Below are 115343 nucleotides of genomic sequence, written 5' to 3'. Positions count from 1 at the left end.
GATACCGTCCGGTTTTTTTTTTTTTTTTTTTTTTGCATAAAATTTTGAATGGGTTCAGGGTTCATAACAGCGATACTCAAGGACCGGGCTTGCCCGGGTTTTTTACTTATCCATTATTTTCTCGTAGTAAAGATGAATTCTTTTAATAGAATTATTGTAAACAATTGATTATAATAGAATGTAAGAAAGCGCTTACCGAAAAGGATCGGGGGAATGAATATGTCATCATCAAAAATGGACAAAAAGCTCGGCAAGATTAAGGAAAGATTAATCGAAATTGTAGGGACTGAAAATGTGGATGATACAACGAGTGGGAGACTTGTGTATTCTTATGACGCAACTCCGAACTTTCAAGCGCTTCCGGATTTTGTTGTTTCCCCGCGAACTGCAGAGGAAGTGGCAGCAATTCTTAAATTATGCACAGAGACTTCAACACCAGTGTATACAAGAGGATCAGGTACGAATCTTTGCGCAGATACCTGTCCTTTAAAAGGTGGGGTTGTCTTGCTGATGAAGCACTTGAACAAAATTCTTGAACTGGATAAGGAAAATCTGACGATTACGGTTCAACCAGGAACGATCACTAAAGAGATTACTGACCGAGTAGAGAAAGAGGATTTATTTTATCCTCCGGATCCAAGTTCGATGAAAATTTCGACGATCGGTGGGAATCTTGCCGAAAACTCAGGTGGGCTTCGCGGGTTGAAATATGGTGTTACCAAGGATTACGCCATGGCGCTGCAGGTCGCCTTGCCTAATGGAGAACTCATCCGTACCGGTGGAAAGCTGACGAAGGATGTCGCCGGATATGATTTGACGCATCTGTTTGTCGGTTCAGAAGGTACACTCGGTGTGATTACTGAAGCAACACTCAAGTTAATACCAAAACCCGAAACGCAAAAGACGATACTCGCGCTTTATCAGGATATAGAGGCTGCAGGCAGATCTGTCTCAGCGATTATTGCCAACAAAATGATTCCGGTTACTCTGGAATTTCTTGATCAAGATACCTTAAAGGCTGTTGAAGATTTCGCACATATTGGGCTGCCAACAGATGCTAAAGCGATCCTGCTCATCGTTCAAGACGGACCACAAGAGATCGTTGATCGTGATATTCATAAGATTGCAGAGATTTGCCGAGCAGAACAGGCTGTGGATGTTCGGCTTGCCTCGTCTGATGAAGAAGCGGAAGAACTGGCAACGGCGCGTCGTTCGGCATTGAGTGCGCTCGCGAGATTGAAGCCCACAACTATTCTGGAAGATGCGACCGTTCCAAGATCAGAAATTGCAACCATGGTTCGGGCGATATCAGATGTTGCTCAAAAGTATAACGTTCGGATTTCCACATTCGGTCATGCCGGGGACGGAAACCTTCATCCGACATGCCTGACGGATGCACGCGATGAAGAAGAAATGACACGGGTGGAGGAAGCATTCGCTGAAATTTTTGAAAAGGCAATCGAACTAGGCGGAACCTTAACCGGAGAGCATGGTGTCGGCGTGACAAAAGCTCCTTATCTCGAATGGAAACTGGGCAAAGCCGGAATTGAGGTCATGCGCGGAATCAAGCAGTCCATTGATCCAAAAGGCATCATGAACCCAGGCAAAGTGTTCGCTGAACATAGTAAGGAAAGGTTGGTGAGTGTGAAATGATGACCTCTTCAGCAAAAGATAAGATCCAGAAGGAATTTAAAGAAGAGATGGACTATGATGAATTACTGAACTGTATGCGCTGCGGATTTTGTTTGCCTTCCTGCCCGACGTATATTGAAACGGGTCATCAGGAGAAGTACTCACCTCGAGGAAGAATTGCCTTAATGAAGGGGATTACTGACGGCGTGATCGAACCTGATGACGATATTGCCCATTCGCTCGATCTGTGTCTGGGGTGCAGAGCATGTGAGCCGGTCTGTCCATCAGGTGTACACTATGGACATCTCTTGGAGAGCGCTCGCACAATTATTCAGCGCAATAAGAAAGAGCCGATTCGAGTAAAAATGCTTCGCAAGGGTATTTTTAATGAGCTGTTCCCGCACCAGGATCGAATGGAAAAAGTGACAAGCTTGATTGGCTTTTATCAGAGAAGCGGTCTTTCGAAAGTCGCACGTAAAGTCGGATTCATGAATTTGTTTCCAGAAAGTATGGCCACTATGGAAAAAGTACTGCCCGAGGTTCCAAAACGCAGTGAGATGAAACAGCGGCCGCGGTTTTTCGAACATGAAGGCGAGAAAAAAGCGACGGTGGCGTTGTTTGCCGGATGTCTGATGGACACGATGTTTTTTGAAACAAATAAAGCGACGATCAAGCTGCTTCAGAAAGCAGGCTGTGATGTAGCGATTCCTGAAAATCAGCTTTGTTGCGGCGCGTTACATGGCCACAATGGAGAATTAGAGAAATCCAAAGAAATGGCAAAGCAGAATATTGAAGCGTTTGAAGCAGTAAAGGCGGATTACATTATCACAAACGCAGGTGGCTGCAGCGCATTTTTGATTGAGTATGACCATCTGCTGAAAGATGATCCGGAATGGGCGGAACGAGCGAAGAATTTCGCTCGAAAGCTGAAAGATATCTCTGCAATTCTTGTCGCACTTGATTTTCAAAAAACGCACCGCCTGTGCCTTCCTGAACAAATCATTACTTATCAGGATTCCTGTCATCTGCGCAATGTGATGAAAACATTCAGCGAGCCGAGAATACTCCTTCAGTCGATTGAAGGTGTACATTTCGTTGAAATGGAAGGCGCCGATACATGCTGCGGTTCGGCAGGAGATTATAATATTGTCCAGCCTGACATGGCCATGCAAATTTTGGATCATAAAATGGATAAGGTTGAAGATACGAATGCCCAAACGATTGTAACGGCTAACCCAGGGTGTCTTCTGGAAATGAAACTTGGGGTTGAACGCGCGAATAAAACAGGCAGTGTCCGCGCGGTGCATATAGCTGATGTGCTGCTGGAGGCATTAGTTGAGTAGTAAGCAATTTTGGGCTGAGGATTCATAAATGAACAGAAAATCCGGAACGAGTACCAGCCGTTCCGGATTTTATTATTATTTGTTTTTACGCGCGCGTTCTTCCAACTGAGAGATAGATGATTGAGGATCATCCTTCGCACGACCTGCAGGCGTGACACTTGAAGTGGCTGCACCTTTATTTGAACGGTATTCTTTTTTTCTCGCCTCTGACATAATGCCCACCTCCATATGGCTAGCATGGGCGTTTGGCGTGAAATTTATGTGCGCTTACAAAAATTTGCTCATATTAATGTCCGTAGCCTGAAAACCAAGTTTTTCATAAACATGATGGGCGCGGGCATTGTGGGCAAATACGTGGAGTCTAATTTTGGCGAGCCCGAGACTGCGGCAATAGGCAAAAAGTGCCTGCATCGCGGTTTGTCCAAAACCTTGATCGCGATAAGGTTCGTAGATTTCAAAATCGTAGATAAATGCTTCTTTTCGTTCGGGCGAGATATGCAACCAGAGTATGCCGACTTTTCTCCCCAATGCATCTACTAGGGATAGAAATTGATGATTGGGCGTGAAATAGCCTTGTGGAAGCAGACGGCTGATTTCAGCGCGTGCATTTTGAAGCGCCCGATCCGCAGGCCAAGCACCGGATGCCTGCTTTTCTTTGGCATACTCCAATGACGAATGTTCCAGATAAGGTGCGAAATCGATTTCCAGCATCTCAGTAATGAGAACGTTCATGATAGGACCTCCAATCATTTAATCAGGAAACGTGTTGCGCAAATCACGGACAAGTCTCAAGAAGTGGTCAGGATGGTTTTTTATGCTGAGCATGAGCTGATGCGCTGTTCTCCATGCTCTTTCATACATCTCAGGTGTAATGATCCCATTCTCAAGTGCTTCATTTAGTTCGTCCTCATCGACGAGATAGAGCCGATGATTGGGAAAGAGAATCAGGTCAAGATAAAGATCATCAAACCAAGGGGTGCCATTCTCATCTTTGCCGACCTGATGAATAACATCAAAATAACATTGGACAAGCCGCCGTTTGGCATTAAACATGGCCGTCAGAACAAATTGAGGTGCGTAAGTCGGAAACAATTGCAGCCAAGAATAGTTTTGATCGACCGTTTTTGTACGAACACCGCCATAGACGACCGACAGCGGCGCTTTGATTTCATTGAATTGAATCAGTACGGCTTCGCCATGAAAAGCTGGCCACATAAATTCTTTTTTACAGGTTTGGCTTGAGATGATGCGTCGCCAACCTCGGCGGTCTGCGTATTTTCTTTTCATTTTCGTCAGCTTCAAGAGATCACCTTCTGTCCTACCTGTCTATTGTAACGTAAAACACCAAAAAATGGAGATTTCAAAGTATAAATGATCTGTAACTCGCCATAATGCCTCATTCATAATTATGTAATGTGCTTGTCTTTGAAAACTCATCCGTTAGCTTTTGTGAATGATATTTGCCTCTGTTTCATTTTTCACTCCTTTTTATCATTGAATGCATGGAAGAGAAAAAGAAATGCAGGACGAATCTCCTAAATATTTCAGAAGAAACGTCCTGCTCTATTCACAGATCAAAGCTTAATCTTTAAATTGAATAAAAAAGTTAAGCGGTCAATCAATGACCGGCAACATCTTTGTTTCTTTTTTCATTTCAGAATGGCAAAGCGGACACGTCGGATGCGAATCAAACGAAAAAGCATCTCTCATCCACCCTGAACATGAATCATTGGTACATCTCCAAATTGCCGTTTCTGCTTCAGGAACCGGTTCTTGCGGGCCTCGATTAAATCCCATTGATCAAAAATCCCCTTTCCTGTTAATCTTTTTATTATACCCTATTTTCGACTGATAATAAATAAAAATGGTTCATGTTTCCAACAGTCTATTGAGAAATCCCAGTCTGAGAAATGTTAACAGTTACTTGACAGTGAAAATGGGCATTTTGGTAGCGTTCAGGCCAGGACTTTCCATCGAAATTATAGGTGAAACTCCGCACAGTATCTCCAAGACGAAGTGGATCAGTTCCTTTTTTTTGGAAAGTGCGTACTAACTTTGATGCTTTTTGCTCCATTTGTTTTTCTAATGGCTTTTCAACACGATAAGCTCGACTCTTACTAATAGAACCGACATAGGCTTGCCTGACTTGTCCGTTGATTTTTACATAGGCATAAATATCAGGAGCCGAACTGTTCCCGTCCTTTACCTTATAATTTATCGTGGTATGCACATTTCGGATTGCAATATGTTTTTTTGGTGCAAATTCGAAATCATAGACACCCTGATTAAATTTTTCAAAGAGCATCTTAAAAATAAATGTATCCTTGTTGGGAACCTTCATGACATATTTATCCTTTTTAAATATGGCGATTCCTGTCATTTCAAGATGGTTCCCGATCTTTTTTATGAGAGGCATAAAAGGATCCATGTAATTGCCGTAATAGCTGTAAATAAATTGTGATAGATTACTTGTCGGATAATTTTGCTCATTGTTTTGCTGAATCATATCCTGGACATAACGTGATATCGGTATCTGTGTCTGATAGTCTTGTGCAGTCAGAAGTTTGTTTGTGCTTCCTTCAACGATCGCAATCGTTAGATCACGAGGCGTGTCAGGATCCCTGTTTCGGAAGTCTATTTGATCTCGCATGCCATGTTTTGCGAGCTTCTTGTCAAAAAGCATCACCCTCACTTTTCCAATTTTTAACGGACGCTGACCCTCGGGTTGGAATTTATCAACCAGTGACTTCCCGTCATAGGTAATTCCCGAGACGTAACGCATCATTGAAGCCGTTGATGGCAGCCCTCCACCTTGACCGCCTGGATTCCCACTCTGCACATAGTTAGGCATCGTTGCTGTTCCCAGAATTTGATTGTGGCCAATGTAATCAAACCCTTCAGCTTCAACCATTAATATATCGTCAATAATATTAGTAGGCATGCAGCTGGACAGAAGTGCAAGCAGCAGCAAAATCACAAGAGTTTTCAATTTCATGCTGCTTTCCCCCTTACCTTTTTCATCAGCCATTGATAAAAAAGAAGAAAAGGAACGTATGCGTACACAATGAAAAAGCCGATATTGCCATAAAGGTCATTCGCAATTTTCACTTGTTCACCATTCTTGATTAGTACACTTATAATAACAAATATAAGCAGTACACCCACAAGCGCGTATTTTTGCTTTATTACTGGGAAGGTGTGCTTCACGAAGCGAGACGCAACCCAAGCGGACATGCTTACACTTGGTAATAAAGCCCACATATAGTAAATAATGATAACCATGTCGACGTGTTCAAGGAGAGGAAAAGAAACGGATTTCCAAAATGTTACTGTTGGCCAGATGGTGAGTCTCATTTCACCCCGACTAAAAAACACTGTCGCCATAAGCATTAGGATGATATAGATATACATTGATGTCAAAATACCGAAATAGCACCACTTTTTTGCAAGCTGCGGCCGCTTAATGAAAGGGTAAAAATAGAGCATCAGCTCAAAGCCGAGGTAAATGTGTGTCGTATGAAACGCAGAGATCAGGATTGAGGCTGGGCTGTGCTCAAACATGGGCAGAAGATTTGAGAAATATGCTTCAGGAACCGCAAAAACAGTGGACATATAAAGCGGAATCATATAGATAAAGCTGAGCATGCAGATGCCGCCGACGATTCGAATACCCCCAAGCACAATATACCAGATGATCAGACAGAACAGGATGGTAAAGGTGAAAACGGATAGCTGGGGAAAGATCCAAACTTGCAATATTTCAATATAGCTGCGAAGAAAGACGACGCCAAAAAGAACGACATGGGCGGTCACGAAGAAATTGAGCAGGCCACCCAACCATTTGCCAAACAACCTCTGGTGGATCGAAAAAAAGTCTGCACGGCCGAATTTCTGCTCGTTTTTAAGCAGGCGTAGAATCATCCACATGATGGCGAGTGAAAACAGTCCGCCGATAAGGCAAGCAAGCCATGCATCCTGCCCACTATCTTTGGATAGGAGCTGTTGGAATGAGAGAATTCCAATGCTAATTTGCATGGTGTGTGGAATAATAAAACCACTCATCGGGCCAAGCTGTTGCGTTTCACTAATCTGACCTGGTTTCACGTCAATCAACCTCCATTATTCGGGACGAAGTGTTTGTTTGTTACTCATCAATATCCGCTTTATGTTTCCCTTTCTTTTTGTGCGTACGCGTAGCGTTCATACGAGAGACATCCCCCGGGCGCAGTACCATTGGCCTCGTGTTCTGAAAATTATAGGGGAGACGGATAAAACTATCCTTAAGATCGTTCACTCGCAAAGGATAGATCGGTTCTATATAAGGACGACCAAGCGAAGTCAGCCTGAGTAAATGACAAACGAAAAAGATAAAGCAAAAGGCGATTCCCAACATTCCTAGCATTTGAGCAGAAATGATAAAAGGAAAACGGATAAAACGAATGGATGTGGCCATCCGGTAATTCGGTGTGATGAAGGCGGCGAGTGCCGACATCGCAACGAGAATGAGCAGAAAATTACTCGTCAGTCCGGCTTGTACGGATGCCGTCCCGATGACAATACCACCAACGATACCAATCGTTTGTCCGACTTTTGTCGGTAACCGTGCGCCTGCTTCACGCAGCAACTCGATCATGATTTCAAGGACGATAACTTCCATAACCGGATCCAATGGCACAGAACTCCGCGAGCTGATCAATGTTCCCAAAAGATCCTTCGGAATCAGCTGGTAATGATAGGTCAGCAGCGCAATATACACAGGCGAGGCAAAGGCTGATAGAGCGACTGCGAATAAGCGCAGCAGTCGGTAGAGTGATGCAATGTGCCAGACCAGAAAGTAATCATCAAATGCCACGAAAAATTCAACGATGGTTGAAGGCATGACCAGTGCATTGGGCGAACCATCTACGAGAACAGCGATCTTGCCCTCATAAACCGCTCCTGAAACCCGGTCAGGCCTTTCTGTATCGATAAATTGCGGGAAAATAGAGTTGTCATTGTCGCTGATATTTAAGGCCAGAACCGTTGCGTCAATCAGGTTTGCCACTTCCAAATCACTGATTCTCTGCTTAACCGTGTTTACATTTTCAACATTAGCGATTCCATCTATATACACAATGGAAACCCGCGTTCTGGAGATTTTTCCAACCCTCAGTTCTTCAACTTTAAGCTGTGGAATTGGAATGCGTTTTCGGACAAGATTGATGTTGGTGTCCAGCGATTCCACAAAAGTTTCCTTTGGACCCAAAATACTCGTTTCAACTTCCGACTTTTCAATTTGACGGCCCTCAATTTTAATTGAAGGAATAATTAAGCAATCAGTATCTGCCTCATTCTTTTGAATAATAATATAGCCTTCCAGCAGTTTGGATTGAATCATGGAAAGATCCTTTGTCCGAATGATTGTCTCAATCGGAAGCTGCTCTTGGATGTCTTTCATACTGTGAATTTTTTCATCGTAAATGCAAGGAAACACGTCGCGATGCACGTAATCCACATCAACCAGTGTCTTAAAAAATGAAATCCAGCAACTGAAATGATCACCTTGATGCTGAAAATGTGCGAAATCAGGATTTTCTTTTAAGTGTTGGAACAAATCCATGATGGTTTGAGGTTTGTTTTTCTTATCCGTTTCCTCAAGCCTCTTTTTTTTCCAAAACATAATGAACCCTCACTCCGGTCATTTTTGGGATTTGGTTTTATCCAACTCATATTTTTTGGACGCAATATAAAAAACAATAAAAGGCATGGTGCATATCCATATGATCAAGGTATACATCATGAGTGCAGCGAAAAAATAAATTCTGAAAAACACAAAGATGAAAAATAGAAAGAGGACGAGAAAATAACTGAGATAAAGGAAAACAGTGAGCATGAATAGTTCCCTTCTACGTGTTCATTTTAATAGGAGTTATGTTCCCCTGCTGGACGTTTAAATATTCATTTCTATTATGCTGAACAGGTATGGAAGTGAAAAAGAAAGATTCTGTGTGGATCATCCTTTTCATTTTTGGGCGAGCTGTGATAAAGTATGTAGAGGAAAATGGACAGGATATTCCCGTTTCCTTAGGCTTGGCAGCGCCAAGTTTTCGAATAAAAGAATTTCAGGCTGGAAGGAAAATGATATGAAATCGGCATGGAAAGTAATAAGGGAACAGTTTAAAAACCTTTACCTGATCAGTCGGCTGTCCCTTTACGAGTTAAAAAGTGAGAATACGAATAATTATCTTGGTACGGCGTGGGTGGTCATTAACCCGTTGATTCAGATCTTTATTTACTGGCTAGTTTTTGGCAAAATATTAGGAAGAAATAAGGACATACCGGTCGACAACGGTCAGTTTGCTCCTTACATAATCTGGCTCATCTCGGGAATTATCGTTTGGTTTTTCATTCAGCCGGCGATTATCCAAGGGTCAAAATCAATTTATTCACGGATTCGTTTTATCGCAAAAATGAACTTTCCGATGAGCGCGATCCCAAGCTACGTCATTCTTGAAAAATTTTATCAGCATCTGATGATCACAGGAATTGTTTTCGTTATTCTGCAATTCACTAAGTATCACGTCAGTGTCTATATCATTCAACTGCCTTATTTTATGTTTGCTGCATTAGCATTCCTATTTTCTGTTTCCTTGATCACGTCGACCCTGTCTACGATTGTTCGTGATGTCCATCAGATCCTGATTTCGATTATGCGAATGTTGTTTTACTTAACTCCGTTTTTATGGGAACCTGCGCGTCTTACGGCTGCCGGTATGCCTGGTTACATTGAGAAAATCTTGTTGCTTAATCCGATGTATTATCTTGTACAAGGCTACCGCTCGACATTGCTCGGCGCATCTTGGTACGGTCTCGATCATATTTGGTATACGGCTTACTTCTGGGGATTTGTACTCGTAGCTCTGCTTTTCGGATCAGCAATCCATTTAAGATTCAGAGATCATTTCGTAGATTATTTGTAAGGAGATCTCCACTCATGGAAAAATCAGTAGTTGTCAATCATGTCTCAAAAAAATATAAAATGTATTCCAGGACATCCGAAAAAATACTGGATTTAATTTCTCCAAAGGGTTACGGAAAAACCTTTTATGCACTGCAGGATATCAGTTTTGAAGCGAACAAAGGCGATGTAATCGGAATTATTGGGGTGAATGGCTCAGGAAAGTCTACCTTGTCAAACATTATCGCTGGAATTATCCCGCCAACGTCGGGGACAGTGGAGGTACATGGCGAAGCGGCTTTAATCGCTATTCAGTCCGGACTGAAACAAGAGCTTACCGGTAGAGAGAACATAGAGTTAAAATGTTTAATGCTTGGTTTTGATAAAAAGCAGATTGTCGAGTTGACCCCTCAGATCATTGAATTTGCCGACATTGGTGATTTTATTGATCAGCCGGTAAAAACCTACTCAAGCGGAATGCGTTCTCGACTTGGTTTCGCGATTTCTATTCATATTGATCCTGATATTCTTGTGATTGACGAAGCACTCTCGGTTGGAGATCAGACATTTGCGGATAAATGCTTAGATAAAATGAACGAGTTCAAAGAAAAAGGAAAGACGATTTTTTTTATCAGCCATTCAATCAGCCAAATGAAGAAGTTTTGTGAGAAAGCGTTGTGGATTCAATATGGCCAGGTTGAGAACTATGGATCGATGAATGAAGTCATGCCGGAATACGAGAAATTTATTAAAGAATACAAGAAAATGACCAAGCAAGAGAAGAAAGCCTTCCAGGATAAAGTGCGGAAGAGCCGCACGATTAAAGCCTGAGCGTACGAGCGCTCAGGCTTTTTTTCAGGATTTGCTAATTCAGTTGTTGTGCCGTTCATGAGAGAGTTGTAAATTAATATAACACAAAATTGTGAATTAAGTTTACTTTTTGGAAAATAGTGCTAATATAGACCACGTGTTAGATAGCATATATCCACAAAATCAGCCGAAAGGGAGAGATCTTGTGATCAAAGATGTCATGAATTTATCCGTTGTTACGTTCAATGCTGTTTGGGGAGATAAAGAGAAGAACTTGAACCGCATTAAGGGGTATATTGAAAGTGCTGCAAAAAGAGGCAGCGATTTTATCGTCTTCCCTGAAATGGCTTTAACCGGCTATGATGATGAGGCAGAAAAGCCACTCGAAGAAAAAATGCAGTTCAAACTTTCAGAAACAATCCCAGGTGAAGCAACTGATGAGATCGAAAAATTAACACAGCAATATGGGGTTTATGCTGTTTTTGGTATGCCTGAAAAGGACGCTTCGGATCCATCAATCCTCTATAATTCATTAGCAATCTTCTCTCCGGAAGGCTTAGTCGGATCGTATCGGAAAATGCATTTGCCCGCTCCAGAACCGAATTGGGCAAAACGCGGAGAAAAACCATTTATTCTTGAGACACCATGGGGACCAATCGGATGTGCGATTTGTTATGACTCGTACTGTTTCCCTGAATTGATGCGCTATTATGCATCGAAAGGCTGTCGGCTTTATATCAATAGTACTGCGCTTGCTAAGTGCCACGGTAAAGGATTGGGCACAACGACACTGGAAGCGGGTGTCATCCGTGAGGGCATTTATATTGCCTCTGCTAACTTGGGCGGTTTAGATCTTTATAATGAATTCTGGGGCGGCAGCAGCATCATCGGTCCAAGCAGAAAGACTTGGGAACCATACTATTTCGCAGGTCATAAATTTACGGATGAAGTCGCTGATGAATCTGAAATGTTTACTGCTACGATTGATTTGTCTTTGGCTACTCGCTTTTTGTTCAAAAACAATCCATCTGTTGAAGGAACGGACTGGAGACCTGATAAATATATCGACATGTTTAAGGATTCAATTAAAGATGTCCAGTACGGAAAATAAACAATTCACGTAATAATAGTCAATTCCAGCTAAAAGAGCACTAGGCTTAAAAATAAGTCAGTGTTCTTTTTGTTTATTAGCGGGTGTTCACTTAGACATTAGCTACCCGTAGGTTTAATTACAACGATCAGTGGATACACTAATATGAAAAAATTCCATGGAGTTTGAAAATGCCTGATTTATTAGATATTATCGTCAGAACAAGTGTAGCCTTTTTTGTGCTAATGATTATTGCTCATGTACTTGGGAAACAGATGATTTCACAAATGACCTATCATGATTTTATTGCGGCCATTACGTTAGGTTCGATTACAGCAAATATGGCTTTTAATCTTCAAATAAAGTTAGTGTATATGCTAACTGCTATCATTGTTTTTAGCTTAATTACCTTACTTCTCACACTAGTCGCTTTGAAAAACAGAGCGTCCAGAAAATGGATTTCCGGTGATCCTACAGTAATCATAGAAAACGGAAAGATACTCGAAAGTAATCTTAAGACATTAAAATATACCATGGACTCTCTAAATCAGGCACTCAGAGAGAAAGATATATTTAACATTGAAGAGGTTGAATACGCTATTTTAGAATCAGATGGACATTTATCCGTGTTAAAAAAGACGCCCTATCAAAATATAATTAAAAAGGATTTAGTTAATATGACATCACCACCAAAAGAAAAGTTCCCCGTAGAGCTAATCATGGATGGAAAGGTCATCGAAAAAAACTTAAAACAAAACGCACTTACCAATGAATGGTTATATCAGGAATTAGATAAAAGAAAATTATCGTTAAAAGACGTTTTTTATGCAGTTAAAGGAACAAACAATCAATTAGTTTTTGATTTATACGACGATAAACTATCTTCACCTATTGATATACAATGAGCATTTTAATGCCTTCATTATGGAATGCTCATGAATGGGAGAAAAATACCCGCATTCGGCAGTGCAGAACCTAATGATAATTAGGTGATTCGTGATTATTGGAAAGAATTATTTCATAACAAAAAGGCATCCGTTTTCGATGCCCTTTTCACTTTATGTACTAATTTTTAAAATCTAGTTATAAGCCCTTCACAATTTTGATTACTTCGGATGGTTCTGTTCGATTTCTATAATCTGAATCCACATGGGCAAAGACAATCGTTCCGTGCTGATCAATAACAAATGTGGCCGGTTTTGGAAGTTCCCATGTATTATTGCCGTTATGCGCCGGTACATCCAATCCGGATTGTTTGTACAAATCAATCAAATAATCCTGTAACTTAAAGACAAGATCATAGTGATGTGCGACTTTTCCACCCACGTCACTCAAAACAGTAAATTCCAATTCGTCCTTTTTCTTAGTGGTTAAGGAAGCGTCTGGTGTCTGTGGACTAACCGCGATCAGCTTTGCACCGGCTTCTCTAATCTCGGGCAATGCTCTCTGATAAGCCCTGAGTTCAAGGTTACAGTACGGGCACCACCCGCCACGATAAAACGTCAGAATGACCGGACTTTTTGTCAGTGTTTCAGACAGTGAAACAATTTTACCTGTCGCATCCGGAAGCGTAAAGTTCGGCGCATGATCGCCAGTTTTAAGCCCTTGTGCAACGCCGGATGCTTCCAATTCCTTTATTGCCTGAGCATAGAGTTTCTGCTTTTCAAGTGATGCTTTCTTATTAAACGAGGACTTATATTCGTTGATATCATCAACTAATGTAGCCATTTATTTGTATCCTCCCAGATCGTAATAATTAATAAATCTATAATACATAAAATCATAGTGGATTTCTAATGATTAAGTATTTTTTCGTGCAAAAAAAAAATCCGCAATTCGATGCGGATTCAATCAAAAAAAGTGAATTGGGGTTAGGGTTATTCATATTATTGCCACATTTTTGAGTTTCAAAACATAAAATACAAAAATATTAATGGTCAATCAGATTTAATTTTTTTCATTAATCGAAGAATTGAAAGCGTTTTTATTGTATAATAATGTTTAAAAACATGGATAGTCGTTCATATTAGAGTTATGTGATCAATCATTCATTCATTCATCAAAAGCATTCGGGAGAACTTGCTGCTTACTAAGCTCATATTCGAGCTAGACATTATCGTGTTGAAAGGAGGAAGGGTTGTTCGAAAAGCCAAACAATGTAACCGTTTACTTTTCGTCAATTCCGTACATTCATGAATCATATTAATTTGTTGAGAAGAGCGGTTGAAAATCGAAAAAAGTATTTGATCCACGTCTTAAAACAAAATTTTGTGACGAGGGAGTCCGACCGTTTGAATGAATGGACGCTTTCCGAACTTGAACACGAATGGAAACGATATCAAAAGGAACGCAATGAAGATATCGGTTGAATTTACATGAGTTAAAAGGCAAAGAGAAAAAAATTTGGTAAAATAGGTTTGGAAATCCGCAAAAGCGGATGGTGTTGCGGAGGTGAGGATCGGTTGGAAGAGTTTCAGACGTTTCATGATTTCTACGGAAATAGGGTGACATTAGCACTTTCTTCTTCGCCATTCTCAGAACGACCGAAACATGTATGGGTTGTCTGCCGTTTTCATCGGCAATGGCTGCTTACTCTCCATTCCAGACGAGGTCTTGAGTTCCCAGGCGGGAAAGTGGAGGAAGGCGAACGCGCGGAAGATGCGGCCAGAAGAGAAGTTTTCGAAGAGACGGGGGCTCGCATTGCCCACCTTTATTTTATTGGTCAATATCAGGTTGATGGAAGAAACGAGAAGATTGTTAAGAATATTTATTATGCGGAAATCGACCAGATTGTTTTAAAGCCAGATTACATGGAAACAGATGGACCGAGGTTTGTCAGCAATTTACCGGAAACCATAAGAGAAAAGAAACAATACAGTTTCTTAATGAAAGATCAAGTGCTGGCTAGATCGATGCGAGCAATTCGACAGCAACAATGGATTCCTGTGTCTGAGCTATCCGTCTAACTGATGGTGCCGCCACAAAAACAGGCTTCCCACTTTAATGGGAAGCCTGTTATCTTTTTTTTCTGTTCTGTTATTGGATCGTGTTGATCAACGCGACATTCGCTCCCGTTCCGCGAGCTTTCTTGCGCGGGTATTGCTGTGGTATCCCGCCTGGCTCGCTAAATGCATAGAGCCTTTTTAAAGACCTGTTGGTCCGGCGCTGTGAATCGTTTCAGGCACTTCTGAGAAACGCTTAAAATTATTCTTAAATTGTTCAGCCAGCTCCTTTGCCTGTCTTTCATAGTTCGCTTTGTTCGACCATGTCTGCCAAGGCATGAGTACCTGATCGGGAACTCCAGGACAGGACTTCGGGATATGGAGTCCAAAAATGGGATCGGTATAGGTGTCCTGTCGATCTAGCCGGCCATCTAAAGCGGCCTGGATTATATGCCTTGTATAGGAGAGGTCCATCCGTTTTCCGATGCCATACGGGCCGCCGGTCCAACCGGTGTTAACAAGAAAAGCGCTTACATTATTTTCTTTGATAAAATGTCCTAAAAGCTTAGCATATTTGACTGCCGGAAGCGGCATGAACGGAGCACCAAAGCAGGTGGAAAAAGTAGCTTCAGGATCAACAACGCCTCGTTCTGTTCCGGCAAGCTTGCTCGTGTAACCGGAAAGAAAATGGTACATTGCTTGTTCTGGTGTAAGCCGACTGATCGGAGGCAGAACGCCGAACGCGTCGGCCGTCAGAAAAATAATTGCGCTCGGGTGGCCTCCGGTACTTGGAATAAGAGCACCGGCAACATGGCTCATAGGATAGGCAGCACGGGCGTTTTCAGTTAAAACTCCGTTATCATAATCGGGTTTGCGGCTTTCTTTTATAACAGCAACATTTTCAAGTACTGCTCCAAATCGTATACTGTCATAAATCTGCGGTTCCTTTTCCTGAGACAGCTTGAAGGTTTTGGCATAACAGCCCCCTTCAATATTAAACACGCCATTCTTTGACCAACCATGCTCATCATCGCCAATTAGACAACGTTCAGGTGTATTGGAAAGAGTCGTCTTACCGGTTCCGGAAAGTCCGAAGAATAAGGCGACTTGTCCGTCACTGCCCTGGTTAGCCGAACAATGCATCGGCATGATGCCATTCTGTGGAAGCATGTAATTCATGATTGTGAAAATGGCTTTTTTAATTTCCCCACTGTATTCAGTACCGCCAATCAGGACGACGCGATGTGCCATGGAAATAATGATAAAAGCCTCGGAGTTTGTACCGTCAATTATTGGATCCGCTTTGAATCCAGGCGCTGAAAACACGGTAAATGCTGCCTTGTGGTGTTTCAGTTCGAATGCTGACGGTTTGATAAATAATTGGGTGCAAAAAAGATTCTGCCAGGCATACTCATTCACAACTTGAATCGCAAGCCTATGTTCCAGATCGCTCCCCGCAAATCCTTTAAAAACATAGTTGACGCTTTTTTCACTTAAATAGTTCACTAGTTTTTGATAAAGGTTTAAAAATGTTGATTCGCTAACTGACTGATTTCGGTTCCAATCCACTTTCTCTTTTGTCAGGGCATCTTTCACAAAGAATTTGTCTTTTGGCGATCTTCCTGTGTATTTTCCGGTAGTCACGGCTAAAGCACCGGTTTCTGTGAGAACGCCTTCATTTTTTCTCACCGCATGTTCAATAAGTTCCGGTACAGATAGGTTAGTTAATGTATTTCCTGCTTCGAGCAATTCAGAGATGGGTGTTTCTGAAAATATTTGATTCATGATAACAACCCTTTCTTCAATAAATTGTTCACTCATTCAATACTGTATAGCACAATTTTGTAAATGTAACCTACTAATATTTTAATCATGATTCAACGATTTCACAACATGAAATAATTTTTGTTTACGGTGTGAAAAGAAGGTATATTAAATGTACCATTCGTTGACAGTTTTAATTCCCTGCGGTATGATGGGTTTTATATACGGCTGCTCTTATTCCGAGTAGGCAGAGGGACAGGCCCGATGAAGCCCGGCAACCGGTCGAATAGCGGCACGGTGCTAACCTGCAGAGAAAAGGGAAGGTTACGCTCTTTCTTCTGATAATAAGAGGCGCGCGATAAGAATCGGCCTATCCTTAATTTGGAGCGGGCTTTTTTCATGCCTTGAAAACAAAAGCAGAGGGATCGAGTACCGTTGACACCATTTTGTATATAATGTTTGAAAGGCAGGGTGAAGAAAAATGACGAAGAAGTATTCAAGACGATTGTTCACTTCCGAATCGGTAACAGAAGGTCATCCGGATAAGATCTGCGACCAGATTTCAGATGCTATTCTTGATGAAATCCTAAAAGGAGATCCAAATGCCAGGGTGGCTTGTGAAACAGTGGTCAACACTGGACTTGTCCTAGTGACAGGTGAAATCTCGACCTCCACTTATGTGGATATACCGAAAGTCGTTCGCCAGACGATTCAGGATATTGGCTACGACAATGCGAAATACGGATTTGATGCATCAAACTGCGCGATCCTGACCTCAATCGAAGAGCAGTCAGCGGACATCGCACAAGGTGTCGACAAGGCACTTGAAGCGCGAGAGGGAACAATGACCGATGATCAGATTGAAGCGATTGGTGCGGGTGACCAAGGGCTCATGTTTGGCTTTGCTGTTAACGAGACACCTGAACTAATGCCACTTCCCGTTTCACTTGCGCACAAACTGGCAAAGAGGTTGGCGGATGTCCGTAAAGACAAGACCATTAGTTATCTCCGTCCGGACGGAAAAACTCAGGTAACGGTTGAATACGATGAACAAGGCCATCCGGAACGTATCGATACGATTGTTATTTCGGCTCAGCATGATCCTGATGTTACGGAGTCGCAAATCAAGAAGGATCTTCATGAATTTGTGATTAAGCCAACTGTTCCGGCAGGACTAATCGATAATAAGACGAAATTCTTCATTAATCCAACCGGCCGATTTGTCATTGGCGGACCACAAGGGGATGCGGGACTTACCGGAAGAAAAATCATTGTAGACACATATGGCGGCTATGCTCGTCATGGCGGCGGTGCATTCTCAGGAAAAGATGCGACAAAGGTAGACCGTTCAGCATCGTACGCGGCAAGATATGTTGCAAAAAATATCGTGGCAGCGAAACTGGCTGAGAAATGTGAAGTTCAATTGGCCTATGCGATCGGTGTTGCTCAGCCTGTATCCATTTCCGTCGATACATTCGGCACAGGCAAAGCCAGCGAAGAACAGCTTGTTCAATTAATTCGTCATAATTTTGATCTCAGGCCAGCCGGCATCATCAACATGCTGGACCTACGCAAACCGATCTATCGCCAGACAGCAGCATACGGGCACTTTGGCCGAACAGATATTGAGTTGCCGTGGGAGAAGACAGATAAGGCAGACTTGCTGAAGCAACAGATTCTCTCTGGTTCTCAAGCAAATTAAAAATGTTTTATTAAAATCGTTTTTCTTGCTCATAGGGCATTGAAAAGCGATTTTTTTAGTGTCCGAGATCGCATAAGTGTACGCGTCGTTTGCTATAATAAGTCATGTTAGAGTAAAAGACGGACGTTTGAAATAATGGGGTATTTCGATGCCTTAAGCGGCTATAATGGGAGGTATGTCAATGACAGTGCCATCAAGACCGATCAAACTAATGGCTCAAATTTACAGGAAAGTGCTTCCCTGTGTGCATAGCGAACTTGAGAAATGGAAACAGAAAGCGCTTGAAATTCCTGATCCGGAATTGCGTCGGCAAGCGCTGGCGAGTATAGAGACCAAGACTTTTCATTGTGAAGGCGGAGCGATTTACAGTCTTTTAGCTGGTGAACACTTACAGGAAGTAGTCTCTTTTATCGTCGCCTATCAGACAATCAGTGATTACCTGGACAATTTATGTGATCGAAGTGTGTCATTAGATCCGGCCGATTTTCGCTGCCTTCATCAGTCGATGATGAAGGCGCTGACCCCAGGTGCGGCAGCTGATGATTATTACAAGCTTCGTGAAAACCGCGCGGATGGAGGCTATCTTCAGGGGCTCGTATCGACGTGTCAGCATGTGCTGGCTCAATTGCCGGCGTTCCAGATCATCCAACCGGCTCTTCATGAGCTGGCCGGATTTTATTGCGATCTTCAGGTGTACAAGCATGTAAAGAAGGATCAGCGCGTCCCAAGACTTATCGCTTGGTTTAAAAAAAATAAAGCTCATCTCCCTGAGATGAGCTGGTATGAGTTTGCCGCATGCTCTGGTTCAACACTGGGCATCTTCTGCATCGTTTCTTATGCGGCTTCACGTGGCGATGAAATGGCGCAGCTTGTTAACCGGATCAAAGACAGTTATTTTCCATGGGTACAGGGACTGCACATCTTGATGGATTATTTCATCGATCAGGAGGAGGACCGAGTTGAAGGCGATCTGAATTTCTGTTTCTACTATCGTAATGAGGAAGAAATGATCAATCGCTTTAAACATTTCATTGAAGAGGCAGATACGGCGATTGAACATATGCCCGACAAAAATTTTCACAAGATGATTAATCGCGGCCTTCTTGGTGTCTATCTAGCTGATCAAAAAGTGGCCAGGCAGCGCAATGTTCGTGTGCTTGCCAGAAAATTAATTACCAGATCAGGTGGAAGCGGCCTGTTTTTCTTTATCAATGGCTGGCTGTATCGCCGAATCAGACAAAGCATTTAAGTTTATATTGGTCGTCGGACTGATGGTTGTGCATACTTTCCTTGCCAGCTGTCCCGTCTCGCCAGTTCGTCATCTATGGCGTCAAGTACTTCCCATTTGTTGAGGCTCCACATTGGGCCGATCATCAGGTCGGCCGGACCGTCTCCTGTTAATCTATGGATCACCATCTCCGGGGGAAGGATTTCCAACTGGTCGCAGACAAGATTGACGTAAGTATTGAAATCAAGGAACTGAAGCAGTCCCTTCTCGTACTGCTTCACCATTGCTGTCTTTTTCAGCAAATGAAGGAGATGAATCTTGATACCTTGAACATCGAGATCGGCAACTGCTTTAGCGGTTTGCAGCATCATTTCCGGTGTCTCACGCGGCAAGCCGTCAATAATATGGACACAGACGGGAATCTGGTGGCGACGAAGTTTTTCTACACCTTCCAAAAAGCAATCGAAATCATGGGCGCGGTTGATCAGGCGTCCGGTTTCATCATGAACGGTTTGCAAGCCAAGTTCCAGCCAGAGAAACGTTCGGTTATTTAGTTCGGCGAGATAGTCGACCACATCGTCGGGCAGGCAGTCGGGGCGAGTTGCAATAGAGAGTCCAACGACACCTTCCTGCTCAAGGATTACTTCATAACTCTCCCGAAGCACGTCAACTGGCGCGTATGTATTCGTAAACGCCTGAAAATAACCGAGATATTTGTCCGCATGCGGCCATTTCGTTTTCATCTGTTTTTTGATCGTGTTGAATTGTGTGATGAGGTCGTCTCGACGGTTGCCTGCAAAGTCTCCTGAACCTTTTTGACTGCAGAATGTGCATCCGCCCCAGGCGACTTTGCCGTCACGGTTAGGACAGTCGAATCCGCCGTCAAGCGGCACTTTAAAAACCTTGCTTCCAAACTTTCTCCTGAGATAGGAATTCCAGGAATAATATCTTTTATCCGGTCCAAAATGAACCGGCCATTTTTGTTCCGTCATTACGAGGCTCCTTTCATTAACCTATCGCACATTCTAGCAAACATTACACAAAACATAAAGAAGTTGATTCTGAGTAGGATGAGTTGGTTCGGATTCCCTTACTATGAAATTAAAAATAGTAATAATAAGGTGAATCAAGGTTTGTAAATTGATTTTAGAATACAGCAAGGAGGCAGCAGATTGAGTACGGTAAAATTGGCGTCAAAGAGATTGCTCCTAAAGGCTTTATCACTTAATGAACTAGTACATATCAACAATGGTGAAATGAATAGTTCTGAACTTCATATTGAGCCTGAAGCAATGTCTGATACTGCACTACTGGCAATAGCGAAGAAGATTAAGAAGATGCAGGGCGTGCATGAAGATAATCATAATTGGTACACTTATTGGTTGATTATTGATAAGAAAACTGAAAAAGGAATCGGTTTTATCGGTTTTAAAGGATTACCGGATGAAAATGGATATTCAGAGGTTGGATACAGTATTTCACCTAATTATAGAAAAAAAGGACTCATGACAGAAGCCTTGAGAACATTGATGGTGTGGGCTAGTGAACCCCCAAGCTGCAAAGCTATTGTTGCAAATGTTCTCAAAACCAATATAGGTTCGATTAAAGTGTTGAGCAATTGCACATTCCAGTTAGTAAATTCTAATGAACTAGAGAACAGTTATTTACATAATTTTTGATCGATAAAACTCAATAGAATGTATATATTTATGTATAGATGTTAAAAACTGAGGTGCGAATAGATTCGTTTCGCCTATATTCTGGTTTTTCTAATCAGAAAAACGCCTTTTTGGTCGGATCGAGTTGACATCTCATAGTATTATCAATAAAATGGAAACACAACCTTATTAACAAGATGACATTGACGGGGAAAAGTAGCTTGTTATCCGTTCTCAGAGAGCCGGTGTTTGGTGGGAGTCGGTAGCGGAGAACAAGTGAACTCGCTCCTGAGTCGCTGGACGCCCTTCACTGGGCATTCTGACGTTTACCCACGTTATCGGGTATCAAGTGAGCGTATTTCGTAAGCAAACGCTAATTTGGGTGGTACCGCGGGAAATATAACTAAGTAATCAACCTCTCGTCCCTAACAACAGGTTAAGGGCGGGAGGTTTTTATATTTTTTGAAGTAAATGCTGGGTGTGAAAAGGGAGGAAATCGCCATGGCAATGGCTTTTGATCATCGGAAAATTGAAGCAAAATGGCAAAAATACTGGGATGATCATCAAACATTCAAGACAAATGATGATTCGGATAAACCAAAATATTATGTACTGGATATGTTCCCGTACCCTTCAGGAAAGGGGCTGCATGTCGGACATCCGGAAGGATATACAGCGACTGATATTATGGCACGCATGAAACGGATGCAAGGCTTTGAGGTACTGCATCCGATGGGCTGGGATGCGTTTGGGCTTCCTGCTGAACAATACGCGCTGGATACTGGTCATGATCCGGCGGATTTTACGCAAAAGAACGTTGCAACATTTAAAAGGCAAATTAAATCGCTTGGCTTTTCTTATGACTGGAATCGTGAAGTAAATACAACCGATCCAGAGTATTACAAATGGACTCAATGGATTTTCCTGCAGCTCTATAAAAAGGGCCTCGCCTATATCGCTGAAGTTCCGGTTAACTGGTGCCCTGCGTTAGGCACTGTTCTTGCAAACGAGGAAGTCATTGACGGAAAGAGCGAGCGCGGCGGTTTTCCAGTTATTCGTAAACCGATGAGACAATGGATGCTGAAAATCACAGCCTATGCGGATCGTTTACTCGATGATCTGGAAGACCTGGACTGGCCGGAAAGCATTAAAGAAATGCAGCGGCACTGGATCGGCCGATCTGAAGGTGCAGAAGTTAATTTCCAAATAGACGGTCAAGAAGGAGAAAGTGTCACGGTCTTCACTACACGTCCTGACACACTGTTTGGTGCAACCTATATGGTGCTCGCGCCTGAACACAAGCTTGTCGACAAAATTGTCTCTCCTGAACAAAAAGAAGCGGTTAATAAATATCGCGATGAAGTGGCGGCCAAAAGCGATCTTGAACGCACCGATCTTGCGAAGACAAAGACAGGAGCCTTTACAGGAGCTTATGCGATCAATCCGGTCAACGGCAAAAAAGTGCCGATCTGGATTGCTGATTATGTACTGATCACATACGGATCCGGAGCCATTATGGCCGTTCCGGGACATGATGAGCGTGACTACGAATTTGCACGGAAATTTGATCTTCCAATCATCGAAGTGGTTGCCGGTGGTGATCTTTCAAAAGAAGCGTACACTGGAGACGGCGAACATGTGAATTCCGAATTCCTGGACGGACTTGGTAAGAAAGAAGCCATTACGAAAATGATTGACTGGCTCGAAGAACATAAAGTCGGCAATCGCAAAATTACATTTCGTCTGCGCGACTGGCTATTCAGCCGCCAACGCTATTGGGGTGAACCGATTCCGATTATTCACATGGAAGATGGCACACTCAAGCCCGTTCCTGAAGAAGAGCTGCCTCTTCGTCTCCCGAAGACGGAGAACATCAAGCCGTCTGGGACCGGCGAATCGCCGCTGGCAAACGATACGGATTGGATCAATGTGATTGATGAAGAAACAGGCATGAACGGCCGCCGTGAGACGAACACAATGCCACAATGGGCAGGGAGCAGCTGGTACTTCCTCCGCTATATTGATCCGCATAATAAAGAAAAGCTGGCGGATCCTGAGAAACTGAAACGCTGGCTGTCTGTTGACCTATATGTCGGCGGGGCGGAACACGCCGTACTGCATCTGCTCTATGCGCGGTTCTGGCATAAAGCACTCTATGATCTAGGTGTTGTGCCAACAAAAGAACCATTCCAGAAATTGGTCAATCAGGGCATGATTCTTGGAACCAACCATGAAAAAATGAGCAAATCAAAAGGAAATGTTATCAATCCGGATGAAATTGTCGCTTCTCATGGTGCGGATACGCTGCGTTTGTACGAAATGTTTATGGGTCCAATTGATGCCGCAAAACCTTGGTCGGAAACAGGCATTGACGGATCGCGCCGATTCCTGGACCGCATTTGGAGACTGTTTGTGACGGCGGAAGGATTCCTATCGGATGCGGTATCAAAAGAAGCAGCAGCTGATAGCGAATTTGAAAAAGTCTATCATCAGACAGTGAAAAAAGTGACCGAGGACTTTGAGATTATGCATTTCAATACCGGAATCGCACAATTGATGACTTTTATTAACGAAGCGTACAAACAAGAACAGATTCCGGCATATATGGCAGAAGGATTCATTAAGCTCCTTTCGCCGATAGCGCCGCACATCAGTGAAGAAATCTGGTCGCTGCTCGGCCATGATCAGTCAGTTGAAAAATCAGTATGGCCTGCCTATGATGCAAGCAAACTGGTTGAAGAACAGATTGAAATCATTGTTCAAGTAAATGGCAAGATCCGTGCCCGATTCAATGTTGAAAAAGGCACGTCAAGGGATAAGCTGCAGGAAATTGCAATGAGCGAAAATAATATTAAGGAACAGCTGGAAGGCAAAGACATTAAGAAAGTAGTCGCTGTACCGGATAAACTTGTCAATATTGTAGCTAAATAATCCAGGCACCTCATAAAAACCGCTTTCGATGCGAACGCATAGAAGCGGTTTTCTTATGCCTGCGAGGAGCTTATCGTGTTGTATTAAGTAAGTTTCGATTGGGAAACATTCTGGTCGGACGACAAAATGTGACAATTCGTGTAAGAGCGGGCAAAAGGCATGCTGCATGGTTAAAATATTGTGGTAAAATACTAAGAGTTGTGGGCAACTTGCCCAATTGAAGGTTTAGGAGCGTTGACTGATGTCCGCATCAAAAATGATTCGAGGAGCGATGATCCTAACGATCGCCGCTTTTGTATCAAGATTACTCGGTATATTGTTTATCATTCCATACAATGCATTGACTGGTACTGAAGGGACCTTTCTCTATGGATTCGCCTACACACCTTATGCGATCATGCTCAGTATATCGACCATGGGGCTCCCACTTGCGGTTTCCAAATTTGTCTCCAAGTACAATGCGATGGGTGATTATCAATCTGGAAAGCGGCTTTTAAAATCTGGGTTGCTGTTAATGTCGATTACTGGAGTTATTGGTTTCCTTATCCTTTTTTTAGGGGCTCCTTATATTGCTGACATCTACGGTGTTCCTGCTGAGACATTACCGGATGTAGTGCTGGTCACACGTGTGGTCAGTATTGCCATTCTCGTTGTTCCCGTGATGAGCTTAATGCGCGGTTATTTCCAGGGCTATCAATCCATGGGTCCTACAGCTGTTTCACAGGTTGTTGAACAAATTGTGCGTATTGCTTTTATCTTAATAGGCGCATTCCTTGTCATGAAGGTATTCAGCGGTTCACCGGTGACTGCAGCAGCGCTGGCAACCTTCGCAGCGTTTGTCGGCGCAGTCGCAGGTCTTTATGTGATGCTGCATTACTGGGTGGTCAGGCGTCCTTATTTGAACAACATGCCTCAAAAGAGCAATCGGCGTTACAAAATTTCTTATTTATCCATGTATAAAGAACTGGTGACTTATGCTGTTCCCTTTGTGGCTGTTGGCATTGCCATGCAGCTGTATCAGGCGATTGATCAAGGTATGGCCTTTCATTATTTGGAGTATGGAAAACGAATAAAAGAAATTATTATTACCGACCTAACGGTGAATGATCAAAAAATGGTAATGATTCCGGTGACACTGGCAACATCCCTAGCTGTCAGTGCTGTTCCGGCGATTATCAAGTCTTATTCGATGGGCAAAATCGCTGATGTTAATGACAAGATCACACAAGCTTTTGAGCTTGTTCTGTTTTTAACCATTCCTGCTTCCATCGGTCTGTCCATTCTTGGCTACATGGTTCATGGCTTGCTCTTTGAAATTGGTCCGGAAAAACTGCAAATTGGTGGACAAGTTCTGATGTGGTATGCACCGACTGCTATTTTCTTTGCTATGTTTCAGGTGACGGCCTCTATTCTTCAGGGAATTAATCATCAGCGTGTGACATTGGTCAGCCTTGGTGTCGGTGTCCTGATTAAAATATTGCTTAATCCGGCGTTTATGAAATTTTTCGGACTGGTGGGCCCGGTAATTGCTACTGATATCGGCTACGCCGTCTGTATTCTCATTAATTTGATTGCGGTTAAACGAGCAACCGATTACCATTTTTCGATGATTGTGCAGCAATTGATCCATATCGTAGGCTATACAGTTGTTATGGGGCTGGCTATTCAGCTTGTGTTCCTGCTGTTTGGGGGCAATGTGCCAAGCAGCAGAGGTGAGGCGATGATTGTGATTATTTTGAGTGTACTCATTGGCGCAGCTGTTTATTTGGCACTCGCGAAATGGACAGGATTGCTGAGACGAGTGGTCGGGAGATTGAGAGAACAAAAAGCCAGCTAATCTCTCGGTGGTTCGCATGCTTGATTGAATGATTGTGATACAAAATACAGTTAACCTAACAATTTTTGTACCAACTGTTCTTTTTCATTCAATAATTGACAGAAAAACGTCCGAAAACGCAACTGTTTTCGGACGTTTTTTGTGTTCATTGAGTCATAAAAAAGTTTATCTTGGCGGAAAGCCGGGACCACCAGGACCACCAGGTCCGCCAATTGGAGGAATCGGGAAACCAAGTCTTCGTTCAATGGCACGCACCCGGCGATCTAGGCTCTGCAATTCTCGTTGAAATAGTTCCTGTTGCCGTTCGACCTGTCTTAACTGCCGTTCAAATTGTTGCTGTTGCCGTTCAAGCTGTCTTAACCTGCGTTCAAACTGCTGTGGGTTGAACGGAGGCTGTGGCGGACGCGGGGGCTGTTGCAGTTGTCGTCCATCTGAAGTCGACGCAGATCCTTCCCAATTAAAACTGTTTTCCATGTATGGATCACCTGTTCCCTGAGATTGAGGAAAAGGGAATGCCGTATCTGCAGAATACCCAAATGGTTGTTCGGCCGGATCGTTTTGGAATCCAAATGCGTCTTGCTGATCGATTCTTCCTCGTGGTGCGGCAGATGGCTGAAAAATGCTTGCATCTGCCTGAAATGACGAAGGATTAGTGTTTGAAAACATTGATGTATTCCTCCTTGAACATAAAAGATGTTGAGAATCATCTATAGTCTATGTTCAAGAATGATATTTGACCATGTACAGGCCAGGATGTGAAACTGCAGGGAGTGAAACTAAGGCAAATAAAAAGAGCTGTTAAAAAAACAGCTCAAGAAACTTTAACTTTTTTTTTCGTTACGGTCCATTGACCTTTTCGAGGACTTTTGACCAAATCATTATAAGTAAGAATATTTAAGTCTCTTTGCATTGTTCTCTGTGTCATGTCAAATTCTTCAACCAGCTCTTTCGTCGTGACAGTACCTTGTCTGCGAATAAACAAATAAACGGACCTAACGCGATTTAGCATTCGATCAGTTGAAGGACTCAAATAACCACTCCCCAGATTATTTATCAATAAAAGGTATGCCTTTCATTGAGCAAAATATTCAAACAAGAGTAAAAACACAGGGGATTTCCATTAGAAATCCTTCCAATTGATTGGGTAGGTAAGAAGTGGGGTCACTCACTCCTTTTTAACTGGGTATCAGTATCATTGAATGAAGCAGTTAAATTCCCGTGCCAGAGTCATGATGTCACTAAATATTCTGTTAAACAACTTAAATATAACTCTTTAATCAAAAAAGTCAAACATTTCCTCGGAAAATTTTTTCTTTTTTTATGGTTCTATTATTGGATCTTGTTAATCAACACAAATATTTACTCTCATCAACAAGTGCGGCCGTGGAGCTTCGCAAATTTCGTCTGTCTAAACTATGGATCATAATCAACGGTAGAAATGAACAGAGCTTTATTATAATAATTATGTCAGATTGTCTTTTACGCGTTCTGTAGCAAAAAAACCCCCTTCAATGAGAAAGACGAAGGGGATTAAAAATTAAATTAACGCGGAAATATGTCTCCGGACAAATAGCGCTCGCCTGTATCATTGATAATGCAAACAACCACCTGTTCGGGTTTAAAACGTTTCGCAACCTGCAGGGCGACAAACACGGAAGCGCCGGACGAAGGACCGCACAAAATCCCTTCTTCACTAGCCAGACGTCTCGTGATTTCGTAAGCATCTTCATCACTGACTTCAATAATTTCATCAACGATTGAAAGATCCATTGTTTTTGGAATAAAACCAGGGCTTGTACCCACGATTTTGTGCCGTCCGGGTTTTCCACCGGAATATACAGGCGAACCCGCGGGTTCACAAATATGTACAGTCATTTCGGGAAATACCTCTTTTAGTGCGGTTCCGGCACCTGTTACTGTTCCGCCCGTTCCTGCTGCACCGACAAACGCGGTCAGCGGGCGTCCAAGTGAATGGACATCGTCAATAATTTCGGTAGCTGTTGTTTTCCGATGAGCATCGGGGTTTGCTTGATTTTCAAATTGCATCGGCATATAGCTGTTAGGAAGTTTTTGCGCTAATTCTCTCGCTTTTTTTATTGCACCCGGCATTTTATCTTTGCCTGGTGTCAAAAAGACTTCCGCTCCAAATGCCTTTAACAAATTGATACGTTCCTGCGTCATTGTATCCGGCATGACAATAATTGCTTTATAACCGCGAGCGACTGCTGTCATGGCAAGCCCGATCCCCATATTTCCAGATGTGGGTTCAATGATCGTTGAACCTGGTTTTAGAAGGCCTTGACGCTCCGCTTCGAGAATCATGTATAAAGCGGCACGATCCTTCACACTTTTTGTGGGATTAAAATATTCCAATTTTACGTAGATGGTGGCACCATTTGGATCGGGAAGGCGATTCAGGCGAACCATTGGGGTTTTTCCAACGAGATCATCGATTGATTGGACGATTTTATCCATACATACCTCTCTTTTCTGCATCGATCCAAAGGCTTGAAAGCATGATTTGAAAGCCGCTTGAATCGAACTGTCCTCTTTTATTGTTTCTATTATACAGGAGAAATATAGGTCGGGTCGACCGTTGAAGAATTATTTCCAAGTAAATAGGGGCAAATTGTATAGTAATATCTTTACTGAAAACCTTGCCTTCACTGGGCAGACACCGTTATGATCATTGAGAAAGGGATGAAGAAATTGTCCGATCATTTTTTTCTGGCTATTCCGGTTCCTGAACATGTGGCTGTAGGTCTGCAACAAACGGCAGACAGTCTTAAACCTTACGTTAGCTATAAACGATGGACAGGTCCACAGGACTTTCATATCACGTTGTTTTTCTTTGGAGCAATAAATGATGACAAGCGATTGAAGATGATTCAATCAGTAAGAGAAATAGCGCAACAGACCGCATTTTTTCGAGTAACACTCTCGGGTATCGACGGATTTGGGGACAAACAACAGCCTCGTGTATTGTTCGCTTCTCTTGACCACTCACAAGAATTGACTGAGCTTCGTGAACGCATCGGGAACGTGCTTGCGGACATTGGTTTTGATTTAGAAGCGCGGGCTTTCCACCCGCATATCACAATAGCTAAAAGATGGGATCAAGGAGCGTTTCAGCATAGTCTACCAAAGGGTGATTATACACGAGACAGTCAATCGTGGGAAGTCAGTCATGTAGCGCTATTTGCCGTCCGCCCGGGACAGAAGCCTCAATATCAATCCGTCGCAGACTTTCCATTTCAAAAAGAATAAATGCTATTAAAGTCGCTTTGTTTTATACTGTTAAGGGCTTTTCAAAATAAATGTGCTGCTTAGGTTAAGATAAAATCGGGAATAGAACAGAGTAATGAAGGTGAAAAAATGGCCCAGCTCATCAAGATCAACCAGTGCGTCTCACGGTATCAAGTGGACCTGCGTTGTTATGCCAATCGTTTTACATGGCTGAAGAAGAAACGCATGGAAGAGTGGAAAGAAAGATGGGAAAACCGGTTAGACATTAAAACCCGGACACAACAAGACGATAAATATAATAAGCCATTAAAAATAGAATTCGGAAACTGGATGTTCGAAAAGCAACTGGACTGGTCGACGAGAACTGCATTTGAATGGTCGATACGCCCAGACAAAATACATGCTGAACTGTGGCTAAGAAGGATCCTTGAGGGCATCAATGATGTTTCCTTTTTCATGTATCAGCCCGTATTGCTTACAAAATCCGGTCCCGTACAGCTTGATTCCGTTCTGATCACCAATGATATCATCTGTTGTGTTCATCCCCTCAAAGGCGAACCCGGCAATGTGTTTCGAAATGTTACTCAGAGAAAATGGTGTGAAATGACGAATGGGGTAATGCGTCCATTGATAAGCCCTCTGATTTCACTTAGAAGAACGAAAGCAGTTGTTTCAGCGTTTTTGAAGAGCCATGATCTTGCTTCCATGAAGATTGAGGCGGCGGTTTATGCTCCTGAATGCTATATTGAACAGACGATGAGCAACTATGAGGCGGACTTTATTGATCGCCGGAATGAACGCGATTGGTTCATCCGGCTGGACCAGCACTCTCTTTTAATGAAAAGAGAACAGTTAGAGGCAGCTGAGTTACTTCTCAAACACAGTGAAACAATCGCGGATCCGAGGAATGCTGATCAAAACACTTAATGCGCATTCTAACTTTTATGATTGTTGATTGGACAGGAAAGTGGTATATTTTTAGGCATAGTCTGTTTTTCGCAGTGAATAAATAAGCAGGCTTAGAAAGGCAATGGTGGATTGCTTTGATCAGGTTTTTTGATGGCGAGAATTGGGAAATTTCTCCGGCAGGAGGATTAACAGGAGAAGCCTACATGGCAAGTTCCGGGGAAAATAAGCTGTTTATCAAGCGGAATTCTTCCCCATTTCTTGCTGTTCTCTCTGCGGAGGGCATCGTTCCGAAATTGCTCTGGACACGGCGCATGGATAATGGTGATGTGCTGACTGCGCAAAAGTGGATGAACGGAAGGGTGCTGACGCCGAAAGAAATGTCTTCGGAGCAAGTCGCCGGTCTGCTGAAAAAAATTCATACTTCCGAGCCGCTGTTATCCATGTTGAGACGGCTGGGCAAAAAGCCAGTGACCACTGCGGAAATTCTGAACCGTCTTGCTGAGCAGGCAAAGGGACGGACAGAGACACGCGCGCTGCGTCAAGCGATCAACTTTTTGAAGGATACTGCGGAATTGGCTGAATATCCAAAAAAAATGGTCTGTCATTCGGATATTAATCATAATAACTGGCTTCTTGGCCATGAAGAGAAGAATTTGTATCTCGTGGACTGGGATCAGGCAGTCATTGCTGACCCGGCGATGGATCTTGCGATGCTGTTGTACTGGTATGTAGAAGAAGATCAGTGGGAAGATTGGCTTGGCTTGTATGGCCTTGAATTTAACCGGTCTCTGCAGCTGCGGCTCATCTGGCATATGGTGGCTATGACTCTGAGGTTTATGTTTTGGCATCAGGAACATGCTGAAATGAAGAAAATCATTTTGTTTGAAAAAGATTTGCTCTGGCTGAATGACTATGCGGCGGAAATACTTCACTGATTTTCCGGCGGCCTGCATGAGTGCAAAGTAAGTAACCGGGTATTGTTACTTTTTTCATAACCAGCATCTTCCAGTGAGATTAGGAGGATGCGTTTTTTGCGGACTTCGGCACTTATTAACGGCAATCATCTGGGGCAGACATGCAGGTAATGGTAAAATAGAAGCAGAAATGATAGCTGTGGGTAAAAATCAGACAGTTTGTAGAGTTATGCGCAGACTGTTCTGGATGTTGATAAATTAGTTGAGTGTAAAGGAGCGTTATACATGAGAGTACGCCATAAACCCTGGGCTAAGGGAAAACTTGACCGTCATTCGGATATTGTTGTTCAGTCGCCTAGAGATTGTAACGGCGAGTGGCATGACGAGTTTCATAGAGAGGCGCCGCTTCATGTAGAAATTGGTTCGGGAAAAGGACGTTTTATCACGGGTATGGCAAAAAAATATCCGAATAATAATTTCGTGGGGATCGAACTGCATGAAAGCATCATTGTCACAGCACTTGATAGATGCTTGGATGAAGAGATTGAAAATGTGAGGCTGATTAATGAGGATGCCAGGGGACTCACTGAGTTCTTTGCCGAAGATGAGGTAGACGCTCTTTATCTCAATTTTTGTGATCCGTGGCCGAAAAATCGCCATGAGAAACGCAGGCTCACCTACTCTACATTTCTCGCCCAGTATGAATATGTATTGAAAAAAGGTGGTATCCTGCATTTTAAAACGGATAATCAAGCCTTATTTGAATACTCACTTGAAAGTTTTTCCAAGTACGGCTTTACACTGCAAAACATTAGTCTCGACCTTCATCATGCACGGGTAAAGGATAATGTCGTTACAGAGTACGAAGAAAAGTTTTCTGAAAAAGGTCAGCGTATTTATCGCTGCGAAGCAATTTCCAGTGAATGAAGCGGCCCCACGCTCCGAGCATGGGGCCCTACTTCTATTTTTGTGCTTTTAATTCCAAGAGTGTCCCGCTGTGCGCATCTGCTATAAAGTCAAAGTGACGGCTGATCCCGTTTTCGCTCGAGGTCAGACCCCCTTTATACACAAAATGGGTAAAACTGTCTTTTGACCATTTGTGGGGGGTAAGATAAATCCAGGCACCGTTTATTGGCAATTGCTCGCTAACCGCTTTTTTTACGCGATCTAATACATGTTCTGAACTTAAGGTCTTTTTCTCAGCCATTAATCGGCATGTGGCGATTCCGGCAAGGTATCCTGCAATTGCCCCCACAACAATGGCTGTTCCAAAGTGTTTGCTCATCTTAACTCCTCCGTTCCTGATTCCGCAGGACAGGACTTAGCAGTTTTGGCAAACCTGAGCCGAAACCCTTTGCTCTTAGATAAAGATCCTGCCATGTTACTGGATTTTTAAATGCCTATTTAAAAGTATAATGTTAGCTGTTCGTTTTACCAAGTAAAATATAGCCAACTGATGTTTGAACGATTAAGTCTATAGCCATTAATTCATTTTTATATGATCTGCAGACAGTTTTTTATAAAGAAGTTGAGGAAAGAAGGCAATTGAATGACCATCATTGGAGTGGGAACGAAAAATCCGGCGAAAATAGATGCTGTAAAACAATTAATACGTAGCGGTGATATAGATGCAATAATTCGAAGCTATAATGTACCTTCAGGTGTGTCTGCAATGCCTATGTCCGACATTGAGACTCGGCAAGGCGCAATTAATCGTGCAAAAGCCGTGCTGGATCAGGATGAAGCTGTGTCGTTTGGCATTGGTATGGAGGGTGGTGTGTCCGATATCGAAGGTGACATGTATTTATGTAACTGGGCAGCGGCTGCTGACCGCTTCGGTCATGTGATCAGTGCGGGAGGCGCCAGAATTCTCCTTCCTGAAGTGCTTGCTGAAGGTGTCCGAGCCGGAAACGAGCTCGGGGATATCGCTGATGCCTATGCACATCAGAAAAATGTCCATACACATGGTGGAACCATCGGTGTTTTGACAGAGGGAAGAATTACACGTACGGAGATGTTTCTTCACATTCTTAAATTAATTGAGGGCATGTATGCGCACCAAAAAAACGTTCAGCATGGGGAAGGTTAAGGTGCTGTTAAATAGGAGCATGCCTATGCTAAACTAATAGAGACTGTTCGAAAGTCCGGGAAAAGGTTAAGAAGGATCTTCTGCTAATAAGAAGAGGATCTTTCGCTAAATGCGTACGCGTCCTGTGTACAACGCGAAAGCCACCGCATCCTGCGGAAGTACGTCCTATGCACAACGCAGAAGTCACCACATCCTGTGGAAGTTGGCTGAACCGCGTTCTCGTGGTTCAGGAGGCGGTGTGATGGTGTGGATGGAAAGAAAAGGGGCTGATTGCTTATGGATCTTGCCGAAATGATAAATATCCTTAATAGCCGACTGAATGCTGAGGGACGAACTGTTCGTTTTGACATGAAAAAAGAGAGCATGCGGATTGAACAGGAACATAGTGGACAAGGCGTGACAATCTCTCTTTCTGAGCTTTTGCGCCGTTTTCATGAAGAAGGACCTGAGTCACTGGATCAAACCATTCTCGCTATTGATCGCGGATTACGCGCGATGGCAAGTTCTCTACATTTAAAGGGAAAAGAAAACCGCATTTTTCCAGTGATCCGTTCTGCGTCATTTCCCGACCATACATCTGACGGACGCAAATTAGTTACGAGAGACCATACGGCTGAAACAAAAATTTTCTATGCCCTTGATCTTGGGAATGCGTGCAGGTTGATTGATGACCAGTTTCTGGTTCGTGAAGGGCTGGATGAGCAGGCGTTAATCGAATTGGCTTCTTTTAACCTTAGCGAGCTGCCAATTAAAATCAAAAAAGACGTGGTCAAAAATAACGCTTTTTATTTTATTCACACAAATGACGGCTTTGATGCCAGCAGAGTATTGAACCGAAAACTTGTTGCTGACATGCGCGCTAAAGCAGTTGGAGACCTAACCGTTGCCATTCCGCATCAAGATGTGCTGATCTTTGGCGATATTGTTAATGCAGAAGGCTATGATATTCTGGCTCAAATGACGATGAAGTTTTACACATTAGGAACTATAAGAATTACCATGCTTCCTTTCGTTTTTGAAAAAGAAAGCCTTGAACCGATCTTTATTATGGCCAATAAGCGGCCAATCATTGGAAAATCAAAAGATTAATCTGTGTTAACAGAGTAAACATGAGAAAGCATGCTACATGGTTTTTTACGGGGAAACAACGGAACCTATGTAATCGGAAGGAGTTTAACGAATGATTCTTTATTATAATCGTGAGGGTATTGGTGATACGCTGATTCTTTATTTAAAGGAGGGCGGAAAGCAAACATTTCAGAGTAAAGGTGAAGTAACAAGAATCTACGACATCGGGACAGATGAAACGCTTGGCTTTAATTTTTCCAATGCCTCGCAATTTCTTGATGTCCATACTGCCGGCCAGGTGAAACCTGACGAGCAGCTCATCGATGCTCTGAATAAAAAACTGGTTGATTGTGGTTTGGATCCGGAGCTGCCTCATGATTTACAACCTTTAATCGTCTCTGGCCATGTGCTTGATCTTGAAGAGCATCCTGATTCGGATCACATGCATGTTTGCCGAGTGGACTGTGGCAATGAGATTCTGCAGATCGTCTGCGGCGCTCCAAATATTGATAAAGACCAGAAAGTGGTTGTTGCAAAACTGGGCGCTTTGATGCCCAATGGCACAATTATTCGTCCTACAGTGCTCAGAGGCGTATCGTCAGATGGGATGATCTGTTCTGCACGTGAACTCGATCTTCCTAATGCTCCGCAAAAGAGAGGAATTCTCGTTCTTGATCCCGGAACAGAGACGGGTCAGAATTTTTATACATTAGTGGTACAGAAAATGCATGCTTCACACTAAGAGGTCATGTGAAGGTGAGGTGAATAGCAATGGCCGACAGATGGTGGCGTCGTTTTTTCAGCTTGGATGATGATGATAATTACGAGAGCGAAACAAACCATGTGTTTGAGCAGCCCTCATCTCATGTGGGGCGTTTTAAAGATACACACCGGAATGTTGAAGTGAAAATGCTCACTCAGTATCCGGAAGGCACCTCAAATGAAACAAGGAAACCTCCTGCATCAAGACAGAGACAAAGTGAGACTAGCGGCGTTCCCCAGAAGAAGACGGTAGATCATCACAAGAAAAAAGCGCCGTTTCGTCTGACTAAAGTTCCATCTCCTGTTTTTGGCTATCGTCAGCCGCCTGAAAGCTTTTATCATGGGCAACAGGAGGAGTCCTTCTATCTGGACGCGCAAAAAGAAGAACGTGAAAAGCAGCAGATTTTAGAACGAAAAAAAGAGGAACAGCTACATAAATCCGTTAAACTTCCGCAGAATGCTGAGCATCCGCTGATTGATCGAAAGATCACAGATCAACCTTCAATCAGCAGAAAGTCTGACGCTTTTCAAGATGAATACAAGAGTAAAAGTCAGGAATATGATGCAACTCCTGCTGAACAGCAGCAAACGCGTGAGCAGGTACAGGAAACGAGTGATTCGGCAACACAAGAATCGTTATTGGAGAAGAAAACAACTTTTTACAACAGCGATGTGACAAGCAGTCATTCTTCATCAACGACCGGCATTAGGGAAACGCCTCATAATGAACCTGTCCGTGAACAGCATGAAATGATGAAGGTAAGCAGTCGTCTTCCACGGTCGCCGCATCGCCACGACACTCAGTCAAGGGTTCCCTTCAATGTTCTGATGTTTAAATCGGATCGTGTGCCAACACGTCCCTCTTCTGCTCAGCCAGCAACTGAACAGCAACAGGCTCCAGGATTACAGTTGTCTTTAGATTTTCTTGAGGATTCACCGCAATCGGAAAAAGATAGTGATTCATGGATTGAAGAGAAAAAAGCAACCTTGATTGAAACACTTGAAAATTTCCATGTCGATGCTGATGTGATCGGTTTTGTGCAGGGACCGAGTGTCACACGATTTGATCTCCATCTCCATCCCGGAGTGAAAATAAATAAAGTGCTGAGCTTGAATGAGGATATAAAATTGAGCCTCGCTGCAAAGCAGATTCGTATCGCTCCTGTTCCCGGGACTAGTGCTGTCGGGATTGAAATACCGAATAATGTGCGTCGACCGGTCCTGCTGAAACAATTACTGACATCCGATACCTACAAAAACAGTACTGCTCCGCTGACAGCGGCGCTTGGTCAGGATGTCTCAGGTAATCAAGTGGTGACGGATCTGACGAAAATGCCGCACGGACTCATTGCAGGAGCAACCGGATCCGGAAAAAGTGTATGCATCCATTCGCTCATTCTAAGCCTGATTTACCGAACTTCCCCTGAGGATCTTCGTTTTCTATTGATTGATCCAAAGGTTGTCGAGCTGGCACCTTATCAGGAGATTCCACACTTGGCAGCTCCAGTAATTACGGAGCCAAAAGAAGCAGCGGCAGCACTTAAGTGGGCAGTTGACGAGATGGAACGGAGATATCGGATTTTCGCACAAAACGCGGTCAGAGACATGAAGGGCTATAATAGAAAAGTACACGACGGCACGGCACAAGGCGAGAAGATTCCATACATAGTCATCATCATTGATGAATTGGCTGATCTCATGATGGTTTCTCCGCAGGATGTGGAGGAGTCTGTGTGCAGAATAGCGCAAAAAGCGCGGGCGGCAGGTATTCACTTGCTCGTTGCTACACAACGTCCATCGGTAGACGTCATAACCGGGTTGATTAAATCAAATATTCCGACTCGAATCGCCTTCAGCGTGTCCTCCCAAACCGATTCAAGAACTATTCTTGATTGTGGAGGCGCGGAAAGACTGCTTGGGCGAGGTGATTTGCTTTTTGCTGAGAATGGCTCACGCAGTCTTCGCCGTTTGCAGGCTTGTTATGTGTCCGATGAAGAAATTAATCGTGTAACCCAAGCATTTCATAATTGGCCGAAACTGGATTATCTTTTTTCTCCTGATATTGTTCGCACGGATTATGAGCGTTCAGATCAGGAGGACGAATTACTTGATGAAGTTACGGCTTTCGTTGTTGACCAAGGTCAGGCATCAGTATCAAGTATCCAAAGGCATTTCCGAGTGGGCTATAATCGGGCGGCGCGTCTTGTCGATGAACTGGAACTTCGCAATGTGATTTCCGCCAATAATGGCAGTAAGCCTCGTCAAGTATTGCTTTCTAAGGACAAGCTGGAAAGTTTGACAGTTCAAAAAGAAAGCGGAGAATTCTGATTCCGATAAGAAAAGAAATGCTAATAAATATGCTTTTACAACCTTGATAATTAAGGTTAAAATAAGTCTCGGGCATGATTGGGATGGTATACACCCCTAAGTTCATAAAGCAAGTCTGTTCACATTTTCGCGGCCTTATTTCCTTGAGGAGATCTTTCCGCTGTGAGCGTATTAATGAGTAACGTTAATGGCGTTGAACAGATCCGTTGTACACAGAATAGGTGTTTATTGAGTATACTATTCATATTGCAACGATTTGGTCATGCACGAAGCATTATATGGAGGTCATTGTATGGTGAAATACCATTTTGTTGGCATAAAAGGTACAGGAATGAGCGCATTGGCTCAAATTCTTCAAGATCTGCATCATGACGTGCAGGGCTCTGATTATGACAAACGTTTTTTTACTCAGCAAGCATTGGAAGACAAGAATATTACAATATTGCCTTTTACTAAAGATAACATTACATCAGAAGAAATTGTGATTGCCGGAAATGCATTTCCGGATGAACATGAAGAGATTGTCAAGGCGAAAGAAATCGGCGTTCCTGTTTACCGGTATTATGATTTCCTTGGTGATTTGGCGATGAACTATACAAGCGTTGCCGTCACAGGGACACATGGTAAAACGTCGACAACCGGACTCCTTTCTTTTGTATTTGAAGCATTCGCTCCTACTTCGTATTTAATCGGAGACGGAACGGGTTCCGGTAACGATAAAGGTAAGTACTTTATTTGGGAATCTTGCGAATACAAACGGCATTTTCTGCATTCGGACCCGGATTATTGCCTTATTACAAATATCGAATTTGACCATTCGGATTATTACAAAGATCTCGAGGATGTCTTCAGCGCTTTTCAAGAACTGGCGCTCAAAGTAAAAAAAGCGGTTTTTGCTTGCGGCGATAATGAGCAGCTGCAGATGATCAAATCAAATGTACCGATTATTTATTATGGATTTAACGAAGAAAATGATTTTCAGGCAAGAAATGTGACATTTTTGTCGGACGATTCAGGAACTGAATTTGATGTATATTTACGAAACGATTTTTACGGACACTTCAAAATTACCGGTTATGGCAATCATAATGTACTGAACGCGCTTGGCGTGATCTCTTTCTGCAACTATATGAATGTGCCGATCGAACTGGTGAAAGAGCGATTGATGCAGTTTCATGGTGTGAAACGCCGCTTCTCCGAAACAAAGCTTGAACTTAGGGATCAAGTAATGATTGACGACTACGCCCATCATCCGACTGAAATTCGGGTGACCATTCAGGCTGCCCGCGAAAAATATCCGGATCGCAAAATCATTGCCATCTTCCAACCGCATACGTATTCCAGAACGATGACGTTTATGGATGAGTTTGCCGAAGCACTTGATACGGCCGATGAGGTATACCTATGCGATATCTTTGGGTCTGCACGTGAGAAAAGCGGAAAACTTTCGATCCATGATCTTCAGGATCGAATCAACGCTTCCAAGATTTTGCACAACACTAATATCGAAGACTTGAAGCAGTATAAACATAGCGTCTTGCTTTTCATGGGTGCCGGAGATATTCAAAAGTATCAGAATGCATATAAACAGGCATTGGAATCATCTACAATGTGATTCCTTTCGCCTTTTTTTATACAAATAAGAATGTATCAAAGAGAAAAGATCAGCGGTGTTTAGTATAAGAAAAACGAATAAGGAACTTCGACTAAGCACTTCAACAAAATACGCTCACATCCTGTGAGCAATGGTGAAGCCACCACGTTATGTGGAAGTACGTCCTTGAAACAACAACGAAGTCACCACATCCTGTGGAAGTTCAACCGGCATCCAAAGGATTTGCTTCGCCAAGTTTTTCTTTAACATTTTTAAATGTTAAGATAAGAAGTGGACAAGGGATTTAAGATTTCGATCACACAATAGGTATAGAAATGCGAAGATTCATCAAACTAATACAGAATCGATTGAAAGGGAGGATTTACGGTGATCATTATCCTTTATTTGGCAGTTGCAATCATTGCTATTGCCTTTGCCGTACTTGTTTATTTTTTGTCACAAACCTTGCGTTCCGCGCAAAAGACTATGGATGACGTGGCTTCGACACTTGAAAACGTTCAGGAACAGATGAAAGGGTTGAATGAAGAAACAACTGAGCTTCTGCATCGGACGAATTTGCTGGCTGTCGATATTCAAAGAAAATCAAAAAGCCTGAACAGTATTTTTGATGCAATTGAAGGATTTGGCCAATCACTTGGCTCGGTTAATGATTCTTTCAAAAGAGTAACTTCGAGTATTGAGAATAAAGGTATCGAGCATTCCGGCAAGATTGCCCAGACGCTCCAATGGGGTAAGGCAGCAATCGACCTCATGCACCGGTGGCAAAGCACCCGTCAGTCTAATCAAGAGAAATAAGAGGGGGGCTTTTTCATGGGACAGAACGAGGATTATTCCGTTGGCAAAGGAATGGCTTTCTTATCAGGTCTTATGATCGGCGGCGCACTTGGTGCGCTAACGATTTATCTGCTTGCGGCTCCGACCGGAAAAAAGGTTCTGAAGAATCTGCAGCAGGAAAGCATTTCACTAAAAGGAAAAGGGTCTGATTTTATTCAAACGGCAAAGCAAAAGTCGATTGATTTGACTCAGAGAATCTCTTCTGCCAAGAAAGAGACTCTAGATGACAAGGAACAAATGATCCCGATCCCAAAGGATTACTGATTGCATGGCTGCCTCTGTGCTCTGCCCATTCCGAATATGTTTCGGCATGCGCTCTCAGTAATCCTTGTTTTTTTCAGCCTGAATAAAAAAACATAGCGAATCCAGTCAGAATTTGTTAGTATTTAGAGTAGGCATCAAGGCGTTTGATGCATATTTGAGTTACAATAAAATGAAAACGTTATAGAGCGTGAACTGGGGTTCAGGCTGACTATAGAAAACTTGGTGGATTTATGAGGAGGTATGAGCATTGAGCGCAACGATATACGACGTAGCCAGAGAAGCTGGTGTTTCAATGGCTACCGTTTCTCGGGTAGTTAATGGCAATCCAAATGTAAAACCGACAACACGGAAAAAGGTATCTGAAGCAATAAAACGGCTTGGTTATCGTCCAAATGCTGTCGCACGCGGTTTGGCAAGCAAAAAAACAACGACAGTCGGAGTTATTATTCCGGATATTTCAAGTGTCTATTTTTCAGAATTAGCGCGCGGCATTGAAGACATTGCAACGATGTACAAGTACAACATCATTTTGTGCAACTCTGATCAAAATAAGGACAAGGAGATCCGGTTAATTCAGACACTCCTTGGAAAACAAGTTGATGGCATCGTATTCATGGGCGGTAAAATCGATCAGGAGCATATTGAGGAATTTAAACAATCCTCAGTACCGGTTGTTTTGGCCTCGACAGTTGATGAGCAGCATGAAATTCCTTCGGTAAATATTGATTATGAACAAGCAGTTTTTGAAGTGATCTCAAAATTGATTGAATCAGGCAACCGTCGCATTGGCTTTATTAACGGCCCAGTTGATGTGCCAATTAATGGAAAATATAAACTGAATGGCTATAAGAAGGCACTTGAAGCCCATCAATTGCCGTTTGAAGAGTCTCTGGTAACTGAAGGAGACTATACTTATGAATCCGGTAAGGAAGCCGCTGCTCAATTCCTGAGCCAAGAAATAAAGCCAACGGCTATTTTTGTCGATTCTGATGAAATGGCAATTGGAACCATCCATGAAATACAGGATGAAGGATTAAGCGTACCAGATGATATTGAAGTCGTCAGCAGCGAAAATACACGCCTTGTGCAAATGGTCCGCCCAACACTCACAAGTATTGCAGAACCGACCTATGATATTGGTGCAGTAGCGATGCGCCTCCTCACGAAACTGATGAATAATGAGAAAGTGGAAAGCATTACGGTCGTTCTGCCTCACCGTATTGATGACAGAAAGTCGACAAAATAATTATTGAAATTATTATAGATTGAATAAAGAAATCCCCCATTCGAGAATTTATCTTAATCTCAAATGGGGGATTTTTTTTGCTATAGTCAATAATGGTCTTGTTGATTTAAGGACGGATCTTGCCAAGTAAATCTGGGTTGGCTGCATTTAAATCGGTAAAAGGAAAATGGGATTTCATAAAATCAGGGTTGATTCTGAAGAGACTGTTATCCGCAGGCTGCTGTTCATTGGGCTGTTGATTTTGATTATTCTGGTCTGGTTGCCCTTGCTGAGCGACCGATTGATCCGATTGCGGCTGCCCATTTAAGGGTTCAAGCACTTCTTGAGCTTCTTTAGGAAGGTATTTCACATTCATTAAGTCGGTTTCTTCAAAACCTGCAGCCTTGCAATATGCTGTCGGCTTCCCGTCCGTTAAGCCGCAGTATGTTGTTTTTTCAATACCCTGCGGTTGTGAGAAATGTTCTTTTGGTGCCATCAGGTCAGGATCCACATCATAGGCGCTATTCGCAAACCCTGCCCATAACTGTTTGGTTTGAGTAGAATAAGTATGCTGATTCAGTCGCTGATTATGTGCGTATCCATTCCAGACGCCCATGGTGATGTTTGGATTGGATGCGACAAGCCATGAATCACGCCAATCTTGCGAGGTTCCGGTTTTTCCCGCCCAGTCTGCTGAAAAATGAAGCATCCCTGGCAGAGCAGCTCCTGTGCCGTATTTAAACACATCGCGCATCATGTCGAGCATCAGATAGTTGGTTTGTTCCGAGAAAACGCGAACTGGTTGTACTTTATGCTGATAAATCAATTTACCCGTACTATCAGTGATTTTATCAATCATGTAAGCATCGACAAAGGATCCGTTGTTGGCAAAAGTTGTGTACGCATTGGTATTTTCCTCAATGGTGATTCCGCGTGTTATACCGCCAAGCGCAGCTGAAACATTATATCCATCGGATCCGACGAGAGAAGTGATGCCCATCTTCCTTAAATAATCCGGGGCGCTATTTGTCGTATTATTAAGTCGTGTGAAGACGCTGACCGCCGGGACATTGTGAGAAGCTGCAAGAGCGGCACGAGCGGTTTCGAACCCATGGAAGAGTTTGCTGCTTGACGTTGATCCGTAGTCTGTCGGTTCATAGACTTGGCCATTGACAATCCGTTTATAAGGGAGATCGGGTAAAATTGATCCGGGTTGAATTAAGTCGAGTTCCATCGCAGGAGCATAGACGAGCAGTGGTTTCATTGTTGATCCATTTTGCCGCGTTACCTCAGTCGCATAATTCAATTCAGAGGTACCGAAACCGCGGCCTCCGACAAAACTGATGATACGTCCGGTTTTATTTTCGATTAATATTGATCCAACCTGCATCGGATCTTTCACCTTTTCCATTTTTCCGGTCTTGCTGTTTTTCACTTCCAGGATTTGCCCATCTTTATTACGTGCATATTGATCCGGGCTATAACCTGAATAATTTTGAGCGAACGATGTCATATCATCATAGATTGGTTTATTGATGGTGGTATAGATCCTATAACCTCCATTTTCAAGATCTATTGCCGCATTCTTCATAAACTCATTAAAAAGAGAATAATGCTTCTGTACCGCAGAGAAATCATATTTATGTATTTTTGCGATTTCTTGCAGGGATTTTTCTCTATAAATATTATTATTGTGTTCGTACACCATCTTCTTGTAATTTAAATAATCCGTATACAGTTTGTCACTGCTGTACCCTTGTTTCTGAGCCATCTGCTTGGCGAGGATGACTGTTGAACGATTCTGCACTTCTTTCATTAGATAAGGATAATCGCTGTTTATTGATTTCTCCGGTTTTGCAAAGTGCTTTTTATAATCGTACTTCATCGCGGAGTCCAGTTGAGTTTTATTAATATATCCGACAGCATACATGCGTTTCAGCACGGTGTGTGCACGATTGATACCGGCGGACAGGTCTTTTTTCAGACCGCCATGATTTTGGAATGGAGAATACGTAAATGGATTTTTCGGGAGTCCGGCGATGAATGCAGCTTGAGCAAGCGAGAGCTTATCCGCTTTGACACCGAAAATGCCTTCAGCAGCTGTTGACGCTCCTGCCACATTTTTACCAGATGCATCTCGACCAAATGAAGCCATATTCAGGTAGGATTCGAGAATCTGATCCTTCGTAAAGAAGCGTTCGAGGCGAAGAGCAAGAAGAATCTCTTTAAATTTTCGTTCGAGAGAGACTTCATTGGTCAGTATTTGGTTTTTTACGAGTTGCTGGGTGATGGAACTGCCGCCTGTAACCTGCGGTTTATTCAGCAGCTCTTCCATACTCGCACGTATGACTGCCTTAGGCACTACACCATGATGTTGATAGAACAGTTCGTCTTCCGTAGCTACAACTGCATGAATCAAATATGGAGACATGTCTTTCAATTTTGTCTTTGTCCGGACGAGATCGCTGTTCATATTGCCGATGGGGATCTTGCCGGCAAAGTAGCTGACACTGCTTTCGGAGTAATTGTTGATGTCATGATTCAGCGTTTTATAACTAAGTACAGGTTGGTCGCGGACGAGTGCCGCGAAATAACCGGAAACCGTACCGGCTGCAAAGAATAATCCGATAACTAAGATTGCTAAGGTAAGTAATAAAGAATTCCAAATTACTCCTGTTATCGAATGGATTGTTCGAATTACTGAGCTTGAAGCCCATTTTTCCGCCAACCGGTCGAAAAAATCGGAAAAGCTTTTTAATGGGGCATGCATTCGCAAATCTCCTCTTAAAGTTTGTCATCTGTCTCTTATTGAAAAGACCTTTATAGCATGTAACAGTCAGAAAAATTTAATTAAAGCTTCTTATTATATTAGCGTAAATCACAGAGGTTGAAAAGAAAAAACGAACGTATGGACATTATGTGCGACAGTATTGAAAAAAAATTTAAAAAAGAACCTTGCCGACTAAGTCCGCAAGGTTCCTTACAACAATTTCTATTATTTTGAATAGAATTCGACGATCATTGCTTCCGTAATCTCCGCAGGGAGTTCAGAGCGTTCTGGAAGTCTGTTAAATGTGCCATCCAGAGTTTTTTCGTCAAAAGTCAAGTATTCTGGAACGAATGTATTCGTTTCAAGAGCGTCCTTGATAATCACGAGATTGCGTGACTTTTCACGGACACCGATCGTTTCACCTGGTTTTACGCGGTAAGAAGGGATATCCACGCGTTTGCCGTTAACGGTAATATGTCCATGATTGACAAGCTGACGTGATTGTCTGCGTGTTCTTGCGAGACCCAGGCGATAAACAAGGTTATCGAGACGGGATTCAAGCAGAACCATGAAGTTTTCACCGTGAACGCCCTTCATTTTCGCAGCATCATCAAATGTGCGGCGGAATTGGCGTTCATTCAGACCATACATAAAACGCAGCTTCTGTTTTTCCTGTTGTTGACGGCCGTATTCGGATAACTTAATACGTTGCGTCGGACCATGTTGGCCGGGAACGTACGGACGCCTCTCAAGTTCTTTTCCTGTACCGCTGAGTGAAATGCCCAGACGGCGTGATTTCTTCCAAACCGGACCAGTATAGCGAGCCATATAATGACTCCTCCTTCGTCATTTTATTCGAGAGTGTCCATAGAGAGCGAGCTTTCTATGGAACAAACTCTGCGTGGTATAAAATGACACCTCTGCAAGCTTTCCCAAAGTTATTTTGCTATCTTGCACCTTCGCCCAGGCAGTCTAGGTTACGCAGTACACCTCTTGCAATGAAGAGGAACAAAATAGAAAGGCTTTGGACTCTTCCAGCGCTGCCTCATTTTACACGAAGGCAATTATACCCTTACCACAGGCGCATTGTCAAGCTTATAAATAAGTGACAAGGGTTTCAGCGAAAGCCTCCAAAAACTGCTGATCATCTTCCGAGAAGCGATCGCAAACCGGGCTGTCAATATCCAAAACACCGATCAACGCACCTTCTTTAATGAGTGGGACGACAATTTCCGAGCGTGATGCGGCATCGCAGGCAATATGCCCAGGAAATTCATGTACATCCGGAACACGGAGAATCTCTTTTTCTTGGGCCGCTGTTCCACAGACCCCTTTTCCCATTGCAATCCGTACACAAGCCGTCTTTCCCTGGAATGGACCGAGAACGAGTTCGTTATCTTCAAGCAAATAAAAGCCGACCCAATTTATTGTATCGAGGCATTCATTTAGCCACGCAGAAGCGTTGGCAAGATTTGCAATACGGTTTGATTCATCTTTTATTAATGATTCAAGCACTTGAATTCGTGTTTTATTGACAGAATTCATTTGTTTCCACCCCGATTATTAATGAATGTACTCTAATTTTAGCAGAATGCATCGGATTTTTCAGCAAGTATGTCGAAAGGTTTTTAGAGGGTAGACGTCATTTAAGCAGAACGTTTATAGTAAGAGAATCAACAATTAAATCTAGTTATGGCTAGCGATGAAAGGGGATGTACGAGATGCCGACCAAAGTTGCGAATCCGGCAAGTGGAAAAAGATCAAAAGATGCAGTTGTTCACTCCGCGTTAAAGTTGTTTAATATGGGCGGCTATGACGGAACCTCTGTCCGTGCCATAGCTTCAGATGCAGGGGTTAACATCGCGCTTGTTTCTTACTATTTCGGTGGGAAGCAAGGCTTGCTGGAATACTTAATGGCGAGCTTTTTCGAAGGCTATCTAGCAACCTTGGAAGACGCGCAGCATGAGACAGCCAGGCAGGCTTCCGCTGCAGATCAATTGGCTGTGATTGCCGAACAACTTATCCGTTACCAGCAACGCTACTTTTACCTTTCACGCTTTGTCCATCGGGAAATGACCTTAGACAATCAGCTCGTACGAGAATTAATGTCCAGTTATTTGATGAAAGAAAAGTTTTTACTGGAACGTGTATTTAAAAAGGTATTTGACGGCAGAAATTTAAATCCGGTGCAGATCGAATTTGCCATCATTCAATATCGTGATATGGTCATTATGCCGTTTCTCCAGCCGCAATATTTAAGAAAAGTATTTTTCATGCAACCGAGCGAGCCGTCTTTTTGCACGCAATACGTGCGCTATATTCGTGATTGGGCTGATCAGGTAACCAAAGGATGTCAGAACCAAAAATAAGATTATCGGAAGAAGTAGCTGTACACATTTTTTCCAATTAATAAAACGGTGATCACGACAAAAAATACTTTTACATAGGAAGAACCATGCTTAATCGCGAATTTTGCGCCGCACCATGAACCGACGATGAGCGCGACAGCCATAATTAATCCTAGTCCATAGTTAACATAACCGAGCGCGGCGAAAGTAAGCAAGCCTGCGATGTTACTTCCAAAATTGAGGAGCTTAGCATTTCCTGCTGCACGAACAAAATCAAAGCCAATCGTCAGGAATGAGAAAATCAGAAAGGATCCGGTTCCTGGTCCAAGAAATCCGTCATAGAAACCGATAATAAAAATAAGTGGGAAAAACCAGAGAATTGTTTTCATGTTCAAATTAGAATAGAGCGAAGTAGAGCCCCAATCTTTTTTTGCTATGGTGTAGATCGTGACGGCAATCAGAAGAAACAGGATCAGTGGACGCAATACCTCAGGAGACAGAAAATGGACAAGCAGGACACCGCATGCCGATCCAATGAATGAAAGGGGAAACAACTTTGTCGTCAACCGGAGATTGATTTTTCCAGATTGTATAAAAGTAAGTGTGCTCGTCAGCGATCCCGTAGAGCTGGCGAGTTTATTTGTGCCTAAAGCAATCTGAGGGGGAAGACCGATCGAGAGCAGAGCGGGTGTGGAGATTAGTCCTCCTCCTCCGACAACTGCGTCAATAAAACCGGAGCAGAAGCCAGCAGCCATTAGAAAAAAATCGGTAAGAATTGTATGCATGTCACAGCCACCCAACCAATTAAAAAAGATGTACTGATTATATCATATAAAAATCGACAGATTCTGTTTTTTATTGACCTCAAATCACTTTATTTTGATACAATATAGACAATACAAGTATGAGTGCGTTCCATGTGAGAATGGGGGAAATTCTGTATGCTCTATGTGTTGGTTGGTCTGATTTTGCTTATTATTCTTATTGTTGCCTATGGCACCTGGATGCGAAAAAGAACATTCGCTGAAATTGATCGTTCAGAAGCACGGAGAGTGGATCTGATCAATCGTCCGGTAGCTAAGGAACTGTCAAAAGTAAAAAAATTGAATATGGCGGGAGATACAGAAACAAAATTTGATAAATGGCATAAGGATTGGGACACGATTGTGACCCAGTCTTTACCGCAAATTGAGGAATCTCTGTTCAAAGCAGAAGAATTCACGGAAAAGTATCGTTTCCATAAGGCTGATCTTCTGATCAAAGAAGCCAATAAAAAAATGGCTACTATTGAAATGCGCATTGAGGAAATCTTGAGTGAACTGAACACAGTCGTGGAGAGCGAAACGAAAAACCGTGAAGATGTGACAGCGATAAAAGAAGTCTTTCATCAAATTAAGAAAGATATCATCACGAAAAGAAGCCAATTCCATCAGACACTTCCCTCACTTGAACAATCAGTGCAAAAAATAGAGGATCAATTAAAGAATTATGGAACAGAAACGGAGAGCGGCAACTACTTAGACGCCCGTCAAATACTTCTGGGTGTGAAGCAATCCGCGGATCAGCTCCAGGATCAGATTAAGGCAGTACCTGAACTGTATAAGGACCTGCATAAGACTATTCCTGATCAGTTTAAAGAGCTCCTTCAGGGTGAACAAGAAATGACAGAACAGGGCTATCAGCTTGAGCACCTACAACTTAAGTCTCAGCTTGAAGAGATGGAGAAACATTGTCAGTTGATGGAAACCGCTGTAAGCAGTTTGGAACTGGACGAAGCGAGAGACGGTCTTAAAGGTGTCCACGATCAACTTGATTGGCTGTATGCGCAATTGGAAAAAGAAGTAGCCAGCCGCAAGCAGTTTCAGGATATGACACCAAAATTTGAAGAGAAGCTTGAGCGTGTCAGCGGAAAAATAGATGAACTGGATAGTGAAACGGCAACCATCCGTGACAGCTATCATATAAGCTCGGAAGATCTGAAAATGCAGCATGATTTAGGAAAAACTTTTCAAAGGTTGGAAAAAGCTTTTACTGAAACCCAGGTTGATGATCATCAAGAACCATTTAGTTCCATTTATGAAAAACTAGAAGCCCTGCAATCGGAGTTGCAGGATATGGAGACCCTTGCTGATGAGTTCAGCGAAAAAATAAAGACACTCCGTAAGGATGAAATGGATGCGCGTGACCAGATTCAGAAATTAAAGCGGCAGCTTTTTGAAACCAAACGAACGATTCAGAAAAGCAATTTACCGGGTGTACCTGGTTCATTTACCGGAGCGCTGCAGCAGGCTGGAGAGCAGCTTAAATCCGTGTATCAAAAGCTTGATGAAAAGCCATTGAATATGTCAAATGTTCAAATGTTGCTGGCACAAGCGGCTGATGATATCAACAATGTTTACCATCAAGCGGAAAAGCTTGTTGAAACCGCAAGTTTTGCTGAAGAAATGATTCAATATGGAAATCGCTATCGGACAGACTATCAGGATATTGATCAGGCGTTAAAAAAAGCTGAGCAATACTTTAGAAATTACGATTATCAGGCCGCGGTCGAGACAGCTGTGCTTGCCATTGAAAAAAAAGAGCCGAAGATTTTAAAACGTGAGGAATTATATCAAGGGCGAGAAGCTTGAGCGGTGACATCGTCATGTACTCGTGTTAAGATTCATCCAAGGTGGGCACTAATGAAATAAAAAGGTTGTTTGCTGATTTGTTCTAGAATTTCAGAAAGGAGATTTATTTTTTTTATGATTTATTTGGATAACAGTGCGACAACAAAACCGTACGCAGAGGTAATGGACACATACCGTACAGTTTCTGAACAATATTTTGCCAATCCATCATCCCTGCACAGCCTTGGCGGAAAAAGTGAAGCGCTTCTGGCCCGTTCGCGTGACCAGGCTGCTTCACTGCTTCATGTCGATCCAAGTGAGATCGTGTTTACTTCGGGTGGAACGGAAGGCAATAATCTGGCAGTAAAAGGCGCGGTGTTCGCCTATAAAAACCGGGGGAAGCATTTGATCACGACTTCTATTGAACATGCTTCCGCCGGGCATGCATTTGAACAGTTGGAAGAACTGGGATTTGAAGTGACCTATCTTCCGGTTGACAGCGAGGGTCGGATCTCCTTTGATCAATTTAAAAAGGCCTACAGGGATGACACGATTCTCGTTTCTGTCATGCATGTGAATAATGAAGTAGGAACAATCCAGCCGATTGCGGAAATTGGCGCGTTTCTCAGTCAAAAACCAAAAACCATTTTTCATGTCGATCATGTTCAGGGCATGGCTAAGGTTCCACTTGAGCTTAAAACAAGCGGGATCGATTTGTGCACGATTTCCGGACACAAGTTTCATGGACCGAAGGGGACAGGCTTATTATATGTTCGCAAAGGTACATTGCTGTCGCCGTTATTTGCAGGGGGCGGTCAGGAACATCAGCTGCGCTCAGGTACTGAAAACTTACCGGGAATATGTGGCATGGTCAAAGCACTGCGCCTGACACTCGAACATGAAAAAGAGGGAATCCGTCATTTGGCGGCCCTTCAGAGCAAACTGTTTGAGGGGCTGAAACAAATTAATGGTGCTTCTGTCCATACACCTGAACAGCTTTCGGCACCACATATTGTTAACGTTTCGCTTCGCGGTATTAAATCAGAAGTACTTGTTCATGCTCTAGAAAAAGATGAGATCTACGTCTCCACAAAATCAGCATGTTCATCAAAGGAAAATGGTGCAAGCGGCATACTGACCGCTATGGGCATCTCACCGGAAGAGGCCGAACAGGCAATACGCATCAGCATGGCTTACGAAACAACAGAAGAAGATATTGATATTTTTCTTGCGACACTTGCCGACAAAGTTGGCCAGTTAAAGATTGTAATGAGGTGAAATGAGTGATCTATGACTATTTAGTGGTACGTTTCGGGGAAATCACCCTGAAGGGAAAAAATAAGAAACAATTTGTCGTTAAACTCGAAGATGATGTCCGCGAGAAACTTCGCGGATTTCCTCAATTGGAAATCAAACGTCATTTTGACGATTTGGAAATAAAATTGAATGGTGAGGATTCTGCGGATGTCCTTGCGGTTATGCAACGCGTGTTTGGTATACAGAACATCTCACCGGCAATTAAGGTTGGCACGGATCTTGAACAAATTCGCGAAGGCGTTTTGCGTGTTGCAAATCAGGAAAACGGAGCCAAGACTTTTAAAATTGCGGCAAGGCGCAAAGATAAGCGTTACCCGATTCATGGAAATGAATTGAATCAGGAACTTGGCGGCGCTGTACTGAATCAATGTGATTGGCTCAAAGTTGATGTGCATCACCCTGATTTGCTGATTCGTGTAGAAGTCGGGTATCATGAAGCACGCATCTATGGACGAGAAGTCAAGGGGGCCGGCGGATTGCCGGTCGGCACAAGCGGCAAAGTCATGCTTTTACTGTCAGGAGGAATTGACAGTCCAGTCGCTGCTTATCTGGTTGCCAGGCGTGGCGCGCTGATCGAAGCTATCCATTTTCAGAGTCCTCCGTACACAAGTGATCGCGCGAAGCAGAAAGTCATTGATTTGTCGAAGAAATTAAGGGGCTTTGGCGGCAAGTTTGTCCTTCATCTTGTGCCTTTTACAAATGCTCAGGTTGCAATCCGTGATGCGGTACCTGAGGATTATCGGATTACGATTATGAGACGACTAATGTTCCGAATTGCTGAGAAGGCTGCACTTCAGCGCGGCGCATTAGCGCTTGCAACCGGCGAAAGCTTAGGTCAGGTTGCAAGCCAGACTCTCGAGAGCATGAATACCATCAATTCGGTGACGAATCTGCCGGTGCTTCGTCCGTTGATTACGATGGACAAGATTGATATCGCACAGATTGCGAAACAAATTGACACTTATGATATCTCAATTCGCCCTTATGAAGACTGTTGTACGATTTTTCTGCCGAAAGCGCCGAGAACACGTCCGGATCGGCTACATGCCGAACGCTTCGAACGTAAGCTGGCTATTAATGAATTGGTTGATGAAGCTGTTCAAGGCATTGAAACAATGGTTATCGATGCCGATACGAATGAAGATGCATTTAGCAGCCTATTATAATGTTCTCGAAAGATGAAGAGTAATTGAAATAATTACCATAACTCCTTGTGCATGCAGAAAATAGACACTGCACATCATAATGGCACAAGGAGGTGAGAAACATGGCTGATAATAATAGTTCAAATCAGATTCTCGTTCCTGGTGCTGAAAAAGCACTTGAACAGATGAAGACGGAAATTGCTTCCGAATTCGGTGTACAGCTTGGTCCTGATACGACTTCGCGCGCCAACGGTTCTGTTGGTGGTGAAATTACGAAGCGTCTCGTTGCGACTGCACAGCAGCAACTTGGTGGGAAATTCTAATCTAAAAACGATCGTTTAAAGGACGGCTGCGGCCGTCCTTTTTACTTGTATGAAATGAAACAAGAACCTATTGACTTATCAGGACTTTTCCACTAAAATACACATTACATACTTTACTATGCTAACGAGATAAAGCGGTTTGGAGATTTCTTTTTCAATGATCTTCATAAATAATAAATTAAAGAGTCAGTTCATAAAGAAGGACCGTTTTAGGTGCCCTTGTTGAACGCTCTGAAAGAGAGAAACTGCGAGAAGGAGACCAGTTATGTCACAGCCATATATGTTTGAAAAGCCTCTTGGGTTGAGGGACACCTTGCCCCAAGCTCAACAGGAAATTTCCCGATTAGAGATGATTTTTCAACGCGAATTACAACGCTGGGGTTATGATTTTATCAAAACACCGGCTTTGGAATATGCAGAGACAATCGGTCGCGCTTCAGCGATCGCCGATCATCGTTTGTTTAAATTTTTGGATGCTGAAGGACACCCTGTTGTTCTGCGTCCCGATATGACGACACCGATTGCACGGATTGCAGCTTCAAGTTTGAGGCAAGCACCGCTGCCCCTGAGACTTGCCTATACCGCTGATCTATATCGGAGCCAGCGTAAGGAGGGCGGACATCCAAGCGAATTTGAACAAACTGGTGCTGAATTAATCGGTGATGCAACGCCGTATGCGGATGTTGAAGTGATTTCGCTGATGATGAGCCTACTAGAGAAAAGTGGATTAGAATCGGTAAGGCTTGCAGTTGGTCATGTCGGGTTCGTGAATGCCTTTTTTTATGATATTGTTAAGGATAAAAACGTTGTCGAAAGGCTTCGCAACCTTCTCTATAATAAAAATGATGTTGGCTTCCATGAATATGTCGCCACTCTTGGCTTGCCTTCAGATGTGGCAAGACAATTAAATACCTTTGTCGATTCGCGAAGAATGAACAATGATGAAACGCTGGAATTCTTGAAAACCGTAGTGTCAGGTTCGGCGACACCGGTTCACTCGTATTATCGAAATATTATAGAGCTGGTTCATTTACTGAAAATGGATCATCTTGAAGGACAGATTGACTTAGATATCACGCTTGTCCCTCATCTTAGCTACTACACCGGATTCGTTTTCCAAGGATTTGGAGGCAATCTCGGTTTTCCAGTTGCGAGCGGTGGACGTTATGATGACTTGCTTGCCAAGTTCAATCGGCCATGTCCGGCGACTGGATTCGGTATTCGTCTTGATCGTTTGATGAGTGCGATAAAAACACCGATCGATCGAAACGCGCAACACAAAAGAGCTGTAATTTATAATCGTGAGAATGCGGGAAAAGCGATGCGATTTGCCGCATCTGAAAGAGAGAAAGGCCACGCGGTTGTGCTTCAACACGCAGACGGAATCGATAATCCTGAAACGTTTGAGCAGCAATTCGAAGCGGTCAATTATTTCTTGGAGAGAACGGAGACATCAGAATGAATAAATCGGTTATAACAATAGCCATGCCTAAAGGACGTATTTTCGGTGACGCCTGCAGGCTTTTAAGAAATGCGGGTTTTCAGCTACCTGAGACCTTTGAGACGACACGAAAATTAATTCTCGACTTGGATTCCGAACCGTTCCGCTTTATCCTGGCTAAACCGGTTGACGTGCCAACTTATGTAGAGTATGGAGCGGCAGATCTGGGTATTGCCGGCAAGGATGTACTTTTGGAAAGCGGAAGAGATGTTTACGAAATGGTTGATCTCGGGATTAGCAAATGCCATATGGCGGTTGCCGGATTGCCTCAGCACCAGAGCCGCAATCCTTTTCTTAAAATCGCTACAAAATATCCGAACATTGCTTCTGATTTTTATCGACGCCGCGGTGAACAGGTTGATCTGATCGCTTTGAACGGATCAATCGAACTCGCACCGATTGTCGGCCTTGCCGATGCAATTGTTGATATTGTTTCAACAGGTCAGACTCTTAAAGAAAACGGGCTTGTTGAATTTGACAGACTGCTTGATATCAGCTCAAGGCTGATTGTGAACCCGGTTAGTTATCGGCTGAAAAAAACATTGATTGATCAGATTGTAGAAAAAATGATCAAGGCGACGGAGGGGACAAAGGTTGGAATGGATTAAAGATGGCAATTTTGATTTTCTAAAGAAAAGAAAAGTTGAAGCCAAAGAAGAGGCCCAAAAATCGGTCGCAGCGATTATTGAAACGGTGAAAGCAAACGGTGACAAAGCACTCAAGGCGTACACGAAACAATTTGACCGCATTGATCTTGAATCAATTCGTGTGACTGAAGCGGACATGAGCGAGGCGGCTGCTCGAGTTCCGGAACCGGTCTTAGCGGCGATCAAGCAATCAGCGCAGAATATCCGCGCTTTTCATGAAAAACAAATACCACAATCATGGACGGAAACGGTTGAACATGGTGTTGTTCTTGGACAGAAAGTGACTCCACTTGATTCGGTTGGTGTCTATGTTCCGGGCGGTACGGCTTGCTACCCGTCATCTGTGCTGATGGGAGCCATCCCGGCGTTAGTGGCTGGAGTGAACCGGGTCGTGCTCGTATCTCCTCCACAAAAAAACGGCTTGATCGCGGATGGCGTGCTTGCTGCAGCACGTGAAATTGGCATAAGAGAAATTTACCAGGTAGGCGGTGCTCAGGCAATTGCTGCATTAGCCTATGGAACAGAAACAATCTTACCGGTTGATAAAATTGCAGGGCCTGGAAATCTCTATGTCATGCTTGCGAAAAAGCATGTCTTCGGAGACGTCGCTATTGACAGCCTTGCTGGACCAAGCGAAATCGCTGTTGTTGCTGATGAAACGGCAAATGCCGCTTGGATTGCAGCCGATTTGCTGTCACAGGCGGAACATGATCGGCTCTCTATGCCGGTACTTGTCACGACTTCGCAAACTTTTGGTGAGCAGGTAGAACAAGAAATTGAAAAACAATTAGCGGATTTGCCGCGTGCCGATATTGCATCTGCTTCAGTGCAGAGTGCGGGAAAAATTGTTCTTGCGGCTAATAGTAATGAGGCTGCGGAGGCAATCAATCAAATAGCTCCTGAACATCTCGAACTTGCAACAAAAGATCCTTATGCGCTTCTTCCTCTAATCAGACACGCAGGCGCTATCTTCCTTGGAAAATACAGTTCGGAACCGGTAGGCGATTATTTTGCCGGACCTAACCACATCATCCCGACAAACGGATCAGCGCGTTATGCAAGCCCGCTTGGCGTAGAAAGCTTTGTTAAACGCTCCAGCATTATCGAATACAGTGATGCAGCGCTGCAGGCTAATGGACAGGCAATCGCCGCATTTGCACGATTCGAAGGGCTTGAAGGCCACGCCCGTGCTGTTGAAAAACGTATGAAAGGTGCGGTGATTCATGGATAAACGAACCGGCTATGTGGAACGCGATACTTTTGAAACTCAAATCAAACTTAAATTTACGATCGATGGCGATGGAGAATCACATCTTGAGACGGGTGTACCGTTTCTGACTCACATGCTGACTCTTTTTACAAAGCACGGCCTTTTCAATCTTGATGTAGAAGCGCATGGAGATACGGACGTGGATGATCACCACACAACAGAAGATATCGCCATTTGCCTGGGCAAAGTGATCCGACAAGCAATTGGCGATAAAAAAGGGATTAATCGCTATGGATATGCTGTTGTACCAATGGACGAAGCTCTTTCTGATGTTGCCATTGACTTAAGCGGACGGCCTTACTTTGTTTTTCATGGTCAGTTTCCTTCTCAAAAAGTAGGAACTTTCGATACAGAGCTGGTTAAAGAATTTCTAGATAAATTGTCAATTGAGGCGCAGATGAATCTTCACGTCAATGTCCGTTACGGAGAAAATACTCATCATATGATTGAGTCGGTATTTAAAGCGCTCGGACGCGCCCTTGACGCGGCGACTGTTGAAAATCCAAGAATTCAAGGGGTTCTGTCGACGAAAGGAATACTGGGATGATCGGAATTGTAGATTATGGCATGGGCAACCTGTACAGCTTGAGCCAAGCGTTGAAAAGACTTGAGCAACCATACTTCATTAGTGATGAGCCAAGTGTGCTTGAAAAAGCGGACGGATTAATTCTTCCAGGAGTGGGAGCGTTCAAGGATGCGATGGGTTTATTGAATGAAAAGCATTTGAACGAATTTCTCAGAAAATTTGCGGAAACAAAGCCTCTGCTCGGTATTTGCCTCGGCATGCAATTGCTGTTTGATGAGAGCGAGGAAGGCAGTCTGACTAAAGGATTAGGCTTAATTCCGGGACGCGTTATTCGCTTTTCGGGTATTTCTGATGATGGTGCTCGTTATAAAGTGCCGCATATGGGATGGAATACATTAGAATTTATCACACCCGAATCCCCATTATTGAAGGGACTGGAACCTGGCTTTGCTTACTTTGTGCATTCCTACTATGCGGATCTCGAAGAGCCGGCAACATTGATTGCGGCAGCAGATTACTATGGACAAGTGCCTGCTGTCGTTGGAAAACAAAATGTCTTCGGTGCTCAGTTTCACCCAGAGAAGAGCGGTTTATTTGGCGAAGCGCTGTTAAAAAACTATTTGCAACTTGTAAAGCAAAATAGTGATTTATTGATCCAAAATCAGCAAAGCGGGAAGGTGGGGAGCTGATGTTCACAGTTTATCCGGCAATTGATTTAATTGACGGCAAGTGCGTTCGTCTTTTTCAAGGTGATTATGATCAATCGACGGTTTATGGCGATGCTCCTGTTGACATTGCCCGCTCCTTCTATGAACAAGGCGCTGAGTGGATTCATGTTGTGGATCTTGATGGTGCGAAGGCGGGTCATCCTGTAAATCAGGAACTGATTGCCAGAATAGCGGCGGAGGTTCCGATCAATATTGAAGTCGGCGGAGGCATCCGTACAATTGAAATTGTCGAAAGTTACCTCAATCAAGGAATCAAGCGGGTCATCCTGGGCAGCTCTGCAATCAGCGATCCGGAATTCTGCCGACTTGCGCTCCAACGTTATCCCGATTCAATCGCGATCGGACTTGATGTGAAGGACGGAAAGGTCGCTGTTCGGGGCTGGCTTGAAGTTTCGGATATGAGCGCAGCGGAACTCGCGAAACAACTGATTATCGAGGGTGCCGAACATTTCATCTATACGGATATTTCCAGAGACGGCGCGCTAAAAGGAGCGAATGTATCTGGAGCAGAACAGCTGGCAGATGAAATCGGTAAGCCCGTTGTCGTATCCGGCGGTGTCACAACATTTGATGAAGTGCAGAAGCTAGTGAATAACAAGCGTGTCAGCGGCGCAATTATCGGCAAAGCACTTTATACCAAGCAAATTTCACTTGGCGATGTCATGAAGGCGGTGAAAAACTAATGCTAGCAAAACGTATTATTCCATGCCTTGATGTTAAAGAAGGGCGCGTAGTTAAGGGAAAGCAATTTGTACAGCTGCGCGATGCTGGTGACCCGGTCGAGCTCGCGATGTATTATAATAGCGAGGGTGCAGATGAACTCGTTTTTCTTGATATTTCAGCTTCTAGCGAAGGCCGAAACACGATGGTTGAGGTTGTCAGAGAAGTGGCAGCCAAGCTGAATATTCCATTTACTGTCGGCGGCGGTATTCAATCTCTTGATAATATAAAAACCTTGCTACGCGCAGGCGCAGATAAAATATCATTGAATAGTTCCGCAATAGCTAACCCAGATCTGATCACAGCCGGAGCGGATTTTTTTGGATGCCAGTGTATCGTGTGTGCGATTGATGCCAAATGGAATCCCGAGACAGGTACATATCAGGTTTATACACATGGCGGACAAAGGGCAACCTCTTGGGATGCCATCGAATGGGCAAAAAGAGCTGTTGCACTTGGCGCCGGTGAAATTCTGCTTACGAGTATGGATCAAGATGGAGAGAAAAGCGGATTCGAATTGAATTTGACGCAGAAAATTAGTGAAGCCGTTGATGTACCGGTCATCGCTTCTGGTGGCGCCGGCAAGGCATCGGATTTCTTAGACGCATTTCAAATGGGTAAAGCGGATGCTGCACTTGCTGCCTCAATTTTCCACTATAAAGAGACATCAGTCGCAAATGTTAAATCGTTTTTAAAACAAAAAGGAGTGGCAATACGATGAATTTGGAATCGTTAAAATTTGATGAAAAAGGTTTAATACCTGCAATCGTTCAAGACGCCCAAAGCAAGGAAATTTTGATGATGGCGTATATGAATAAAGAATCAATTGAAAAATCACTGGAGACAGGTGAGACGTGGTTCTTCAGTCGTTCACGGCAGGAATTGTGGCATAAAGGCGCAACTTCCGGCAATACACAAACGATTGTGGATTGGGCGATTGACTGTGATTCAGATACACTTTTAGTCAAAGTGGATCCTGCCGGACCTGCTTGCCACACGGGCAAATACAGCTGCTTCGTTCCGGAAAAAAGTGATAAGCAGGAGGCAGCGGCGGCAGGAAATGACCGTTATGGCATTCTGGCAGAACTTGAGCATGTTATCGCAAAACGTGAAGCAGAACGTCCGGAAGACACATATACCACATATTTGTTTAATGAAGGCTTAGACAAAATTTTGAAGAAAATTGGCGAGGAAACTTCAGAAGTTATTATTGCAGCCAAAAATCATTCGGTTGCTGAGCTGGAATGGGAAGTCTCAGATGTAATCTATCACACGCTTGTGATGCTGCGTGAACAAAACGTTGGATTTGACCGAGTGCTCAAGGTGCTTGAGAAAAGACACCGTGACAAGAGTGAATTCCAACGCGAAAAAGCAAAGGATGTTGAATAAACGTAACATTCTTACCCGAGAGGATTTATCCTCTCGGGTTTTTTGCATTATATGGGCGAATTTACCTGATACTAAAAAAGTGTGTTCGAAAAGCCCTAAAAAACTTAAGACGATCTTCTGCTAACAGAGAAAAGATCTTTCCTATCCTTTGTCCTCCTTTTCGTACAGATTCTAAATAGAGTAAATTTTGGTTAAAGGAGAATTGGCCGTGCTCCTGTTCATCATCTTGTCGGGATTCATTTTACTATTTATCGTCTTTTTAATTTATTTAATCCTGAGAAGCACGTTGACGTTGCGTATAAAGTGCCTGATTAGCGCACGGCATTTAGAAATTCACGTGACAGTATATTTGTGGAACAAAAAAGTGTGGGCTTATCAATCCGAACCAGAGCAATTAAATAAAAGAAAAGAACCATCAGCGACGAAGGATGACATGAGGGAAGAACGGGATATGCGATCCACTACAGACAACTGGTCTGATCAATCAAGAAAAGCAATCACACTGCTGCGTTCATTGCATGTGTCCGATCATGTCAGGATCAGCGACTTAGCTTGGATTACCACCTGTGGTACGGGTGATGCCTCGGAAACCGCAATTCTTTGCGGGGTCCTTTGGTCCGTGAAAGCATCGGTCATGCCATGGATCGGACCTTTTTGTGATGACAAACCAAGAATCAATGTAGTGCCCTTCTTTCAGAGAAAGTGCTTGAGCTCAAATTTGTCATGCATGTTTCATATCAGAATCGGAGACGCTATAGCTATGATCAAGAAAATCAGAGGCCAATGGAAAGAAGGGTAAGCCTATGGCAGATCATCCAATACAAGGCTTGATGAAAACAGCGCTGGAGAGCTTGCAATCCATGGTGGATGTGGGCACGATTGTTGGAGATCCGATTGAAACAGAAGACGGGCATACAATCATTACGCTGTCCAAAGTGGGTTTTGGTTTTGTTGCCGGCGGAAGTGAATTTAATACGAAGAATGAAAATCCTGATGAAGAGCAAAGTGAAGACACGGAAGCGTATCTGCCATTTGGCGGCGGAACCGGCGGCGGTGTTTCCATCACACCAATCGCATTCTTAATTATCGGGCATGAAGGAGTTAAAACCATTCATCTGGACAACAATACACATCTCTATGAGCGGTTGATTGATCTGGCACCGCAAACCATTGAAAAAATAAAAGATGTTCTTGAAAAAAGCGGTGGATCCGGCAGTTCTCAAAAAAGAAAAAAACGGCGCGGTGAATGGCAGGAAGAAGAGTTTTAATAAAAAATCGGAATGGAGCGTTCATTCCGATTTTTTTTATGCCTAAATTCATCACTATGCGACCACAGCCATTCATTAATCTATAATAGAAACGGAAGGTTTATTCGTTTATTTATCATAAGAAATGAAACGAATCACAGATTTTTACGTATAACACTATAGGGCTTTTCATGTAATTTATCGCTTTTGTGTGACAATTGCTCTGCTTGGTAAATTAAGCTATAGTGATGTAAGGAGTGAGTGGGAAGCATGAAAGTCAATGGAGAACAACAAAAAATAAGACAACCTTATCGTGTTCAGGTATCTGCTTTAAAAAAGTTGGATATTCTGTATCTGACATCTATACATAGCTCTCATATTCACACAATGGATGCTTCCATGAGTGTACGCTCATTTCTAGTAAGCAGGTAATCTTTTCAGCTTAGCTGTATAATATACAATGTAAGCGCTTCATAAGCTTGGGGGAAATCGATTTGCAGACAACAATAGTCAGTGAACTCTTTTCAATTATTGATCAATCCGCTCTTTTCACAAAAAAACAAAATGAGACAGACTATCTGACCGCATTATGTATTGCAGCAGAAGGATTGGTTCAAGACGGGGTTCAAGAAGAAGCATTGAAAGATAAACTAAAACCGCTTTTTGACCGTTTTTATAGTCAAAGGATGACGGCTGAAGATGTAAGGCGTGCGCTGCAACTCGCAGCCTTGAAAGGGATGAAAGCATCCCCACAGCCAAATCATGAACTGACGCCGGACACGTTGGTACTTCTGATGGGACACATGGTGGCAATGCTTGCGGGAAAACAGTCTTTTTCCGTTCTTGATCCAGCGGTTGGCATGGGCAATCTGCTGACCGGAATCATGAATCAGGCAGAAACCGATGATATTCTTGCATTCGGGATAGACGCGGATCCGCTCCTGATTAGGCTGGCAGCAGCAAACGCCAATTTGCAGCAAAAGGATATTCAATTATTTCATCAAGATGGGTTGAAACCAATACTGACAGAGCCTGTTGATTTTGTCGTCTGTGACATTCCTGTCGGCCTATATCCTGATCAGGATTCGGCAAGCACTTATGTACTTAAGGACGTCACTAAAAGTCCGTTGACACATTTTTTATTTGTTGAGCAAGGATTGCGCAAACTGAAAACCGGGGGATATTTGCTTTCACTGGTTCCTAACCATCTGTTTTCAGATGATCAGGGGCATGTTTTTCATGATTTTGTTCAAAAAAATGCCACCATTCTCGCGTTGATCCAGCTCCCCGCATCACTTTTTAAAAAGGCGGATCAGGCGAAAAGCATCTTATTGATGCAGAAGAAGTCCGGAACTTCGACGCTTGCCAAACAGGCGCTTCTCGCGGAAATGCCTGACTTCTCTAATGAAGTGAAGATGCGCAAGTTCATGCAGCAGCTAGATCATTGGTTTTTGCACCGTTCGGTTTAAGAAGACGAGAGGGTGATCGACAATGGCTTTAATTCTCGCGATCAACGCCGGCAGCTCATCGCTGAAGTTTCAGCTTCTTGATATGCCTGCCGAGCATTTGGTTACTAAAGGTTCGGTTGAACGGATTGGTCTGTCGGATTCAATTTTTACGATAAGTGTTAATGGTGAAAAACAACAGGAAGTTTCCTCAATTTCAGATCATGAAGTAGCTGTACGTATCCTGCTTGACAAACTTACGGAACTTAAAATTGTTCGTTCTCTAAAGGAAATCGAAGGCATCGGCCATCGTGTTGTCCATGGTGGAGAAACATTTGCTGATTCCGCGTTAGTGACCGATGATGTCATCAAAAAAATTGAGGACTTATCTGATCTCGCTCCATTACACAACCCGGCGAACTTGGTTGGCATTCGGGCATTTCGGGAAGTGCTGCCGAACGTTCCGGAAGTTGTTGTTTTCGATACGGCTTTTCATCAAAGTATGGGAAACGAGTCTTACCTCTATAGCCTGCCCTATGATTATTACAGGAAATTCGGGATTCGAAAGTATGGTTTTCATGGGACGAGTCATAAATATGTCGCATTCCGTGCGGCTGAATTGCTTGGACGCCCGATTGAACAATTACGCCTGATTTCATGCCATCTTGGCAATGGTGCTAGTATCACTGCTGTACAAGGCGGAAAATCGGTAGACACCTCGATGGGTTTTACACCTCTTGCCGGACTGACAATGGGTACCCGTTCAGGAGACATTGATCCGGCACTCATTCCTTATATCATGGATAAGACCGGGATGAACGCAACGGAAGTTATCAACGTGCTCAATAAGAAAAGCGGGTTGCTTGGTTTATCCGGATTCTCAAGCGACTTGAGAGACATCGAGAAGGAAGCCAGAAGAGGAAATAAACGTGCGAAGCTGGCGATTGAAGTATTTGTTGAGCGCATTCAAAAATATATAGGTTCCTATGCTGCAAAAATGTCGGGTGTGGATGCCATTATTTTTACTGCGGGTATCGGCGAACATAGTTCGATGGTGCGCGCTCGTGTATTAAAAGGACTGCAATTCATGGGCATCGACTGGGATTCAGAACAGAATAAGATTAATGGGAAAGAAGTATATCTTAGTAGGCCAAACTCCCCCATTAAGGTGCTCGTTATTCCAACGAACGAAGAAGTGATGATTGCAAGAGATACAGTACGCTTATCGAGAAGACATCACGTGCTTTTAGATGAAGCAGACGTGAATGCTCGTGCTTCGAACGATTGATATGCGTTACTAACAAATATGAGTTTTGTTGGTTTCATTGCTAAGTACATCAACATCCTTAACAATTTGGCTGTGTTAAAAGACAATGTTGACATGAATTTCTTACATCAACCACTATCTTTGATTCCGAAATCAACTGAGTGTTTTAACATAGCTAAATTCATCTTTTACTTTTATGTGCAAAAAAGAGCGTTTCTCGCAAAGGAGAACGCTCTTTTTATTAGTAATGAATTAATCGATGATTTGCAGTTCTTTTGGATAATGAGTAAGCGAGATTGGTCCGTTATCACTTAAGTAAATGTCATCCTCAATTCGAACGCCGCCAACCTCTGGAACATAGATGCCAGGTTCAACCGTGAATACCATACCGGGTTTGAGTAGCTGGTCATTGTCCGCGCTCATTGAAGGCTGCTCATGTTCGCCAAGTCCGAGACCGTGTCCAAGCCGATGGGTAAAATATTCGCCGTAGCCAGCTTTGGTGATTACATCTCTTGCCACACCATCAAGGTCGCCGATTCTTAAGCCTTCTCTTACCGCCTGAATCGCGGCTAAATTCGCCTGCAATGTTGTTTCGTATATTTTAAACTGCTCATCTGACGCGTGTTTGAAGCAAACCGTCCGGGTGATATCTGAGCAATAGCCGTCAATAACGACCCCAAGATCAAAAAGCACAAAATCGCCTTCGCGGATTTGCCTGTTTCCTGGATAGCCATGCGGTTTCGCTGTGTTTTCTCCTGCAAGAACCATCGTGTCAAACGCCATTTGTGAATAGCCTTGCTTTGCAAGCTCATGTTCGATCTCCGCAATGATGGCTGTTTCGGTTCTGCCTTTTTTGATAGCTTCAATACCCAGCTTGACTGCGTAGTCGGCAATTTCTCCCGCTTTTTTCATCGCCGCAAGTTCAGCAGCATCTTTGACGTTTCGCATCGCCGCAAGGTAATTTTCAATGGTTTGAAAATCAATTCGCTCATCGATGCGCTTAAGTGCTAGTGCCTTGTTATAGGGAAGCGTACTCGGTTCAATAAAAACTTTATTGAAATCAGCTTTGCGTGCTTCTATTGCTTTTTTGACGAAATCCCAAGGGTCCTGGTCGTCACGATAGCCAAGCACTTCATGGCCAAATTCGGACGCTCGCGCCTGTCCAGCTTCGAGTTCAGGACAGATTAGAAATGGTTCATCCTCAGGAAAAAGAAATAATCCGAGAAAGCGTTCATGCGGATCACATCTAAAATGAGTGAGATAGAAAACATTCGTCGGATCAGCGATGTACGCGAACCGCCCTTCTTGTTCTCTCAACCATTCTTCAATTTGCTTCATTTTCTCTGACAATTAGGGTCACTCCAGTATGATTCATAATACTTCTAATGTATCACAATCTGGATAAGAAGGGGTTGATTACAAAGGATTTTAATGAATTTTCAGGGTAAGATGTTTTCTCTTAGCTTGATACTTTCAGTTTCATGCGAAATGGGCTAACCGTAGTGTATAATAAATCATAACTTATTGGTTTAGCCATGGTGGGCTGATTTTAGGCATATTAAAAAGAATTGTGTATTATTCAATTGTTGTAAAAACGCGAACAAACATTCTATAATAAGGAGCATAAGAGAACATGCATATTACGTATATCGGACATTCAACCGTACTGATTCAAACCGCGAAGGGAAATCTTTTGATTGATCCTTTTATTAGTGGAAATCATCAGGTTACCGTATCGATTAAAGACTTGCCTAAAATTGACGCGATTCTTCTGACGCATGGGCATGGCGATCATATTGAAGACACGCTGCCGATCGCTGAACGCGACGGATCTTTGGTTGTCGCTGTGGCAGAGCTCGCCACTTATTTTGGATGGAAAGGATTAAAGACACATGGCATGTCGATTGGCGGCGCCTATCAGTTCCATTTTGGAAAAGTGAAATTGACGCAAGCCTTTCACGGATCGAGCATTTCGGATTCGGCACGCCATGAAATTACCTATACTGGAATGCCCGCCGGCCTTTTGCTCTATATCGAAGGAAAGACGATCTATCATGCGGGGGACACGGCACTTTTTTCAGACATGCAGCTGATTGGAGATCAAAACACGATTGATCTGGCATTTTTGCCAATTGGCGACAATTTTACAATGGGTCCGGAAGATGCATTGCTTGCGGCAAAATGGATCAAGGCTAAGACCGTTGTTCCGATTCACTACAATACCTTCCCGGTGATCAAACAGGACCCTAGCAAATTCGTGGACCAGCTAAATGGACATGGACTTGTCTTGTCACCTGGTCAATCAATAGACCTATAAAGGCTGTTTGGAGCGATTGAGATGGAAACAAAGCATGATCAAATTTTAAATTACATCGCTGATCTTGAGATTGGCAGCAAGATATCGGTTCGTCAGACCGCTAAAGTACTTCAAGTGAGCGAAGGGACGGCATACCGTGCGATTAAAGATGCCGAAATCCAAGGACTGGTGAGTACTGTTGAACGTGTAGGGACAATCCGAATCGAACAGAAAAATCAGGAAAGTATCGAAAAGCTGACATTCGAAACTGTTGTGAACATTGTGGACGGACAAGTCCTTGGAGGCAAAGCCGGACTTTCACGACTCCTGAATCATTTTGTTATCGGTGCGATGGAAATGGATGCCATGAAAAGGTATATCGGTGCTAATGATCTAATGATTGTCGGTAATCGTGAATCCGTTCACGAATACGCACTTAGAGAAGGGTCGGCTGTTCTGATCACCGGCGGATTCAATACGAGCGAGCGGGTGAAACGGCTTGCGGATCAGACACAATTGCCGGTCATTTCAACTACTTATGACACTTTTACCGTAGCAGCTAAGATCAATCGCGCAATCTATGATCAGCTGATCAAAAAAGAAATTGTTCATGTCTCTGATATTCTGATCCCATTCTCTGAAACACAGTTTGTATTCAACTATGACTCTCCAAAACGCTGGTATGAGCTGAATCGGCAAACAGCGCACAGCCGTTTTCCGGTGGTTGATCAACAAATGAAAGTTGTTGGTATCGTGGCGATGAAGGACATTATGAAAGAGCAGAAGGCACAGACGATCGAGGAGGTTATGACTTCGCGGCCGATGGTCGTCAGTCCGACGACATCTGTAGCATCAGCGGCTCATCGAATGATTTGGGAAGGCATTGAAGGATTGCCGGTTGTTGATGAGAAGCACCATTTACTTGGCATGATTACGCGCCGAGATGTACTAAAGGCGCTCCAGATGATTCAACAGCAGCCTCAGATGGGCGAAACCATTGAGGACATTGTTTCGTCACAACTTAAAGATTATTCGGAAGATAATCATTATGTTTTCCGATTCAGTGTCACACCGCAAATGAGTGATTACCTTGGCTCTGTATCTCATGGTGTCATGACGTCAATGATTACAACTGTATGCAGACGTGTTTTAAATCACTTGCGGCGAGGCGACTTGGTCGTTGATAATCTTTCTTTTTATTTTTTTAAACCGGTTCAACTTGAACAAACTGTTACTGTGCAGCCAAAGATATTGGAAATGACGAGACGAAACGGGAAAATGGATATCGAGCTTTTTGTAGATGGCCAACTTTGCGGAAAAGCGCTATTAAACGCTCAGTTCATTGATCGCTATTAAAATCTAAAGCAATCCGTCATGGTAAAACATTGTTTGACGCTGACGACTTTTTGAGGAGGCTCTTCATTGATCAATCAACTATTGGATTTAATACAGCAATACGATACCATTATCATTCACAGGCATGTCCGTCCAGATCCGGACGCGATCGGATCCCAGGGGGGGCTCGCTTATCTTATTCGTGATAATTTTCCTGGGAAAAAAGTGTACATCGTTGGAGAAGAGTCGGATTCCTTAAGGTTTCTCATACCCATGGATCAAATCGAAGATGACTTATACAAAGATGCGCTTGTGATTGTTTGCGATACGGCAAATCGGGAGCGGGTCTCCGATGATCGATTTGCAAGCGGTGCACGCATGATTAAAATCGATCATCATCCACTGGTTGATTCTTATGGTGATCCACAATGGGTAAATACACAGTCCAGCTCGACGAGTGAAATGATTGCCTCGATTTATCAAAGTCATCCTGAACTGACTCTATCACAGGAAGCCGCACGTCTGCTGTTCGCCGGTATTGTCGGTGACACTGGCAGATTCCAATTCAGCAATGTGACCTCAGATACATTCCTTGCAGCAGCGGCACTTATCAGACAGCCTTTTGACCGTCAATCCTTTTTTGACCAGCTTTATAAACGCAGTTTGAATCAGGCTCGCTTAAATGGTTATGTGCTTGAGCATTTCACACTGACCGAAGAGGGCGTCGGTTATATGAAACTTTCTGAAGAGATCATTCGTTCATATAAGTTGAACACATCCGATGCGTCCGCGCTCGTGAATTGTTTTGCAAATGTCGAGCATCTCAAAGCATGGGTTTTGTTTTCAGAAGAGGGTACAGTCATTCGTGCCAGACTTCGTTCAAAAGGACCGGCGATCAATGAATTAGCTGCTGTGTATCATGGTGGCGGCCATCCGTTAGCCTCTGGAGCTACGGTAGGAAGCTGGGAAGAGGCGGATCGCCTGATCGCAGATTTGCGTGAACTTTGTAAACAGTGAGTGAAGTATTTGTGAAAGGGGACCAGAAGTATGCCATTTGTCCATCTCCATGTGCATAGTGAATATAGTTTATTGGACAGTACCTGCCGGATCGACGATTTAGTTAATCTGGCAAAAAGTGCTGGTCAAAAAGCACTCGCTTTAACAGATCGAGATGTGATGTATGGTGTAATTCCGTTTTACAACGCCTGTAAGCGAGAAGGAATTCATCCGGTTATCGGAATGGAGCTGTCTGTAGATGACGAATTAAAGGACGGGTCAGCTTTGAGAACGAATATGCAATCCGAGGGTACGATTCTCACCTTGCTGGCACAAAATAATTTAGGCTATAAGCATCTCGTGAAACTATCATCCATTGTACAAATGTCGGAAAGTGGTCGTGTCCCCCTCTCTCAACTCGAGAATTATGCGTTAGGGGTAATCGCGTTGTCCGGCGGGCCAGATGGTCCGATCGACCGGCTGCTTGCATTGGGAAAAGATCAGCAGGCCGAGCAATTGGCTGCCCGCCTTCAGGCAGTTTTCAGCAATCGCTTTTTCCTAGAGCTTCAGCGGCATGGCAAAGTCGGCGAACAAACTATTGAGAAACGAATACGTGGACTGAGCAGCCGACTGTCCATACCGATTGTGGCTTCCAGCAGCATCCATTATCTCAATAAAGGGGAAGCTAAGGCACATGCCTGCTTGAAAAGTATTCGTGACGGTATGAAATTAGCCGATCAGAAGCATGAGAATCCGGATATGGAATTCAAGACAACGCAGGAAATGGCAAACAAATTTTCCGACCTTCCGGAAACATTAGAACTGACCCAGAGGATTGCTGCAGCTTGTCAGGTCACTTTCTCATTTAACAGAGTAAGATTTCCCGCATTTCCACTTCCTGACGAAAGAACTGCCGAACAGTTGCTCAGAGACGCCTGTGTCCAGGGACTATCAGTCAGATATTCAGTGATTACCGATCAAATTCGAGATCGCCTGAATCATGAACTGACCGTTATCAATAAAATGGGCTTCAATGATTATTTCTTGATTGTTGCTGATCTTGTAGATCACGCAAGAGAATCAGGATTTATGCCTGGACCTGGGCGAGGATCCGCTGCCGGCTCGCTTGTTGCTTACGCATTGAAGATCACTGAGGTTGACCCGATAAAGTACAATCTGCTTTTTGAACGATTTCTTAATCCAGAACGGGTAACTATGCCGGATATTGATTTGGATTTTCCAGATGTTGATCGGGATAAAATGATTGATTATGCTTTTAAAAAATATGGACGTGCACATGTGGCACAAATTATTACATTTGGCACGTTGGCGGCAAAGGCGGCGATACGTGATGTCGGACGCGTGCTGGCCAGGGATCCCCGCCTTGCTGACCGAATAGCAAGACTGATCCCCGGGGCACCCAAGATGACCTTGGAGAAGGCTTATCAGGGGTCGGCAAAATTGCGCGATCTGGTAGACTCGTCTGAAGATGCGGCAGATTTATTTTCGCTTGCTCGTCAGATTGAGGGCTTACCTAGGCATTCCTCAATACACGCTGCAGGTGTTATTTTAAGTGACCAGCCGCTGACTGAGTCTGTACCGGTGCAGAAAGGGCATGACGGCATTCCGCTTACCCAGTATCCAATGACGATTTTAGAATCGCTTGGTTTATTGAAAATTGATTTTCTCGGTTTGCGTAATCTGACATTCATGAGAGATGTGATTCAAAGGACGTCATTGGTTAATAATGACGAATTGTCTACAGAAACGATTCCTCTTGATGATCCTGAAACTTTTAAATTATTAAGCAGCGGAGATACAATGGGTATTTTTCAGCTTGAGTCGGATGGTATGCGACAAGTGCTTCGTAAACTAAAGCCCACAGAGTTTGAGGACATTGTTGCCGTCATTGCACTGTACCGCCCGGGGCCTGTTCAATTTATCGATCATTATGTGCGCAGAAAGCACGGGGAGGAAAAAATCGTCTACTCTCATCCTGATCTGGAACCAATCCTCAAACAAACTTATGGCGTGCTTGTCTATCAGGAACAGATCATGCAAATAGCTGTCCAAATGGCTGGCTATTCGCTTGGGCAGGCAGATATTTTGCGCCGCGCAGTTTCAAAGAAAAAACGTGAATTGCTTGAAGACCAGAAAAAAACGTTTATTGCAGGATGCGCTCAGAATCATTATCCACAGGAAACAGCAGTTAGGATTTTTGATTTAATTGTGCGGTTCGCCAACTATGGATTCAACCGTTCACATGCAGTCGCTTATAGTTTTATTACGTATCGTCTTGCTTATTTAAAGACACACTTTCCCGAGGCATTCATGGCTGCTCATCTTTCCGGAATCATTGGAAATTCGGATAAGATTGAAGCGACACTTCATGAGATGAAAAGTCGAGGAATTCAGCTTTTGCCCCCTTCGGTGAATGAAAGCATGACGGGTTTTGAACCGTCAGGAGCCGCGATACGCTTTGGGCTCTCAGGTATTAAAAATGTAGGCAACGGGGCTGCCGATGATTTGGTGCGAGAACGAAAAAAAAATGGACCTTTTAAGAGTCTTTATGATTTTTGCCGCAGGGTGTCGGCCAGAAAGGTAAATCGGAAGGCCATAGAATCAATGGTTTTTGCAGGCGCTTTTGATTCGTTTGGCATAGATCGCGCAATTTTACTGGCAACACTGGACAGAGCTTTAGGTGCAGGGGAAGAAGAACAGAAAATGAACGGCGGTCAAACCTCATTTCTTATTCCTGAGAATGAAGAAACCGATTATACGGACGTGCCGCCTCTTAGTTCCGATGAAAAACTGCACTATGAGCGTGAGGCTTTGGGTTTCTATTTATCTGCCCATCCTCTGAGTGAGTATAGAAACCGGTTGCCGGACTCTGTTCTGACGGTTGGCGAGACAGAAAAATACTCAGAAGGAGAAACGGTCACGCTAACGGCCATGGTAGAGCATCTGAAAAGGATCAAAACAAAGTCTGGACAGCTTATGGCTTTCTTTTCAGCGGGTGATGAAACAGGAATGATCGATGCCGTGTGCTTTCCGGCCCAATTTGAAAAGATTCAGGAGATTATTCATGATGGGCAACTCGTTGTCCTTCAGGCAAAACGTTCTGAAGGAAAGGAAGGCGGTGTGCCACAACTCACCATTCTTCGGGCAACGAAATTGACAGACTACCTGTCCGACCGACGTGCAGTTCTTTTTTTGAAAATCGATCAGGCACATTATCATTCTCAATTGCTAGAACAGGTGAAGTCGTCAATTGAGAAAGATCCTGGCGAGCATCGAGTAGTGCTGTACTATGAATCGAACAACAAAACCATAGCTTTGGCGCCAAAATATGCGGTGAATTTGAATAAAACATTCATCGAAGGAATCAGGAGACTTCTTGGAGAGAAAAATGTTATGATCAAGTACAGTGGGCTTTTTGTATAATAGCGATTGAAGGATCCGCATATGCAGACATAGGAAATCAGGCAGTTAAATTGAAGCTGTCCCGCAAGACTTCCGGATTTGACTTATGTGCCTTATGTTTTTACGGAACCTTTGATATAATAATGTGGTTTGGGATTTTTGCGGAAGCCACACTAGCCAACAAAGCCGACTTACAGACATGTTGTTGACCATTCATTTTATCGTTACTTATTACTGAAAAGCATTTATCTCATTGATTTATTCGATCATATGGACTTAACAATCGACGATTCCATGAAATATAAGTGAAGAAATAGTGACATGTTGTTAGATAGGTTAAATTTCAGGCTTTGACAAAGTAAGAGGGTGATATACTTGATGAAGGACTTTTTTACTAAGAAAAAAAAGTATGCAACAGTCCCATCCGCAAAAGCAAGACAAGATGTTCCTGAAGGCATTGTCCGAAAGTGTCCGAAGTGTAAAAAGATCATGTATGTCAAAGAGTTGAAAAAGAATTTGTTTGTCTGCCAGTCATGCGGGTATCATTATCCAATAGGAGCCCGTGATCGAGCAGAAATGCTTTTCGACCAAGGTTCATACGTTGAATTTGACAAGGACATGGTTTCGCTAAATCCGCTTCAGTTCCCAAATTATATGAACAAGCTGGAGTCGGATCGAAAGAAAACGAATTTGAACGAAGCGGTCTGGACAGGAAAAGGTCTGATCGAAGGATTTGATTGCGCCGTTGCCATTATGGACAAAGGATTCCGTATGGGCAGCATGGGATCCGTCGTCGGTGAAAAAATCACCCGCATGATTGAATATGCGAACAAAAACGGCATTCCTGTTCTTATTTTCTCTGCATCCGGCGGCGCACGTATGCAGGAAGGTGTGCTCAGCCTGATGCAAATGGCGAAGACAAGTGCCGCTTTGAAAGAGTTCAGTGAAAATGGCGGTCTTTATATTTCGATCATGACCCACCCGACAACGGGTGGGGTTTCGGCAAGCTTTGCTTCTCTTGGCGATTACAATTTTGCTGAGCCGGGCGCTCTGATTGGATTTGCCGGACGTCGGATTATTGAGCAAACCATCGGTGAAGAATTGCCGGAAGATTTTCAGACCGCTGAATTTTTGCTGAATCATGGTCAGCTCGATCAAGTCGTTTCAAGGTCCGAATTGAGGACTGTGTTAGGGCGGGTATTGTCGATCCACGCTGAAGGAGGTGCCGCAGGATGGGACCAGAACTAGATTTTGAAAAGCCGATTTTGGAGCTTAAAGGTAAAATTTCAGAATTGAAACAGTTCATGGATGAGAAAGGTATCGATCTTTCCGATGAATTGAACAGCCTTCAGGAACGGCTGGCCGCTCTTGAAAAAGAAACATACGGAAGCATGACTCCTTGGGAACGCGTGCGGGTCGCAAGAAAGTTGAACAGACCGACAACCCTCGACTATATTCCACTGCTTTTCACAGATTTTGTGGAGTGCCATGGTGATCGTCTTTACGGAGATGATCCGGCGATCGTCGGCGGTATCGCGAAATTTCACGGCCATCCGGTAACTGTAATTGGTGAACAGCGCGGACGTGACACGAAAGAGAACATTAAGAGAAATTTCGGCAGTCCTCACCCTGAGGGATACCGAAAAGCATTGCGTCTTATGAAGCAAGCGGACAAGTTTCATCGTCCGATCATAACTTTCATTGATACTAAGGGTGCTTTTCCAGGAAAGGCGGCAGAGGAACGCGGCCAAAGTGAAGCAATCGCCAGAAATCTTTATGAAATGTCATGGTTGTCCGTCCCGGTTATCTGTGTTGTCATTGGGGAAGGCGCGAGCGGCGGCGCATTAGCGATCGGCGTTGGCAATCAAATTCTCATGCTGGAAAACTCATGGTACTCGGTCATTTCTCCTGAAGGAGCGGCCGCATTGCTATGGAAAGACGCCGGTAAGGCGGAAGAAGCAGCAAAAACGATGAAAATTACAGGATCCGATTTGAAAAAACTTGGCATTATTGATAAACTGATTCCGGAGGTTTTGGGCGGTGCTCATCATGATCCGAAAAAGCAGGCAGACCTCATTGATCATGCACTCATTGAATCACTGACGGAATTAAGCCAGTTAAGCGCTGACCAAGTTCGTGAACAGCGATTAGCAAAGTATCGCGCGATCGGCAATTATGACACAGTCCAAGAGAATCTAACCAATCATTCAATATTTTCTTATTCATCAGATAGGCAATGAGAGAGTCTGTTCGAAAAAGAAGACAAAAATTGCCAAACTTTTCGAACTTCCTCTAAAGTAGGGACACTAAAATGAGGTGATTGTTGTGATGAAGAAGATTGGCGTTCTGACAAGTGGAGGCGACGCTCCAGGAATGAACGCGGCGGTCCGCGCAGTTGTACGATCGGCAATTTATCGCGGAGTGGAAGTTTATGGGGTTTATCACGGTTACAAAGGTTTAATTACCGGCAATATCAAGAAACTGGAAGTTTCAGATGTCGGCGATATTGTGCAGCGTGGCGGTACTATTCTTTACACAGCGCGGTGTGAAGAATTCAAAACTGAAGAAGGCCGTGCGATTGCAATTGAACAGTTGAAAAAGTTTGGCATCGAAGGGCTGGTTGTTATTGGTGGCGACGGCTCCTTCATGGGCGGAGTTAAACTGACTCAGCTTGGTTTCCCTACCATCGGAATCCCAGGCACAATCGATAATGATATTCCAGAGACTGATTTTACATTAGGCTTTGATACAGCACTAAACACGATTATCGATGCAATTGATAAAATCCGTGACACGGCAACATCTCATGAACGTCGTTTCATTATTGAGGTCATGGGTCGCGGGTGTGGAGATCTTGCAATGTGGGCAGGACTCGCCGATGGTGCCGAATCCATTCTTATTCCTGAAACAAAAGAAGATCTGGACACAATTGTTGAACGCCTGAACCGCGGCATAGAACGCGGCAAAAAGCACAATATTATCATTGTGGCTGAAGGTGTCGGCAGCGCGGATGAAGTGGCGAAAGCAATCAAGGCCAAAGCGAATATGGACACTCGTGTGACTGTGCTTGGACATGTTCAGCGTGGCGGTGCGCCAACTGCTTTCGACCGCGTTTTGGCAGCTCGTATGGGCAACAAAGCTGTTGAATTGTTGTTAGAAGGAGAAAAAGGCAAGATGATTGCCATCCAAAACAACAAGATTGTGGCTCATGATATCCTTGATCTGCTCACGAAAAAACATGAGTTTAACAAGAATCTGTATCAGTTAGCAAAAGAATTATCCATATAAAATGCTGGAGGGAATTACTTAAATGAAAAAGACAAAGATTGTTTGTACACTGGGACCTGCAAGTGATCAAGTTGATACGCTTGTTAAAATGATCAACGCAGGAATGAATGTTGCACGTTTCAACTTCTCACATGGTGATCATGAAGAACATCATCAAAAAGTACTTAACCTTCGTGAAGCAATGAAGATTACTGGCAAAACAATCGGTATTTTGCTGGATACAAAGGGTCCGGAAATTCGTACTCATGATATGGCAACTCCAGAAGTTTTGCTGGAAGAAGGCAAATCGGTTGATATCTCTACAACAGAAGTTGCGGGAACAGCTGACAAATTCTCAATTACTTATGCTGAACTGATCGATGATGTAAATGTTGGCTCAAAAATTCTGATCGATGACGGCCTCGTTGAACTCGAAGTTACCGGTATCGACAAAGCAGCTGGACTCATCCACAATAAGATTTTGAACACAGGCGTTCTGAAAAGCAAAAAAGGTATTATCGTACCTAATGTCAGCATCAATCTTCCTGGTATGACTGAAAAAGATGCAAACGATATTGTTTTCGGTATTGGCGAAGGCATCGATTTTATCGCAGCATCTTTCGTTCGTCACGCATCAGATGTTATTGACATTCGCAATCTTTGCAAAGAACACGGTGCAGAAGATGTTCATATCTTCCCTAAAATTGAAAGCCAAGAAGCTGTTGACAACATCGAAGAAATCCTCGAAGTTTCCGATGGCCTTATGATTGCCCGTGGTGACCTTGGTGTCGAAATTCCAGCAGAAGATGTACCGCTTGTTCAGAAACGATTGATCAAGATGTGTAATAAGGCAGGTAAGACAGTTATTACCGCAACTCAGATGCTTGACTCAATGATCCGCAACCCTCGTTGTACTCGCGCCGAAGCAAGCGACGTTGCAAACGCAATTTTTGACGGTACCGATGCAACAATGCTTTCTGGTGAATCTGCTTCCGGTAAATGGCCGGTTGAAGCCGTTACGACAATGAAAAACATTGCAGTTAAAGCTGAATCAGCTTTGGATTACAAGTCGATTCTGAAGAAATTGAGCGATTCAAGTGAACCAACTGTAACAGCTGCAATCGGTGAAGCTGTTGCTCACACAGCGCTTAATCTCAACGTTGGCGCTATTATTTCTTCAACGGTCAGTGGCTATACGGCAAGCGTCGTTTCTCACTACCGTCCAAAAGCGCCAATCATTGCGGTTACGAATTCAAAACGTGTTGCGCAAAAACTGACACTTGCTTGGGGCGTAACTCCGGTTCTGAGCGAATCAGCTACGACAACTGACGAAATGTTCGAAATCGCAGTAGATAGTGGCAAGAAAACTGAACTTGTAAAAGACGGAGATCTTGTTGTGATCACTGCCGGACTTCCTGTAGCAGCATCAGGCAAAACAAACCTTATGAGAGTGCATGTTGTTGGTGAAGAACTGACACAAGCGTAATGAGCTTTAGGTGGATTTTGGGTTTTCCCGAAATCGAAACACTTTATTTTTATTCTTCAGTTTCTTCGTTTATGATAAGAGAAGGCGCGTACCTGCGCCTTCTCTTATCTTTTAGGCTTCGCAAAATAACATTGTTATTTTGGGAGCGTCGATCGCGGTCAAGGGTGTGTGAATCATGTTTCACACGTCAATTCAAAATTTGGTTGTTCAACACCATCTATTAATTTTGCCAAACTTGAAATTCTGGAGTGATTAACGATGAATGTAGCTACGACGAAAATTGTCGTTCGGTATAATGAAACGGATAAAATGGGGATTGTGCACCATAGTCAATATGTGAATTGGTTTGAAATTGCGCGGACAGACTGGATTCGGCAATGTGGTCTTTCCTATAGAGCGATTGAGGAAGAGGGAGTCATGATGCCTGTTCTTGGCATCGAAGTACACTATCATTCGCCGGCTCTATATGATGATACAGTCCTTGTTGAAACAACATTAGCAGCTTATGACAGTATAAAGATGAGCTTTAACTATAAAATTTTTAGAGAAGCGGATCGAAAGCTGCTTGTTGATGGGACAAGTTCGCATTGCTTGACGGATTTATCCCTTCGTCCGGTATCAATTAGGAGAAAGAAACCTGAATTGCATGCGATCATTACCAAAGCTGCCGGATTGGCTTGATTTCTGAAGGAGGAGTTGCTTCGTGCTGAAAAAATTTTTTCTTGTACTTCTTCTTTGTATGCTTGCCGAGGTCTGTGTCTTGATTTTTGTCGGCCAGCTGATTGGATGGCTCAATCTTATCCTGATTTTGCTGCTGTCCATTGTTATCGGACTCTGGACGGTCAAGCGGCAGGGCTTTACAATCGTGCAGAAAATTAGCGAGGATCTGAGCCTAAGGCGGATACCAGGCGAACCATTGTTGGATGGGGCGTGTCTGCTTCTTGGCGGTTTCCTGCTCTGTGTTCCTGGACTATTAAGCGATTGTGCAGGTATTCTGCTTTTGATTCCTGCGGTGAGGATGGCTATCGTTCTACGTGTAAGAAAGTGGATTCGTAAACAGTTTGACAGAGGCGGCTTTGTTTTTCGTTCATTCAGATAAACCAAATAAGCGGCACTATACCTTCTTTCCGAGAATATAATGCCATATCTCCTGCCAGGTTCCGGAATGATACAGTGTCTTAACCACGACGAGTAGTAATGGGCCGACAACAAGTCCGACAAGTCCGAGCCAACGAAAACCGAAATAGATCGCAACGAGTGAGGCTAATGGATCAAGACCGATATTTGCGGATAAAATTTTCGGTTCCATTAATTGTCGCTGAATGATTGCGGTGATATAAAGGCTTGTCAGACTAATTGTGAAAAAATAATGATGCATAAGAAACTGATAAAGAATCCATGGGATAAAAATGGCGCCTGTCCCTAAATAAGGGATAAGATCGACAAGTCCTGTGATTAAGGCAATGGTCAATTGATGCGGAGTTCTTAATACGACAAGACCAATATACACGAGTACCATTGTCATCAGTACAAGCAAAAATTGAGCTCGTACAAAACCAATGCATGTTTTTTTTAATTCAGATAATACCCTATAAATGGGTTTTCCAATGGATGAATGCGTCGAGAATAAGTAAAATCGGTATTTAATTTGCTCAGAATCCTTCGAAAGAAAGAAAGCTGCTAGAAAAATGAAAACGGCTGAGATCATTGTGCTCGGTATCGTTGTAACAAATTGTGTAAGGTTTGTCAGTAATTGGCTTGCCAGGTCATTGAGCATCTCCACAAGTGTTCCGGCCATGCTTTCTATATTTAGCTGAATCGTCTTTTGCTGGCCACTGGGAAGTCCTGAAAAGATGTGCATCGCCTGTTCCCATGAAGGCAAAAGATGTGAAAAGAAAAAAGTTTGCAGATCCCCAATGAGTACTTGAATTTCAACCGGAACGGAACGGGATAACGAGGAGACGCCTTTGATCAGGGCCATCGCAGCAAACAGCAAAATTCCAATGGACAAAGAAAAGAAAGTAAATAAAACAACAAATGAGGCTGCTCCGCGGGGCAGCCCAATTTTTTTTTCGATGAAAGCAACAATGGGATTAATAAAAAAAGCGAGTGCGCAGGCAATGAGGAATGGCAATGCATAACGAACAGCAAGAAGAATGGTGCACACAATCAAGCCTGTGATGATCAAGACAACAAGGGCACGTAATATGATTAATAAGCCAGTCATGAATGGCTGTGATTCCTGAGCGTTCATGTCCTCATCTCCCACCTTATGTCTATGGATATGCGACAAATGGGGAATTATGCTTTCACAGACAGTGATTGAACAATGAATAAAAGGGTTATAATTCACAAAGTCGGCGCTAGCGGATATAATCAAATTAATGATTTATCAAAAGCATTTAAGATTAGGTGTCAAAAAGCAGGCTGGATCGTTCGACCTGTCTAAGAACAGACTGTGTTTGTTTTTCTAAGAACATTTAAAATCAAACGCTTACATTGTTAAGGGAACAGGAAGTGTTTCTGGGAGGGGATCAATTTGACAACGACGAGAGGTTTAGAGGGCGTTGTTGCAACAACCTCAGCAATCAGTTCAATCAAAGATGATGTGCTGACTTACCGTGGTTACAGCATTCAGGATTTAGCCGAACAGTCAACATTTGAAGAAACGATTTATTTGTTGTGGAATGGTGAACTTCCCACAGCAGACCAGCTTCAAGCTTTTAAAGCCGAACTTGCTGAAAATGCAAGCGTTCCAAATGAACTTTTTGAGTTTATGAAAAATTATCCGCTTGAAACCGTGCATCCAATGGCCGTCCTCAGAACCGCTATCTCGACTCTGGGTATATATGATCCCGATGCCGAGTTGATGGATAAACAGTCAAATAAAGAAAAAGCGATCAAGCTGCAGGCAAAAATTGCTACCCTTGTGGCTGGATTTGCGCGTATCAGACAGGGTTTGCAACCTGTAGTGCCGAATAAATCGCTTAGTTATGCAGCCAATTTTTTATATATGCTGAAAGATCGGGTGCCATCAGAAGTTGAAGCGCAGATGTTTGATAAAGCGTTAGTCCTTCACGCTGATCATGAGTTGAATGCATCTACATTTACAGCACGAGTTTGTGTTGCCACACTTTCAGATATGTACTCGGGCATTACTTCAGCGATCGGAGCTTTAAAAGGTCCGCTTCATGGTGGTGCTAATGAGCAGGTAATGCGTATGCTTGAACGTATCGGATCGATTGAGTGGGTAGATGATTACATTTTGAACGCTCTTGAAAATAAAAAGAAGATCATGGGCTTTGGTCATCGCGTATATAAAAATGGCGATCCGCGTGCGAAAATTTTAAAGACAATGGCTAGAACACTCAGCGAGATGAGTGGAGATAGTCGGCTGTATGATATGTCGCTGAAAATTGAAATCCTTATGAAAGAGAAAAAAGGGCTGCTACCGAATACGGACTTTTATTCTGCGACTCTTTATCATATTTTAGGGATTGACCATGATTTGTTCACTCCGGTCTTTGCAATCAGCAGAACGTCAGGATGGGCGGCACATATTTTGGAACAGTACAACGACAATCGGCTGATTCGTCCTCGCGCAGAGTACAACGGACCAAGATTGCGACGGGTTACACCCATGGCACAGCGGTAAATTTAATGAATTCGAAATTAACCGAACCTGTCGGCACATACAAAATATATGCATTACGGAACTGTGTCAATACACACAGATCAGCAATGCACCAATGGAAAACCTGTTATACTATAGTTAATAAAGATGAGCAATATTAATCACTCTGTGATTGTTTTTTCATTCATTGAGCAGTTCTGGTTGGATAATTGTTGAATTATGGTGTGAAGTATTTCACACGCATTTGACGTTTGCTAAATCACAAGCCAAAGAACAAAGCCTTGATGAGATTAATTACGATCAAATGTTTTTGCATGGCCATACTATTAAAGGTCTGGAGGTACATGTTGTGACACAAGGAGAACAAATTACTGTAGAAAATGGCATTCTTAACGTACCAAACCATCCGATTATTCCTTATATTGAAGGTGATGGAATAGGGCCGGATATTTGGCGTGCGGCTTCACGTGTTTTTAACGCTGCCGTGGAGAAAGCGTATAACGGCGAGAAAAAGATTGTCTGGAAAGAAGTATTGACCGGTCAAAAAGCCTTTGATCTTTCAGGAGAATGGCTTCCTCAGGAGACGATTGACGCCATTAATCAATATGTGATTGCGATAAAAGGACCTCTGACAACGCCTGTAGGAGGCGGTATTCGCTCTCTTAATGTCGCGTTACGCCAGCAGCTCGATTTATTTACGTGCTTGCGCCCTGTTCGATACTTCGAAGGTGTTCCAAGCCCGGTGAAACATCCGGAATTGGTAGATATGGTGATCTTCAGAGAGAACACGGAAGATATCTATGCTGGTATCGAATTTGAATCCGGCACACTTGAAGCTCAAAAAGTGATTAATTTTCTTCAGAATGACATGAAGGTTAAGAAGATCCGTTTCCCTGAAACATCCGGTATCGGCATTAAACCGATATCAAAAGAGGGAACTGATCGTCTAGTGCGTGCCGCGATAAAATATGCCATTAATGAAGGTCGCAAGAGTGTCACGCTCGTTCATAAAGGCAATATAATGAAATTCACTGAAGGCGCATTTAAAAACTGGGGTTACGCGCTAGCTGAACGAGAATTTCCAGAACAGACGTTTACCTGGAAACAGTATGATGCAATCGCTGCTGAACAAGGTAAGGATGCAGCGAATAAGGCACAAAGTCAGGCGCTGTCTGAAGGACGAATTCTTATCAAAGATGCTATTGCGGATAATTTTCTGCAACAGATTCTGACGCGTCCTAGTGAATACGATGTCGTTGCAACGATGAACCTTGATGGAGACTATATCTCAGATGCACTGGCTGCCCAGGTTGGCGGTATTGGCATTGCCCCAGGTGCAAACATCAATTATGAAACTGGAATCGCCCTTTTTGAAGCAACACATGGTACTGCTCCTAAATATGCGGGGTTAGACAAGGTGAATCCTTCTTCTGTCATTTTATCGGGGGTACTGATGTTTGAACATCTGAAGTGGTATGAACCGGCGAAATTAATTATTAATGCGATTGAAAAAACGATTTCCAGTAAAGTAGTCACTTATGACTTTGCAAGACTTATGGAAGGAGCGACCGAAGTGAAATGCTCAGAGTTCGCCGATGCCTTGATTAAGAATCTCTAAGTTTAATTTTTCTAAGTTCACATGTTCATTGCTGCATTAACTCATACAGGCTGTCCTAATCTAGGAAGCCTGTTTTTTGATGAATGGAAAACCAGAAAAGCGAGGAGGGTAAAGAGCCTAATCTCGCTTTTTTGTACTTTGTAAAAAGCTTGCTGAAAAACGCATGATCGGATGGATTGTAGCAAATCCTATTTATAAAGGTTAAAGAACGACAATTTTCGCCTTTACAAAACCTTTACAATTCGTTTATATGCGTTTAAAAATCAAGCCTTATTATAAGAAGTGCAATAAGGTGACTCAACACTCTGAGGGGGAAATGTTCTTATGAAAAAGAAAAACTTGCTTGCCATTGGACTTGCTCTTGTTCTTTCATTAACACTCATACTTAGTGCTTGTGGAAATGGGAGCTCGAGCGGTTCATCAGACAGCAGCAGTTCTTCTAAATCGGATTCCAGTTCTTCAACTGAAGCACTATCCGGAAAAATCACAATCGGCGGTTCGACAGCATTACAACCATTGGCAGCTCAAGCAGCAAAAGAATTTATGGATAAAAATCCTAATGTTCAGATTGAAGTGCAGGGCGGAGGCAGTGGTACCGGTTTAAGCGAAGCACAGGCTGGTAACTTTGATATCGGTATGTCGGACGTTTTCGCTGAAAGCAAATCAAACATCGATGCAAAAGCGCTGAAAGATTATCAGGTAGCAGTTGTTGGTATGACAGCAGCAGTTAACCCGAAAGCCGGCGTGAAGAATCTGTCGAAAAAAGATTTGCAAGCTGTATTTACCGGTAAGGTGAAAAACTGGAAAGAAGTTGGCGGTAAAGACCTGAAGATTACCCTGGTTAACCGTCCTGATGGATCCGGAACTCGTGCGACATTCGACCAGTTCGCACTTGATAACAAGACTCCGGCAGAAGGCATTACCCAAGATTCAACGAACACAGTAAAGAAAATTATCTCTGAAACGCCTGGAGCGATCGGCTACATGGCACTCTCTTACTTCACTGCAAACGATTCATCAGTTGTAAAACTTTCTATCGATGGTGTTGAAGCGAACGATGACAACGTAGCTTCTGGTAAGTTCCCAGTTTGGGCTTATGAACACATGTATACGAAAGGTGAACCTTCGAAACTGGTTAAAGCATTCCTCGACTTTATCATGAGTGATGCAGTACAAACGAAGGATGTACCAGCTCAAGGTTACCTCTCCGTGAATGATATGAAAGTTCAACGCGATGCAACTGGAAAACAATCGGATAAATAATTACCCTTTAAAAAACGGGTATTAATTAAATAAAGTAAGAAGTCCGATGACGGCTTAAGCGGGAATGGTTTCTGACCTCCCGCTTGTCGTCATATGGGCGTCTATGAATAACTGAAAAATGAGGTGTGAGGATGAAAATCGGCAAAGTGGCAATGGATCCGGCAACGGCAACAGCCAGTAAGTCGAAGCTCATTAATGAGAAAGGACTGTTTTGGCGACTGACGGATCGAACAAGCGAGAGCAGGGGAAAAGTCCTGATTTATAGCAGTGCGATATTAATGATTGTAGCTGTGACTGCAATCACTCTCTTCTTAACTATTCAAGGACTGCGCTCGTTTGTTGTTGATCACTTGAATTTTTGGACATTTATAACCGGAACACAATGGTATCCGGATCGCGCACAAAACCCCTCATTTGGCGCATTTCCGTTTATCTTTGGTTCCATGGCTGTCACTTTTCTGGCAGCCTTGATCGCAACACCAATAGCCATTGGAACGGCAATTTTTATGGCAGAACTTGCAAAAAAATGGGGAACCAAAGTGATGCAGCCGATTATTGAAATTTTGGTTGGCATTCCTTCAGTTGTTTACGGCTTAATCGGTTTATCGCTCATTGTTCCTTTTATGCGTGTACATTTTGGCGGATCCGGATTTAATCTATTAGCAGGCGCTATTGTAGTCGGTATCATGATCCTCCCGACAGTAGCCAGTATCGCGGCAGATAGTATTCGTGCGGTACCTGATTCACTTCGTCAAGCATCATATGCAATTGGTGCAACGAAATGGCAGACGATCTGGCGAGTGGTCATTCCGGCAGCCGGCTCAAGTCTTGTAACAGCGATTGTGCTCGGCATGTCTCGCGCATTTGGCGAAGCGCTTGCTGTTCAAATGGTAATTGGGAACGTCGTTACTCTTCCTAAGTCCATATTTGATCCATCTGCAACATTAACAACCATTATTACGTTAAGCATGGGGCATACTACAACCGGAAGTATCTTGAATGATGCGCTCTGGTCACTCGGATTTATTTTGTTGTTGATCTCCTATGTGTTTATTGTTATTATTCGGTTCTTGTCAAGAAGGAGGAATGCGTGATGAACAGCAAAGTCACAAATCGGATCGCGTTATCCCTCATTATTCTGTGTGCGGCGGTCATGGCTGGTATTCTGGCAACATTGCTGGGTTATATTCTTGTAAAAGGTGTATCAAGTATCTCTTGGCATTTTCTTACGACTTCATCAAGTCCTTTTCTCGCAGGCGGAGGCATTAAAGATCAGCTTTGGAACTCCTTTTATGTTTTGATTATTACAATGCTGTTAACGGTGCCAATTGGTGTGAGTGGAGGAATATACCTAGCTGAATACGCGAAACCAGGTAGGCTAACTTCTTTTATCAGAACATGCGTTGAGGTTTTGGCCTCACTACCTTCAATCGTTGTCGGCATGTTTGGTATGCTTGTGTTCGTGAATTATTTTGGATTTAAATTTTCTGTATTTTCCGGTGCGCTTGCACTGACCGTCTTCAACTTGCCAGTGATTGTCCGCGTTACCGAAGACGGGTTCAACTCCTTGTCGCGTCACCAGAAAGAAGGCGGCCTGGCTCTGGGTCTCACGCATTGGCATACCATTAAGACTATTTTGCTTCCCGCGGCATTTCCAAGCATTCTGACAGGTATCATCTTATCCGCTGGCCGTGTGTTTGGTGAGTCAGCAGCACTTTTATTCACTGCCGGTCTTTCAACGCCTGATCTTGATTTCGGCAATTGGAATCCTGCGGCTCCGAATTCGCCACTCAACCTGTTCCGATCAGCCGAAACGCTTTCGGTTCATATTTGGGCTGTCAATACAGGAGGAATCATGCCTGACGTTCAGACGATTGCGAACGGTTCGGCTGCAGTGCTTGTGATTTGTGTACTCTTGTTTAACCTGTTTGCTCGCGCACTGGGTAAAGTGATTAATCAAAAACTTTCGGGAAGATAAAATAGGAGGAGTTATCATGATACAAATGGAGAAAAATATTGTTTCTTTTTCAAATAATACGGTGACAAAAGATCTTCCGGTTCAAATCAACGCTGAAGATGTCAACATCTATTACGGTGATAATCACGCGGTAAAGCATGTAAATCTTCCAATACATGAAAAATCGATTACAGCGCTCATCGGTCCTTCAGGATGCGGAAAATCAACATTTATTCGTACAATTAACCGAATGAATGATTTAATCCCTGCAGCGAGATGTGAAGGAACCATCAGCTACAAAGATGTCAATATCCTTAATCCTAAAGTGGATGTCGTCCAGCTGCGCAAAGAAATCGGCATGGTTTTTCAGCAGCCAAACCCTTTTCCTAAATCAATCAGTGAAAACATCCAGTTGCCATTGAGATTTGCCGGTGTGCGTAATAAGAAGACGCTGAAAGAAGTGACCGAAGATTGTCTGCAGCAAGTCGGGCTCTGGGATGAAGTGAAAGATCGCCTGGACCGTTCGGCAACGAGTCTGTCCGGTGGACAACAGCAGCGTCTTTGCATCGCGCGAGCACTCGCACTTAAACCGGATGTGATTCTGCTCGATGAACCGACTTCTGCGCTCGATCCAGTATCTAGTGCAAAAATTGAAGAATTACTTCTTCAATTGAAAAACGACTATACGATTGTCATCGTCACACATAACATGCAACAGGCAGCAAGAATTGCCGATTACACAGCTTTCTTCTATCAGGGTGAATTAATTGAATTCGGCAAAACGAGAACATTGTTCACAAATCCTGAGAAAAAGAGCACATCGGATTATATTTCTGGCCGATTCGGCTAATCATTGGTACTCATTGCTGAATCTTTAACGCAAAATTGCTATGATAAAGAAAGCTTGCGATTGCTAAGCCTTCGGCAAAAGCAGAGGCTTAGTTGCGCTTATACTATTTTCCTTGAAAATTTAGTACATCCTTAATAGTATAAAAGAGAGAAGCAAGAGGTGGTGAGTGTTTTGGCTAAAAAGATATTAGTTGTGGATGATGAGCCGTCAATTGTGACCTTGCTTGCATTCAATTTAAAAAAAGCCGGGTATGAAGTGATTACTGCGACAAAAGGGACGGATGCTTTGCGAATTGCCAAAGAGGCGCGTCCCGACCTGATCGTCCTTGACCTGATGCTTCCGGAAATGGACGGGATGGATGTGTGTAAGCAACTTCGTCAGGAACAATGGTTTGTTCCAATATTAATGCTGACGGCAAAGGACGATGAACTCGATAAAATACTGGGCCTTGAGCTCGGTGCTGACGATTACATGACGAAACCCTTCAGCCCGCGCGAAGTGGTAGCGCGTGTTAAAGCAATCTTGAGACGGACGGATTTAGGTAAGCAGGAACAGAACGAAGTACTGAAAATCGGTGATTTGAAAGTTTACCCGAACAATTTTGAGGCGATTTTTAAGGACGAGGAAATGGTTCTGACGCCAAAAGAGTTTGAGCTGCTTGTTTACATGATGCAGCACAAGGGAAGAGTGCTCACACGGGAACAGCTTCTTAATGCTGTCTGGAACTATGACTTTGCTGGCGACACACGTATTGTTGATGTTCATGTCAGCCATCTTCGTGAGAAAATCGAAGATGTAACAAGGAAGCCGCTCTATATTAAAACCGTACGAGGGTTGGGTTATAAACTTGAAGAACCAAAGGTTTGACAAAAGATTCTGGATGCGCTGGGGATTTGTTGTCGCCAGCTTGTTCTTCGTGGTTTTTGTATCAAACGAAGTGATTCAAGCTGCCCTCCTACATCAGGACAAGCAAACAATGACTTCCAGAAAAAATTGGATAGAATCATTGTCTGTTCGACATGGGGAGCTTCAATTAGGCGGTCTTGATGCTTCTCTTACCCGTTTTACGAAACGAGAAGGCATTCAGGTTTCCATTTATAACAATGATCGACAATTGATCTATTCCTCAACCGGAGAAGAAAAAAGTGAGCTTCGCCAGACTGTGGGTTATCGTCCCGAAGATCGATCATTTCTGTACATAGAACCACTCAAATCAGATCAACAGACCGTTGGTTATGTGAAAATAAAGGGCCCAAGATCAGTCATTGTTGGACTGGGACTAATCTATTGTTTTTTTATAGCAACAGGGGTAGCTCTGCTCTTTTACAGGGATTTCTTGGTGCGTTCCTATGCTATTCCGGTTCGATTTGCTGCGAGGATGGCGGAAAATCTGCTTGAGGGTTCATATAATATGATCGCTTCAGATCATGTCAAACGCGAAAGCGTTATGAGACTGAATTTAGCGATGAATCGGATATCTGATACACTCCATGAAATCAACCGTTCATACGCACGGCAACAGGACAGCATGTCGACACTTATTGAAAATATAGGAAATGGATTAATCTTTATTGATGGGAGTGGACGTATTAACTACGTCAACCAAACGTTCAAGGAAGATTTTAAAACCCGTGCTGCGCATTGGGAGCTAGCAGATTACCATCAAGTGATTGCTTACGAAGAAGTCCGTGAAATCATTGATAAAGCCTTTGAATCAAAGAAAAAACTGGTAAAGCAGATGCAGCTGACGGTTCATATCGAGCGAAAGCATTTCGATGTCTCGTGTGCGCCAATTTTGAACAAGCATAAAAAAGTTAGAGGCATAGTCGTTGTTTTCCATGACATCACTGCGATTAAGAAATTGGAGAACATGCGGAAAGATTTTGTGGCTAATGTATCACACGAATTGAAGACTCCTGTCACTTCGCTAATCGGCTTTACTGAAACTTTGCTAGATGGTGCCAGAGAAGACAAAGAGCTCGAAAAACAATTTCTGCAAATTATGCTGCATGAAGGGCAACGATTGCAGAGCCTGATTATGGATTTGCTTGAGTTGTCAAAAATAGAACGGGAGCATTTTGCTATTCAATGGGCACAAGTGTCGCTTGGAGACCTGTTAGACAATGTGCTTCTCATTTTCAAAGAAAAAGCAGATGCCAAAAATATAAAACTTGTAAGGATACCTGGCGATAAAGGGGTAGTTGCCGGTGACTCTTTCCGGATCCGGCAGATTATGATTAACCTGATCACCAACGCAATCGCCTACACACCGGAAAACGGTACCGTGACTCTCTCAATTCAGGAAAACCAACAAGAAGCGGAGCTGGTTGTTTCGGATACCGGCATGGGCATCGAAAAGGACCAAATCCCAAGAATCTTTGAACGCTTCTATCGTGTTGATAAAGCGAGAAGCCGTGACTTCGGCGGCACTGGCCTCGGCCTTGCCATTGTCAAGCATCTCGTGGAAGCCCATGGCGGAAACATCCATGTAAAAAGTGAACCGGGAAAGGGGTCCACCTTTACCATTACCTTTAAAAAAAAGCCAGTATTGGATAAATAACCTGTGTTGCTTTAAAATATATGAATAAGCAGCACAGGTTTTTTTTGCCTTTCAGGAGGAACGTTATGAATAAACTGGTTTTGATTGATGGAAACAATGTCGTTTATCGTGCTTTTTTTGCCCTTCCATTACTGAGTAATAATCAGGGGATGTATACAAATGCAGTCTATGGTTTTACGATGATGCTAATGAAAGTCATTGAGGAAGAGAAGCCTACTCATCTTCTTGTCGCATTTGACGCTGGGAAAACGACTTTTCGCCATGAAACTTATAAAGAGTATAAGGGCGGTCGCCAGAAAACGCCGCCGGAACTTTCACAGCAATTTCCGTTGGTTCATGAGTTGCTTGATGCAATGGGGATCCAACGTTATGAACTGGATAACTATGAAGCAGATGATATTGTCGGCACGCTCGCTAAGAAAGCCCATGAGAATGATTATGATGTACGCATCGTGACAGGGGATAAAGACTATCTTCAGCTTGTTGAAGATGGTGTCCGCGTTTCCCTGATCAGGAAGGGAATTACCGATACTGTTGATTACGATGTGGACAAGGTTCAGGAACGTTACGGGATTAATCCTGATGGTGTCATTGACCTAAAAGGGCTAATGGGTGACGCCTCTGATAATATTCCTGGCGTCCCTGGTGTTGGAGAAAAGACGGCGATCAAGTTACTGAAACAATTTGAATCGATCGAAGGCGTTTATGAGCATATTGAAGAAGTAACCGGCAAGAAATTAAAAGAAAAATTGGAAACGAATAAAGAACAGGCGTTGATGAGCAAAAAAATTGCAACGATTGATAAGCAGTCACCGATTGCTCTGACTTTGGATTCATGCGCCTTCAAAAACAAGGTTACAGATCGCCTAAAGGACCTGTTCCAGGAACTCGGCTTTCAGTCCTTGCTTGATAAATTGAATGAATCTGAAACAGGTGAACGTTCAACAGAAACCGTTGATATTTCAGTGAAAACGGTAACGCGATTTACACCCGATCAACTCATTTCGCCAAGCGCGTTAATTGTTCAAATGCTGGATGAAAACTATCATTACGGTAAAATAAATGGCTTTGCAGTTTCAAATAGCGCAGGTACCTTTTTTATTGAAACGGAACATGCGCTTAGGGATGACTATTTTGTAAAATGGCTGGAAGACAGCACGATGAAAAAAGTGCTGCTGGACAGCAAACAGGCTGAAGTGGCTTTGAAATGGCGAGGGATCAATCTTATGGGCACAGCATTTGACGCTCGTCTTGCGACCTATTTGATTGATACTTCAGAAGCCGGACAAGATCTCGCGCAGCTTGCTACGAAACGCGGTATTTCCAATATTGAATCCGATGACGCTTTTTATGGCAAAGGTGCAAAATTGAAAATACCGGAAGGAGCGGGCCAAGCACAGCATTTAGGCAGAAAAGCAGCCGCATTGCTGCAGCTGGAACCTAAACTCATTAACGAACTTATCAACAACAAGCAAAAAGAATTGCTCTTTGATCTTGAAATGCCACTTGCTCGTGTATTGGCGAAAATGGAATACACAGGTATTAAGGCAAGCAGTGAAACTTTAAAATCAATGGGTGCCGAACTGAACCGTACACTCGACGTCATTGAACAAGAAATTTATGCGATGGCCGGTGTCACGTTCAATATTAATTCACCAAAGCAACTGGGTGAGATTTTATTTGAGAAACTGCAGCTGCCACCGGTGAAGAAAACAAAGACCGGCTATTCCACGGCTGCCGATGTACTTGAAAAGCTGCGAGGACGACATGAAATTATCAGCAAGATTCTTGATTTCCGCCAGCTGGGAAAACTCAACTCAACATACGTAGAGGGCTTGCTCAAGGTCATACACCCAGAAACAGGACGCGTCCACACGTGCTATAATCAAGCACTTACCCAAACGGGAAGGCTCAGTTCAACCGATCCGAATCTGCAGAACATACCGATCCGTCTCGAAGAAGGACGAAAAATACGCAAAGCCTTTCTCCCTTCAGAAGAAGGGTGGCAGATTTTTTCGGCCGATTATTCTCAGATTGAGCTTCGCGTACTCGCGCACATTGCTGATGATGAGAATTTGAAACGGGCGTTTAACGACGGGATGGACATCCACACAAAGACCGCGATGGACGTATTCGGTGTGGAGAAAGACGAAGTGACTTCACTGATGCGGCGTCACGCGAAGGCAGTGAACTTCGGCATCATTTATGGGATCAGTGACTATGGTCTTTCTCAGAATCTGGGAATCACACGAAAAGATGCTGCACATTTCATTGAAAAATACCTGGAAAGCTATCCGGGCGTACGCCATTATATGGATGATATCGTCAACCAGGCAAGAACCGAAGGCTATGTAACTACACTCTTGAATCGACGCCGCTATTTGCCTGACATTAACAGCCGCAATTTCAACAGCCGAAGCTTTGCTGAACGGACGGCGATGAATACACCAATTCAAGGGAGTGCGGCAGACGTCATCAAGCAGGCCATGATCATCATGGATCAGCGGCTTAAAGAGGAGAAGCTCACTTCACGAATGCTGCTTCAGGTACACGACGAATTGATCTTCGAGGTCCCTGAACGGGAACTAGAAGAAATGAATCGTATTGTTCCTGAAGTTATGGAACATGCCATTAAGCTGAATGTGCCGTTGAAAGTAGAATGCTCTTACGGCCCAACGTGGTATGATGCAAAATAATAGAGGAGAACGCGAGGACCTGCCCGAGACTGGATCAGTTCATGCGCGTCATAGAGAAATAAGGAGGAGACACCTTGCCGGAACTGCCGGAAGTTGAAACGGTGAAACGTACATTGAACGAACTCGTCATTGGGAAAACAGTGAAGAGCGTAGAAGTACGCTGGCCGAATATCATTCGTCGTCCTGAAGATATTAATCTGTTTAAATCGATGATCGTCGGAGAGACGTTGCAAGGCGTGAAGCGGCGAGGAAAATTTTTGCTGCTCTGTTTTGAGGAGTTGGTGCTTGTCTCTCATTTAAGAATGGAAGGGCGCTATAGGGTTGACCCTGAGGGCACGCCGATTGATAAGCATACCCATGTCATTTTTCATTTTACGGACGAGACCGCGCTCCGTTATCGCGATGTCCGCAAATTCGGAACGATGCATCTTTTTAAGAAGGGAGAGGAATGGGATCAACCGCCTTTGTCGAAGCTGGGTCCCGAACCGCTCTCTTCCGGTTTGACGGCGGAATATCTTGCCACCGTATGCCATAGCACTCAACGGTCGATTAAACAAGTACTGCTTGATCAGACGGTCATCGTTGGACTTGGAAATATTTATGTTGACGAGAGCCTGTTCAAGGCAGGTATTCATCCGTTAACCGCTGCGCGTGATCTGACTAAAGCGAAGCTGGAAAAACTGAGGATTGCAATTGTCGAGACGTTAGGTGAGGCAGTAAGACTTGGCGGCAGCACGATTCGTACGTTCGTCAACAGCCAGGGCCACATGGGACTTTTTCAACAACAATTGGACGTGTACGGACGAAAAGGCGAGCCTTGTGTGAATTGCGGAACGCCAATTGAAAAAATAAGGGCTGCCGGACGCGGTACGCACTATTGTCCGTTTTGCCAGCCGAGAGGGACAGGCAAATGATGAAGATCGGCTTAACCGGTGGTATTGCCAGCGGAAAAAGCACCGTGTCCAAATGGCTAATAGATCACGGATATCCAGTGATTGATGCTGACGAGATTTCTCGTCAAGTCGTCGAGCCGGGGGAACCGGCATTGGAACAAATTGCTGCGCAGTTCGGCAATCAAATGATTCGCCCGACTGGGGAACTGGATCGCAGGAAGCTCGGCACACTCGTTTTTCAAAACAGCGAAAAGCGTGCGTTGCTGGATTCACTGCTGCACCCGCTCATTCGCCGGCAGATGTTGGAAACGTTGGATCATCTGGAGAGAGGCGGTGCCCGAGTTGTTTTTTTGGACATTCCACTGCTTTTCGAGAATGGACTGGATACTTGGGCAGACAAGACAATTGTGGTTTCCGTAACGGAGGACAATCAGCTGAAACGACTGATGGCAAGAAATAGTCTGACTGCTGACCAGGCGCGTGCGCGCATCGCCTCACAAATGCCACTTTCTGAAAAAGTGAATCGGGCAGATGCAGTCATAGACAATAATGGCTCTATAGAGGATACAGAAGCACAACTTAATGCGCTCCTGCAGCAATGGGCGCTTGATTTGACGTAAAACGACATGTTCTGGCGCGGCTTTTCATCCGCTGTCCAGTAGGATACAATAAGTTTATCGAAAAACAGCGAATGAGGTGAAAATGATGCGCTGTCCAAGCTGTAAACAAATGGGAACGAAAGTGCTTGACTCTCGTCCTGTTGACAATGGACGGGCAATACGCAGACGAAGAGAATGCGAATTATGCCATCATCGGTTTACGACATTTGAAAAAGTTGAAGAAACACCGCTTGTTGTCGTAAAGAAGGGTGATAACCGTGAAGTTTTCAGCCATGAGAAAATGCTGCGCGGGCTAATTAAGGCCTGTGAAAAACGTCCGGTACCGCTTGAAAGACTTGAACAACTTGCCAATGATGTGGAAAAAGCACTTCGGGATGCAGGCAATTCAGAAGTGAATAGCCATGAAATTGGTGAACTCGTAATGAATGAACTGGCAAAAGTGGACGAGGTTGCTTATGTTCGTTTTGCCTCAGTATATAGGCAATTCACAGATATTAATGTGTTTGCCAAGAAAATTCAGGAACTGAAAGATCAATTGGAAAAAGAAAAAAACAGCAAAAAGTGACAGATTGAGGAAAGCCGGTTGAATACGGATCTCTGAATTCTGCGCCGGAACGCAGAATGGAGGAATTATATGCTGCAGTCATGGAAAGAAGTGCTGCCCGGTGATCATTATCGCGTTCAAGCGGATGGACAGCTCCATTCTTTTGATCAAAGAGTGATTACATGCCTGTATCAGCCTCTAATTGGTATTGAGGCGGCAAGCATGTATTTTACCCTTTGGCAGGAGATTGATGATTCGGAGGAATTTTTGACACATCATCACCTTATGGGCACGATGAATGTATCTCTGGACCGTATACTCTCAGCAAGAAAAAAATTAGAGGCGATAGGGCTGCTGCAAACGTTGAAAAAGAAAGCAGCGAGTCCCGGTCAATTCTTGTACCGTCTGGAGCCGCCACTGACGCCGGATCTTTTTTTCAAAGACGGATTTTTAAATCTGTTTTTATATCGCCAGATTGGTCCGAGAGAGTACAAGAAGCTCAGTCTGCAATTTGCAGATGTGCCGGTTCAAATCGACAGTTATGAAGATGTATCTGCCCACTTTGATGATGTGTTTGAGTCAATATCGACGTCTGAATCTGTTGATGAAACTATAGCTGCGCAGTCACCCGGCTCATGGAAGGCGCGTGCCGAAGCTCCAAAGATCAGCTTCAGCAACGCCTTTGATTTTAAAAAATTGGATATGCTTCTCTCAGATGCAATTTTATCTGAAGACGCACTGACCGACGAAGTGAAATTGTCTATAGAAAAGCTGGCGTTTGTCTACCAAATGGATCCTTATGATATGAGTCGGGCGCTGCAGGCGGCTGCACTTCACACGGGGACGGTGGATATTGAAAAACTTCGAAAAGAAGTACGCGATTTCTATCTTCTTGAGCATGGACCTGATGAGATGCCTGCCTTGTATGAGCGGACGCAGCCGCAGGAGGAACGGGAAATAAAAGACATTGAGCCCCAGAATGAGGAAGAACAGCTGATTGCGTGGTATGAACGGAATTCTCCCTATCAGCTGCTTGAAGCTCTTGGAAGAGGCAGTAAACCCGCAGCGCCCGATCTGCGCTTGATCGAAAACCTGATGTTTGATACGAAACTGAATCCTGGCGTGGTCAATGTGCTTATTGATTATATCTCTAAAGTTAATGATCATAATTTAAATAAATCGTTTGTCGAGAAAGTAGCTGCCCAGTGGGCGAGGGCGAATGTTCGTACTGTACGCCAGGCCATGACCTACGCGCGTGAGGAACAGAGGAAGCGAGAACAGCAGAAACCAGCTTCGTCAGCTAGATCGACAAAGAGACCGTACCGAAAAACAAGCCAAAACGAGCATCATGAAGTCGTTCCTGAATGGATGAAGAATCAAAGTCAGCAGGAAAAACAGCCAAGCAGCAACGATGATGAAGTTAAGCAGAGAGCGAAATGGCTTGAAGACTATTTAAATAGCATCTAAAAACATGGGGGGAGGGGAGTATGAATGGAACCTATTCAATCTTTATTTAAGGGAATTACCAGTGGAAAAAATGTACAGGAAAATTGGCAGCGTATTGCTAACATGCTTGGAGATCAACCGGCCATTCGAGAATTCGCTGAACATCATCCTGATATTGATTCGGCTGCCTGGTCCAGGAGCCTGTCCCGACTCTATCAATTTGTGGAAGAACAGAAACATTGTGCGCATTGTCCAGGACTTGAAAAGTGCCCGAATATGATGAAGGGCTACAGACCAAAACTGGTGAATGATAAAGGAACCCCCTCTTTGACATTTACATCATGTCCATTACTTGAAGAGCGTGAATTAAAACAGCGGCAAAGTGAACTGATTCGCAGTTACTACGTGCCGAAAGATATTTTACAAGCAACCTTTGAATCTATTGATAAAGAAGACGGTGGACGCCAACAAGCCCTCAAAGCAGCAGGCGACTTTTTGAAAACTTATCTCGAAAATCCAGAGGAAGCAAAAGGGCTCTATCTTTGCGGCCAATTTGGGGTCGGAAAAACCTATCTAATGGGCGCAATCATGAACCGTTTGGCAGAACGAAGGCACATCGCATCGCTGATCGTTTATGTCCCAGATTTTTTCAGGGAAATAAAAGGTGCGATACAGGATAACACGGTTGATACCAAATTGGATGTGCTGAAAAAAACGCCAATTCTCATTCTAGATGATATTGGCGCGGAGACGATCACGCCGTGGGTGCGTGACGAAGTACTCGGTAGCGTTCTTCAGTACAGAATGATGGATCATTTGCCAACACTCTACACATCGAATTTTAACTATGAAGAACTCGAGGATCACTTTTCTTACTCGCAAAAGAGTGGGATCGAGAATGTCAAAGCGAAGCGGTTAATGGAGCGTATTCGGCATTTTACAACGCTGGTCAAAATGGAAGGTTCCAATCGCCGGTAAGTAACTGAGCAACGATTGCGATCAATAAAAAAATTTAATCTGTAAAGCATGAATGCGGACTTCCCCCCATATAGTTTTTATATAAGTTGGGACGGGGAGGATGGACCATTGGAAATTGTGTTTGATACCCAGCAGGAGGCGGCGGATTTCTATAGAAGACTGCCCGCTTCCTTTAGGCAAGTGACCGGTGTGCTGCTTATTAACAGCCGTCTTGCTGTCTTTCCGGAGAAAGCGGCGGATTATAAAGAATTTGCTCAATTAATTACCCGCTATATCATAGAGAAGCATGAAAAAGACTGGATTATGGATATTATTGAAAAACACTATTATTTTACAGAAGCGGAAGAACAAGTTGCTATCTTAAATATTGTTTCCGCTATTTTTGCAGGCGAAAAGAATGATTTACCGCAAATGGAGACACTTAAAGACCGACGTGAAACCATTATGGAATCATTGGAAAGCATATTGCAAGAACACAACACATTCACTTTCCAGTCCATTATCCGTTTTCGTCTGACGGCCTATAAGGAAGCACTGCGCCAGTATGTCGAGATTGCGATCGATGAGTATAAGCTGGAGCAGGAGTATCAGGTGTTTATAGATAAGCTGAGACGTATTATTCGTGCTTACAAGCCTTTATGCGAAAAAATCGAAGTCTACGATGAACATCCATTTAAGCTCTATGATGACCATCATCGGTTGATTCGCAATGTTCAATCTGTGCGCTCTTTTTATCCGCTTCTGAAGCAGTGGGGCATTGAAGCCGAGCCTTCAATAGTTTTGACCTTAATCGCCCTAGCACCGAAACAGGTCATCATCTATACAGATCGGCCGGAACACGGCATGATGAAGACACTACATCGTGTTTTTGAAGATCGTGTATGTTTTGTCACACGAACTTTGCACATCGGAAATGGGAGCGGGTATACCCAATAAAAATGTGTGAATGAAACGCATGCGAAAAAAGACGCCTATTTCCATATTTAGGGGTTTACATTGAAGGATTTACCAATTATAATAAAATAGCAAATTAACGAAAGGGAGGTCATCAAAATGATGACATTTGGAATGAAAGCTACTGTCTCACCAATTGCATATTTTGTTCGGATGACCTCCGTGAACGAATGCTTATTGCACTAACACCAACAGTTTCTGTTTGGTAATCGATAAGAATGAGTCCGCAGGTCACCAATGACTGCGGTCTTTTTATGCTCTTTTTTTGACCGTATCGGCTTACTGCCTTTGCGGTCTTTTTTTACGCTCGTGTATGAAGCGTAGCGCTATGCGTCTCGCTTTTATATAAAAGCTTGCCTGCTGTCAGCCTCATATAGAGGGCAGCGACAAAGTTGATCTTATACAGGAATCCGAAACCATATTGCGGATTTTTGTAATCAAAAATTCAAATGAAAGGGTGGAAGAAAATGCAAATTGCATCCGCAAATTTAAGTACGCCAATTGAACATGCAGGATTTCTAAAAGAAAAAATTCCAAGAACGAAGGGAGGTCATACTATGATGAAATTTAATTTGTTCGCACTCACATTCACAATTTCGATCAGGCATCCTCAATCAGCAAAAGAACGCTATGAAGACCGCAAACGGATTGATGCACTGAGAAACAAAATGCTTGATAAACGCTTCGAATACCAACGTAACATTCGATAATTGATTGTGAAAACGATAGAAAAATGGTAATCAACGATTTTTAAATGAATCGTATGAACCGTGCTTGATGTTTCAGAGGTCAAAAAAATGAACGAACATTACCTAAAAAAAACGATGAGGGGGAGATTAAGATGATGAATAGAATTGCATGGATGGTAACAGCACGCTTTGGAAAGGGTACACAATTTTTATGACTGCCCTCTCTACTTTGATTGGCTGTTCCAATGTGATACGATAACAGCAAAACGGAACAGGGAGTGAGTAAAGATGAAAAGATTTCTTGTTTTGCTTGCAGAAGGTTTCGAGGAAACAGAAGCTGTGACAGCGATTGACGTGCTGCGCCGGGGAGGCGTTGAAGTCGTTCTATGCTCACTTGCCGGCACTTTGGTCGAAGGATCAAGGCATATTGTCGTAAAAGCAGATACAAGCATCGACAGCGAGGGCTTGCTGGATTTTGACGGCATTTACCTTCCGGGCGGTGCCAAGGGCGCAGCCACACTGAGAGATGATGAACGCGTGCAGAAACTGATCCGCTATTATAAGGAGAATGGGAAACTTGTAGCTGCCATTTGCGCTGCACCGATCGCCCTTGAACGGGCTGGCGTGATAAAAGGTGAAACAGTAACCAGCAATCCGGACTTTCGTGATCATATTAAAGAAGCGACATACAGCGAGGAACCCGTAGTCGTTTCCGGAAAAGTGATCACATCAAGAGCAGCGGGAACGACGCTGCCGATCGGATTGGAAATTCTTCGTCAGTTGGGCCTAGAAACAGAAGCGGCGCAAGTCAGCCATGATATGCTGTTTGACTTTTTGATGGAGAACCGCGAGAAGATTCGCGCATAAATCGATTTGGACACTTGCAATGTGGTTATCGAAGTGTTATATTGATATAGGAATTGACAACGAGTAAAGCAGAGGCGCCCGGCTTCTCACCTGTTCGACGCAGAAATGCTGTTGCCAGGTATGGATTATGGACTGAATGGTTAATGCGGGCGTTTTTACGCCCGTATTTTTGTTTGCTCAATAAGCCAACGATTTGCTCAAATTTATTTGGAGGTGGCTCAATATTAGCAAAGATATGATTGTTAACGAGGGGATTCGTGCTCAACAGGTTCGCCTGATTGGACAGAATGGGGAACAGGTCGGCATTAAGTCAAAGGCAGAAGCACTTGCCATGGCACATAATGTGAATCTGGATTTAGTTATGGTTGCGCCAGGCGCTAAGCCGCCGGTATGCCGCATCATGGACTACGGCAAATTCCGTTTTGAACAGCAGAAGAAAGAACGTGAAGCGCGAAAGAACCAGAAAGTCATCAATCTTAAAGAAATTCGACTGAGTCCGAGTATTGAAGAACATGATTTCAATACGAAAATGCGCAACGCCAAGAAATTTCTTGAAAAAGGCGACAAGGTCAAGGCTTCTGTTCGATTCAGAGGACGTGCCATTACGCACTCTAATCTTGGAAAGCAAGTGCTTGAGAAACTCGCTGAAGAATGCGCAGATATCAGTGTTGTTGAGGCGAAGCCGAAAATGGAAGGACGTAGCATGTTTCTCGTGCTCGCCCCGAAAGCCGATAAGTAAGACAGCGATTATAGGAGCAGTTTTTAATAGCAATTTCGGCTGCTTTTAGAAACTGACTCCCACCAGGAGGAATCTTTTTATGCCAAAAATGAAAACACACAAAGGTGCCGCAAAACGTTTCAAAAAGACGGGTACTGGCAAGTTCAAACGGGAACACGCGTACACGAGCCACATGTTCAGCCACAAGTCGAATAAGCAAAAGCGTAATCTTGACCAGAGCGCAATTGCAACAACAACTCTAGCTAACAAGCTCAAGAAACTCATCAACAACTGATCGAAGAAACGAACAAACACGATTTATTTTTTAATGCTTGTTCGAAAGCCGTATTCATGGCTGTTCGAACGGCTTATTCTAGGAGGTTTTTACAATGGCAAGAGTTAAAGGCGGATATGTGACTCGTCGCAGACGCAAAAGAGTTCTTAAATTAGCAAAAGGTTATTTTGGCGCAAAGCATAAATTATTCAAGGTTGCACAGCAACAGGTCTTCAAATCACTGACCTATGCATATCGCGACCGTCGCCAAACAAAGCGTAACTTCCGCAGACTGTGGATCGCGCGTATCAACGCAGCAGCTCGTCTCAACGGCCTGTCTTACAGCAAGCTGATCAACGGATTGAAGGTAGCCGGCATTGAAGTTAACCGCAAGATGCTCGCTGACCTCGCCGTTCACGACGAAGCAGCGTTTGCAACACTCGCTGAAAAAGCAAAAACAGTTGTTAAATAATAAATGTTCATGATACCCCCTTTCGCCTTTTGGTGAGAGGGGGTATTTACATAAAAAATCTAAGCTTCAACGATCACAGTGAGCGCAGCTCAATTTACTTAAGTGTCTTATTTAGTGGCCACCGATATCAGAAATGGATGGAAGCGTAAATGAAAAAGGGCACCCGGGTGCTAGGTGCCCTCTACTCACGAAAGGTGCTAAATGGAGTTAACGGTTAAACGATCCATTATCAGTAGCAGAATGCTGTTCCTACAATGATCAACAGAATGAAAAGAACAACGATCAAGGCAAAGCTATTTCCGTGACTGTATCCACCATCATAGCCCATGAGCGAACAACCTCCTTATCACGTGATAGTTTATCGTATGAAAGTAGGTGCGGAAATGTTATGGATAAATGCACGTGGTGAAAAGCCCATTTATGTTAAAATCAAGGCTTATGAAGTAACAAGCAAAAAGGGTACCTGATGCAAGAAGGGACCCTCTTAAAGAAGCGAAATGAAGCTTGAGCGGCATACGGACTGTTTGGGATGCCATCAATTGTTAATGAACAAATGTTGCTCCGACGATGATAAGTAAAATAAACAGAACAACGATTAACGCAAAACCGCTGCCAAAACCACAGCAGCCTTGGTTGTATCCGCCATATCCGCCTTTGCATCCGTATGAGCCACCGTAATAAGGCTGATTATTAAACAAAGTGCACACCTCCCCATCACGTGATAGTGCAGTATATGAACGAGTAGATGAATGCGGAATAGTTAAACCGCCTAGTTTATTGTGAACTTATAGATTAACCGACCGTTCTGCGTCATTTATGAATAGCAACCTGAGTGCCAGCGGGAGCTTTAGAGGACAATTCCAGGACATCAGCATTAAACATTCTGATACATCCATGTGAAACATCCTTACCAATTGAAGAGGGGTCATTCGTTCCGTGAATGCCATAATGGGGGCGTGACAAGCCCATCCAAAGCACCCCGTATGGACCACCAGGATTATAGTGTTTATTGATAATCCTATAGGTACCAGTAGGTGTTGGCGACAACATTTTCCCTACTGCAATTGGGTAAGTTTTGATGAGACGATCATCATCAAACATCTTTAATTCATGTCGTGATGTTGATACGTCAATCCATATCGCCATGAAATCAGCTCCACCTTTTTAGAATAGTTTATGTAGCTGACTAGGCGTTGGTTAATTGAGAAATAAACGTGAAAGTGCACAAGCGTCGGATAACTTTCGTCCGGTGCTTGTGCACAATCCTGCGAATCTGAAGTATTTTTCTTGATTTGATACCAAAAATTATGAGCTTCAGTTACTGCCTAACACCCTCGCTTTTTCCGAGTTTTCTTTGTAGTATTGCGCTTGGGCATTCCACAAGGCATAATATTGTCCATCCTCATCTTGTATCAATTCGTTATGGCTGCCGCTTTGAATCAATACACCTTGGTTAAATACGAGAATGTTATCGCAGAAGCGGCAGGAGGATAGCCGATGAGAAATGTAGATCGCTGTTTTATCACCGGCAATTTCTTGAAATTTAGAGTACACCTCAAACTCAGCGACCGGATCCAATGCCGCCGTTGGTTCGTCCAAAACTACAAATGGCGCATTTTTATATAGTGCGCGTGCAATCGCAATTTTCTGTTCTTCGCCTCCGGAAATTTCGACACCGTCATCATCGATTTTATAGAGCGGAGTGTCCAATCCTTTGGACATATCCCGGACGCGATCACCAACGCCTGCTTTATCCAGACATTCCATGGCGCGTTCTTTGTCATAATGAACATCGGTTGCCACATTTTGACCAACAGAAAAAGCAAACAATTGGAAATCTTGGAAGACGACGGAGAATAGGTGCAGGTACTCTTGATAGTCATATTTTTGGATATTGATATCATTGAGCAAAATTTCGCCTTCTTGCGGATCATAGAGCCGAGTGAGCAGTTTAATAAAAGTTGTTTTGCCAGAACCGTTTCTGCCGACGACCGCAAAATGATCGCCAATCCTCAGCTTGAGCGAAAGATTTTTCAAGGCATAGATTTCTGAACCCGGATATTTGAAAGACACATTACGAAATTCGATTTCATACTCATTATCGCTTCGTTTTTCAACAGGTAAGCTGCCTTTGTACTTTGGGTTCGGTGTCTCGAGAAAATTAAAATACAGTTCAACATAATCAATATTCTGCCAGATTTCTGTAGCCGATGTAATCAGCTCTGAGAATCCGGTGGTAAACTGGCTGATTGCTCCAACATACTGAACAACGGAACCAATGCTGATCAATCCGACCAGTGCCTTCATACCGATGAATAAGTAGACAAGGCCACTGATCAGTGAGGAGATGGCAGCGCTGATGCCGAAGAAGCGGCTTTGCATTTTTGCCATGTCATGCTCAAACAATTCCTGACTGCTAAGCATAAAGCGATAATAGGATTGAGAAATGAGTTCTCGTTGCTGGTAGATTCGGACATCCTTGCCGAATTTATGATCATCCAAAAGATTGGCATAAAAAGAAAAAATACGGTTTATAGGCATCACACGGTCCATTCTTTTAAAGACCCATTTGCTGAACCGAGTGTTTGACCAGACGGAGTAGGTGGATGAAAGAATGACCATTCCTAGAAGCAGAAGTGACAACCAAGGCGATGCAATAAATGAATGAGAACTATTTGACGAAGATGGAATAAATGCATGAAAAGCAAAAGCCATTGAAAATACGACGGTGCAAAGACTGGTCAAAAATCGATCGGTGAGTCTCGGTAACTGCCAAATACCTCTCCTGTGCATTTGACAAGCTTCATCAATTTTCTGTTTTTTTAAATGGAAGTCGGGCTTCTCCACATTTTCATAGTCCGTACTGAGAATCAACTGATCCATTTCTATTTTTCCGAGATAATAAAGTTGGTAATCCCCCATATCTTTTATATGTTCCATTCCTTTTTGGGCAAGAAAGACGGCTAGGTTCAGAATAAGAGCAAAACCGATGAGAAATGCAAGACGAGACAAGGATCTGGCACCTAGCAATTCGTCGATAATCCGTGCGGTTAAATAAATGGTAATAAACGGATTAAAAGATTTTAGAATTGCTCCGGCGATTGTTGCCGGAAGCAGAGAAGGGACCATTCGTTGAACGATTCTGAATCCCTTCCAGAGATAATTAGTCTTGTCCTTAAATGTAGTTTTATCAGATGACTTGATCAAGACTGCTCACCTCCAACTGCTGTTGTATCCATATCATCCTTATAATAATGACTTTGGATCGCAAACAACTTGGCATACTTCCCTTTTTTCTTCATCAGTTCATCGTGCGTACCGTTTTCTGCAATCTTTCCGTCTGATAGGAAGACAATCCTATCGCAAAACCGAGTACTTGATAATCGATGGGAAATAAAAATGGATGTCCGACCGGAAACAAGTTTTCCGTAGCGTTGATAGAGTTCGTTTTCGGCGATTGGATCAAGCGCGGCAGTTGGTTCGTCGAGAATCAAGACAGGTGATTCTTTATACAATGCCCGTGCTAAAAGCAGTTTCTGAAGCTCGCCTCCTGAGAATTGGGCAGCGTTTTCGTTTACTTCTTTGACAAGCATAGTATGTACATCTTCAGGTAGGCTGCTTATTTTCTCCTTAAGTCCTGCAAGTTTTAGACAGTTTTCAACCTTATCATAATCAATAGGATTATTTAACTGCGGCGCAATATTTTGAGCGATGGTAACAGGAAGTAGATGGATATCTTGAAAAACTGCTGTGAACAGTTGATAGTAATCATCCCGGTTGAAGACGGTCATATCTTTTCCGTCAATGAGAATACGTCCCGATGTTGGATGGTAAAACCCGCAGAGTAATTTTATGCAAGTCGTTTTGCCAGCACCATTCAAGCCGACAAGCGCAATCTTTTCGCCTCGCTTGATATGAAAACTGACATCATTAAGTATCTTTCGTTCTCCGTTCGGATAGGAGAATGTGACATGCTCAAATGTTATTGAACAGGGCCAGCTCTTTTTTTCAGGAAGCGGAGTACCTTCTTCGCGATTATCCCGGTTTTTCATATTTAAATAATTACGGACATCACAGATTTCCAAGCTCATATGCTGAATTTTTGATAATTGATCCGTAAAACCGGTCATCCAGATCGAAAATCCGGCGATGGTTCCGAAATAAAGGGTGAAATTTGCGACGGTCATACGACCGCTCAGTACAAGATAAAGCAGATATACGTAAGCAACACTGTCACGAAGCAGGGTCATGATGCCGATTGATCCATCTGCTAGATAGTGACGCAGGGCAACCCGTTTCAACCAAAGCTGCCGATTGTCCAGGAGGCCCTGAAATCTTTGGCCGAACCAATGGGTCATCCGATAAAGTCTGAGATCTTTGCCGGCTGAAAAATCATCGCATTCTCGGATGAGATAATCCAGCTTTTTCTCTGTCGGTGTCCAGTCATCTTTGTGTTGATGTTCATAATTTTGCGCGTGTCTGGCAAAAAGCAGACCGACGACTGCTGTACCTAGTAAAAAAGCGATGATCAAAGGATTCAACGCAGTCAGTATACTTCCGTAGAGGACAATGCCGAAAAAGTTAGCAACGAGAAGAATCAGTGCCTCTATGATCGCTTCTGTTCCATTACTGTTTGTATGATTGGCTTGAAAAGCCTTTTCTAACCTTTTCTTTCCTTCAGGACTTTCCAGATTTTCGTAATCCGTATCCATAATTTTTTCATACAACAGGCCGAGGTAGCGCAGACGATTTGATGTGACGTTCCAACTGATCCATCCGCTCAGTGATTGGCTGATTACATTGCACAGTACAATACCCAGTGTAATCAGTGCTACTACAGATACAAAATGCCAGAGACTGATTTTTTCGGTGAGGCAGTCGATCACGAGTTTTGGCATCAGAATTCCGAGAAAAGGGAGAAACACCAATACCGGAATCCGGGCTATGGACAGCAAGTACAGTTTCTTATTCCAGTGCCACAAATTGTGAAGAATATAGCCGATATTTTGTATGGTCGAATACTCGGGCTTTATTCGAGGTTTCACGATCATCAACTCCTTATAGCTATACACTAGCACAGCAAATCAAGTGAAAATAAAAATCGTGCACGAATGGTACTCAATTCGCACACGAATGGTTAAACGTATAGTTATATTATTGTTTGTTCACTTTAGGTTTTCTAGCGAGCATCATGATTCCCGCAATTAAAAGTAGTACTCCTGAGATAAAGGATACAGATAAAGTATTTAGAGCACCCATAACAAGAATGAATATTCCCCATCCTTTGCTGTTGTTTTTAATTTTAAATGTACTGACCCAAAGCAAAAACAACATGACAAAGTAAATGGATCCATAACCAATAGCATAGGCCATTGAAAAAGCGAGATCATCAGATCCCCATGATACTTTAGTCAGAGCTGATAATATCTGAATTAACCAAATGAATGTATTTAGAATAACAGCAATGAGAGATAAAACAAATTCCGGCGTCCTGTTCATCGGTAATTCCCTCCAATTATTAGTATTTATGTAATGCCATGTTCACATCATTCATGATTTATTAAAGGGGAAACCAGTAATTTTTTCGTGCGTTTCCATAAAACTCTTACAGATGTAAAAAGCTTTGAGTACATGGGACAGTAGCGCAAGTCTTGGGAGACAAACAGTACCGCAAGCTCAGTTAAAGTGGCAACACAATTTAGCACCTTCTGTGCCGCAAACTTAGTTAAAGTGGCAACACAAATAAGCTTCATCTGCGCCCCCTCATTAGTTACAGGGGAAGCATGATCCAGCACCTTCTGTGCCGTAAACTTAGTTAAAGTAGCAACACAAATAAGCTTCATCTGCGATCCCTCCTTAGTTAAAGGGGGAGCATAATTTCTGTCGCAAATACGCCGGGTTCGTTTTGCCGGTTGATGTAGCCGTCGTATTTTTTGACTAAGCCGTCAATCCGTTTAAGTCCGAACCCATGTCCGTTACCTTTTGTTGTCAGGTATCGCCCTGTTCCCATTCTTTTTAGCTTATCGGGGGCGGAGTTTGTTATAGAAAGATAAAGCTGTTTTTTGAAAACGCCTATGTAAATGCGGATGAACGGTAATTCTTTTCCGTGAAGCGCGCGGCAGCTTTCCAGCGCATTATCGAGCATGTTGCCGATAATGATGCATAGATCAACTTCGCTCACAGAAAGGACAGAGGGAACCTGAGCTTTCGCGTTTACTTTGATGTTTTCGTTTGCGATCAATGAAAGCTTGCTGTTCAGAATCGCATCCAATTTCACGTTTCCTGTCTTCATGACCGTATCAACGGTTTCCAAATCATTATCCAACATATCGAGATAATTTTGCAGCTCGTCCATTTGGTTCAGTACGAGATGAGCCTTCATGGTTTGAATATGATTGTGGTAGTCATGGCGCCAGCCGCGCATTTTCTGATAGATGTTCTGGACTTCATCATAATGTTTAGAGAGCAGATCCTTTTGATAATTATCGAGGCGTTTTTCGACAGAATGCAAGGTTATTCGGTGTACCAGAATGGCTACAAGAAGAACGAGTATGAGAACGATTGGAATAATGGTGAGCACAAAGGTCAATAAGGTCAATGTGGACGTCCTCCCTTGAAAAAGCGGATAAACGCCTGATTGACCTCCGTGTATCTTCGTCTGCTGATTGGTACCCGGTTGCCATTGTCGAGTATCATTTCAGACTTGGCTATTTGGCTTATGTAGTGTAATCCAATGAGATAAGAGCGGTGAGGGCGAATAAAAAGATCGGAATCAAGTTGGTGTTCGAGCAGGTCGATGCTTGATTTAATTTGATAGCTGTGATCAGCCGTAGTCAGTTCAATCGTATGTGCAAACGCTTCGAGGCATATGATGTCATTTTGATTGATACGGATCATTGCGCCATCATATTCAATCAATAAGGTTTTGCTTTCTTTTTTGAGCTTTATTGAGGCACGCTCAAGGACAGCGAAGAGCTTCACTTTCTTAACCGGTTTCATCAGATAATGAAGTGCGGATACTTCGTAGCCCTCGTCCATATAATCGGAAAACCCAGTGATAAAGATGATTGAAAGCGACTCATTACTCCGGCGAATGGTTCTAGCTAGCTCCATGCCATTCAGTTCGGGCATCTGGATGTCAAGAAGCAACGCATCGTAACTTTTGTCTGTGCTCCAGGAGAATAGAAATGACTGCGCATCTGCAAACATTTTTAATGTGATACGTATGCCGCTTTTTTTCGCCCATTCATTTACAAGCGTAGCCAAATATTCTCGCTGTGGCTTGTCGTCATCACAAATCGCAATTTTCATCTTTGTCATGCTCCAACTAAAAAGGTTTACATCGATTATACATTACTCCGATTTATTCAGCCAAGAGTCGCCGGGTGGATGAATGATCGGACTGATAACTGAGAGAATGAATGTGTCCAAAATACGAACAGATGAAAGAGAAAACGTAATCCATCATTGTGATTACGTCATATAAAGACAAAAATCATCCGTGGTATACGCTCTACAACAGCTAAAACGGATGATTCCATCAATTCGATTTTATACGCGATGTACTTATAGTGGATATCGCCTTTTACTTTAGTGTTCTAACACTGGCGATTTATTGTGTGTTCGGAGGTAGCACTTATTATATCAAGCTTTTACTCATCACAACGCTTTTATAATTAGTATGTTGCCAATTCACAGTGCCAACCAGTCGAAATCCTTGATTCGCATAAAATCGATGTAGATGAATTGCTTGTTCGGCTGTATCCAGCGCAAGTTCTTCGGCTCCATCAGTTTTTGCTTCAATTTCAGCACGATTCAACAACATCGTTCCTAGACCATGCTTTTGATACTCTGGAAGAATACCAAATTGTCCAACAACCCCCACCTTTGGCTTCCGATACCAATCGGAGTCGGTTTTCACACCCGGAGCGTAATAAGAGAGAGTTCCGATGATTTGATTTTCGCTTAAAATGATTAAGCATTTTGCTTCTGTGATCCGCTTCAGCGTTGTTTCAGGTCCTTGATGTGAAGCAAGGTAATTGAGCCCCATGTCTGCCAACGGTTTGTAAGCGGCATTCAATAAATGGGTCAACGTAACGACATCATCATCTTTTTGATTAAACAATCGAAATACGAGTCTATCTTTAAACTGTGTTGAGCTTGCCATTACCTCGATCATCCCCGTTTTTTCCGAATATTTCCAAGCTTATGTTCTTAACATAATTGATACTCTCTAATTGTGTCAATCGTATAATGCGACTCTGCTGTGAACAAAAATTAATGAAGAAAGCAGAACAATTTTTTGATAAGGGGTGTAGTATCTTTTTTTATCAGGACATTGTTGAATTTCGGGAATTGATGAATCATATTAAGCGCTAAGCTTGAACCATTATGAAGAGATCAAGGGGGAAATATGTTCAATATGTTTCTGTATCATCAGGTTGACAAAAAGCCTACGTATTATCATACAGATCTGGAAACAATCCTAAATGTATACAGGAACCACCCATTGCATCTTTTTAGATGAACTTGGTATAATAAAGTCATAAGAAACATCGATAAAAACCGCCAGTGCGGGAACACTGACGGTGAGGGCAATATCCGCGATAAGAGCGGATGCAGTGCTTGAAGGAATAATCCATCTCAGCTTCTGCAGAGCATATGAGACGGATTATTTTTTGTTTTTAAACGACACAATCATGAGCACCAACATAGCGAAACTAATCATTAATGTCAGTACCTGATAAGTCGTCAATGGCTTCACCCCCTTTCACAAGGGTGTCACCGCATCCGCTCATATACTTTACTGCCTTTTTAATTATAGCATTTTATGAGAATGTCAGGAACGTACATTCGTAATAAACAGCACAGAAAAAATCGGGAGGATCGTCTCCCGATTTTCATCTTTTAATTGATGTTAAACGCCCTGCTCCAAACGTGTGAGCAATTGATCACGAAATGCGTTGTCCGATTTATTCCAAATGACTTCGAAAAGAACGCCGAGCCCAGGAAGCATTTTTTCCTGCCCATTCTGAATCGCGTCAACGACGGTATCTTGAAGTTGTTGCTTGTTGTTACCTGATAAATTGTGCAGAACTGCACGGCGAATGTCCAAATCCATAAAATCGCATACCCCTTTCTTTGAGCACTTAATGCTGGTGATATGGTATAGTATGGTTAATATGCGGGCATTTATACTGGCAAGCAACTTATGAGGAATTAGTGGAAACCAGTATAAGTAGTCGGATAAAAACGCCACGTCCTGTGGCAAATCCGACATTAGGCCGTCATGGCCGTCACAACTAAGACTTCGCTCATTCTAAGGGTTTTGCGAAGCCAAGTTTACTGATGTACCGTTTTTAAAGGGGTTCTTTTGTGTGCGACGAATGGTGTCTTTGCAAAATGAAAAAGTGAAATTATGGAAAAAATTAAAGATAAGAAAATGGCGCGACCGCGAGCAAAAGTATTTGCTTGAAGGTCCGCACCTTGTGCAAGAAGCGGTTTTTTCGGCACGTGAACGCGTAAATACAATACTGATTGACGAAGGGTTTCATCTTCCGGCTGATTGGCCGCTCGATTCAATTGAAGTTTTTCAAGTCACGCACAAAATCTTTACAGAACTATCGGAGACGGAAACACCTCAAGGGATCATCGCTGTATGCGATATGAGCCGTGCTTCAGTAAAATTGCGTCCCGGTCGCTATCTGCTAGTTGATGGTGTGCAAGATCCCGGCAATTTAGGTACATTGATCCGGACTGCCGACGCATTCGGGCTTGACGCCGTTTTTCTCGGGGATGGCTGTGTGGATGGTCATAATGCCAAGACGTTGCGATCGGCTCAAGGATCTCACTTTCATTTGCCGGTCATTCATCATAATTTGTTCAGTTTGGCGAATGAAATGAAAGAGTTGGCTATTCCATTATATGGATCTTCGTTACAAGGCAATGAACTTCATCAAGCTTCAGTGAGCAGTCCTTACTATGGTCTTGTTGTTGGTAATGAAGGGAATGGAGCATCACCTGAACTGCTTGCCGAAATGGATCTGCAAGTGAAAATTCCGATGGCCGGTCGAGCAGAATCGCTTAATGTGGCGGTAGCTACAGGCATCCTGCTTTATTGGCTGCAGGCGGAGGGGCTTGCATAACCATTTGAAATTGCCTATACTAGGAAAAGATTCTCATCAATTGTTTGCATGAACAATTGAACAACATGAATGAAGAAACTGTGATGGAGAGTAGTAATTCGGCACCGGCATCAAGGGAGAGCGCGTCACCGACTGCAAGCGCGCTTATGAAACGGGCGGAATGAATTCACTCTTGAGTTGCCGTTTGAACACCGGTTAGAGTAGCCGGTCTAGGATGGGCCGGCATTCGCCGTTAGACGTTTTTGAGTGGGCAGTTGTTTTCAGACTGTCAACGAGGGTGGTACCGCGACGCTTCGTCCCTTTTCAGGGACGGAGCTTTTTTGTTTTTACGAAAATAGAGTGAAGGGATGAAGACAGATGTTAAAAGAGAAACTGCTTGAACTGCGTGAACAGGCAATCGAGAACATTGGCTCAGCGGACGGTCTAAAAGCACTTCAAGATGTTCATGTCCGTTTTCTCGGCAAGAAAGGCCCAATTACTGAAGTATTGAAAGGCATGGGCAAACTTTCTGCTGAAGAACGCCCGGTTGTGGGGCAGCTCGCAAATGAAGTACGCAAAATGATTGCCGCAAAAATCGAGGAAAAGAAAGCAGATCTGGAAGCTAAACTACTTGAGATGAAGCTGGAAAGTGAAAAAATCGATGTGACACTTCCAGGACGAAAAACAGTGACGGGCAATCACCACTTACTCGGATCAATCATTCGTGAAGTCGAAGATTTGTTCATTGGTCTTGGATTTTCAATTGAAGAGGGTCCGGAGGTTGAACAAGATTATTACAACTTTGAAGCGCTGAATCTTCCGAAGGATCACCCGGCGCGTGATATGCAGGATTCCTTTTACATTACCGATGAAATTTTGATGCGCACCCATACATCGCCAGTACAGGCACACACACTTGAAAAGCATAAAGGTGTGGGTCCTGTAAAAGTTATTTGTCCTGGCAAGGTGTATCGGCGAGATAATGATGATGCCACCCACTCCCATCAATTTATGCAGATTGAAGGGCTTTATGTGGATCATAACGTGAGACTAAGTGATTTAAAGGGAATTTTAACTGTATTTGCGAAGCACATGTTTGGTGCTGATCGTGAAATCCGCCTTCGTCCAAGTTTCTTCCCTTTTACCGAACCTTCCGTAGAAATGGATATTTCCTGCTTCAGGTGCGGCGGTCATGGCTGTAACGTCTGCAAGGGTACCGGTTGGATCGAAATACTCGGTGCCGGCATGGTACACCCAAATGTGCTGCGTATGTCCGGATTTGATCCGAGCGAGTATACCGGTTTTGCTTTTGGCATGGGACCGGAGCGTATTGCGATGTTGAAATACGGGATTGAAGATATTAGGAATTTCTATACGGACGATATTCGTTTTCTGAAACAATTTAATCGGGCGTAAAGGGGAGAGAAAAAGATGCTGGTTTCCTACAAATGGTTACAAGACTATGTTGATTTACAAGGATTTTCGCCAGAAGAATTGGCGGAAAGAATTACGAACGCGGGTATTGAGGTGGAGCATATCTCCTATCCCGGAAAAGGTTTAAAAGGAATTGTTATCGGAAAAGTTTTAACGTGTGAGCCACATCCTGATTCGGATCATCTGCATGTGTGCCAGGTTGATTTAGGGTCGGAAACGGTGCAGATTGTCTGTGGTGCACCGAATGTTGCGGCGGGCCAGAAGGTTCCGGTTGCAACGAACGGCGCAAGAATTGCAGGTAATGTTAAGATCAGGCGGTCAAAATTCCGAGGCGTGGAATCGAACGGTATGCTGTGCGCGCTGAGCGAATTGGGCGTTGACAAGTCACTGGCACCTTACGAAGATGGCATTTATGTTTTTGACGATGAAGTACCGGTGGGTGAAGATGCACTGCCTTACTTGAATCTCGATGATGCGATTCTCGATTTAGATATCTTGGTGAGCAGTGCGCATTGTATGAACATGATTGGCGTCGCCTATGAAGTGAGTGCCATTCTTGACCGACCGATTCAACTGAAAACACCTGTAGTTAATGAATTAGATCAAGCAGCCGACGAAAAAGTCAGCATTTCTGTTGAAGCATCAGATAAAGTGCCTTATTATGGTGCTCGCCTGATGACCGGTATCGAAGTTGCTCCGTCTCCGCGCTGGATACAACTGCGCTTGATCGCCGCAGGAGTGCGTCCGATCAGCAACGTGGTTGATATTTCGAATTATGTGATGCTCGAATACGGACAGCCGCTTCATACCTTTGATTATGATACGTTCGGATCGGATCATGTCCTTGTCCGTTATGCCGGAGAAAATGAAGAAATAACCACACTTGATGGGCAAAAAAGAACACTGACTCCTGAAGATCTCTTAATTACTAACGGAAAAAAAGGTGTAGCAGTTGCCGGTGTCATGGGTGGAGAGAATACAGAAGTTTCCGATGCAACAAAAACAGTGCTTCTTGAAGCGGCTATTTTCGACTCTTTGACGGTCCGCAAAACAGCATCTCGGCTTCAACTGCGTTCGGAAGCAAGCAGCCGTTATGAGAAGGGATTAGATCGCAACCGGGTTGCACTTGCCGCAGACCGCGCTGCAGAATTGCTCTCGCTCTACGCTCATGCGACCGTGCTGAAGGGCATCGTTGAGTCAGGTGACAGGACAGTACCGGACCAAATCATTACGATGCCGTGGCAAAAAATCAACAAGGTGCTCGGGTCCGATCTGACTTGCGAACAAATTACCGGAATCTTAAAGCGGCTGAATTTTGCGGTCGATGTTGAGAATGATGTCATGCATGTAACGGTGCCGACAAGGCGTTTCGATGTAACCATTCCGGAGGATCTCGTTGAAGAAGTGGGTCGTGTCTATGGGTATAATCATATTCCGGCGACACTTCCTGAAGGTACGTCTTCTCATGCTGCACTCACACCATACCAGAAGATCCGCCGAAGGACAGAGGTATTGATGGAGAGTATCGGATTAAGTCAGGTCTATACGTATTCTTTAACAGAAAAAGAGAGTGCTTCTTCTTATGTTGTGCATGACAAAGGCCTTGAGCCAACCCAGGTCATCTGGCCAATGAGTGAAGAGCATGCGGCACTCCGACAAAGTATTGTTCCGCAACTCATTAATGTGGTTCAATATCATCTGAATCGACAAATGCCGGATGTCAAATTCTATGAAATCGGCAAAGTATTCCTGCCGGTCGATGGAGAAGCGCGGCCAGCTGAAGAAGAACATTTGGCAGGCGTGATTTCCGGTCACCGCAAGGAACGAAACTGGGAAGGCGAACCTCTGGCAGTAGACTTTTTTTCAGTAAAAGGTATTCTCGAAACGTTGTTTGACACACTTGCTGTCAGCGATCGGATCGACTATCGCGCATCGCGCAGAACTGGCATGCATCCGGGACAAACCGCGGATGTCCTGCTTGATGGAGAAGTCATTGGTTATCTTGGTGCACTTCATCCGAAAGTTCAAAAGGATAGCGGCCTAAATGAAAGCTTTGTGTTCGAGGTTGCGATTGAATCCTTGCTGAGAAATGGTGAGGCCGCGATTGACTATCACGTTTTGCCGCGATTCCCATCAACCACACGAGATATTGCGCTTGTGGTTAAACGTACAGTTGCTGCAGCAGATCTCTATCGCGTCATCCGTGAAAACGGATCGCAGCTTCTTAAATCGGTTAACCTCTTTGATGTATATGAAGGCAGCCATGTAGCAGACGATGAAAAGTCAATGGCCTTCTCATTAGTTTACTTTGATCCGGAACGGACATTGACCGATGATGAAGTTAATGCTGTTCACGAAAAAATAGTGAACGCCTGTGCAGAACAACTGGGCGCGGAGCTTAGAGGATAACTCTTTGAATAATGAGCCGATGTGACAACTAGTCGCACCGGTTTTTTTGTCCCATAGGAAGCTTCGTTGTAAAAACTGTAGGCGGAGATTGTAATACGGGGGAGCAGGTGTCGTGACGACCGGATTATTCACTGCGACGACCGGAAAAATTGTTATAACGACCGAATAATTTGTAATGAAGACCGAAATATTTGTTACAACGACCGAATTATTTGTGATAATGACCGGATTGCGCCTCAATCATCAATGACTAAGGTAGGCATGATAACTTTATTTTTCATAAACACGAGTTTCTGCTATGATAAAAACAAAAAGCGGCACAATTCGCCAAGCTTTATTTAAAGTAGTTCTGCCGATTTGAACAGCGATGAAAATAGTGCTTCTTGATCATGCTAAATAAGAAAGTTGGGATAGATCGCATGCTTCTGAATTTGATTTTATTAGTCATTCTTGCTTCCGGCTTTTTAATGGGATTCCGACGCGGACTGATTTTGCAACTCGTTCACCTCGCCGGGTTTGTTATCTCGTACATCATTGCGATGATGTACTATAAACCACTTGCAGGTACATTAAAATTCTGGATTCCGTTTCCAACATCTGCATCGCAAAGTGACATGTTTCAATTTCTTGGCAATATGGATTTGCAGACGGCCTACTATCGGGCGATCGCTTTTGTAATCCTGTTTATCGCTGTTAAGATTATTCTTAATATCCTAGGCTCGATGCTTAATTTTCTTGCGGAACTGCCGATACTGCGTTCGGTTAATCACTTAAGCGGTGCTTTGCTAGGGTTTATTGAGGTTTATCTAATTCTGTTTTTCTTGCTCTATGCCGGTTCGTTGACACCGATCAGTGAGATCCAGTCATCGATTGGCCAATCCTCGCTCGCACAATCGATGATCGCGCATACTCCTGTCTTCTCAAAAATGTTTAAAGACATGTGGGTAGCGTTTGGCGGATGGCTGGGCTGATCGGCAGAAACAAAGGATGTTTTGCTTGAAGTGAAAAGGTGATTTCTATGAATAAAAAACAAATAATCGATCGACTCGATACCATTGCCATGTACTTGGAAATAAAAGGAGAAAATTCTTTTAAAGTTGCTGCTTATCATCGCGCAGGGCTCGCCTTGGAGAATGATCCGCGCTCGATGGCCGGCATTCAAAATTTAAGTGAAATCAAGGGGATCGGCCGATCAACCGCTCAAGTTATTGAGGAATTAATGTCTAGCGGTGAATCAACCGTGCTCAAGAAGCTTGAACAGGAGATTCCGAGCAGCCTACTTGAATTGTTGAGCTTGCCGGGCCTTGGCGGTAAAAAGATCGGTAAATTATATCGGGAACTTGCTGTAACAGATCGTGCTTCTCTACAAGAGGCATGTGACCAAGGAAAAATTAGCCAGCTTGCAGGATTCGGTAAGAAAACGGAAGAACATCTTTTAGAACTGCTGAAACAACGTCAGCATCGTCCCGAAATTCTGCCTATACCTTATATGCTTGAGGTTGCAGAGCAAATTGCTCGTGTTTTGCAATCGATTGAAGCTGTCAATCGCTTTTCACATGCCGGAAGTCTTCGGCGGGCAAAAGAAAAAATGAAGGACCTGGATTTTGTCGTGGAAACGACGGATCCTGAAAAAGTTGCGGAAGAACTGCTCGCACGTTTGCAGATTCATCAAGTTGTCGGCAGGGGCGACGCGAAAATGACGATTCAGCTGGATGATCCCAATCATGTTTCTGTCGACTTTCGCTTTGCCACAACAGAAACCTATGCGTCAATGCTGCTTCATTTTACAGGTTCGAAAGAGCATAATGTCCTGCTTCGCCGTCTGGCAAAGGAGCGAGATGAGAAGATCAGTGAGTATGGCGTGGAGAGGGAAGATGGCACAACGCGTGTATTCCAAAGTGAAACGGAATTTTACCGTTATTTTGGGTTGAATTTTATTCCGCCGCAGGCGCGCGAAGGCAAGGATGAACTGGAACTCGCCAAAAAAGGACCGCTGAATTTGGTCTGCCCTTCCGATATTAAAGGCGATCTGCATATGCACTCCACCTGGAGTGACGGGTCGCATACCATTGAAGAAATGGCGGAGGCGATGAGGAAGAAGGGTTATCAGTATGCCTGCCTAACCGATCATTCGCGCTCGCTACGGGTCGCAAACGGATTGTCAGTCGAACGCCTCAGTCAGCAAATTCGTAAAGTCGCAGAAATTAATGAAATGTACGATGATTTTACTCTTTTTGCAGGAATAGAAATGGACATTTTGCCTGACGGCTCACTGGATTATCCGGACGATATACTGAGCCAGCTGGATTTTGTGATTGCTTCCATTCATTCATCCTTTACTCAAGACCAGAAACAAATCATGAAGCGTCTGGAAAATGCCTGCAGAAATCCATATGTTCGCTTGATTGCCCATCCAACCGGCCGAATGCTGGGCAAACGGCATGGTTACGCAGTTGATGTAGACAAGTTAATCGCGATTGCCGCAGAAACAGGCACGGCACTTGAGTTGAATGCAAGTAGGCATCGTCTGGATCTTTCTTCAAAGTGGCTGAAAAAAGTTCAAGACGCCGGTGTTAAAATTTCTATTGATACCGACAGTCATTCATTGAAAATGTTAGATGATATGGAATTGGGTGTACAAACTGCAGTACGCGGCGGCATCCGTCCTAAAACGGTTATCAATACGTTGCCATTAAATGAATTAAAGCAGTTTTTCAAGCAAAAAAAGCCGGTATAAACCGGAATACGGATAGAAGCATCCTCAATTAGGGAGATGTAACCATTGAATGAACATGCACTTAGAATACTTGAATTTGAAAAAATTAAGCAGCAGTTGATGCATTATACAGCCTCTTCACTAGGAAAAAGCCGGATTGAAGCACTCTTTCCATCCGGAAATCTTGACGAAGTGAAAAAATGGCAAGAGGAAACCGATGAGGGCGCGACAGTACTACGTCTAAAAGGCTCCGTTCCTTTTGGCGGCATTACGGATGTCCGCCCGGCTTTGAAACGATCGAAAATCGGCGGGATTCTTCAAGCAAAAGAATTGATTGATATTGCAGATACAATTCGAGGATCCAGATTAATGAAAAACTTTATTTCTGATCTTGTAGAGGATCGGGAGTTGGATCTGCCTATTTTGATGGAGCTTGTAATGACC

At 43.5% G+C, this 115343-nt stretch carries 109 protein-coding genes, 1 pseudogene, 1 riboswitch and 3 other annotated features (1 of these 114 only partly in view); of the genes and pseudogenes, 78 read left to right on the top strand and 32 right to left on the bottom strand.

Annotated features, from left to right (window positions below; translation table 11 throughout):
- Positions 1-219: 219 nt before the first annotated feature.
- Together glcD and P343_RS21570 are read left to right on the top strand one after the other, a co-directional pair.
- Complete coding sequence (gene glcD / locus P343_RS21575) at positions 220-1653, top strand: glycolate oxidase subunit GlcD (RefSeq protein WP_023508790.1); 1434 nt, start codon at positions 220-222, stop codon at positions 1651-1653.
- Complete coding sequence (locus P343_RS21570; RefSeq protein WP_023508789.1) at positions 1650-2975, top strand: (Fe-S)-binding protein; 1326 nt, start codon at positions 1650-1652, stop codon at positions 2973-2975. The genes glcD and P343_RS21570 overlap by 4 nt, the downstream gene beginning before the upstream one ends.
- A 75-nt stretch (positions 2976-3050) precedes the next feature.
- On the opposite strand, the gene P343_RS37040 is transcribed toward P343_RS21570, so the two are convergent.
- The 7 genes from P343_RS37040 to P343_RS21540 all read right to left on the bottom strand — a co-directional run bounded on the left by P343_RS37040 (position 3051) and on the right by P343_RS21540 (position 8634).
- A complete protein-coding gene (locus P343_RS37040) occupies positions 3051-3188 on the bottom strand; it encodes a hypothetical protein (RefSeq protein ID WP_023508788.1) in 138 nt (45 codons plus the stop codon).
- Between the two features lie 54 nt (positions 3189-3242).
- The gene (locus P343_RS21565) at positions 3243-3707 is read right to left on the bottom strand and encodes a GNAT family N-acetyltransferase (RefSeq protein WP_023508787.1); all 465 of its coding nucleotides are present in this window, start codon (positions 3705-3707) and stop codon (positions 3243-3245) included.
- 18 nt (positions 3708-3725) lie between these two features.
- Entirely contained in the window at positions 3726-4277 is a 552-nt protein-coding gene (locus P343_RS21560) for a ribonuclease FAU-1 family protein (protein WP_023508786.1), read from the bottom strand.
- Positions 4278-4589: 312 nt separating this feature from the next.
- The gene (locus P343_RS21555; RefSeq protein WP_023508785.1) at positions 4590-4772 is read right to left on the bottom strand and encodes a cold-shock protein; all 183 of its coding nucleotides are present in this window, start codon (positions 4770-4772) and stop codon (positions 4590-4592) included.
- An 88-nt stretch (positions 4773-4860) separates the two neighbouring features.
- The gene (locus tag P343_RS21550; protein ID WP_023508784.1) at positions 4861-5970 is read right to left on the bottom strand and encodes a Ger(x)C family spore germination protein; all 1110 of its coding nucleotides are present in this window, start codon (positions 5968-5970) and stop codon (positions 4861-4863) included.
- Positions 5967-7079, bottom strand: a complete 1113-nt coding sequence (locus P343_RS21545; RefSeq protein ID WP_023508783.1) for a GerAB/ArcD/ProY family transporter — start codon at positions 7077-7079, stop codon at positions 5967-5969. The genes P343_RS21550 and P343_RS21545 overlap by 4 nt, the downstream gene beginning before the upstream one ends.
- Positions 7080-7119: 40 nt before the next feature.
- Complete coding sequence (locus P343_RS21540; protein ID WP_023508782.1) at positions 7120-8634, bottom strand: spore germination protein; 1515 nt, start codon at positions 8632-8634, stop codon at positions 7120-7122.
- Positions 8635-9097: 463 nt separating this feature from the next.
- On the opposite strand from P343_RS21540, the gene P343_RS21530 reads away from it, so the two are divergent.
- The 4 genes from P343_RS21530 to P343_RS21520 all read left to right on the top strand — a co-directional run bounded on the left by P343_RS21530 (position 9098) and on the right by P343_RS21520 (position 12717).
- Positions 9098-9934 (top strand): ABC transporter permease, encoded by an 837-nt coding sequence (locus tag P343_RS21530; RefSeq protein WP_023508779.1) that lies wholly within the window; start codon positions 9098-9100, stop codon positions 9932-9934.
- 14 nt (positions 9935-9948) lie between these two features.
- The gene (gene tagH, locus P343_RS21525; protein ID WP_023508778.1) at positions 9949-10743 is read left to right on the top strand and encodes a teichoic acids export ABC transporter ATP-binding subunit TagH; all 795 of its coding nucleotides are present in this window, start codon (positions 9949-9951) and stop codon (positions 10741-10743) included.
- A 184-nt stretch (positions 10744-10927) separates the two neighbouring features.
- Complete coding sequence (locus P343_RS0118460) at positions 10928-11833, top strand: carbon-nitrogen hydrolase family protein (protein WP_031263564.1); 906 nt, start codon at positions 10928-10930, stop codon at positions 11831-11833.
- Between the two features lie 170 nt (positions 11834-12003).
- On the top strand, positions 12004-12717 hold the full coding sequence (locus tag P343_RS21520) for a DUF421 domain-containing protein (RefSeq protein WP_023508777.1): 714 nt from the start codon (positions 12004-12006) through the stop codon (positions 12715-12717).
- Positions 12718-12895: 178 nt separating this feature from the next.
- Here P343_RS21520 and P343_RS21515 read toward each other — a convergent pair whose 3' ends face one another.
- The gene (locus P343_RS21515; protein WP_023508776.1) at positions 12896-13540 is read right to left on the bottom strand and encodes a peroxiredoxin-like family protein; all 645 of its coding nucleotides are present in this window, start codon (positions 13538-13540) and stop codon (positions 12896-12898) included.
- 464 nt (positions 13541-14004) lie between these two features.
- Between P343_RS21515 and P343_RS37730 the strand changes: the two genes are divergently transcribed.
- The gene (locus tag P343_RS37730) at positions 14005-14181 is read left to right on the top strand and encodes a Fur-regulated basic protein FbpA (RefSeq protein WP_084297703.1); all 177 of its coding nucleotides are present in this window, start codon (positions 14005-14007) and stop codon (positions 14179-14181) included.
- Between the two features lie 93 nt (positions 14182-14274).
- Positions 14275-14778: an RNA deprotection pyrophosphohydrolase gene (gene ytkD / locus P343_RS21510; protein ID WP_023508775.1), complete on the top strand. Its 504-nt coding sequence runs from the start codon at positions 14275-14277 to the stop codon at positions 14776-14778.
- 177 nt (positions 14779-14955) lie between these two features.
- On the opposite strand, the gene pckA is transcribed toward ytkD, so the two are convergent.
- On the bottom strand, positions 14956-16539 hold the full coding sequence (gene pckA, locus P343_RS21505; RefSeq protein WP_031263563.1) for a phosphoenolpyruvate carboxykinase (ATP): 1584 nt from the start codon (positions 16537-16539) through the stop codon (positions 14956-14958).
- Positions 16540-16749: 210 nt separating this feature from the next.
- A riboswitch (SAM riboswitch) is annotated at positions 16750-16869 on the top strand.
- A 130-nt stretch (positions 16870-16999) separates the two neighbouring features.
- On the opposite strand from pckA, the gene metK reads away from it, so the two are divergent.
- Positions 17000-18220, top strand: coding sequence for a methionine adenosyltransferase (gene metK / locus P343_RS21500; RefSeq protein WP_023508773.1), 1221 nt, complete (start codon positions 17000-17002; stop codon positions 18218-18220).
- A gap of 181 nt (positions 18221-18401) precedes the next feature.
- Positions 18402-19469: a tetraprenyl-beta-curcumene synthase family protein gene (locus tag P343_RS21495; protein WP_023508772.1), complete on the top strand. Its 1068-nt coding sequence runs from the start codon at positions 18402-18404 to the stop codon at positions 19467-19469.
- A gap of 2 nt (positions 19470-19471) precedes the next feature.
- On the opposite strand, the gene mnmL is transcribed toward P343_RS21495, so the two are convergent.
- Positions 19472-20440, bottom strand: coding sequence for a tRNA modification radical SAM protein MnmL/YtqA (gene mnmL, locus P343_RS21490; protein WP_023508771.1), 969 nt, complete (start codon positions 20438-20440; stop codon positions 19472-19474).
- Between the two features lie 180 nt (positions 20441-20620).
- On the opposite strand from mnmL, the gene P343_RS21485 reads away from it, so the two are divergent.
- From P343_RS21485 to P343_RS21475, 3 genes are all read left to right on the top strand, one after another.
- On the top strand, positions 20621-21127 hold the full coding sequence (locus P343_RS21485) for a GNAT family N-acetyltransferase (protein WP_023508770.1): 507 nt from the start codon (positions 20621-20623) through the stop codon (positions 21125-21127).
- 173 nt (positions 21128-21300) lie between these two features.
- Positions 21301-21536, top strand: a binding site (T-box leader).
- Between the two features lie 77 nt (positions 21537-21613).
- Positions 21614-24037 (top strand): leucine--tRNA ligase, encoded by a 2424-nt coding sequence (gene leuS / locus P343_RS21480; RefSeq protein ID WP_031263562.1) that lies wholly within the window; start codon positions 21614-21616, stop codon positions 24035-24037.
- Between the two features lie 241 nt (positions 24038-24278).
- On the top strand, positions 24279-25874 hold the full coding sequence (locus P343_RS21475; protein WP_023508768.1) for a putative polysaccharide biosynthesis protein: 1596 nt from the start codon (positions 24279-24281) through the stop codon (positions 25872-25874).
- A 165-nt stretch (positions 25875-26039) separates the two neighbouring features.
- Here P343_RS21475 and P343_RS36295 read toward each other — a convergent pair whose 3' ends face one another.
- From P343_RS36295 to cysK, 3 genes are all read right to left on the bottom strand, one after another.
- Positions 26040-26540, bottom strand: coding sequence for a hypothetical protein (locus tag P343_RS36295; protein WP_023508767.1), 501 nt, complete (start codon positions 26538-26540; stop codon positions 26040-26042).
- 145 nt (positions 26541-26685) lie between these two features.
- Positions 26686-26904 (bottom strand): DeoR family transcriptional regulator, encoded by a 219-nt coding sequence (locus tag P343_RS21470; RefSeq protein WP_023508766.1) that lies wholly within the window; start codon positions 26902-26904, stop codon positions 26686-26688.
- A gap of 512 nt (positions 26905-27416) precedes the next feature.
- A complete protein-coding gene (gene cysK, locus P343_RS21465; RefSeq protein WP_023508765.1) occupies positions 27417-28349 on the bottom strand; it encodes a cysteine synthase A in 933 nt (310 codons plus the stop codon).
- A gap of 207 nt (positions 28350-28556) precedes the next feature.
- Here cysK and thpR point away from each other — a divergent pair, with 207 nt between their 5' ends.
- The 4 genes from thpR to trmB all read left to right on the top strand — a co-directional run bounded on the left by thpR (position 28557) and on the right by trmB (position 31870).
- On the top strand, positions 28557-29141 hold the full coding sequence (thpR, locus tag P343_RS21460) for an RNA 2',3'-cyclic phosphodiesterase (protein WP_023508764.1): 585 nt from the start codon (positions 28557-28559) through the stop codon (positions 29139-29141).
- A gap of 108 nt (positions 29142-29249) precedes the next feature.
- Entirely contained in the window at positions 29250-30047 is a 798-nt protein-coding gene (locus P343_RS21455; RefSeq protein ID WP_023508763.1) for a hypothetical protein, read from the top strand.
- 185 nt (positions 30048-30232) lie between these two features.
- Positions 30233-30964 carry a phosphotransferase family protein gene (locus P343_RS21450; protein ID WP_422784801.1) on the top strand — a complete coding sequence of 244 codons (732 nt, stop codon included), beginning with the start codon at positions 30233-30235 and terminating at the stop codon, positions 30962-30964.
- A gap of 264 nt (positions 30965-31228) precedes the next feature.
- On the top strand, positions 31229-31870 hold the full coding sequence (gene trmB / locus P343_RS21445; RefSeq protein ID WP_023508761.1) for a tRNA (guanosine(46)-N7)-methyltransferase TrmB: 642 nt from the start codon (positions 31229-31231) through the stop codon (positions 31868-31870).
- A gap of 34 nt (positions 31871-31904) precedes the next feature.
- Here the strand turns inward: trmB and P343_RS21440 are convergent, their stop codons facing one another.
- Positions 31905-32228 carry a hypothetical protein gene (locus P343_RS21440; RefSeq protein WP_023508760.1) on the bottom strand — a complete coding sequence of 108 codons (324 nt, stop codon included), beginning with the start codon at positions 32226-32228 and terminating at the stop codon, positions 31905-31907.
- Positions 32229-32492: 264 nt separating this feature from the next.
- Between P343_RS21440 and P343_RS21435 the strand changes: the two genes are divergently transcribed.
- The 8 genes from P343_RS21435 (at position 32493) to ccpA (ending at position 41149) form a co-directional block, all read left to right on the top strand.
- Entirely contained in the window at positions 32493-33032 is a 540-nt protein-coding gene (locus P343_RS21435; RefSeq protein ID WP_023508759.1) for a DUF84 family protein, read from the top strand.
- A 276-nt stretch (positions 33033-33308) separates the two neighbouring features.
- Complete coding sequence (locus P343_RS21425) at positions 33309-34121, top strand: DUF1444 family protein (protein ID WP_023508757.1); 813 nt, start codon at positions 33309-33311, stop codon at positions 34119-34121.
- A gap of 91 nt (positions 34122-34212) precedes the next feature.
- A complete protein-coding gene (ytpR, locus tag P343_RS21420) occupies positions 34213-34842 on the top strand; it encodes a YtpR family tRNA-binding protein (protein ID WP_023508756.1) in 630 nt (209 codons plus the stop codon).
- 29 nt (positions 34843-34871) lie between these two features.
- On the top strand, positions 34872-37190 hold the full coding sequence (locus tag P343_RS37400) for a DNA translocase FtsK (protein WP_023508755.1): 2319 nt from the start codon (positions 34872-34874) through the stop codon (positions 37188-37190).
- A gap of 292 nt (positions 37191-37482) precedes the next feature.
- The gene (gene murC / locus P343_RS21410; protein WP_023508754.1) at positions 37483-38805 is read left to right on the top strand and encodes a UDP-N-acetylmuramate--L-alanine ligase; all 1323 of its coding nucleotides are present in this window, start codon (positions 37483-37485) and stop codon (positions 38803-38805) included.
- A gap of 366 nt (positions 38806-39171) precedes the next feature.
- Positions 39172-39600, top strand: a complete 429-nt coding sequence (locus tag P343_RS0118440) for a DUF948 domain-containing protein (RefSeq protein ID WP_031263558.1) — start codon at positions 39172-39174, stop codon at positions 39598-39600.
- A gap of 15 nt (positions 39601-39615) precedes the next feature.
- A complete protein-coding gene (locus P343_RS0118435; RefSeq protein ID WP_031263557.1) occupies positions 39616-39903 on the top strand; it encodes a YtxH domain-containing protein in 288 nt (95 codons plus the stop codon).
- A gap of 247 nt (positions 39904-40150) precedes the next feature.
- Positions 40151-41149, top strand: a complete 999-nt coding sequence (gene ccpA, locus P343_RS21405) for a catabolite control protein A (protein ID WP_023508753.1) — start codon at positions 40151-40153, stop codon at positions 41147-41149.
- Between the two features lie 106 nt (positions 41150-41255).
- Here the strand turns inward: ccpA and P343_RS21400 are convergent, their stop codons facing one another.
- The 3 genes from P343_RS21400 to P343_RS21390 all read right to left on the bottom strand — a co-directional run bounded on the left by P343_RS21400 (position 41256) and on the right by P343_RS21390 (position 45443).
- The gene (locus tag P343_RS21400; RefSeq protein WP_023508752.1) at positions 41256-43898 is read right to left on the bottom strand and encodes a transglycosylase domain-containing protein; all 2643 of its coding nucleotides are present in this window, start codon (positions 43896-43898) and stop codon (positions 41256-41258) included.
- A gap of 225 nt (positions 43899-44123) precedes the next feature.
- Entirely contained in the window at positions 44124-44726 is a 603-nt protein-coding gene (rpsD, locus tag P343_RS21395; protein ID WP_023508751.1) for a 30S ribosomal protein S4, read from the bottom strand.
- Positions 44727-44993: 267 nt separating this feature from the next.
- Positions 44994-45443, bottom strand: a complete 450-nt coding sequence (locus P343_RS21390; RefSeq protein WP_023508750.1) for a GAF domain-containing protein — start codon at positions 45441-45443, stop codon at positions 44994-44996.
- Between the two features lie 176 nt (positions 45444-45619).
- Between P343_RS21390 and refZ the strand changes: the two genes are divergently transcribed.
- A complete protein-coding gene (gene refZ, locus P343_RS21385; protein WP_023508749.1) occupies positions 45620-46267 on the top strand; it encodes a forespore capture DNA-binding protein RefZ in 648 nt (215 codons plus the stop codon).
- A gap of 2 nt (positions 46268-46269) precedes the next feature.
- Here refZ and P343_RS21380 read toward each other — a convergent pair whose 3' ends face one another.
- Positions 46270-47031, bottom strand: coding sequence for a sulfite exporter TauE/SafE family protein (locus tag P343_RS21380; protein ID WP_023508748.1), 762 nt, complete (start codon positions 47029-47031; stop codon positions 46270-46272).
- Between the two features lie 156 nt (positions 47032-47187).
- On the opposite strand from P343_RS21380, the gene ezrA reads away from it, so the two are divergent.
- From ezrA to P343_RS21300, 16 genes are all read left to right on the top strand, one after another.
- Positions 47188-48876 (top strand): septation ring formation regulator EzrA, encoded by a 1689-nt coding sequence (gene ezrA / locus P343_RS21375; protein ID WP_023508747.1) that lies wholly within the window; start codon positions 47188-47190, stop codon positions 48874-48876.
- 114 nt (positions 48877-48990) lie between these two features.
- Complete coding sequence (locus tag P343_RS21370; RefSeq protein WP_023508746.1) at positions 48991-50133, top strand: cysteine desulfurase family protein; 1143 nt, start codon at positions 48991-48993, stop codon at positions 50131-50133.
- Between the two features lie 5 nt (positions 50134-50138).
- Positions 50139-51338: a tRNA uracil 4-sulfurtransferase ThiI gene (gene thiI / locus P343_RS21365; RefSeq protein WP_023508745.1), complete on the top strand. Its 1200-nt coding sequence runs from the start codon at positions 50139-50141 to the stop codon at positions 51336-51338.
- Between the two features lie 101 nt (positions 51339-51439).
- Positions 51440-51640 carry an alpha/beta-type small acid-soluble spore protein gene (locus tag P343_RS21360; RefSeq protein WP_023508744.1) on the top strand — a complete coding sequence of 67 codons (201 nt, stop codon included), beginning with the start codon at positions 51440-51442 and terminating at the stop codon, positions 51638-51640.
- Positions 51641-51905: 265 nt separating this feature from the next.
- Complete coding sequence (locus P343_RS21355) at positions 51906-53102, top strand: ATP phosphoribosyltransferase regulatory subunit (protein ID WP_023508743.1); 1197 nt, start codon at positions 51906-51908, stop codon at positions 53100-53102.
- Positions 53099-53749 (top strand): ATP phosphoribosyltransferase, encoded by a 651-nt coding sequence (gene hisG, locus P343_RS21350; protein ID WP_023508742.1) that lies wholly within the window; start codon positions 53099-53101, stop codon positions 53747-53749. Before P343_RS21355 ends, hisG begins: the two co-directional genes overlap by 4 nt.
- Positions 53736-55019 (top strand): histidinol dehydrogenase, encoded by a 1284-nt coding sequence (gene hisD, locus P343_RS21345; RefSeq protein WP_023508741.1) that lies wholly within the window; start codon positions 53736-53738, stop codon positions 55017-55019. Before hisG ends, hisD begins: the two co-directional genes overlap by 14 nt.
- Positions 55012-55605, top strand: coding sequence for an imidazoleglycerol-phosphate dehydratase HisB (gene hisB, locus P343_RS21340; protein WP_023508740.1), 594 nt, complete (start codon positions 55012-55014; stop codon positions 55603-55605). The genes hisD and hisB overlap by 8 nt, the downstream gene beginning before the upstream one ends.
- Positions 55602-56273: an imidazole glycerol phosphate synthase subunit HisH gene (hisH, locus tag P343_RS21335; RefSeq protein WP_023508739.1), complete on the top strand. Its 672-nt coding sequence runs from the start codon at positions 55602-55604 to the stop codon at positions 56271-56273. The genes hisB and hisH overlap by 4 nt, the downstream gene beginning before the upstream one ends.
- Complete coding sequence (hisA, locus tag P343_RS21330) at positions 56273-56995, top strand: 1-(5-phosphoribosyl)-5-[(5-phosphoribosylamino)methylideneamino]imidazole-4-carboxamide isomerase (protein ID WP_023508738.1); 723 nt, start codon at positions 56273-56275, stop codon at positions 56993-56995. Before hisH ends, hisA begins: the two co-directional genes overlap by 1 nt.
- Positions 56995-57753: an imidazole glycerol phosphate synthase subunit HisF gene (hisF, locus tag P343_RS21325; RefSeq protein ID WP_023508737.1), complete on the top strand. Its 759-nt coding sequence runs from the start codon at positions 56995-56997 to the stop codon at positions 57751-57753. The genes hisA and hisF overlap by 1 nt, the downstream gene beginning before the upstream one ends.
- Positions 57750-58421, top strand: coding sequence for a bifunctional phosphoribosyl-AMP cyclohydrolase/phosphoribosyl-ATP diphosphatase HisIE (gene hisIE / locus P343_RS21320; protein WP_023508736.1), 672 nt, complete (start codon positions 57750-57752; stop codon positions 58419-58421). Before hisF ends, hisIE begins: the two co-directional genes overlap by 4 nt.
- Positions 58422-58629: 208 nt before the next feature.
- On the top strand, positions 58630-59220 hold the full coding sequence (locus P343_RS36290; protein ID WP_023508735.1) for a DUF2953 domain-containing protein: 591 nt from the start codon (positions 58630-58632) through the stop codon (positions 59218-59220).
- 4 nt (positions 59221-59224) lie between these two features.
- Entirely contained in the window at positions 59225-59689 is a 465-nt protein-coding gene (gene ytfJ, locus P343_RS21310) for a GerW family sporulation protein (RefSeq protein ID WP_023508734.1), read from the top strand.
- Between the two features lie 473 nt (positions 59690-60162).
- A complete protein-coding gene (locus tag P343_RS21305) occupies positions 60163-61137 on the top strand; it encodes a class I SAM-dependent methyltransferase (RefSeq protein WP_023508733.1) in 975 nt (324 codons plus the stop codon).
- A gap of 22 nt (positions 61138-61159) precedes the next feature.
- A complete protein-coding gene (locus tag P343_RS21300; protein WP_023508732.1) occupies positions 61160-62401 on the top strand; it encodes an acetate kinase in 1242 nt (413 codons plus the stop codon).
- 231 nt (positions 62402-62632) lie between these two features.
- On the opposite strand, the gene P343_RS21295 is transcribed toward P343_RS21300, so the two are convergent.
- The gene (locus tag P343_RS21295; RefSeq protein WP_023508731.1) at positions 62633-63730 is read right to left on the bottom strand and encodes a M24 family metallopeptidase; all 1098 of its coding nucleotides are present in this window, start codon (positions 63728-63730) and stop codon (positions 62633-62635) included.
- Between the two features lie 283 nt (positions 63731-64013).
- Here P343_RS21295 and P343_RS21290 point away from each other — a divergent pair, with 283 nt between their 5' ends.
- The 10 genes and pseudogenes from P343_RS21290 to P343_RS21245 all read left to right on the top strand — a co-directional run bounded on the left by P343_RS21290 (position 64014) and on the right by P343_RS21245 (position 76282).
- Positions 64014-64697, top strand: a complete 684-nt coding sequence (locus P343_RS21290) for a metal-dependent hydrolase (protein ID WP_023508730.1) — start codon at positions 64014-64016, stop codon at positions 64695-64697.
- A 21-nt stretch (positions 64698-64718) separates the two neighbouring features.
- Positions 64719-66032, top strand: a complete 1314-nt coding sequence (locus P343_RS21285) for a DRTGG domain-containing protein (RefSeq protein WP_023508729.1) — start codon at positions 64719-64721, stop codon at positions 66030-66032.
- A 66-nt stretch (positions 66033-66098) separates the two neighbouring features.
- Positions 66099-67028: a DHH family phosphoesterase gene (locus tag P343_RS21280; protein ID WP_023508728.1), complete on the top strand. Its 930-nt coding sequence runs from the start codon at positions 66099-66101 to the stop codon at positions 67026-67028.
- A gap of 30 nt (positions 67029-67058) precedes the next feature.
- The gene (gene dnaE, locus P343_RS21275; RefSeq protein ID WP_023508727.1) at positions 67059-70451 is read left to right on the top strand and encodes a DNA polymerase III subunit alpha; all 3393 of its coding nucleotides are present in this window, start codon (positions 67059-67061) and stop codon (positions 70449-70451) included.
- A gap of 354 nt (positions 70452-70805) precedes the next feature.
- Positions 70806-71678, top strand: coding sequence for an acetyl-CoA carboxylase, carboxyltransferase subunit beta (accD, locus tag P343_RS21270; RefSeq protein WP_023508726.1), 873 nt, complete (start codon positions 70806-70808; stop codon positions 71676-71678).
- Entirely contained in the window at positions 71663-72670 is a 1008-nt protein-coding gene (locus P343_RS21265) for an acetyl-CoA carboxylase carboxyltransferase subunit alpha (protein ID WP_023508725.1), read from the top strand. The genes accD and P343_RS21265 overlap by 16 nt, the downstream gene beginning before the upstream one ends.
- Positions 72671-72758: 88 nt before the next feature.
- The gene (gene pfkA, locus P343_RS21260; RefSeq protein ID WP_023508724.1) at positions 72759-73718 is read left to right on the top strand and encodes a 6-phosphofructokinase; all 960 of its coding nucleotides are present in this window, start codon (positions 72759-72761) and stop codon (positions 73716-73718) included.
- A gap of 22 nt (positions 73719-73740) precedes the next feature.
- A pseudogene (gene pyk, locus P343_RS21255) lies at positions 73741-75177 on the top strand (pyruvate kinase); the annotation flags it as partial.
- 264 nt (positions 75178-75441) lie between these two features.
- Positions 75442-75864: an acyl-CoA thioesterase gene (locus P343_RS21250; protein WP_023508722.1), complete on the top strand. Its 423-nt coding sequence runs from the start codon at positions 75442-75444 to the stop codon at positions 75862-75864.
- A gap of 22 nt (positions 75865-75886) precedes the next feature.
- Entirely contained in the window at positions 75887-76282 is a 396-nt protein-coding gene (locus P343_RS21245; RefSeq protein ID WP_023508721.1) for an FxsA family protein, read from the top strand.
- 15 nt (positions 76283-76297) lie between these two features.
- On the opposite strand, the gene ytvI is transcribed toward P343_RS21245, so the two are convergent.
- Positions 76298-77437: a sporulation integral membrane protein YtvI gene (gene ytvI, locus P343_RS21240; protein WP_023508720.1), complete on the bottom strand. Its 1140-nt coding sequence runs from the start codon at positions 77435-77437 to the stop codon at positions 76298-76300.
- 285 nt (positions 77438-77722) lie between these two features.
- On the opposite strand from ytvI, the gene citZ reads away from it, so the two are divergent.
- From citZ to rplT, 20 genes are all read left to right on the top strand, one after another.
- Positions 77723-78838, top strand: a complete 1116-nt coding sequence (gene citZ / locus P343_RS21235; protein WP_023508719.1) for a citrate synthase — start codon at positions 77723-77725, stop codon at positions 78836-78838.
- 328 nt (positions 78839-79166) lie between these two features.
- Positions 79167-80435 (top strand): NADP-dependent isocitrate dehydrogenase, encoded by a 1269-nt coding sequence (gene icd / locus P343_RS21230; protein WP_031263556.1) that lies wholly within the window; start codon positions 79167-79169, stop codon positions 80433-80435.
- A 324-nt stretch (positions 80436-80759) separates the two neighbouring features.
- Positions 80760-81698 carry a phosphate ABC transporter substrate-binding protein gene (locus P343_RS21225; protein WP_023508717.1) on the top strand — a complete coding sequence of 313 codons (939 nt, stop codon included), beginning with the start codon at positions 80760-80762 and terminating at the stop codon, positions 81696-81698.
- Between the two features lie 131 nt (positions 81699-81829).
- Entirely contained in the window at positions 81830-82792 is a 963-nt protein-coding gene (gene pstC, locus P343_RS21220; RefSeq protein ID WP_023508716.1) for a phosphate ABC transporter permease subunit PstC, read from the top strand.
- Entirely contained in the window at positions 82792-83676 is an 885-nt protein-coding gene (pstA, locus tag P343_RS21215; protein WP_023508715.1) for a phosphate ABC transporter permease PstA, read from the top strand. The genes pstC and pstA overlap by 1 nt, the downstream gene beginning before the upstream one ends.
- 25 nt (positions 83677-83701) lie before the next feature.
- On the top strand, positions 83702-84505 hold the full coding sequence (gene pstB / locus P343_RS21210) for a phosphate ABC transporter ATP-binding protein PstB (protein ID WP_422784800.1): 804 nt from the start codon (positions 83702-83704) through the stop codon (positions 84503-84505).
- 171 nt (positions 84506-84676) lie between these two features.
- A complete protein-coding gene (locus P343_RS21205) occupies positions 84677-85372 on the top strand; it encodes a response regulator transcription factor (protein WP_023508713.1) in 696 nt (231 codons plus the stop codon).
- Positions 85353-87065, top strand: a complete 1713-nt coding sequence (pnpS, locus tag P343_RS21200) for a two-component system histidine kinase PnpS (protein ID WP_031263551.1) — start codon at positions 85353-85355, stop codon at positions 87063-87065. The genes P343_RS21205 and pnpS overlap by 20 nt, the downstream gene beginning before the upstream one ends.
- Positions 87066-87130: 65 nt before the next feature.
- Positions 87131-89761 carry a DNA polymerase I gene (gene polA, locus P343_RS21195; protein WP_023508711.1) on the top strand — a complete coding sequence of 877 codons (2631 nt, stop codon included), beginning with the start codon at positions 87131-87133 and terminating at the stop codon, positions 89759-89761.
- 74 nt (positions 89762-89835) lie between these two features.
- The gene (gene mutM, locus P343_RS21190) at positions 89836-90675 is read left to right on the top strand and encodes a DNA-formamidopyrimidine glycosylase (protein ID WP_023508710.1); all 840 of its coding nucleotides are present in this window, start codon (positions 89836-89838) and stop codon (positions 90673-90675) included.
- Entirely contained in the window at positions 90672-91274 is a 603-nt protein-coding gene (coaE, locus tag P343_RS21185; protein ID WP_023508709.1) for a dephospho-CoA kinase, read from the top strand. The genes mutM and coaE overlap by 4 nt, the downstream gene beginning before the upstream one ends.
- A gap of 85 nt (positions 91275-91359) precedes the next feature.
- Positions 91360-91839, top strand: a complete 480-nt coding sequence (gene nrdR / locus P343_RS21180; protein ID WP_023508708.1) for a transcriptional regulator NrdR — start codon at positions 91360-91362, stop codon at positions 91837-91839.
- A 69-nt stretch (positions 91840-91908) separates the two neighbouring features.
- Complete coding sequence (locus P343_RS21175) at positions 91909-93285, top strand: replication initiation and membrane attachment family protein (protein ID WP_023508707.1); 1377 nt, start codon at positions 91909-91911, stop codon at positions 93283-93285.
- A gap of 24 nt (positions 93286-93309) precedes the next feature.
- Entirely contained in the window at positions 93310-94242 is a 933-nt protein-coding gene (dnaI, locus tag P343_RS21170) for a primosomal protein DnaI (protein ID WP_023508706.1), read from the top strand.
- A 117-nt stretch (positions 94243-94359) separates the two neighbouring features.
- Positions 94360-95178 (top strand): putative sporulation protein YtxC, encoded by an 819-nt coding sequence (locus P343_RS21165; protein ID WP_236620311.1) that lies wholly within the window; start codon positions 94360-94362, stop codon positions 95176-95178.
- Between the two features lie 575 nt (positions 95179-95753).
- Positions 95754-95906 (top strand): YrzI family small protein, encoded by a 153-nt coding sequence (locus tag P343_RS37035; RefSeq protein WP_168371015.1) that lies wholly within the window; start codon positions 95754-95756, stop codon positions 95904-95906.
- Between the two features lie 267 nt (positions 95907-96173).
- On the top strand, positions 96174-96752 hold the full coding sequence (locus tag P343_RS21155) for a DJ-1 family glyoxalase III (protein ID WP_023508703.1): 579 nt from the start codon (positions 96174-96176) through the stop codon (positions 96750-96752).
- Between the two features lie 60 nt (positions 96753-96812).
- Positions 96813-96931: a sequence feature (ribosomal protein L20 leader region), on the top strand.
- 56 nt (positions 96932-96987) lie between these two features.
- Entirely contained in the window at positions 96988-97491 is a 504-nt protein-coding gene (infC, locus tag P343_RS21150) for a translation initiation factor IF-3 (protein WP_023508702.1), read from the top strand.
- A 79-nt stretch (positions 97492-97570) separates the two neighbouring features.
- Complete coding sequence (gene rpmI, locus P343_RS21145) at positions 97571-97765, top strand: 50S ribosomal protein L35 (protein WP_023508701.1); 195 nt, start codon at positions 97571-97573, stop codon at positions 97763-97765.
- A 94-nt stretch (positions 97766-97859) separates the two neighbouring features.
- Positions 97860-98216 (top strand): 50S ribosomal protein L20, encoded by a 357-nt coding sequence (gene rplT, locus P343_RS21140; RefSeq protein ID WP_023508700.1) that lies wholly within the window; start codon positions 97860-97862, stop codon positions 98214-98216.
- Positions 98217-98445: 229 nt separating this feature from the next.
- Here rplT and P343_RS36600 read toward each other — a convergent pair whose 3' ends face one another.
- From P343_RS36600 to sspI, 12 genes are all read right to left on the bottom strand, one after another.
- Positions 98446-98544, bottom strand: a complete 99-nt coding sequence (locus tag P343_RS36600) for a YjcZ family sporulation protein (RefSeq protein WP_023508699.1) — start codon at positions 98542-98544, stop codon at positions 98446-98448.
- Between the two features lie 214 nt (positions 98545-98758).
- Positions 98759-98914, bottom strand: coding sequence for a YjcZ family sporulation protein (locus P343_RS36595; protein WP_023508698.1), 156 nt, complete (start codon positions 98912-98914; stop codon positions 98759-98761).
- A 112-nt stretch (positions 98915-99026) separates the two neighbouring features.
- Positions 99027-99362 carry a L,D-transpeptidase gene (locus P343_RS21135; protein ID WP_023508697.1) on the bottom strand — a complete coding sequence of 112 codons (336 nt, stop codon included), beginning with the start codon at positions 99360-99362 and terminating at the stop codon, positions 99027-99029.
- Between the two features lie 168 nt (positions 99363-99530).
- Positions 99531-101423: an ABC transporter ATP-binding protein gene (locus P343_RS21130; RefSeq protein WP_023508696.1), complete on the bottom strand. Its 1893-nt coding sequence runs from the start codon at positions 101421-101423 to the stop codon at positions 99531-99533.
- Positions 101420-103261: an ABC transporter ATP-binding protein gene (locus P343_RS0118425; RefSeq protein ID WP_023508695.1), complete on the bottom strand. Its 1842-nt coding sequence runs from the start codon at positions 103259-103261 to the stop codon at positions 101420-101422. Before P343_RS0118425 ends, P343_RS21130 begins: the two co-directional genes overlap by 4 nt.
- A gap of 109 nt (positions 103262-103370) precedes the next feature.
- Complete coding sequence (locus tag P343_RS21125) at positions 103371-103715, bottom strand: DUF4064 domain-containing protein (RefSeq protein ID WP_023508694.1); 345 nt, start codon at positions 103713-103715, stop codon at positions 103371-103373.
- Positions 103716-103762: 47 nt separating this feature from the next.
- Positions 103763-104059, bottom strand: coding sequence for a hypothetical protein (locus P343_RS21120; RefSeq protein ID WP_023508693.1), 297 nt, complete (start codon positions 104057-104059; stop codon positions 103763-103765).
- 17 nt (positions 104060-104076) lie between these two features.
- Positions 104077-104814, bottom strand: coding sequence for a sensor histidine kinase (locus P343_RS21115; RefSeq protein ID WP_023508692.1), 738 nt, complete (start codon positions 104812-104814; stop codon positions 104077-104079).
- A complete protein-coding gene (locus P343_RS21110) occupies positions 104811-105527 on the bottom strand; it encodes a LytR/AlgR family response regulator transcription factor (RefSeq protein ID WP_023508691.1) in 717 nt (238 codons plus the stop codon). The genes P343_RS21115 and P343_RS21110 overlap by 4 nt, the downstream gene beginning before the upstream one ends.
- A 328-nt stretch (positions 105528-105855) precedes the next feature.
- Positions 105856-106383: a GNAT family N-acetyltransferase gene (locus P343_RS21105; RefSeq protein ID WP_023508690.1), complete on the bottom strand. Its 528-nt coding sequence runs from the start codon at positions 106381-106383 to the stop codon at positions 105856-105858.
- Between the two features lie 504 nt (positions 106384-106887).
- Positions 106888-106980 carry a putative holin-like toxin gene (locus tag P343_RS37725; RefSeq protein WP_422784799.1) on the bottom strand — a complete coding sequence of 31 codons (93 nt, stop codon included), beginning with the start codon at positions 106978-106980 and terminating at the stop codon, positions 106888-106890.
- Positions 106981-107133: 153 nt separating this feature from the next.
- Positions 107134-107337, bottom strand: a complete 204-nt coding sequence (gene sspI, locus P343_RS21100; RefSeq protein ID WP_023508689.1) for a small acid-soluble spore protein SspI — start codon at positions 107335-107337, stop codon at positions 107134-107136.
- 265 nt (positions 107338-107602) lie between these two features.
- Here sspI and P343_RS21095 point away from each other — a divergent pair, with 265 nt between their 5' ends.
- From P343_RS21095 to P343_RS21070, 6 genes are all read left to right on the top strand, one after another.
- On the top strand, positions 107603-108361 hold the full coding sequence (locus P343_RS21095) for a TrmH family RNA methyltransferase (RefSeq protein ID WP_037593775.1): 759 nt from the start codon (positions 107603-107605) through the stop codon (positions 108359-108361).
- A gap of 71 nt (positions 108362-108432) precedes the next feature.
- Positions 108433-108665, top strand: a binding site (T-box leader).
- 53 nt (positions 108666-108718) lie between these two features.
- On the top strand, positions 108719-109756 hold the full coding sequence (gene pheS, locus P343_RS21090; RefSeq protein ID WP_023508687.1) for a phenylalanine--tRNA ligase subunit alpha: 1038 nt from the start codon (positions 108719-108721) through the stop codon (positions 109754-109756).
- 15 nt (positions 109757-109771) lie between these two features.
- Positions 109772-112183, top strand: a complete 2412-nt coding sequence (pheT, locus tag P343_RS21085; RefSeq protein ID WP_023508686.1) for a phenylalanine--tRNA ligase subunit beta — start codon at positions 109772-109774, stop codon at positions 112181-112183.
- A 419-nt stretch (positions 112184-112602) separates the two neighbouring features.
- Complete coding sequence (locus P343_RS21080) at positions 112603-113154, top strand: CvpA family protein (protein WP_031263546.1); 552 nt, start codon at positions 112603-112605, stop codon at positions 113152-113154.
- Positions 113155-113201: 47 nt separating this feature from the next.
- A complete protein-coding gene (gene polX, locus P343_RS21075) occupies positions 113202-114920 on the top strand; it encodes a DNA polymerase/3'-5' exonuclease PolX (RefSeq protein ID WP_023508684.1) in 1719 nt (572 codons plus the stop codon).
- Positions 114921-114965: 45 nt separating this feature from the next.
- Positions 114966-115343: the 5' portion of an endonuclease MutS2 gene (locus tag P343_RS21070; RefSeq protein WP_023508683.1), read on the top strand. 1980 nt of this gene lie beyond the right edge of the window; the window shows 378 of its 2358 coding nt (coding positions 1-378); it begins with the start codon at positions 114966-114968; the stop codon falls past the right edge of the window.

This window comes from Sporolactobacillus laevolacticus DSM 442, from assembly GCF_000497245.1.
GTDB lineage: Bacteria > Bacillota > Bacilli > Bacillales > Sporolactobacillaceae > Sporolactobacillus > Sporolactobacillus laevolacticus.
This window is presented reverse-complemented; position numbering and strand designations above follow the sequence as displayed.

Coding starts and splice junctions, on each gene's coding strand:
- P343_RS21555 (WP_023508785.1), bottom strand. CDS start 4,772: ATGGGATTTAATCGAGGCCCGCAAGAACCGGTTCCTGAAGCAGAAACG.
- pfkA (WP_023508724.1), top strand. CDS start 72,759: ATGAAGAAGATTGGCGTTCTGACAAGTGGAGGCGACGCTCCAGGAATG.
- P343_RS37035 (WP_168371015.1), top strand. CDS start 95,754: ATGATGAAATTTAATTTGTTCGCACTCACATTCACAATTTCGATCAGG.
- P343_RS21540 (WP_023508782.1), bottom strand. CDS start 8,634: ATGTTTTGGAAAAAAAAGAGGCTTGAGGAAACGGATAAGAAAAACAAA.
- P343_RS21135 (WP_023508697.1), bottom strand. CDS start 99,362: ATGGCGATATGGATTGACGTATCAACATCACGACATGAATTAAAGATG.
- P343_RS21300 (WP_023508732.1), top strand. CDS start 61,160: ATGGCTTTAATTCTCGCGATCAACGCCGGCAGCTCATCGCTGAAGTTT.
- P343_RS21120 (WP_023508693.1), bottom strand. CDS start 104,059: ATGAAGCTTATTTGTGTTGCTACTTTAACTAAGTTTACGGCACAGAAG.
- infC (WP_023508702.1), top strand. CDS start 96,988: ATGATTGTTAACGAGGGGATTCGTGCTCAACAGGTTCGCCTGATTGGA.
- P343_RS21125 (WP_023508694.1), bottom strand. CDS start 103,715: ATGAACAGGACGCCGGAATTTGTTTTATCTCTCATTGCTGTTATTCTA.
- P343_RS21360 (WP_023508744.1), top strand. CDS start 51,440: ATGGCTGATAATAATAGTTCAAATCAGATTCTCGTTCCTGGTGCTGAA.
- ytpR (WP_023508756.1), top strand. CDS start 34,213: ATGATTCTTTATTATAATCGTGAGGGTATTGGTGATACGCTGATTCTT.
- P343_RS21425 (WP_023508757.1), top strand. CDS start 33,309: ATGGATCTTGCCGAAATGATAAATATCCTTAATAGCCGACTGAATGCT.
- pstB (WP_422784800.1), top strand. CDS start 83,702: ATGGAGAAAAATATTGTTTCTTTTTCAAATAATACGGTGACAAAAGAT.
- P343_RS21390 (WP_023508750.1), bottom strand. CDS start 45,443: ATGAATTCTGTCAATAAAACACGAATTCAAGTGCTTGAATCATTAATA.
- P343_RS21285 (WP_023508729.1), top strand. CDS start 64,719: ATGGAAACAAAGCATGATCAAATTTTAAATTACATCGCTGATCTTGAG.
- P343_RS37400 (WP_023508755.1), top strand. CDS start 34,872: ATGGCCGACAGATGGTGGCGTCGTTTTTTCAGCTTGGATGATGATGAT.
- ytvI (WP_023508720.1), bottom strand. CDS start 77,437: ATGAACGCTCAGGAATCACAGCCATTCATGACTGGCTTATTAATCATA.
- hisG (WP_023508742.1), top strand. CDS start 53,099: ATGAATAAATCGGTTATAACAATAGCCATGCCTAAAGGACGTATTTTC.
- hisF (WP_023508737.1), top strand. CDS start 56,995: ATGCTAGCAAAACGTATTATTCCATGCCTTGATGTTAAAGAAGGGCGC.
- P343_RS21565 (WP_023508787.1), bottom strand. CDS start 3,707: ATGAACGTTCTCATTACTGAGATGCTGGAAATCGATTTCGCACCTTAT.
- hisB (WP_023508740.1), top strand. CDS start 55,012: ATGGATAAACGAACCGGCTATGTGGAACGCGATACTTTTGAAACTCAA.
- rplT (WP_023508700.1), top strand. CDS start 97,860: ATGGCAAGAGTTAAAGGCGGATATGTGACTCGTCGCAGACGCAAAAGA.
- glcD (WP_023508790.1), top strand. CDS start 220: ATGTCATCATCAAAAATGGACAAAAAGCTCGGCAAGATTAAGGAAAGA.
- pheT (WP_023508686.1), top strand. CDS start 109,772: ATGCTGGTTTCCTACAAATGGTTACAAGACTATGTTGATTTACAAGGA.
- tagH (WP_023508778.1), top strand. CDS start 9,949: ATGGAAAAATCAGTAGTTGTCAATCATGTCTCAAAAAAATATAAAATG.
- P343_RS0118435 (WP_031263557.1), top strand. CDS start 39,616: ATGGGACAGAACGAGGATTATTCCGTTGGCAAAGGAATGGCTTTCTTA.
- nrdR (WP_023508708.1), top strand. CDS start 91,360: ATGCGCTGTCCAAGCTGTAAACAAATGGGAACGAAAGTGCTTGACTCT.
- P343_RS21110 (WP_023508691.1), bottom strand. CDS start 105,527: ATGAAAATTGCGATTTGTGATGACGACAAGCCACAGCGAGAATATTTG.
- P343_RS21225 (WP_023508717.1), top strand. CDS start 80,760: ATGAAAAAGAAAAACTTGCTTGCCATTGGACTTGCTCTTGTTCTTTCA.
- P343_RS21250 (WP_023508722.1), top strand. CDS start 75,442: ATGAATGTAGCTACGACGAAAATTGTCGTTCGGTATAATGAAACGGAT.
- P343_RS21435 (WP_023508759.1), top strand. CDS start 32,493: ATGACCATCATTGGAGTGGGAACGAAAAATCCGGCGAAAATAGATGCT.
- P343_RS21105 (WP_023508690.1), bottom strand. CDS start 106,383: ATGGCAAGCTCAACACAGTTTAAAGATAGACTCGTATTTCGATTGTTT.
- P343_RS21515 (WP_023508776.1), bottom strand. CDS start 13,540: ATGGCTACATTAGTTGATGATATCAACGAATATAAGTCCTCGTTTAAT.
- polX (WP_023508684.1), top strand. CDS start 113,202: ATGAATAAAAAACAAATAATCGATCGACTCGATACCATTGCCATGTAC.
- coaE (WP_023508709.1), top strand. CDS start 90,672: ATGATGAAGATCGGCTTAACCGGTGGTATTGCCAGCGGAAAAAGCACC.
- hisIE (WP_023508736.1), top strand. CDS start 57,750: ATGAATTTGGAATCGTTAAAATTTGATGAAAAAGGTTTAATACCTGCA.
- P343_RS37040 (WP_023508788.1), bottom strand. CDS start 3,188: ATGTCAGAGGCGAGAAAAAAAGAATACCGTTCAAATAAAGGTGCAGCC.
- P343_RS21265 (WP_023508725.1), top strand. CDS start 71,663: ATGGGACCAGAACTAGATTTTGAAAAGCCGATTTTGGAGCTTAAAGGT.
- P343_RS36295 (WP_023508767.1), bottom strand. CDS start 26,540: ATGTTTTCAAACACTAATCCTTCGTCATTTCAGGCAGATGCAAGCATT.
- P343_RS21370 (WP_023508746.1), top strand. CDS start 48,991: ATGATTTATTTGGATAACAGTGCGACAACAAAACCGTACGCAGAGGTA.
- P343_RS21380 (WP_023508748.1), bottom strand. CDS start 47,031: ATGCATACAATTCTTACCGATTTTTTTCTAATGGCTGCTGGCTTCTGC.
- pheS (WP_023508687.1), top strand. CDS start 108,719: ATGTTAAAAGAGAAACTGCTTGAACTGCGTGAACAGGCAATCGAGAAC.
- P343_RS37730 (WP_084297703.1), top strand. CDS start 14,005: ATGAATCATATTAATTTGTTGAGAAGAGCGGTTGAAAATCGAAAAAAG.
- P343_RS21520 (WP_023508777.1), top strand. CDS start 12,004: ATGCCTGATTTATTAGATATTATCGTCAGAACAAGTGTAGCCTTTTTT.
- polA (WP_023508711.1), top strand. CDS start 87,131: ATGAATAAACTGGTTTTGATTGATGGAAACAATGTCGTTTATCGTGCT.
- thpR (WP_023508764.1), top strand. CDS start 28,557: ATGATCATTGAGAAAGGGATGAAGAAATTGTCCGATCATTTTTTTCTG.
- P343_RS21475 (WP_023508768.1), top strand. CDS start 24,279: ATGTCCGCATCAAAAATGATTCGAGGAGCGATGATCCTAACGATCGCC.
- ytfJ (WP_023508734.1), top strand. CDS start 59,225: ATGGCAGATCATCCAATACAAGGCTTGATGAAAACAGCGCTGGAGAGC.
- ezrA (WP_023508747.1), top strand. CDS start 47,188: ATGCTCTATGTGTTGGTTGGTCTGATTTTGCTTATTATTCTTATTGTT.
- pckA (WP_031263563.1), bottom strand. CDS start 16,539: ATGAATCAAATATTTTCAGAAACACCCATCTCTGAATTGCTCGAAGCA.
- hisH (WP_023508739.1), top strand. CDS start 55,602: ATGATCGGAATTGTAGATTATGGCATGGGCAACCTGTACAGCTTGAGC.
- trmB (WP_023508761.1), top strand. CDS start 31,229: ATGAGAGTACGCCATAAACCCTGGGCTAAGGGAAAACTTGACCGTCAT.
- P343_RS21495 (WP_023508772.1), top strand. CDS start 18,402: ATGACAGTGCCATCAAGACCGATCAAACTAATGGCTCAAATTTACAGG.
- pstA (WP_023508715.1), top strand. CDS start 82,792: ATGAACAGCAAAGTCACAAATCGGATCGCGTTATCCCTCATTATTCTG.
- rpsD (WP_023508751.1), bottom strand. CDS start 44,726: ATGGCTCGCTATACTGGTCCGGTTTGGAAGAAATCACGCCGTCTGGGC.
- metK (WP_023508773.1), top strand. CDS start 17,000: ATGACGAAGAAGTATTCAAGACGATTGTTCACTTCCGAATCGGTAACA.
- P343_RS21450 (WP_422784801.1), top strand. CDS start 30,233: ATGGCAAGTTCCGGGGAAAATAAGCTGTTTATCAAGCGGAATTCTTCC.
- P343_RS21355 (WP_023508743.1), top strand. CDS start 51,906: ATGTCACAGCCATATATGTTTGAAAAGCCTCTTGGGTTGAGGGACACC.
- pstC (WP_023508716.1), top strand. CDS start 81,830: ATGAAAATCGGCAAAGTGGCAATGGATCCGGCAACGGCAACAGCCAGT.
- P343_RS21455 (WP_023508763.1), top strand. CDS start 29,250: ATGGCCCAGCTCATCAAGATCAACCAGTGCGTCTCACGGTATCAAGTG.
- sspI (WP_023508689.1), bottom strand. CDS start 107,337: ATGGATTTGGACATTCGCCGTGCAGTTCTGCACAATTTATCAGGTAAC.
- hisA (WP_023508738.1), top strand. CDS start 56,273: ATGTTCACAGTTTATCCGGCAATTGATTTAATTGACGGCAAGTGCGTT.
- cysK (WP_023508765.1), bottom strand. CDS start 28,349: ATGGATAAAATCGTCCAATCAATCGATGATCTCGTTGGAAAAACCCCA.
- P343_RS21570 (WP_023508789.1), top strand. CDS start 1,650: ATGATGACCTCTTCAGCAAAAGATAAGATCCAGAAGGAATTTAAAGAA.
- mnmL (WP_023508771.1), bottom strand. CDS start 20,440: ATGACGGAACAAAAATGGCCGGTTCATTTTGGACCGGATAAAAGATAT.
- P343_RS21155 (WP_023508703.1), top strand. CDS start 96,174: ATGAAAAGATTTCTTGTTTTGCTTGCAGAAGGTTTCGAGGAAACAGAA.
- P343_RS21550 (WP_023508784.1), bottom strand. CDS start 5,970: ATGAAATTGAAAACTCTTGTGATTTTGCTGCTGCTTGCACTTCTGTCC.
- leuS (WP_031263562.1), top strand. CDS start 21,614: ATGGCTTTTGATCATCGGAAAATTGAAGCAAAATGGCAAAAATACTGG.
- P343_RS21530 (WP_023508779.1), top strand. CDS start 9,098: ATGAAATCGGCATGGAAAGTAATAAGGGAACAGTTTAAAAACCTTTAC.
- P343_RS21290 (WP_023508730.1), top strand. CDS start 64,014: ATGCATATTACGTATATCGGACATTCAACCGTACTGATTCAAACCGCG.
- P343_RS36600 (WP_023508699.1), bottom strand. CDS start 98,544: ATGGGCTATGATGGTGGATACAGTCACGGAAATAGCTTTGCCTTGATC.
- dnaE (WP_023508727.1), top strand. CDS start 67,059: ATGCCATTTGTCCATCTCCATGTGCATAGTGAATATAGTTTATTGGAC.
- P343_RS21095 (WP_037593775.1), top strand. CDS start 107,603: ATGGTGTCTTTGCAAAATGAAAAAGTGAAATTATGGAAAAAATTAAAG.
- refZ (WP_023508749.1), top strand. CDS start 45,620: ATGCCGACCAAAGTTGCGAATCCGGCAAGTGGAAAAAGATCAAAAGAT.
- dnaI (WP_023508706.1), top strand. CDS start 93,310: ATGGAACCTATTCAATCTTTATTTAAGGGAATTACCAGTGGAAAAAAT.
- P343_RS21080 (WP_031263546.1), top strand. CDS start 112,603: ATGCTTCTGAATTTGATTTTATTAGTCATTCTTGCTTCCGGCTTTTTA.
- rpmI (WP_023508701.1), top strand. CDS start 97,571: ATGCCAAAAATGAAAACACACAAAGGTGCCGCAAAACGTTTCAAAAAG.
- P343_RS21175 (WP_023508707.1), top strand. CDS start 91,909: ATGCTGCAGTCATGGAAAGAAGTGCTGCCCGGTGATCATTATCGCGTT.
- P343_RS21440 (WP_023508760.1), bottom strand. CDS start 32,228: ATGAGCAAACACTTTGGAACAGCCATTGTTGTGGGGGCAATTGCAGGA.
- murC (WP_023508754.1), top strand. CDS start 37,483: ATGGTGAAATACCATTTTGTTGGCATAAAAGGTACAGGAATGAGCGCA.
- P343_RS21400 (WP_023508752.1), bottom strand. CDS start 43,898: ATGCATGCCCCATTAAAAAGCTTTTCCGATTTTTTCGACCGGTTGGCG.